Below are 115,343 nucleotides of genomic sequence, written 5' to 3' on the forward strand. Positions count from 1 at the left end.
TACCAAATTGATTTCCTGCTTCTGTCATTTTTCCGCCAACTTGATTGATTGTGTCATTGGCTACATCTTTCCAATCATCTGGAATTTCAAATTTTTCAATGAGTTGTTTTTTTTGAGATCCCCATTGTTTTTGTTTAACGATACGTAACTGTTCCATTAATGTTACTCTATCTTCTTCGAGATCAGTTAATTGAGCCTCATACTCTTCTATCTCATGACTTAACTGCTTTAACTCAGGTTCTTTTTCAGCGTCTAGTTCGTCTAAATCTTCCAATGTTTCTAATACATTTAGCTTTTCATTTGCTTTATTTAGTTGATTTCTAATTGCTCTAATTTCACTATCTTTTTCATCTAATTGAACAGAATAGCTTGACGCTTCGTTAGCAAGTTTTTCTAATATTGCTTCTAATTGTTCTTGGTCTTTCTTTTGTTCTTCTTTGTATTCATCGTATTCTTCTTGTTCTTGCTCAGTCTCTTGTTCACTTATTTTTTCTACGTGTGGAGACTCGATAGGTTCTTGAGTAAACGACTGGTCTTGAACTGTTGTTTGATCTCTTTTAACTGCTTCTTTACTATCTTTTTTAGCACTGTTTTCAAGCAAAACCAGAGCTTCTTCTGTTGAAATGATGTCTTGTTTTACTAATTCTAGGATTCTTTCTCTTTCTTTCATGATACTATCCCTCCTTGGAATATTCCATCTATCTAGTAATTGTTCAAGCAATAGGTTGTTAGCTATTCTTTCTTATATTTCTATTATGCTTTACTAAACGGGTTTTGTCATAGGACTTTAGAACGATTTCCATATGGTTACTTAGACTGAATCTTTTCTTATTACACTCATCTTTATTTTAACACGAACACAAAAACAGCGTTAGTGAAACACTATGAAATAAAAAAACAACAGACCCCTTTAGAAAAGGGCCTGTTACTTTTGATCACTTATCCACTATATTATTTAGATTGTTCTATAGTGCGGTTTTTATCTCTTTTCAGTATTTTTTTCAAATAATATCCAGTATAACTATTTTTTGCTTTTGCAATTTTTTCTGGAGTCCCAGTTGCTAAAATTGTTCCACCTCCAGCACCACCTTCAGGACCAAGATCAATAATGTAGTCAGCTGTTTTAATCACATCTAGATTGTGTTCAATCACTAAAACGGTGTTTCCAGCCTCAACTAAGCGGTTTAAGACTTCCAATAACCGAGCGATGTCTTCTGTATGAAGTCCAGTTGTCGGCTCATCTAGAATATAAAAATTCTTTCCATCAGACCGCTTATGAAGTTCGCTAGCTAGCTTCATGCGTTGAGCTTCTCCTCCGGATAATGTTGTTGCTGGTTGACCTAATGTCACATATCCTAATCCAACATCAATAATTGTTTGTACTTTACGATGAATTTTTGGAATGTGCTCAAAAAAGACAACGGCTTCTTCAATTGTCATACCTAGTACATCAGAAATATTCTTGCCTTTGTAACGAACTTCTAACGTTTCTGAATTGTATCTTGTGCCATGACAAATTTCACAAGGGACATAAACATCAGGTAGAAAATGCATTTCGATTTTTAGAATACCATCCCCTCTACAAGCCTCACAACGACCACCTTTCACATTGAAACTAAAACGTCCTTTTTTATAGCCTCTAATTTTAGCTTCATTTGTAGAAGCAAATAGGTCACGAATATCATCAAAAACACTGGTATACGTTGCTGGATTGCTTCGCGGTGTTCTTCCAATTGGACTTTGGTCAATATTTATTATTTTTTCTAATTTTTCATACCCAGTCATTTTTTTAAATTTCCCTGGTTTTTGTTTGGAACGATTCAGTTCACGAGACAAAGCTTTTTTTAAAATCGTATTAATTAGAGTACTTTTCCCAGAACCAGAAACACCTGTTACTGCAATAAAGCGTCCCAATGGGAAATCGACAGTTAAATTTTTCAAGTTATTTTCAGCTGCACCCGTAATACGGATGGCACCTTTGTTTTCAATGCGACGAGTTTTCGGTACCGGGATAAACTTTCTACCAGATAAATAAGCCCCTGTTAACGATTTTTCATTTTTCGCAACTTCTTCTGGTGTACCAAAAGCTACTATTTCTCCACCTTTTTCGCCAGCACCTGGTCCAATATCAATCAAATAATCTGCTGCAAACATTGTGTCTTCATCGTGTTCTACTACAATTAATGTATTGCCAAGATCGCGCATTTTTTTTAACGAGTCAATTAAGCGGTTGTTGTCTCTTTGATGCAACCCGATTGAAGGTTCATCTAAGATATACAACACTCCCGATAAGTTTGAACCGATTTGAGTAGCTAATCGAATTCGCTGTGCTTCTCCACCGGATAACGTACCTGACATACGGCTCAAGGTTAGGTAATTCAATCCTACGTTACTCAAAAAATTTAATCTATCATGAACTTCTTTCAGAATCGGTTTGGCAATCATACTTTCTTGCTCCGAAAGAACAAGGCCCCCAAAGAAATCTATCGCTCCCTCAATTGGATAATTGCTAACTTCACCAATATCTTTATCGCCTACTTTTACAGATAGTGCTTGTCGATTTAATCGTTTGCCTTTACAAGTCTGACAAGTTAATTCAGTCATATAAAGGCGCATTTGATCTCTTGTAAAATCACTATTGGTTTCTTTGTAACGTCTATCAATATTACGAATAATTCCTTCAAAAGGGATATCAACATCTCTAATGCCACCAAAATCATTTTTATAATGAAAATGAAATAGCTCTTCATTTGAACCTTCCAAAACAAAACGTTGTTCTTTTTCAGTCAATTTTTCAAAAGGAGTATCTAAATCAATATTGAACGTCTGACAAGCTTGTTCTAGTAATTGTGGATAATAATTTGAACTAATCGGTTTCCAAGGTGCAACCGCACCTTCTCTGAGAGTTAAAGATTTTTCCGGAATGATTAAATCTGTATCCACTTCTAATTTTATACCTAAGCCATCACAATCTCCGCATGCCCCGAATGGAGCATTAAAAGAGAATAAGCGTGGCTCTAATTCCCCAACAGTAAACCCACAGTAAGGGCAAGCATAGTGCTCACTAAACAACACTTCCTCTTGACCTAATATATCAGCAACAGCGTAGCCTTCTGCCAGTCGAAGCGCTGCTTCTAACGAATCAAATAATCGTGAACGGATACCTTCTTTGACTACAATTCGGTCAATGACGATATCAATATCATGTTTTTTGTTTTTTTCTAATTCAATTTCATCTGAAATATCATAGATTTCTTTATCCACACGTAAACGAACATAACCTTCACTTTTTATTCTTTCAAATATTTTTTTGTGCTGCCCTTTTTTTCCAACTACAATAGGTGCTAAGATTTGAATTCTAGTTTTTTCAGGATATTCAAGTACACGATCTACCATCTGCTCAACAGTTTGACTTGTAATCTCGGTTCCATCATTGGGACAAATTGGGTGACCTACTCTAGCATAGAGAAGACGTAAATAATCATTAATTTCCGTTACAGTACCAACAGTTGAACGCGGATTTTTACTCGTTGTTTTTTGATCAATTGAGATAGCCGGACTTAAGCCATCAATACTATCAACATCGGGTTTATCCATTTGACCTAAAAATTGACGAGCGTAAGCAGATAAACTTTCCACATACCGTCTTTGCCCTTCTGCGTACAATGTGTCAAAAGCTAGCGAACTTTTTCCTGAACCAGACAACCCGGTTAATACAACTAATTTATCTCTAGGAATAGTGACATCAATATTTTTCAAGTTATGTGATCGTGCGCCATGGATTTCAATTTTATCATTTCGCATATAGATTCTTCCTTTACGATGAATTTTAATAGTTTTACTGCCTTTTATTTAACTCTTTTAATGTACCGCAATTCACAAAAAATAGGATAGCGAAATGCCTCCTACCTTCCATTTCTATATTCTATTATAACACAAGATTCAACTCAAAAGAACATTTGTTCTTATTTTATTTATTTAAAATACGTTGTGATATATTTTGAAGTTGTGTTTGATTAGTGAAATCTCCGCTTAGTAAATCAGGCAATATATCTGTCAAAAAATATTGAACACTATTTAAGTGACTGAATCGTAAAATCGTTTTTAAAGATTCTTCATAAATTTCAGCGAAAATATTTTCTGTATTGCCTTTTTGTATTTCTCCAAATGATTCATACAATAGGTCAACTTTATCAGCAACTGATAAAATTTGGCCTTCAAGGGTCTCATCTTTGCCTTCTTTTAACCGTTTCGCATAGGCTGCTTGGAATTCTATTGGGATCTCATTTCTAATAAAGTTTTCAGTCATAGATTCTTCTACATCTGCAAGCATTTCCCTTAACTGAGGTGTAGCATATTTAACTGGTGTCTTAATATCTCCAATAAAAAGCTCTGAATAATCATGATTTAAAGCTTTTTCATAGAGTGAACGCCAGTCGACTGTCTTCCCTTGCTGCTCTTCTACTGTTCCTAGAAACTGTGCAATTTTGGTTACTTTAAAAGAATGGGCAGCAACTGAGTGCTCTTCATATTTAAATTTTCCTGGACAACGAATAATACTTTCTAAATCACTTAGACTTTTAATATATTGGTGCATTCCCATTAGCGCTCATCCTTTTTGTGGTTAAATTTTTATAACCCTAACATAGATAATAAATTAAAGCAAAAAGATTGTCGTCATGATTTAAAAATAGATAAAAATAGAGCTACTCATTCTTCTTTAATGTGAATGATTCCTTGACCTAAAATACTATAGACATGTTTATCCATCTGGCTGTATAACATGCTTTTCCCTTTGCGTTGAGATTTCACTAAACGGGCCGTCTTCAAAACTTTTAGTTGATGTGAGACAGCAGATTGTTCCATATTCATAACTTTTGCAATTGTACTTACATTCAATTCTTGATTTTCTAAGAGATATAAAATAGCAATCCGTGTTGGATCACTGATAATTTTAAATAATTTACTGACTCGTCGGATTGTATCCTCATCTAATAATGGTGCTTCTTTATTATTCATCGTTATTCTCCCACCCTTTATCAAATATTCTCTTATTTTATTTTACCATAACTTTCCTCCCCCATGTCTTTCTGTCTGGTTATACAATCAAAAAAACTGCCGCTTAAATTATTCTAAAAAGAACAAATTTAAGCAACAGTTTCTATTTAATTATTAAGCTTTAGGAGACCGATCATTTTTATTATGATTGTTTAACTCAGTCATTTTGCCTGTATCTAAATAGATAATCCATTCAGAGATATTGGTGACATAGTCTCCAATCCGTTCAATAAATCCAGCAACTAACATGTAATCTGTTGCACCTAAAACAATTTCTGAATCATTTTTCATTTGTCTAATACAAGCTTTATAGATTTTCTTGAAATCATCATCTACTTCGACATCCTTTAAAGCCACTTCTTTAGCTTTGGCAGCATCTGAAACCACATAAGCTTGTAAGACATCTTGAACCATCACTTTAACTTTTTCAGACATTTCTGCAATTTGAGCTTCTATTTCAAAGTCTCGCTTATTGCCTTTTACTCGGATAGTTGATTTTGCGATACTAACTGCATGATCTCCCATTCTTTCTAAATCAGCGCTTGCTTTCATAATGGTTACTATTTTGCGTAAATCAGTTGTCACCGGTTGTTGCAAAGCAATCAATTCAAAACATCTATTTTCTAAATCTGCTTCATCTTTATTGATAACTACATCCCCAGCGATAACTTCCTTAGCTAGTCCTTTATCATGATTAACAAAAGCTTTTACAGACTTATATATTGCCTCATTTACAGCTTTTCCCATTTGGAAAAAATGGATGTGCAAGTCATTAAGTTCTTCTTCAAATACACGTCTCACTAACTATCACTCCTATTGGCCTATTTTATTTTTTATTATACCTAACTTTTACCCGAAACGTCCAGAGATATAATCTTCTGTCTCTTTTTGATGAGGATTTGTAAAGATTTGTCTTGTTTCGCCGTGCTCAATCAAGTGACCATTTAAGAAAAAAGCCGTTTTATCTGAAATACGTGAAGCTTGTTGCATATTATGAGTTACAATTATCATAGTATAGTCTTTTTTCAACTCCAACAACATCCGTTCAATTTTACCACTAGAAACTGGATCTAACGCACTCGTAGGTTCATCTAATAAAATAATAGCTGGTTCAACTGCTAAAACTCTAGCAATGCAAACCCGTTGTTGCTGACCGCCAGACAGTGCTAAAGCACTCTTTGACAACTTGTCTTTAACATCTTCCCAAACAGCAGCTTTTCTTAAGCTAGTTTCTACTATTTCTGCTATTTTCTTTTTATCTTTCATTCCTGCAACTCGAAGTCCGTAAGCCACATTTTCAAAAATAGAAAACGGAAAAGGGTTGGGTTGTTGAAAGACCATTCCAATTTTTTTTCTTAACTCCACCGTATCCATCTTGGGACTGTAGATATCTTGATTTTCAAAAGTCACATTCCCTGTTAGGGTTACATCCGGAATTAATTCATTCATTCGGTTTAAGGTTCTTAAATAAGTTGATTTGCCACATCCGCTGGGGCCAATTAATGCAGTAATTTCATTGGGAAAAAAATCTAGCGAAACTCCTTTTAAAGCTTCTTTCTTCCCATAATATAAGTGAACATCTTTAGATTCAATAATATGGTTTTCTTTTTTCATCCGATTCTCTCCTAACCAAAGTTACCTGACACATAGTCCTCTGTCGATTGTATTTTGGGACGCGTAAATACTTTTCTTGTTTCATCATATTCAATGACATTCCCTAAATAAAAAAATGCTGTGTAGTCACTAATCCGAGATGCTTGCTGCATATTGTGTGTCACTATGATAATCGAATATTTTTCTCGTAGTTGCAGCAACGTCTCTTCCACTTGACTTGTAGAAATTGGATCTAAAGCACTAGCTGGTTCATCCAACAATAAAACATCTGGTTTTAAAGCAATAGCACGAGCAATACATAGCCGTTGCTGTTGTCCACCTGATAAAGTTAAGGCATTTTTATGAAGATCATCTTTTACTTGTTCCCATAAAGCCGCTTGTTTCAGGCTTGTTTCAACAGCTTCGTCTAGTGCATTCTTATCTTTAACTCCATGCCGTTTCAAAGCAAAACTAACATTATCATAAATTGATTTACTGAAAGGATTAGGTTGTTGAAAAACCATTCCAATATTTTTACGTATCTCATATACATCTGTTTCAGGTGTATTGATATCCCTACCATGATACAGTATTTCTCCCGTTACTCTAGCGCTTTGAATTTCATCATTCATCCGATTTAATGAGCGTAAATAAGTGGATTTCCCACAACCACTGGGACCAATCAATGACGTTATTTTATTTTCTTCAAATTCTAATGATACCCCTTTAATCGCTTCATTTTGTCCATACCAAACATGTAAATCTTTGGTAGATAAATCAACAGGTACGTCAGGTTTCATTTTAATTATGTTTGTTTCAAGGTTTATTTGTTCCGACATTTTTTCCCCTCCTTGAATATTCTTAATAATTGGTTGTCACTTATCCTGCTGTAATTTTTTTCTGCAGTTTCTTTCCTAAGTAACGAGCTCCTAAATTAAAAAGCAACACAGCAATGATTAGTACAGCTGAAGCACCCGCTGAGACTTGCGCCCCATCTGGCATGACACCTTCACTATTTATTTTCCAAATGTGCACAGCTAATGTTTCGGCTGGACGCATTACATTTAAAGGGCTCGAGATAGACATTGGATTCCAATTTGTAAAATCCAATGCAGGTGCACTTTGACCTGCTGTATAAATTAAAGCAGCTGCTTCCCCAAAAATTCTTCCAGCAGCTAAAATCATTCCTGTCAATATACCTGGGAGTGCAGCAGGAAGGATAACTAGATTCACTGTTTCCCAACGTGATAACCCTAATGCCAGGCCTGCTTCACGTTGTATTGATGGTATTGCTCTAAGTGAATCTTCAATTGTTCTTGTCAATAGAGGCAAATTAAATAAAGTCAATGCCATCGCACCAGAAAGAATAGAAAAACCTAATCCCCATTGTAAAACAAATATTAAGAAACCGAATAGCCCAACAACAATTGACGGTAACGAACTCAAAACTTCAATAATCGTTCGCACAAAATCAGTCACTATATTTTTTTTTGCATATTCTGATAAGTAAATAGCCGCTCCTAAAGAAATAGGCGTACTAATCAACATAGTTAAGATAAGTAAATAAAATGAATTATATAACTGAATGCCGATTCCGCCGCCTGACTGAAAAGATTTAGATGGTGTTGTTAAAAATTCCCAAGAAATTTGCGGAACACCACGCCAAAGAATGAAAGCTAATAAACTAAACAAAATCAATACAATAATCGAAGCTATTCCGTACAAAAAACCGACGGCAATTTTATCTGCTTTTTTGGCATTCATTTTAATTCATAGCCCCTTTCTTTCCAATCCAACGTGTTAAAATATTAAAGAATAAAGCCATCACCAATAAAATTAGAGCCAATGACCAAAGAACATTATTTTCAAGAGTTCCCATGACTGTATTCCCCATGTTCATGGTTAAAATACTTGTCAAAGTTGAAGCTGGTGTAATTAAACTTGTCGGCATTAATGCCGCATTTCCGATAACCATTTGAACGGCTAAAGCTTCTCCAAAAGCACGGGCCATTCCAAAAACGACAGCAGTCAGCAATCCTGGAGTTGCGCTTCTTAAAACAACTTTATAAATCGTTTGCCATCTGGTTGCTCCCAAAGCTAATGATGCTTCCCGATAATAACGGGGAACTGCTTTTAATGTATCAACTGACATACTCGTAACTGTTGGTAAAATCATGACAAACAACACTATTGCTGCAGAAATCACTCCAAATCCACTTCCACCAAACGTATTACGCATAAATGGAACAACCACTGATAATCCAATAAATCCATAAACAACAGAAGGTATTCCAACTAATAATTCAATAACTGGCTGCAAGATTTTTTTCCCAACAGTGGGTGAAATCTCAGTCATAAAAATAGCCGCTCCAACCGCAAAAGGAGTAGCAACTGCCGCGGATAATAAAGTAACAATAAAAGAACCCGTAATCATAGGTAATGCCCCTATCAATGGTTCCCCATCTTCTCCAAGGCTCCCAGGATTCCAAACCCTTCCGGTTAGAAAATCTCCCAATGAGACCCCGTCTTTAGTAAAGGTAGAAATCCCTTTACTTGCTACAAAATATAAAATAGACAGGACTACAAAAACAATAAATGCAATACACAAAAAACTAATTATTTTCCCTATCTTCTCAAGTCTGCCTTTACCAGAATGCTCTGCTAGTTTTTTTTGAATGTCTTCCAAAAGAAGTCCTCCTCGTATTCTTTCTTTAATCGCTTATGAAGAGAACATTTTCGTAAAAAAATTGCTCTCTCCTCAACTAATGGTATTATTCAGATTCTTTTTTATCCTCTTTAAGAACTTCCGTTGTATTTCCTTTTGCATCTCGTTCGAATTGCATTTTATTAGTTGGAATGTATCCAAGGGCTCCAACTAAAGAGTCTTGCACCTCATCGGATAGCATGTAATCTAAAAAATCTTTTGTTAATCCTGTTGGTTCTCCATGTGTATACATGTGCTCATAAGACCAAATAATCCATTTATTTTTTTTAACATTCTCATCTGTTGGTTTTACTCCATCTATCGATAATGCTTTAACTGTCTCATCTACATATGAAAAGGCTACATAACTGATTGCACCTGGAGTACTTCCAACAATCTGTCTCACTGTACCGCTAGATTCTTGTTCTTGGGTAACGATACTTTTCTTTCCACCTGTAAGAACCCAGCGGTCAAAAGTTGCACGTGTTCCACTTCCTGAAGAGCGATTCACTACTGTGATAGCTAAATCCTTGCCACCTAATTCTTGCCAATTTGTGATTTCTCCAGTAAATATTTTCTCTAGGTTTTCTAAACTAATATCTGTTATTCCTACCCCCGGCGTTACAATTGGGGTAATACCGACTACTGCTACCCTATGATCGACTAAATTAGAGGCATCTATCCCACTTTTTTCTTCTGCAAAAATATCTGAATTCCCTATGTCTACAGCATCAGCAGCAATTTGTCCTAGCCCTGTTCCACTTCCTCCGCCTTGAACGTTAATAAATTTCCCGAAATTTTCAGATCCATATTGTTCACCAGCTACTTCAACCAGTGGTTGCAATGCAGAAGACCCTACTGCTGTGATTGACTCTTCTTCTTCTACTGGTCCACAAGCTGTTAAAAAAAAGGCAAAAGCTAACATTAACATCATTTTATTGTTTGTTTTTAATTTCATGATTTACCTCCTAGGTGTTTGTATCAACCACATACTTCTTAATCATAACTTACTTTTGTAAAATTTCACCACTTTAATTGTAAATTTTATGTAAATAAAGGTTCGTTTTTATTTTCATTTTAGCGCTTTTACCTTTAAAGAGCAAAGGTAAGCCTATTTTTAAAAAATAGTCCCTTTGATAGAGTTTCTACTTTCTTATGATTTTCTCATAATAAAAAACCGGTTTAATTATATGATTTGAATTCAATTTTGCTGTTTTCAAGATAGCGAATCCATTCACGACTATTAATCACATAATTTCGGATTCGTTCTAAACACCTAGAGGCTAAAAAATAACCTATTAAATCTATCCCTCTGTCTAGGTCTACTTTCGTTTCAATTTGAGGGATGCATTGTGTGCCTTTTACGTGAATAGTAGACTTCGCAATGCTACCAGCATAATTCCCCATCTATTCCAAGTCAACACATACTTTCATAACCGTTACAATCCTTCGTAAATGACTGGTTAAAGGTTATTGTAAAGAGATTGATTCAAAGTCTTTCTTTTTAAATGCTAATTCTACTTCATTAATTTGATAATCATAATTGATAAGTTCTTATGCTAGCACTTTATCATGGGTGATAAAAGATTTAACCGATTTGTACCTCGCTTCATTGACCATCATTCCCATTTTGAAAAATGATGATATCTTCAGCTTGATTCTTCTTCAAACTTATCTGATACACGTGAGGCTTGCTACATGTTATGCGTTACCCTAATATGGGTATAATCTTTTTTTAGTCCTATTACCAGTTCTTCAATCTTTGCTGTGAATATTGGATTTAATGCACTCATCAGTTCATCCATCAATAACCATTCAGAATCTACAGCGAAAGCACGAGCGATACAAGTACGTTGTTTTTGCACTCCAGACAAAGAGGATGTCTTTTTTAAAATTATCTTTGACTCCTTCCCAGATAGCCACTACCGTGAGTTTTTTCCAACAATTCCATTTAACTATTGTTTGTTTTTGACACCTTGAGTTCTCGGTCCCTATGCTATATTATCGGAAATACCCATAGGAAAAGGGTTAAGCTTTTGAAAAACCATCCCTAATCGTTTGCGTAAAAAAATGACATCAGATTCTTTGGCATAAATACCCTCATCATCCTTTTTTATTTCTCCACTTATTGCAAAACCTTCAGTCACATCATTCATTTTAATTAGACTATTAAGCAATGTTGATTTTTCACATTTCCATTCGAGTATGGTTCTTTTATTCCACTATTTTATGTTCTTTAACATTAAGAATAAATTAGTTCGCTCATTTTTTTCAAATGGTCGCTTCGCCTGTAAAAATATTTTTAACTTGCTCCATTGTTAACTCGTCAATAGTATTTTTTTAGACATATTATTCCATCCTTTTTTTATAGTGTTGGACTTCCTCACCTTGCTTAAATTTCTTATGATAAAGCATATCTATTAATTCTATTCTATCTTTGTGTAATGTTCATGCAACCCTTTGCAGTGCAATTGAAAAGGTGCAAACACAAAAAGAGAGCCTAGGGAAAAGTGAGGGTTCACTTTTCCCTAGGCTCTCTACTACTGTTATAGATGACGCAGCGGAAACGTTACTGTAAAGGTTGTTCCTAAACCAACTTTACTCCTTACCGTAATTGTACCATTAAAGTTTTCAACCAAGTATTTTACAATGGATAAGCCTAATCCAGTCCCACCTGAATTACGACTTCTGCCTTTATCTACTCGGTAAAAACGTTCAAAAATACGATTTATTTCGTCATCAGGGATACCCATCCCATTATCACTAATCATAACAATCGCCTGATCTTTTGTTTTTTTGAGTGTGACATTTATCGTTCCACCAGATTTTGTATAAATAACAGCATTATCAATTAAGTTTGCTAGAATCTGTTTCAAGCGATCTTTATCACCCTCAATTTCAACATCCTCTTCTTCGATTAAATTCATTGTAATTTTTTTTTGCTCAGCTTTTTGTTTTACTAATTTAAATGTGGATAAGACTGCATCTTTAACAACTACTTTTTCAGAGGCAAGTGGAACTTGCCTCTGCTCTAGTTTAGATAATTCCAAGATATCATTTACCAGTAGATCTAATCGTGTACTTTCTTCTAACATAATTTCTAAAAATTGTTTCAATATTACCTTATCTTCCATAGCTCCATCTAGCAAGGTTTCTGAAAAACCCTTTAAGGCTGTTACTGGAGTTCTTAACTCATGGGAAGCATTGGTAACAAAATCCGTTCGGACTTTTTCTAAACGCCGGATTTCTGTAATATCATATAATAAAACAATTAAATTCATATCATCTTTAGTCTTTCCAGCTATGGGGACAATGTTGGCATCGACTATTCGCTCAGCAGGAAAATAAAAATAAATTTCTTTATTTTGAATTTCTTTTTTACGATAAGTTTTTTCAATTAAATGACTTAAACCATAACTCTTTGTAGCCTCAACATACGATTTACCCAGTAATTTGCTACTGTCCATATCAAAAATTTGGCACATTGCAGGATTAACTATTTGAATGTTGCCCTCTTCATCCAACTGCATAACACCAATCACTAGATGATTAATCAACTCATTGATCCGCTCTTTGTTTTGAGTGATTTCTTGCATTTGATTTTCTAAACTCTCAGCTAACTCATTGATAGTTTGACCAAGTTTATTTACTTCGCCGTAGCCATTCCCTCTAAAACGTGCTTCATACTGATTACTAGATAATTTCCTTGCTACGTTCATAACTTCTTCGATGGGTTTAGCAATATATTTTGCAGTTAAAAAAGTAATGCCTGCTGTCAATAACAATGCTAAAATGCTAAATGTCAAAATAGACTGCAGAATTTGCCCATTTAATTGGTTCATTTCTGCTAATGGCTTAGCTAAACGAAGGACACCTATCAACTGCCCGGACTGATCTATTATTGGCTGCGCAACATAATAAAGTGTTTTTTTGGTCGTTTCACTTATTCTAGTAGCTGTTCCTTGGGGTTCTCCCTTTATTATTGCTTGTATCTCTTCACGGTTACGATGATTTTCTAACGATGTATCATCATCTATTGCAGAATCATAAATAACTACACCTTTTAAATCAATCAACGTAATTCGTTGATTGGTATATTCTTTTACTTTCAATGCTTGTTTTTTCAAATCAGGAAAAGCAAGTCTATCTTCTACTACACCATTAAAGTTACTTAAAACTAGTTTAGACTGTCCTATTAAATCTTCTTGTTGACTCTCAGTTGCATAGTTTTGCATTAATCGAGTTGAAAAAAAAACCACACATCCTCCAAAAATAATGAACAATGCCATAAAAATAGTCAAAACTTGAGTTTGCATCTTTTTCATAGTTTCGGAGCCTCAAACTTGTATCCAAAACCTCTTACTGTACGAATATAAACTGGATTTTTAGTATCGGTTTCAATTTTTTCTCTGATATGACTGATATGAGCATCTACAATTCTAGTTTCTCCTATATAATCGAAATTCCATATCGCGTTTAATAATTGTTCACGACTTAAAACACGATTTATTCGTTTCGACATATACAATAAAAGTTCGAACTCTTTTGGAGTCAACTCAATAGGTTCTTTGCGAACCGTCACTTTATATTGACTAGGGAATATGCAAATCTCTCCAATTGTTAGTTTCTCACTATTGTCTTCTTTTTTTTCTATCTTTTCTTTAGCCGCCAACTGAGGTTGAATGCGCCTCATGATAGCTTTCATTCTAGCTAAAACTTCTCGTGGACTAAACGGTTTAGTCATATAATCATCTGCACCTAGTTCTAGCCCTATAATCTTGTCTAATTCATCATCTTTAGCCGTTAAAATCATAATGGGTGTATCAATCTTCTCTTGGCGCAACTTTTTGCAAACTTCCATACCGTTCATTAAAGGCATCATCAAATCCAAAATAATAAAATCATACTTGTTAGCTAGAGCTAATGAATAGCCTGCTAGTCCGTCTAATGCTGTCTGTACTTGATACCCTTCTTTTTCTAAATTAAAAGTTAGTAGAGTCAATATCGATTGTTCATCATCAACAATTAAAACTTTTTTCATAGCTTTCCTCCATCTGATAATTTCAACTTCTTATATTCTTTTTTATTTATTTGAAAGTAGCACTATCCCGATTTCATGTGGTGAATCTGCATAAAGCGCAGTCTCAGTTAATCTCAACTCTCCATCTGGACCTTTTATTTTCAAATGACAATAAACACTGTTCTTCGATAAGGCTTGGTAAAAGTCATCTTCCGTTTCTAATTCTTGATTATTACATGAAATTAAGGTATCTCCTACAATCACACCCATTTTTTCAGCTGGTGTATCCGGGCGAACTGCAATAACTTTCATTCCTTCATTTGCTGCTCCAAATAAAAACGTCCAATTATTTTCACGACGACGATGACGGTACAAAATAATCATTCCACCTACAGGTAATAGGATTAATCCTGCAAGCCCTGCATAAATACTCCATATAGAGCCAACGGCAGCTAGACTTGTTAAGATTGTTAATACAACAAAATCTTTAACTAACACACGCACGGCTTCCTTAGGCAGCTGTGTATGAACTGTTATGCGCATCCCTACTAGTACTGGCAATAAGAAAAAAGAATAGTTCTGATTTCCAAGTGCAAATACAGGCCACCAATCAAAAAATGCTCCAAAACTTTCACCGGGAATAACGACTAATAACGGAATAACCCAAAAAGGTTTAATTTGATAACGCGCTATCTTTTTGCCACGTTTCGTTTTTAAGAACCAAGGTGTTAACTTTTTGGGTGATTCTTTTTTAATAACGAGTAGTGACATACCTAATAAGAATACTGTTATCAAAAGTATATTTGTTACTAAATTAGAATTAACCCATTGTAGTTGTTCTAAAGGTTGATACCATCCTTTAGGCAAAAAACTGAAAGAAAATTCAATTCCAAGGGCTTTTACACCAAGTAAAACAAGTGTGGTTAAAGAAAAAGTGAAAAGTGGGCTAATAAAACGATAACCAATAAGTAACAATAAAATAGCTACTATTTCATAAACAATAATCCAATCCATTGTGATAGGAATCCCTATTGCAATGCTCAATACGGACCCAATTAATCCCGCAATCAAACCAAATAACAAAAACTGTTTTAATTCAAACAGTTCTTTATAGATTGCTACCCGGTGATTTGACCTTTCATTCTTTATTCTTTTATAACTTGTACTAATTGCTAAAATCAATCCTATTAAAAATACCGGTTGAATAAAGAATACTAGTACCGCTATCAAAAAGTTTAGTATCAGTTGCATATACATTTTCATCCTCTCAGCTTCAGTTAGTTCATTTTTATTTAATTAATTATTTCTAATTTGAAGAATTAAATTCTGCTATTTCAAAAAATGAACTAGATAAGGTTTGCTTTCTTATAGCGTACCTATTTTAGGGGTAAATGTAAAATAGAAATGTGCTTTATTTTCAAGTTATTAAAAAATAATGTTAATAAAAATAAAAAAACTGAGATAAAAACACTTATTAGTGGTTTTCCTCAGCTTTTTAAATCGCATTTAGGTACGAAGATTTTTTATTTGTTTCGTTAGAAAGGAAGAAAACAACTATTCATTTACTCGTCCATATCCAACTACGTATTGTCCCCAATAATATTGGTTAATTTGTGCTACTGCTACACCTGAAGAAGTTTGTGCTCCAATAAAACTACCATTTCCTAAGTAAATACCAACATGATCAATACTTCCTGTTTGGTTAAAGAATACTAAGTCACCAGGTTTTGCTTCAGATTGAGAAACTTTTGTTGATGCAGAGTATTGTGCACTTGCAGTACGTGGCAAGCTAACTCCAGCTGCACTAAATGCATATTGAGTGAAACCTGAGCAATCGAAACCTGCAGTGGTTACTCCACCATACAAATAGGGTGTCCCTTGAACTCCAAAGGCTGCTCCTTGAACACTTCCCCAAGAACCTCCTGAAATTGGAAGAGATACGGCTGTTGCTACTTTAGGTTTCTTTTGAGTGGTTGCTACTATTTTTTCTGCTGTAGCTTTTTCTGATGTAGTGCTCGTATTTACAACTCTAGCATTTTTAGCTTCCGCAAGCTCTCTTGCTGCTTTTTCAGCATTTTCTTTCGTTGCTAGTAGCTGTGTTTTTTCCTTTTCAACTGACGATTTTTCAGCTGCAATAGTTGCTACAACAGCCTCTTTTTCTAATTGTTGTTGCATTAAATCTGTTTTAGCAGCCTCCAATTTAGCAGCTAAGACCGTTTGGCTTTTTAGATTTTCTTCATTTTCAGTTTTTTTCTCTGTAACTAAAGCTTTATCTTCAGCTTGTTGTTTAACTAAGTCTTGATTAGCGGAAACTAATTTAGATACAACATCTGCGCGACCTAGAACATCTGAAAAAGATTCAGATTCTAATAAAAAATCAACATAATTTTGAGTGTAACCATTTACTTGAACTGTACGAGCTTGTTCGGCTAACTTTTCTTCTCGTTCAGTAATAGCTGCATTTAAACCCTCTATTTGTTGGCTTAACTCTTTTAATGTTTTTTGAGTAGTGCTCATCTCAGCCATCAACAAAGCAGCATTTGCTTCATTTTTAGAGATATGATTTGTGATATCTGCTAATTCATTTGTTACAGCTTTTTTTTCACTCTCAAATTTTGTGATATTTTCATTTGTCGCGTTAATGTTATTCCCAACCTCTGCTTTGGCTGATAATGGTGCTAGATAAGTTGTGGCACCTATTGTCGCCGTTAAGAAAAGAGTTATTAGCTTCTTATTCAATTTTTTTGTCCTCCGTTTTTCCTAAATGCTATTTTTGATTACACTTTTAAAAATCTTCTGATTGAAATGGATGACCCTATAGCTCCAATTACTATTCCTACAGCCAACATTGCGCCGCCGATTTGATATAAGAACGGGATAGGTGTCAGTAATGCAAAGTACGTTCCTGATAAATAAGTTGTTCCAATATCATAAATGGTTACATAAAGGAAAGTGATAAAGGCTACTGGAATAACTGATCCAATAAAACCAATTAATGCTCCTTCAATTAAAAATGGCCATCTGATAAACCAGTTTGTTGCTCCAACTAACTTCATAATTTCAATCTCTGTTTTACGAGACATAATCGTAATTCGAATGGTATTAGAAATTAAGAAAACTGCCGTCAAAACTAAAGCACCAATGATGACTACTCCTACATTCCTAACCGTATTCATAGTCTTGAACAAGTTATCTGCTGTTGCCCCACCGTAATTCACTTTAGCTACATGCTCTAGTGTTTCAGATTTTTCTGCAACTGCCGCAGTATTTTCAGGCGAAGCGGTATTTACAATAAATACGTCATATAGTGGATTGTCATCGCCTTGGAAGAGGTTAAATTCGTTACCATAACTTCCAACCACTTGTTTCAGTTCACTTTCTCTACTAGAAAACTCAACTGTATCTACATTATCTAAAGCTGTTAGTTCAGTTTCTAATTTTTTTTGCTCTTTTTCATCAGCAGCTAAATCAATATAAACTCGAACGCTCACATCATTCTCGATATCAGTTGCTAATTTATTCACATTCATCAGCATAGCCACAAATGATCCAACCAATAGCAAGGTTACTGCTACTGCACTGACCGCTGCAAGAGACATCCAGCCGTTTCTTTTCAGACTTTTCAAACTTTCAACGATGTGTCTTTTTATTGTTCTAAATTTCATATCCGTAGTCTCCTTCCAATTGGTCTCGGACAATGCGTCCATTCTCAACCGCAAGTACACGGTGTTTAACGACATTTACGATTTGGCTATTATGAGTTGCCATAATAACGGTTGTTCCTTGATTATTGATTTCTTCTAGAATTGCCATGATTTCCATTGAGGTATCAGGATCCAAGTTTCCAGTCGGTTCGTCGGCAATCAATACACGCGGCATATTAGCGATTGCTCTAGCAATTGCTATCCGTTGTTGTTCTCCACCAGATAATTCAGTTGGGAACATTTTAATTTTATGTTTCAAGCCAACTAACTCCAACACTTCTAAAACACGTTTTTTGATTACTTTAGGACTTTTCTCAACTACTTCCATTGCGTACGCAATGTTTTCATAGACAGTCATTCTTGGTAATAATTTAAAGTCTTGGAAAACTACACCAACATGTCGTCTCAAATAGGGAATATCTTTATCCTTCATAGTTACTAAATCAAATTCTCCAACTTTGATTGTACCTTTCGTTGCTCTTTCTTCACGGTACATCATTTTTATAAACGTTGACTTACCAGCTCCACTCGGGCCAACAACATAAACAAATTCACCTTGTTCAATGCGAACGGTTAATCCATTAACTGCAGTAATACCATTGGGATACTTTTTGTAGACATTTAGCATTTCAATCATCATATCACCTAACTTTTTTTAATTTTCTTATTTGAGTTTGTTTTTTGTTTTCAATTACTGTTTTTGGATAAGGGACTATTTATATACGGTATAGAGATTATGAACGACTTTCCGTCATTTAATGCTTACTCATTATAGCACTCAAAAAAACAATGTCTGTTGTAGTTTGTTTACAAATACATTTCATTGCGTCACATTACTGTAATGAAGTGTATTATTTAGATGCAAATTGTATTAATCATTCTCATTTACCACTTAATTATCATTTATAACAATAAATAGGGATAGAAACATCTATATTTTTTATTTATTCAGTTATATTTGGGTTTAGATATCATTCATTTTTTTTATTTACAAAAAAAAAAATCTGTCAATGGATAATAATTGACAGAAATTTGACAGAGCTCATCTAATCTTAATTATCTGGTGCTAACGTACTTCTTAAATAGGCTTGAATGAAAGAATCAATGTCTCCATCCATTACATTCGTAATGTTACCTGTTTCGTGGTTTGTCCGATGATCTTTGACCATCGTATATGGATGGAAAACATAAGATCTAATTTGAGATCCCCAACCTATTTCCTTTTGTTCTCCCCTGATTTCAGCCATTTCCTTTTCTTTCTTTTCAATATCTAGTTGATGCAATTTAGCTTTTAACATCCCCATAGCTTGATCTCGGTTTTTCATTTGTGAGCGTTGAGCTTGGCTTGCTACAACAATTCCAGTTGGAATATGTGTAATCCGAATGGCAGAATCTGTTTTATTAATGTGCTGTCCGCCAGCTCCACTCGCGCGATAAGTATCTACTCTCAAATCATCTGAGTTGATTTCAATATCTATATCTCCTTCTAATTCCGGGATAACATCAATAGAGACAAAAGAAGTATGTCTTCTTCCGGCTGAATCGAATGGTGAGATACGAACTAGACGATGAACACCTTTTTCAGCTTTCAGGTAACCATAGGCATTGTGTCCTTTAATCAATAAAGTCACACTTTTTATTCCTGCTTCATCTCCAGCTTGATAATCAAGAGTGTCAACTTTAAACCCTCTTTTATCAGCCCACCGGGTATACATACGTAGCAACATGCTACCCCAGTCTTGTGATTCTGTTCCCCCAGCTCCAGGATGTAATTCAAGTATCGCATTATTTTTATCGTACGGTTCGCTTAAAAGCATATCTAATTCATATTGCTCAAGCGTCTTAAAGAAATCTGTACTTTCTTTTTCTAATTCTTCTTCTAAATCTGGGTCTTTTTCTTCTTTGACCATTTCAAGCATGAGCTCTAATTCTTCTTGCTTTTCTTCTAATTGCTTAAAACTTGTATAGGTTTCTTTCATAACGTTCGCTTCATTAATTAAAGCTTGCGCTTTTTGCGCATTATCCCAAAAAGTAGGTTCTGTCATTTTGTGATCAAATCCAGCAATATTTTGTTCCATATTTTCTAAGTCAAAGAGACCTCCTGAAGCCTGCAATTTTTTCCTTTGCTGCTTCTACTTTATTTCTAATTTCGCTTATTTCCATTTTTATTACCCCTTATTAAAAATTATTTAGTGAGAAAAACACGATTTGCTAATCAAATCGTGTTTTTCTTTTTTAACTTTTAGTTTAAACTTTTCCGTGACAGTTTTTGTATTTTTTACCACTGCCACATGGACAGGGGTCGTTGCGTCCTACTTTTGTTCCATCAACGGTTACTGGCTTTTTTTTTGCTTCTTTCACAACTTCACCATCACCAGCTGAACGAGCTGTCGTGCCTTTGGCTACTTGTTCTCTTTGTAAATTTTGCCGAATTTGAGACTTCATTAATAATCTAGTGACATCATAGTCGATAGCAGCTATCATTTCTTCAAACAATCTGAATCCTTCTGTTTGGTACTCAACTAACGGATTCGATTGACCATACGCTACTAAACCAATACCTTGACGCAATTGATCCATTGTATCAATGTGGTCTGTCCATTTGCTATCTACTACGCGTAAGATAACGACTTTTTCAAATTCTAATACTTGCTCTGTTCCGTTCAATTGTTGTTCTTTTTCAGCATAAATTTCTTTCGCTGCATCTAATAAGGTTGTCTGAATTTCAACTGTAGATTTGTTCTCTAAATCAGCTAAACTCAAATCATCTGGATGAACAACTGTAGCATGTGCAAAATCTAAAATACTTTGGAGACTCCATTCTTCTTTAAGTCCTTGTGTGTGCAATTGAACCATACGATTAATGGCACGTTCCATCATGGGAATCGTTACTTTTTTCAAAGATTCTTGTTCCATAATAACTTCTAATCTTTGTTTGTACATAATTTCGCGTTGTTCACGCATGACGTCATCATATTGCAAGACATTTTTACGCGTGTCATAGTTATTTCCTTCAACACGTTTTTGGGCTGATTCAACTTGACGTGAGATCATTTTGCTTTGGATTACTGCATCTTCATCTTGTACTTTCAAACGTTCAAGAACGGCTTGGATTCTTTCTGAGCCAAATCGTCTCATCAGGTCATCTTCTAGAGAAAGATAAAATTGTGTTACACCTGGATCTCCTTGACGTCCTGCACGTCCACGCAACTGGTTGTCAATACGTCTTGACTCATGACGTTCTGTCCCAATGACACAAAGACCGCCAACCTCAATAACTCCTGCGCCTAATTTAATATCTGTTCCACGTCCTGCCATGTTGGTTGCAATTGTGATGGAACCTTTTTGTCCGGCATTTGTTATGATTTCAGCTTCTTTAAAATGATTTTTAGCGTTTAATACTTCATGTTTAATCTTCGCTTGTTTCAACAAACCCGATAATAATTCTGATGTTTCAACAGCAACTGTCCCGACTAAAATAGGTTGCCCAGTAGCATGTCGCTCCTTGATTTCTTCAACAACTGCTTCAAACTTACTAATCAAAGAAGGATACAACAAGTCCGGACGATCATCACGGATCAAAGGTTTATTCGTTGGAATAGCTACCACACTAATATTGTAAATCTCACGGAACTCTTCTTCTTCTGTTTTAGCTGTTCCGGTCATTCCAGCCAATTTTTTGTACATTCTAAAAAAGTTCTGAAACGTGATGTTTGCCATTGTTTTTGATTCATTTTGAATCGTTACGCCTTCTTTTGCTTCAATAGCTTGGTGCAACCCATCTGAGTAGCGGCGTCCTTCCATAATACGTCCAGTAAATTGATCAACAATCATGACTTTGTCATCTTGCACAACATAATCGATATCAAATAACATGATGAAATTAGCACGCAAAGCTTGATCCAAATGATGCGTTAACGCTTGGTTTTCCACATCGTATAAGTTCTCTACACGGAAAGTTTTTTCAGCTTTCTCCATTCCTACTTCAGTAAGAACAACCGTTTTTGATTGGACATCGATTGTGTAGTCTTCTTCTTCTTTCAATCCTTTTACAAAAAAATCTGAACGTGTATAAAGAGTAGTAGATTTTTCAGCTTGTCCTGAGATAATTAAAGGTGTTCTCGCTTCATCAATTAAAATAGAATCCACTTCATCGACAATGGCATAGTTTAATGGTCTTTGTACCATCTGTTCTTTGTAAACAACCATGTTATCTCTTAAATAGTCAAAACCCATTTCATTATTGGTGCTATACATAACATCAGCCAGATAAGCTTCACGTTTTTCTTCAGCTGATTTTGAATTTAAATTTAATCCCACAGTTAAGCCTAACCATTGGTATAATTCTCCCATTTCAACAGCATCCCGGCTAGCCAGATACTCATTGACGGTTACAACATGTGCACCTTCGCCTGTTAAAGCGTTTAGATAAACCGGCATTGTAGCGGTTAAGGTTTTACCTTCCCCTGTTTTCATTTCAGGAATATTTCCACGGTGCAACGTAACCCCCCCCATCAATTGAACATGGTAAGGATACAACCCAAGCACACGCTTTGCGGCTTCACGGACAACTGCAAAAGCCTCAGGTAATAAGTCATCTAATGTTTTACCATTCTGATAACTTTGTTGAAATTCTGGTGTTTTAGCTTTTAACTCTTCGTCAGACAATGCGGAAATCTGATCAGCAAAGGTTTCAATCTGATCTGCCACTTTACTTAAACTCTTAAGTTCTTTTTTATCGTTTTCAACTAAATTACGCAAAAAATTTGCCATTTACTTTTCTCCTCTTTTACTACTTTTTTCTAATTTATTTTTATTTTTGTTTTTTGATCTCATCTTTTTTCTATTCTATTTAATAGGTTTAAACTTTGATTTTAGCTTTTGTCAACATTCTTATTAATTCTATCATTACTTATTCACAAATGAAACCTTTTTATATTCAAAACGCATCTCTCATCGGGACTTATCTGATAAATAAAAAGCCAATTACTATCTATTAAACTTTCTTTATGTAACTTATATTATTTAGCATAAGTAAAAATAAATCTTGCAAGAAACTTAAAAAAGTTTCTTGCAAGATTTATTGGATTATTACAAATTGATTCCACTGTTAGTCTGTTTCGATTAAACCATATTTTCCATCTTTACGAGTATAAACAATGCTGGATCCGTTGGTTTCAGCATCTTCAAAGATAAAGAAGTTGTGACCTAACATATTCATTTGTAAAACAGCTTCTTCACTATCCATTGGTTTAAGTGATAAACGTTTTGTTCTAACGATTTCAATATCATTTTCAAGCTCATCTTCAAGATTTTCGTCTAGTAACTCTCCAGCTGGGACTCGCATATCAAAACCTTTTTCACGTGACTTACGGTTAATCTTGGTTTTGTATTTACGCATTTGTCTTTCTAGTTTATCAACGACTAGATCTACACTTCCATATAAATCAGGTGAGGTTTCTTCCGCACGTAAAACAAGATAAGGAAGCGGGATTGTTACCTCCACTTTCGCAGTTTTATCTGAATACGTTTTTAGGTTAACATGTGCTGTAGATTCAGGCACATCTGTAAAGTAACGTTCAATTTTGCCTACTTTTTTCTCGACATAACTACGAATTGCTGCGGTTACCTCGATATTTTCACCACGGACATTATATTTAAACATAAACACTCTCCCCTTTCATCTGATTGTGTATCAGAATCAGCAACACCAGTCGGACCACTCAACTGGTGGTTTGCTTAATTCAATTATATAGGATAGCGCTTTAATTAACAAACAAAATAATTTATATTTTTCTTTTATCTAGCGATTGAGAACGTTTCAATTGTTGCAACATTTGCTTGTTGTAGTAATTCAGCTGCATGAAACATTGTTCTTCCAGTAGTATAGACGTCATCCATTAAAATAATTTGTTGATTTTTTAGTTGACTACAGAAGTTCTTATCTAGAATAAACGGCTGTTTTGACTCTATCCGTCCTTTTCGATTTTTACTTGATTGTTTTTCTCCTGCTCCTATATGAACCAGAGCTGGCTGAAACTGAACTCCAGCAGATTTCATTAGTTCTTCTACTTGATTAAATCCTCGTAACTTCATACTCGTTTGGCTAATGGGTATTGGGATACACTGTTTATTTTTTTGATTTTTAGTATTAAAATAGTTAGCAATATCTTGATCAAATAATTGTGCTAAACGATAATCGCCTTTGTATTTAAAATTTTCTAGCCATTCTCTTAAAAATAAATTGTATTGAAAAAGAGCGGTATGCTTAAAAATATAATCAGGATATTCTTGTTTCCACTTTATACAATCTGAACACCATTCATTTTGCTTAGACATTATCCGACAACAACCAAGACAAGTAAATTCATCAGCTAATTTCATCAATTTCAAATTACAAGACTGACAACGGTTACCAGACGTTAGCTTTTTGAAAAGCAATACATCTCTTAAAAGTAGTTTTTCCGTTTCTTGTTTACCACAACATAAGCAAGTCAGCATTTCTTAACTAATCCCCTTTCCGTTGCTAAGCGATTCATTTTTTTTATTTGACGCACGGCTCCTTTTAGTGCTCGTGTCTGGCCATAATAGAAAAATAAAACTGCTCCATTTGGAAAATCTTTATGCCTTCCTGCCCGTCCAGCAATTTGGACTAAAACAGATTCAGTAAACGTTCTATCTTCTGCTCCTAAAACGAACACATCAATATTCTTAAATGTCACGCCTCTTTCTAAAATAGTAGTTGTGAGAAGAAAGTCATATTTTTCTTGGCGCATCTGTATAATTTTTTCTTTTCTTTGAGGATCTTCTGCATAAACAGTCGTAAAAAGAGTTTCAGGAAATCGTATTTTTATTTGTACTGCTAGCTTTTGCATTAAGACAATATTTGGCAAAAAAACAAGAAATCTTCTTTTTTGCTTTAACATCTTTTTTAGGTAAGCGAAAAAAACTCCAGTTGCTTTTTGTCGATTGATTTTTTTTTGCCAATCTCCACTCCATATTAATTGCGGTTCAGGCAGGGGATACCCATGATATCTTGCAGGAAGCATGGTTACAGCTAATTTTTTTTGCTGGATAGCACGTTGCATATCTTTACTGGGTGTAGCAGATAGAAAAATAAGCGAACCCTTTTCTTTTTTAGCTTTTTTAGCAGCATACTGCAAAGAACGATCTATATCAAAAGGAAAGGCATCTATCTCATCAATAATCAGTACATCAAAAGCTTGCTTGAATCTCAATAATTGATGAGTTGTAGCAATAACTAATTGAGTATATCGATAAGGTTCATCCGATCCGCCATATAAAATAGCTAGCGGAACACTCTGAAAAGCACTCTTCAAACGCGGGGCTAGTTCTAAACAAACATCTACTCGCGGAGAAGCAATGCACACTCTTTTTTTAGCTTGCAAGGCTAGCTCTATTCCCTTAAAAATCATTTCTGTTTTACCTGCACCAGCTACAGCCCAAATTAACCGTTCTCCACCTAAATGAATAGTCTCTATGATAGCCATTGATGCTTCTTTTTGCTGCTTTGATAGCTCACCCTTCCAAGTTAGTATAGGCGCTGTTAAAGAAGTAAATTGGTTTTGTTCTTTGGCCGTATATAATGTACTGCATCTCTTAATTTTACCCATCTGCAAACAATTAATGCAGTAGTAACAATCTTGTCCACAGGTACAAGGGGCAACCTGTCTTTTCTTACGATCACTTGTCCCGCATCGGCTACATTGAAGTTGACCATTCACTTCTTTAAATCCTTCTACTTGAGTGAGGCCCTCATTTTTCACTAAAGGCTCCGTTAGTTCTTGTATCAAAACTTCCCGTCCGCTTATTTCCAGCATAAATGCTATGCCCCTTTCTACCTACAAAATAAACGTACGCAAAAAAAAAACAAAGCCGCCTTATCTGCTTTGTTTTTTTATCAAAACTGTTTCTATTTTAGTTTGGTCTTCTACCCAAGTCATCCCTAATGCTCCCTCACCTAAATGTGTTCCGATGACAGGACCAAAATAACTCGTTTCAAATCTCACTGTTGGATAATTCTCTTTCAACTGTTTTCCCCAGATTGCTGCTTGTTCTTCTGCATTGCATTGAATGATCGTTGCCACAATTGGATAGCCGACTGATAAATCTTCTGTCAAAAGTTGTTCAATTCGCTTCAACGCTTTTTTTGTTGTTCTAATTTTTTCAAATACGACAATTTGCTTATTCTCAAAAAACAAGATCGGTTTAATTTTTAGCAATGAACCAATTAGTGCTGAACCATTAGAAAGTCTTCCACCTCGTACTAAATGGTTTAAATCATCTACTAAAAAATAAGCTTTCATTGTTTTACGCATATTAGAAAACACTTGGAAAATTTCTTCTACAGTACAGCCGTTTTCAGCTAATCGTGCAGCTTCTAAAGCGTAATAGCCTTGCGCAGCACAACTTAGTTCGGAATCAAAAGGATAGATTGCGATATTCCCCATCATGGTAGCTACACTAACGACATTATCATAGGTCCCGCTAATTCCGCTTGACAAGTGAATACTTATAATGGCATCGTAGTCTTTTGCGAGCTCATCAAACAACGTAATGATTTGCCCAGTTGTCGGTTGGGAACTGGTTGGCAAAGCCTCCATGCTATTTATTTTTTTAAAAAATTCTTCATTCCCAATATCTACTTCTTCTACGTATGCAGTATTGTCTACTACGACTGAAAGTGGTAATTTATAAATTGAATGTTGTTCATACTGTTTTTCAGTCAGATAAGACGTACTATCTGTAACTATTGCAATTTTCAATTTCACACCACTCGCCTTTTTCATTTTTATCTCTTTTGATTTATCTCTTCTATACAATTACAGAGTATAACACAATCTAAGTGGTCTGAAGAATAAAAAGTAAAATTTAAGTGATCGTTCACAATGACTAGTTTTCATAACCATTCGTTGTCTTATACTGAATCATACACAACTGTTAACTCTTGTTGATTCCTATTACTCACGGTAAACTAAAATGGAATAAGGGATAAATCTAATTCGCTAGTCGTTATAAAAAGTAGTAAAATGAATTATTTAAAAAAGGAGACACTACCATGATTAAACACTATTACACTATCGCAAGAGACGGCGTCGTTGAAACTGAAGTAAAAAAATCTCGCTTTATCTGCCACCTGAAAAGAGTGTCTAGCGAAGCTGAAGCACAAGAATACATACAAATGATAAAAAAAGAACACTGGAAAGCCACCCATAACTGTGTAGCCTATTTAATTGGAGACTATAATGACGTTCAACGTGCTTATGATGATGGAGAGCCTAGTGGAACAGCTGGGGTACCCATGCTTGAAGTCTTAAAAAAACAAGAGGTTAAATATATTCTCGCCGTGGTTACACGTTATTTTGGCGGAACTAAATTAGGAGCTGGTGGACTTATTCGTGCTTACGGAAAGTCAGTCAGCCTGGCTTTAGAAGAAATTGGTATTGTTTCAAGAAATCTACAAGTTCAAATTTCTGTGACAGTTAGTTACTCTGCTTCTGGAAAATTAGAAAACAACCTTAAAGAATCACCCTATACCCTTGTAGATATTCTCTATACACATCAAGTTACATTTATTTGTTCAGTCGATGAAGAAAAAGTAGATGACTTTAAAAAAGAATTGACCAATTGGTTGAACGGACAAGTCGAATTTGAAGAAGGAAAGATGAGTTACCAAGAATCAAAACGGTTAAACCGAAGCAATCCTTAAGAAAATCATATATTTTTAAAGAAACTGTTAGAATTCTTTTTGTTGTGATAAAATGAATAAGAACTTTTTTTAACAACTTACTCTAGAGATTATAGGAGAATTATTTTGAAAAATAAAAAAAACACACACTTGAGTACAAGTCGTTCTAATAGAAAAAAAAAATCTAAGCTTGTTTTTTGGCTTTTGTTGCCGCTTATGTTGCTCATCTTAGCAGCTGCTGTCTATTCTGCTAAATTATATGCAACGGCTCAAAAAGCTGTTGATTCATCTTATCATACTCTGCAACGGGAAAATGACATAAAAGTTAATCCGTTAGACGAGACCACTTCTATTCTATTGATGGGCATTGATGATACTGAGAGCCGAAATTTAGGTAGTGCTAGAACCGATTCTTTAATCTATATGACCATTGACCCAAATAAACACGTCGTCAATATGGTCAGTATCCCTCGCGATACTTACACAGATATTATCTACCAAGAACAAACCTACGAAAAAGATAAAATTAATGCTGCATATTCTAAAGGGGAAGAACAAGCTACCATAGAATCAGTAGAAAATCTTCTAGACGTTCCGATTCATTATTATATGACATTTAACTTTGATGCTTTCCTAGAAATCATTGATGCCTTAGATGGGATTGAAGTAGATGTTCCGATTACTTTCTCTGAACAAAATGCTGAAGGAACACTAGATAAAATCCATCTTGAAAAAGGATTGCAAACACTTAATGGTGAAGAAGCTCTAGCGTTGGCAAGAACCAGAAAGATCGACAACGATGTTAAACGTGGTGAAAGACAGCAATTACTCATCCAAGCTATTACTGATAAAGCTTTAAAAGTTGGTTCCATCACAAAATATTCTGATGCTATTACGTCTGTAGGTAAAAACATGCGTACTGATATTCGTTTTAATGATATGCTTGGTATTGCTCAGACAGGACTTGATGGAAAATATAAATTTGAGAACTATGTCTTCGATTGGACCGATTTCACTTCGAACGGTGCAAGTATGGTAGAACTTTATCCTGATAGTTTAGATTTTATTAGCCATCGCTTACGAGTATCCTTAGGTTTAGATTCTGTTGATAACCGGGACGAACTAGACTACACTTTCCAAACAAATGGCTTATCAAATTATTCCGGCAGCAACTAATCCTGCAAAAAACACCAAACTCTCTTTTTATAGGAGAATTCGGTGTTTTTTTATTCTTTTTTATTGAGATTCTTTGCAAATTTCCTCATTCTATTTAGGAATGGTTTACTGTCTTTTCCAACCAATCCAATAGACTCCACAAACAACTCCAAACCAAATAGTGAACCGATTGTTAAGAAAACAGATCCCCATAGAGTTGATACTGGATATATCAGGGCGATGACCGAAAAGATAGCTGCTAAGCAGTAGATGGCCAAAACGGTTTGACGATGTGTTAAGCCTAATCCCATCAATTGGTGATGCAGATGCATCTTATCTGCACTCGAAATAGGTTTCTTGTTTAGATATCGCCTGATTATAGCATAGACAGTATCTGTGATAGGAATTCCTAAAATAACAATAGGAATAATCAACGTAATCAGCGTTGCATTTTTCAATCCTTGTAAAGACATTACGGCAATCATAAATCCTATAAATAATGCACCTGTATCTCCAAGAAAGATTCGTGCGGGATAAAAATTATAGGGTAAAAATCCAGCTAAAGCGCCTACTAAGACGAAAATCATAATAGATACGACGGCATTTTCGACCGTTAAGAAAAAATAACCAATAATCCCCATTGTTGTTAAAGCAATCATAGACACACCCGTTGCAAGACCATCTAATCCATCAATCAAATTAACCGCATTTGTAATCGCTAGAATCCAGAGAATCGTAACCGGTAAACTAAAAATCCCCATCGACCATGATCCAATAAAAGGTAACGTTATGATATCTATTTTGATATCAGCAACAAAATAAATAATCAATGCGGCCAAAGTAATGCCGATTATTTTCATTTTTGGAGTTATTTCTATCAAATCATCCATTATACCTGTCGCTAATACCACTGTGGCCCCTAAAAAAGTTGGCATAACTTGCCAAAAGGGTATCGGTAGTATAAAGAACAGAGCAAAGAAGAAAGATAGATAAACAGCTAGTCCGCCTAAAGTTGGGACTTCTTTTAGATTTATTCTTCTTTCACCTGGTTCATCAACTGCTCTGATTTTTAATGCGAACTTCCTGACAAAAGGTGTTAATATCAAAGAAAAAATGGCAGTCGCTACACAAGTAACGATAACGATAAACATATCATACATACAAAAAAACCTACCTTTAATTCCTATTTAGATTTAATTATACAAAGTTAATCTAGATAATACAATTGCATTATAACAGTTAATCCACTACACTAATAGAAAACATTATAGATATAGGAGAAAAATCATGCGCTCAGAGCAATCAAAAGAACAAAAGAAAAAGAAAAAAATTTATACTATCTTAATTATCTTAGCCATTCTTATTTTAGCCGGTTCCGTTTATGTAACGTATCTTTTTCTTTCAGCCAATGACTTTTTAAATTCCATCCAAGGAAATGATTTACCTGAAACGTCTATGAATGCCGATGAAAATATTGTTTTAACCAACAAAGATCCCTTCTCTGTTTTACTTCTTGGTGTTGATAAACGTCCAGGCGACACAGGCCGTGCTGATTCTATCATGGTTGCTACCATTAACCCAGAAACTGAAGATGTTCGTTTGCTTTCTATCCCACGCGATACACGTGTCACTTTACCAAGTGGTAAAATTGACAAAATCAATGCTAGTTATGCTTATGGCGGGATTCCATTGACTGTTGAAACAGTTGAGAACCTCTTACAAATCCCTATCCATTATTATGCTCAAATTAATATGCAAGGACTTGTTGTTTTAGTTAATGCTTTAGGAGGTATCACAATTGATTCACCTCTAGAGTTTGATGTTCAAGATATCAACGATACTGAAGGAGAAATTCATATCGATAAAGGCATCCAGAAACTAGACGGTGATCAAGCTTTAGGCTATGCAAGAATGCGCTACGATGATCCAGCAGGCGATTGGGGAAGACAAGAACGCCAACGTGAAGTTGTGACCGAGATTATTGACGAAACGATTTCGATTAAAAGTCTGACAAACTTTAGTAAAATTTTTAAAGCTGTTGGACCGAATGTGAAGACAAACTTTAATAGTCGTGATTTATGGGCTATTGCAACGAATTACACCAATGCTGCAAGTAACATCGAAACCTTGCAACTGGAAGGTGAGGAAGCCTATGAATACTTTCCTTCCTACGGACAAGATGTATTTGTTTGGAAGCCAGATGAAACTAAACTCTTTCAGTTAAAACAAGAACTTAGAGAACACTTAAATTTAAATCAGAACAATCAAAATGATTCGTCTGATTTAGATTCTAGTTCAGATAACTTGATTTCTAGTTCAGATTATCTTCCTTAATTATCTCGTTTAATAATAAGAAAGCCGATCAACAATTTCTGTTGACCGGCTTTTTTTACTTTTAAATGGATTATTGGTTTTTTTCAAGGTAAAATTCAAACCGTTCGCCAGAATATTGTGTTCTAACATACTCAAATGGCGTACCTTCTGTTGAATAACTAATTTGTTTTAACCTTAAAATAGCATCTCCACGTTTGATATCTAAATAATCGGCAATTTTCTCTGAAGCTTGCATAGCTGAAATAGTTTGTTCAGCATGTCCTACATGCACTCCCTTTTCACTCTCTAGTGCTTTATAAAGTGAGCGAGTAATCTCTATCTTGCTTAGATTACCAATCAAATCATATGGAATGGTTGCTACTTCAAAACAAATAGGAACCTCATCCGCATAGCGAATCCTCTCCATACGTAAAACGGGTGTTTCTTCAGGTAGCGTTAGTTTCTCGGCTTCACTTAAGCTAGCTGGCTTAACATGGTATGAAATGGTTTTACTCGTTGGCGTTTTGCCTTGCGATAACATAATATCTGTGAAACTAGCGACTCCAACCATCAATTCTTGAACTTTTTTACTAGATACATACGTTCCAGAACCTACTTTTCGTTCTAAAATCCCTTCATCCACCAATGTTTGAACTGCCTGTCTTAATGTCATCCGACTAACGTTAAATTGAAGAGCAAGATCTCTTTCAGAAGGAATCCGTTCGCCAATTTTCCAGACACCTTCTTCAATATCCTTGCGCAATTGATTGTGAATTTGAATGTAGATTGGTGTTTCCTTCCCCATCCTCTTCCCCCTATTTGTTAAATTAATTTTGCTGCTGCTTCATCCATGATGACTACTACGTTTGGATGTTGTTGCAAAACGCTTCCCGGCACATCAGTCGTAATAGGTCCTTCAAGTGTTTTTTTAATGGCTTCTGCTTTTTCTTCACCAAATACCATCAAAATAATTTCCTTAGCAGATAGAATACTTTTAATTCCCATTGAGTAAGCATAACGCGGTACTTCTTCTGCTTTTTCAAAATTACGTTTGTTAGATGCAATTGTTGATTCAGTTAAAGATACTTTACGAGTTGTTGAATCAAATGACGTTCCCGGTTCATTAAACCCAATATGACCATTTGTTCCGATTCCTAAAATTTGAATATCAATAGGGTGCTCATCAATAATTTTGTCGTAACGAGCTGGTTCAGTTTCTTCGTCTGCTAAGCCATCAGGAATAAAGGTCTCTTTAAATGGTTTTTTTGAAAAAAGTTGTTCTTGCATGAAATAATGGTAGCTTTGATCGTTATCTGCAGATAAACCGAAGTATTCATCTAAATTAATGGCTGTCATATGACCGAAATCTAGGTCGCTTTCAGTCATTTCTTTGTATAATGCTATTGGTGTACTGCCCGTCGCTAAACCTAAAACTTTCGTTTCTTGTCGCATGCCTTCTTTAATTAATTCAAATGCTTTCTTTCCACCTTCAATATTATCTTTCACAATGATTTTTTCCATGTATCTAACCGCCTTATTTTAATTATTAAACCCATTCACCGAAACTAATGGTTTCTTCAAGATCTAAATCTTGATTGAAAAGAACCATATCAGCATCTTTACCTATCTCAAGCGTACCTTTTTTAGTTAATCCAAATTCTTTTGCTTGGTTAACAGAACTCATTTTAACCGCATCTGCAATACCACAACCAGTGAAGGCCATCATGTTCTTAAATGCATCTTGGAATTCCAAAACACTACCAGCTAGCGTTCCGTCTGCTAGACGAGCCTGTTTGTCTTCAACAAAAACTTTTTGACCACCTAATTCGCTTTCACCATCAGGCATGCCTTTAGCGCGCATAGAATCAGTAATCAACTCAATATGATCTGGTCCGAGAATTTGGTAAGCTACATTAACCATGTCAGGTACAATATGGTATCCATCAACAATCATTTCAGAATACAATTTTGCTAAAAAGGCATGACCCGTAACTCCTGGTTCGCGGTGATGCAGTCCTCTTTGAGCGTTATATAAATGAGTGACATGCGAAGCTTTAGAATCCATTAACTGTGCGCGAGTAGCATTGCTGTGGCCCACTGATAACACGATATTGTTAGCCACACAATATTTTTCAAATGCTGTTGCATCACTTGTTTCTGGTGCATACGTAACTAAACGAATCATACCGCCGCTCAAGTCATTCCATTTGCGCATCACTTTTGCATCTGGCGTTTCAATATATTTTTCTGGTTGTGCACCTTTAAATACCACTGATACAAACGGTCCTTCAAGATGGATACCTTGAATAACAGGATTTTTTTTAGCAGCATTTCTAATGGCTACAATAGCATTTTCAATGTTCTCATATGATTGAGTCATCGTTGTAGCAAAATAAGAGGTAACCCCTTCTTTTTGCATTTTATGAACCATTTGATTGATTTCTTCTGAGTTCCCATCCATACTATCCCAGCTATAACCACCATGGCTATGCACATCAATGAAACCAGGAACAATTATTTTACCTGCTGCGTCGATGATGGTATCTTCTTCTTTTTCTTTAAAGTTTGTCATTTCACCAATGGATAAGATTGCTTTATCAAAGCGTATGAACCCAGATTCAATTTTTTCTTTACCAGTATAAATAGTTGCATTTATCAATACAGATGTTTTCATTAAATCCTCTCCTTTGTCATTCCCTTATCATTATAAATGGTATAGACCATATGTCAATACTCTTTATTTACTCGAAAAAAAATTAGCTGTCTCAGCATGTCTATTGCCTATGGTTATATCGTATTGCAACAAATCGTACTCTTCAAGAAGCTGCTGGGTTTCTGAAGATAATTCTTCACGCTCCAATTTAGATTCTTGTTCTCCTGTTTCAATATACATTCCTTTTTCAAAAGCAGGTAAATTGGCTTCGAGTGTCATTAGAAAAGCATAATAAGGCGAAACTGGACTATTCGCTAACTCTAATACATGATTCATAAAGTAGATAGGACTGATCGTTCCTAAAGACTCTTGTTTTTCTTTTTCAGATGAAAATATCAGCAACGGTGTTTGGTGCATCGCTACTTTTCCATTAACTGTTACAACTTCTTCACCATAAAAGCTTGGAAGATGGTCTCCCCAAAAGACAACGATGCTTTTCTCTTCTTGTGTTGTTAGTTCTTCTAAAAATTGATTTAATGCTTTATCACTATAAGATAAGCCTTGGAAATAATTGGCTGCTTCAAGATCATCTGCTGTCCCCTCAGCAGTAAATGTTGTTTCCGGATAGAAATCCGTGTAGGGCATATGATTTTGCATCGTAACTAAATGAACAAAGTCGGTTTCATCAGTTTCTTCCAGTTTTAAAAGCACTTCTTGATAGGCGGAATGATCAGAAATATAAGGACTCTCTTCAAGTGTATCGGCGTATGTCATTGTCTTCTCATCTAGAAAAGTGTCAAATCCTAACTCCTGATAGACTTGTTTACGCTTATACATCGACGTATTGTAAGGATGAATCGCTGTAGCAGAGTATCCTGCATCTTTAAAGTAAGAAACAGCCGATGGGAAATGATTCATCAGAGAAGGTATTTGTGTGTAAGGAGTGCTCAAATTAGATGCAAAAGGCTCCATAGATAAACCAGTCAAAGCCTCAAATTCAATATTAGCTGTACCACCACCATATCCTTCAGATAATATTTCCCCACTTTTATTTTTTTCCATTCGTTGTCTAAGAATCGGCATAGGATCTTTAGACACTTTTACGTCTATTAACTTTGTTGGATCTGAAAAACTTTCACTCATCACATAGATAACATTCGTATCTTTTAATGATTTTGACCGTGTTTCATTAATTTTTTTTGCCTTCTCTTCATACTTCAATAGCAATTGATTCATTTTTTCTGTTGAATATTTCTCCGGCTTTTCCATTGGAGTAACGTTTAAATTGTATAAAAACCCCCCTACAAAGCCATTATTGTAATAATTCATTTCCTGACTATATGGAATCCAATAAGCATGGTCATTATAAGCTGCTTTGACCAGATTTCCAGGACTGTTAAAAGCATAAATATAAATTAAAGATAGACTAGACAAAACGAATAAACCTATTCTTAACCCTCTGACTTCTTTTTGATGTTGAGATTTTTTTTCCTTCTTACCTTTACGGGCTCGTTTTATAAGCCAGAATATACTTACCGAGATAGCTATTAAAAGAATTAAAACTATCAGAAAAATTGTATTACTCATCATTTTTACTAAAAAAGGCAAATTTGTAATCATTGAGAAATCAGAAGGATACATTGGCTCTTCACGTAAAAGCATTTTTTGTTGAGTTGAAATTCCTAATATAATTGAAATCAAAATTATTAAAAATGCTCCAATGTATCGATTTCCAATTAAAGAAGTGAACCAAATGTAAAGCATCATCAAGACCCCTATGCCCAAAATAAATAGTTCTATGTGCCACTCAGTCATGAACAACCAAGCTACTTCAAAGTTGAACTGGTTTTGAAAAAATTGCAATAAAAAATTAGAGGCAACTGCTACTACTAATCCGCTGACTAATGTTTTACTTAATTCTTTCACTACTTGTTTGAATGAATTGGAATGCAAAGAAAAACGCTTTGTTTGTTTCCGTTGCCCGCGAGAAACTTTTTTCATTTTTTCCAACCTCCTTTTTTCGTGAAACTGTTATTTCCCATTACTTATTTTCTCTGTTAGTTTGATCGGTTTCTTTCAAAATATATAATGGCCGCTTTTTAGTCTCTAAATACGTTTTACCTACATACTTGCCTACTATTCCTAGACAGAATAATTGAAGGCCGCCAATAGCCAAAGTGATGGTAACGAGTGATGGCCATCCTGCTGTCGGATCTCCAAAAATTAACGCTCGTATGACAATAAACACTAAAAATAAAATAGAGACAAAAAAAGATAAGAGCCCTATAAGTGAAGCAAATGTTAGAGGCACATCAGAAAAATTAATTACTGCATCCAACGAGTAATTAAATAAACTCCAAAAAGACCAAGAGGTTTCTCCAGCTATACGCTCTTTATTTTTGTAAGGCAGATAATAAGTATCAAAACCGACCCAGCTAAAGATTCCTTTTGAAAACCGGTTAACTTCACTAACTGAGAGAACTGCTTTAACCATTCTTCTTGTCATCAATCGATAATCTCTGGCCCCATCTACGAATTCAGTATCTGAAATATGATTCATTAATTTATAAAATTGTTTTGCAAAAAAAGAACGAACAGGTGGCTCGCCATTTCGCGTAACCCGCCTCGTTCCTACACAATCATACGTTTTCTTTCTCAATAAAGACAACATTTCAGGTAACAACTCTGGTGGATCTTGTAAATCTGCATCCATGACTGCAATATACTCACCTGTTGCATGTTGTAGTCCAGCATACAAGGCCGCTTCTTTACCAAAATTTCTAGAAAACGACAAATAACGTATTCGTTCTTCATCATTTTTAGCTAATTCTTTTATGACTGCTAATGTTTGATCTTTAGAACCATCATCAATAAAAATATATTCTATGTCTGCTTGCTCAAGCTTTTTCCGAATGCTCTCTAATTCTTCATAAAAAAAGGGTAAGGCCGCTTCTTCATTAAAACAAGGAACAACTATTGAAATCCGTTCTATCATCACGACGTTCCCCCTATCTATCCGAAAAAAAGATAGTGTTTATTTCCAAAAGTCATCAAAAGGTGTAATAGGTAAATGACGTTTGTGTTGCGTTTTAAGATACCAACTTTCTATTTGTTTTGCAGCCTTGTCGTCAATCGTTTTCCCTTCAAGGTAATCATCAATTTCTTCATACGTAACGCCTAAGGCTACTTCATCTGGTAAACCTGGGTTGTTTTCTTCTAAATCAGCAGTTGGAACTTTAATATACAAGTGTTCTGGTGCACCTAGTTCTTTCAACAAGGCTCTTCCTTGTCTTTTATTCAAACGGACTAGCGGATTAATATCTGTCCCACCGTCACCAAATTTAGTAAAAAACCCTGTTACTGCTTCAGCTGCATGATCTGTTCCTATCACTGCTCCTTGATACATACCCGCAACAGCATATTGGGCAATCATCCGTTGCCGAGCTTTAACATTACCTTTTACAAAATCACTTATCGAGATATCTGTTTCTTCTAGAGCCTGAACCATGGCATCAACGCTTGATTTAATATTGACTCGTACGCTCTCATCTGCACCCATAAAGGCTATGGCATCAATAGCATCTTTTTCATCTGCTTGTTCCCCATAAGGCAAGCGAACGGCAATAAAACGATAAGCTGCGTCGCCGGTTTCTTCACGCAATTCTGTCATCGCCATTTGACTTAATTTTCCACCAAGTGTTGAGTCTTGTCCACCACTAATCCCCAATACCAATGCCTTTAAAAAAGGATACTTAAGCATGTAGGCTTTTAAAAAATCAACACTTCGTCTAATTTCAAGTACGGCATCAATTTCAGGAGCAACATAAAGTTCTTTAATGATTTTATTTTGCAAGTTTTGCATTGTTTTTCACTCTCATTTCGAAGTATTTTTTATTATTTCAGTATATCATAGTTCAATCTTCAGCTCTATTTTTTCAAATGATAAAGACAAAAAAAAGTCCCTTAAAAAAGGACTTTTTTGTCTGTGTTAGCTTTGACGAACTTATTCAGCGATATGTTTTCGAATCGCTGCAATTGAATTCATTTTATGATCATAGGCTGTTTGCGATAAATCGACCGGATACGGTTCTGGATTCAAATTACGCTTATATTCTTCCCATAATGAATTTAAACTTGATACTGCATATTCTTTAATCATCCCAAGTGTTGGTAGAGAATAAATTAATGCACCATTCACAAAAACATCCACCAATAAAGGGCGGGCAGTAAAATTAGTGACCATTTTATTGATATACGTATGAACTGGATGGAACATAAATAACTCTTTGGCTTGATCTGGTTTTTCTTCCCAAAGAGTAATATAATCTCCCTCAGATTTCCCGTCATCATTACTCGTAATCCGCCATACTTGTTTTTTACCAGGCGTAGAAACTTTCTCAACGTTACTTGAAATTTTCATGGTATCCACCATTTTACCATTCTCATCTTCAATAGAAACTAACTTATAAACAGCTCCTAGTGCGGGTTGATCATAAGCCGTAATCAGTTTCGTACCTACTCCCCAAACATCAATCTTAGCACCTTGCATTTTTAAATTTAGAATTGTTTTTCCATCTAAATCATTAGATGCATAAATTTTTGCTTCTGTAAATCCTGCATCATCTAATTGTTGGCGAACTTTTTTAGAGATGTAAGCCATATCGCCACTATCTAAACGAATACCTAAGAAATTAATTTTATCGCCCATTTCTTTCGCTACTTTTATTGCATTTGGAACACCAGATTTTAAGGTATCGTAGGTATCCACTAAAAAGACACAATCTTTATGGGTCGTGGCATATGCTTTAAAAGCTTTATAATCGTCTCGATAGACTTGAATAAGCGAATGAGCGTGTGTGCCACTTGCCGGAATATCAAATATTTTAGCAGCCCGAACATTACTAGTGGCATCACAACCACCTATATATGCAGCTCTGGTTCCCCAAATAGCAGCATCCATTTCTTGCGCTCTCCTTGAACCAAATTCCAGTACTAATTCATTCCCTACTACAGACTTAAGCTGTGAAGCTTTTGTCGCAATCAAAGTTTGGTAATTAACAACATTTAAAATGGCCGTCTCAACAAATTGACAATCCAGTAATGGTCCTTCTACTTGAATAATTGGCTCATTAGCAAAAACAACTTCTCCTTCAACCATTGACCGAATTGTCCCTCTAAACTTGAATTTTGTTAAATACGTTAAGAACCCTTCGGGATAGTGACCGACTTCTCTTAAATATTGGATATCTGAATCTGAAAAAGTTAAGTTTTGAATATACGTTACTACCCGTTCTAGACCTGCAAAAACGGCATATCCGCTTTCAAAAGGGTTGCTTCTGAAGTAGCATTCGAATATCGCGTTCTTGTCTGCTTTCCCCTGTTCCCAATATGTTTGCATCATATTGATTTGATACAAATCAGTATGTAATGCTAAACTATCATCTGGATAGATTTTGTTCATCCTATTCGCTCCTGACTTACTAATTTACATTGCTTTTTTCATCTCTTATCATACCACAAATGATAAAAAACAGTTTTCATGGTACTATTTATCGTCAAATTTAATGTATTTCAAAAGGTACATGGCATTATATATAAAAATAGAGTGATTAAATAATTGGGTAAAAGGAACATTTTCATTGTAACTCAGTTGATTATCGCGTAAGTTTGACTTAAAGAACACTTTAAATAAATGAAATTAGGAGGAAAGACTATGTTGAAGATCGGAATTATTACCGGAAGCACTCGCCCTAATCGTAAGAGTCTTAAAATCGCTAAGGAACTTAAAGAATGGGCAGACAAGCGTGAAGATGCTGAATATGAAATAGTCGATATTGCTGCTTATCATCTTCCGATGTATAACGAACCTATTGCTGCCCTTTACAGTCAGGATTATCAGACTCCCGAAGCCATCCCTTGGGCAGAAAAAATTGCTTCCCTTGATGCCTTTATTTTTGTTGTTCCAGAATACAATCATGGTCTGCCGTCGGCATTAAAAAATGCGATTGATTACCTTTGCCATGAATACGGCAATAAAGTTGCCGGAACCGTTACTTATGGTTCTCAAGGAGGCCTCCGTGCTGGAGAAGTTTTACGTCTCGTCTTAGGTGGATTACACGTCGCAGTCATCAGTACGAGTTTATCGTTGTCAATCTTGACCGATTTCGATTCTGAGGAAAATTTCACACCTACAGAGATACATGAAGGGATCTTTAACAAATTGTTGGATCGTTTACTCGCATGGGGCGAACCGTTAAAGGTCTTACGTGAGAACAAACGGACACATAAATAAAAAAGGACTACTTTAGTATGAAAAAGATGCAGTCAGTTTACTAGCAGAAGGCGTTTCTATCCTTGACGAAAAAACTCAAGAAAAACGTCTTATTGAAGAGATAAAGGCTGGCACAACCGTTGCCGTTTTCTTAGTACCAGAACCCATCACAACTCGCTCTTTACCACAGCAAATTCTAGGACATAGCATTGTAACTATTTTAATTGCTGAGTGATAATAAAGAAAGAAGCGTTGATTCTATTAAAGGAATCAACGCTTCTTTCTCAAGTTTTTTTGTAATCCTCAAAACGATTTTTCTATTAGTAATTGTCTTTTATTCGTTTTTTAATTTTTGATATTAAAATGTTTATAATTAGAAATACTAGTAGTAAAAAAGATCCTGAAACAGTTATCCATTTTACAAATGTTGCTATCGGCGTTATCGTTTGGATTATTCCAGACTCTAAAGGATACCTTGCCATTACTATTGTTGCTCCGATATTCTCCAAAAGATCAAAAAGCGCCGCCATTATCGGAAGGAGCACTAGGTATCTCATCCAGTTATTACCTGAAGTATACTCCAATAATTTGATAGTCCATGTGACTAAAAATAGCGTATAAACAACTGGCCAAATCAAATCAAAAGTCCACCTTAATAGAATATACGTTTCTCTACCCGCTTCCCCATAACTTGCAGCTAGATCATACAACTGCGATCCTGAGTAAATGAGTGATTGATCTGGCGATTCAGATTGTCCTATTGCCTCACTTGAATAACTAGATACTTGCGGAAGGACGAAAATTAAAAATAAAAGGAATAGTACTGATGCCCCTATAACCCATTTCCATTGGATTTTTGTTTTCATCACACTTTTCCTCCTCTTTGATTTTTTGGATATACTTTTTGTTAAGCACTCTAAATATGATTTTATTTGTATTTCATTTAACTCTTGCACCTTTATTTTAAAGATTCCATTTAAACTAACTATAATTAATTTTAGTTTTTAAATAGCTAGACTATTTTGAGTACAAAAATCCAAACATTTTAATTTATGTTCCCTTCATACTGTGTTATTAGTATAACATGCAGGGAGATAATTATAGAAATCGTATACATTATCCTGCTTATAGCAATAGTCGATAACATCACTTTATTTGTGATCATCCAGCTTAAAAAAAAAAATCTAAACAAAGGAACATTAGGTAAGGAAAAAGTAACACAGGCTCAAATTCCATTGGATAATTTGATTCTTTGGGACTTTTGGCAGGCTATTTTGCTTAAAACTGTTATAGCAATGAATGATGAACAGAAAAGGATTTACTCTGTAAAAAACTAAATTACTGCTTTAACTTATTTATTTCTTCGCTTTTAAGCGATAACTATACTAAGATAGACTCTCCAAAAAGTAACAAGATTAAAGATCAAAATGATGGTGAACCTTCAAAACCCGATATGCTAATATCAAAAAAGTTCATTTTAAATCCAATAGTCTTTGTGGTCTATTGCATATTGTTTGAAGCTAATAGGCTCTCTTCCTATAATTTTTTCTAAATCATGTGTTACATCTTTTGCTGTTCCAAGTTTTGTCATAAGATATAAAAGCATCATGACAGTCGCAAATCCTTTAGGAGTACCTCTTCTTATTCTATCCTTTCTAAACCCTAAAAGAGTTGGATTTTTATAGGTTATCTCTCTGTTAAGTACGTCAGACAAAATTTTTGATACCTCATAATAGTCAATTGCTTTTTTCCCAGTTAAAGTTAGAGCGGTATTCGTATAGGTTTCATCGACTAAACTAATAGCTGCTGCTCTTGCGATATCTCTTGTATCTATAAAACTTGTTTTGGAACTCCCAGCCGGTATATATAACTCGTTCCTTTCTTGTATCTCTTCTCTATGATTGGTATTCAAGTTTTGCATAAAAAAACTTGGTCTCAAAAATACGTAAGGGATATTTAATTTTTTTATCATGTCCTCAATCTTTTTATGAGGTACAATCGGATTTTTTTCAACGCCTAGAAGCGATACAAATACGATTTTTTCTATCCCCATTTTTTTAGCAGCTTCTAAAAAAGGAAGCATGTCTCTTTGAGGTTTCGCAAGCTTAGGAGGCCGAACTAAAAAAATAGCGCTAACTCCTTCTAACGCTTCTTTAAACGTCTTCATGTCCAAAAAGTCAAACTCCACTAACTCTGTATTTTCTTTTTCTTTGAATAGTTTATCCCCTTTTTCTCTATCATGAACGGCTATCTTTACGCTTTTTTTGAAACTGATTAACTCATCTACTACATATCTACCAATATTTCCACTTGCACCAGTTACTAAATACTTATCCATTTTTTTCACCTCATATTTTCTATTATTTTACCTAGTGTATTTTTAAAGATTTCAATTTCTTCATCAGTTAACCCATTTGTTGCATCAGATATTACCTCATTACTTACCCTTTCTAACCTTGGAAGTTTTGCTTTAGTCTCTTTTGTAAGTTTTAATATAGACGATCTTTTATCATTAGGATTTGATCGTTTTTCTAAATATTTTTTATCTATCAGCCTATTTATTATTCCAGATATCGTCGGTTTATCCATATCTAGTCTTTCTGCTATTTCAACTGCTGTAACTTCTAACTTCCCATCATCTGTAAAGGAATTCATTTCAATATCTTTTATCACTGCAAATTGAGACACTGTTATTTCTTCTTTTTCAAGTTCTTTATTCAATTTATTTCTTAAAAGTTTTGAACAATAATTTATCATGAAACCACTATTCATTTTATCACCTTATTTCCAATTTTTAATATAGTTAGCACACTAACTATATTATCGCTAATTGTTTTGTAAAGCAATTAAAACTTATCTCATTGAGAATAGTACTTCCAATATAAAGTAAATAAGTTTCTGCTGATACTTTAGAAATTACACAAGTTCGTCAAATTTTAGTTCTCTTAATGTTCAATCTACTAAATACCTCTGTATAAAACGGCTATTTTCTCTTCTGATCATTAACATTAAAAATGAAGTGAATTTGATTATTCCTATAACCAAAAGCATCAAAAAGAGACCTTCCATAAGTTCATTGAACTTATGGAAGGTCTCTTCTTAAAAATTATTTCTTACATCATGCCGCCCATTCCTGGATCCATTCCACCAGCTGGTGCAGCTGGTGTTGGTTGGTTTGCTACAACAGCTTCTGTTGTTAACAATAGAGCTGCAATGCTTGCTGCATTTTGTAAGGCTGAACGGGTAACTTTAGTTGGGTCAACAATCCCAGCTTCAATCATGTTTACCCATTCATTTGTTGCTGCATTAAATCCAATACCAATTTCAACTTGTTTCATTTTCTCAACAACTACAGCGCCTTCTAGACCTGCATTTGTAACGATTTGACGAATGGGTTCTTCCAGAGCGCGCAACACGATTTTCACACCGGTAGCGACGTCTCCTTCTTCTGCAATCTCAGCAACTTTGCTCTGGACATTAATAAAGGCTGTTCCTCCGCCTGATACGATTCCCTCTTCTACTGCTGCACGAGCTGCATTTAACGCATCTTCAATTCTAAGTTTACGCTCTCTTAATTCCGTTTCTGTAGCGGCTCCGACTTTGATAACGGCTACTCCACCTGAAAGTTTAGCTAAACGTTCTTGTAATTTTTCACGGTCAAAATCTGACGTTGTTTCAGTAGCTTGGGCTTTCAATAAAGATACACGTTGCATAATGTTCTCTGAAGAACCCGCTCCTTCAATAACTGTTGTTGAATCTTTAGTAATTACAATTTTCGCTGCATGCCCTAATTCACTAATGCTTGTATCTTTCAATTCTAATCCTAAATCTTCCGTAATAACCGTCCCACCTGTTAAAATAGCAATATCTTCTAGCATCGCTTTACGGCGATCGCCAAATCCTGGAGCTTTTACAGCTACAACATTGAATGTACCACGTAATTTATTTAAGACTAATGTTGGCAATGCTTCGCCATCAACATCGTCTGCAACAATTAATAGCGGACGTCCTTGTTGCAAGATTTGTTCTAACAAAGGCAAGACATCTTGAATATTCGAGATTTTTTTATCGGTAATTAAGATGTAAGGATTTTCTAGAACAGCTTCCATTTTATCATTATCTGTAACCATATATTGCGACAAGTAACCACGGTCAAATTGCATACCTTCTACCACGTCTAATTCGGTTTCAATACCTTTCGACTCTTCAATAGTAATTACGCCATCATTGCCTACTTTTTCCATTGCATCTGCAACAAGTTGTCCAACTTCATTATCCCCAGATGAAATAGCTGCAATCTGTGCAATAGATTCCTTGGTTTCAACTTTTTTAGAAATAGCCATCAATTCTTCCACAGCTACTTTAGTTGCTATTTCAATCCCACGGCGAATGCCCACAGGGTTAGCTCCAGCGGTAACATTTTTCATTCCTTCACGAACAATAGATTGCGTTAACACGGTAGCAGTTGTTGTTCCATCACCAGCAATATCATTTGTTTTTGAAGCCACTTCCACGACTAATTTAGCACCCATATTTTCAAAATGATCTTCTAATTCAATTTCTTTAGCGATGGTTACTCCATCATTTGTAATTAGCGGTGAACCATAAGCTTTTTCAAGTACCACATTTCTTCCTTTGGGTCCTAATGTAACTTTGACAGTATCTGCTAAAATATCTACGCCACGTAACATTGCTGCACGAGCATCTTCTGAAAATTTAATATCTTTTGCCATTTTCACTTCACCTCATTCGTTTAGTTGTGTTGCTTTATTTTAATTTATAGTAGTTTTTTAGATAGAACCTCATGAAACATACCCTTTACGAAATCATTTAAAGCATGACTCTTCAAGACGGACAAGTTAAAGAAAAAAAGCAATCAACTTGTCCAATGTTAAGTCTAAACGGACAAGTCTAGAGTTATTTAATCGTGACTTGTCCATTCTTATTTTTTTTAGACAACTCGAATGAGAAATACACTATTCTTGTCCATTTTTGTATAACATAAGATCAGCTAATCCAAAATTTTTATTGCTTGAATAGTAAAGCATCGTTCGTTCATTTTTTTTACTCAACAATTGCAATGATGTCTCGTTCACTTAATACAAGATATTCTTTTCCTTCATATTTAACTTCCACACCAGCATATTTTTCAAATAAAACGTTATCTCCCACTTTTACCGACAAATCGATTTTCGATCCGTTTTCTAGTGTGCGTCCTTCACCTACTGCAATAATTGAGCCTGTTTGAGGTTTTTCTTGCGCTGAACCCGGCAAAACAATCCCGCTGACAGTCTTTTCTTCTTCTTTAGCGACTTCAATAATGACACGCTCTCCTAATGGTTTTAACACGTAAATCCCTCCATTTTCTCTTATCCGTTTTCCTGTTTAGCACTCTTCTCGGATGAGTGCTAAACCACTCTTTTATAATAATCAACTTCACTCTTAATTGCAAGCCTTTTAACTCTTCCAGAACTGAAATTTGTTTGTTTTTTGTTGAGACACCTCATTTTCCAGATGTAAAATCATGCAATAATCTAAACATTTCGCTACATCTTATGTTATACTGACAAATGAAACTTGTTTGTAGATTAGAATAGTTTGATAACTTTCCAATAAAACAAACAGATAACAAGGATTCAAATAAAGAAGTCTTTTGCTTCTGAAAAAAAGAAGGTCTAACGGCACAAATGAAAAAACTAATCAAACAAACGCCTATTTCTATGATTTTAACTTATATTATTGCTCAATTTTTACCCGTTTTAATTTTAGCTTTAGCTCCTCAAGACTATCAAACAGAAGCTTTGATTTTTGGAACTATTTTTTCTTTTACTGCAGGTACACTAGTTATGTTGTTATTGAACCGAAAGTCAACGATTAAAAATAGTTTGACCTTAAGTTCTCCTACACCCAAGAAACAAGTTATCATGTGGGGATTAATTGGAACCCTGATGGCTTTTGCCGCTCAGTTTATCGCAACTCTCATTGAGTCACAGTTGCTCGGACTACAGATGGAATCAGTTAATACACAAAATATTTTATTAACTATCAGTAAATACCCTTATTATCTGATTATCGTAGCTATAATGGCACCTATCATGGAAGAATTCGTCTTTAGAAAAGTTGTTTTCGGTTTTTTTTATGACTTAACTGGCGTAGTAGGCGCAGCGGTTATCAGCTCGTTGTTATTTGCTTTTATCCACGCTGACAGTCACATTCTGCTCTATTCTTCAATGGGATTTGTATTTTCTTATCTTTATGTGAAAACAAAAAATATTGCTACACCCATGATTGCCCATGTTTTAATGAACACAAGCGTCGTTTTACTCAATTTAATCTATTAACAAGCAAGGTTAGTAGAGAAAGGAATTTTAATTGCATATGAATAACAAAAATATTATCCTGCAAATCGTTTTTAATTACATCATGTCCCTTGTATTCATCTGGTTTACTATTAATTCTGTATCCACTGAAGGATGGGGTATTTTCCCAGTATTATTTGTGCTATTCGCCACTAGTGATTTCGTACGTGCGTCTAAACTATTAGATATTTATTTAAAAATAAAAAAGGGCGGCAAACCTAAATAGGTTTGTCGCTTTTTTTACTCTTCTTCTGATTCTTTTTTTTCTTCTTTTTCTTCTTTTTTATAATGATCTAAGAAATAAATCAACGTTTGTAATTCATTGGTTAAATCAACATTTTGTACACGCATATCATCTGATACAGATATACGAATAGGTGTAAAGTTCATAATCCCTTTTACGCCTGCTTTTGCCAATTCATTCGCTGTTTCTTGGGCTGCTTGTGTTGGGACCGTCAAAATCACGATTTCGATTTGCTGTATTTTAAGCTGTTCAATCATTTCACTCATCGGATAAATAGGTACCCCACTTAATATTTTTCCAATGATTTCTTCATTAATATCAAAAGCTGCACTAATTCTCATGTTGTTGCTTTGGTGAAAATTGTAATTCAATAAAGCATGTCCTAAGTTACCTACACCAATTAAAGCCACATTGGTTAGTCGGTCTTGTTTCAATGTTTTACTAAAAAAGTTCATTAGATTCTCTACATCGTAACCGTATCCTCTTTTTCCTAAAGCTCCAAAGTAAGAAAAATCACGGCGAATAGTTGCACTATCCACTTTTACTGCTTCGCTTAATTCTGTTGAAGAAATACGGTCTTTGCCTGCATCATGCAAGAAACGCAAATAACGATAATAAATAGGTAAGCGTTTAGCTGTTGCTTTTGGCACAGTTAGTTTATTCATCATTTTCCTCCATTAATTTTTCTCATTAACTTTTCAATTAATATTTTCACAAGTATATACTATCAACTTGAATTTCACAAACTATTTTTCTCTCAACGTTTTCATTATAGCATTCTTTATAGATAAAATGATAACTTTTTCTTAACTTACTAGGCTATCCCTCCTCCCTATATTTTTATCCCTATCCGTTTAAAAAATCTGCTTGTGAAGTCAATTTTTAATTTACTGGAGTAATATCAGAATTTACAGTTGTATGATAGACTAGAGTAGAGAATAACGAAATGAGGAAATTAGATGATTTTATTACAAGTTCAACAAGTGGCTCGTTATTTTGGAGCTGACGTACTATTTGAAAATACTTATTTGGAGGTCCAAGAAAATTCAAGAATGGCTTTAGTTGGTCGAAATGGTGCTGGGAAATCTACTTTATTGAAAATGATTGCTGACATTGAACAACCTGATGCAGGTCAAATTATTAAAAGCAAGCAAGTAACCATAGGCTATCTTGCACAAAATACTGGCTTGCATTCAAATGACTCCATCTGGAATGAAATGTTAGCTGTTTTCGAACCCGTTATCCAGCTAGAAAAAGAGATGCGTAAAATAGAAATCCAACTTGGAAATCCGGTTCTTTTAGCAGATGAAATATTATACCACAAAACATTAGAACGTTACGATCAGTTGCAGCATGATTTTAAACTAGCCAATGGTTTTGGCTATGAAGCAGAAATACGTTCTGTTTTACATGGTTTTCGTTTTTATGAAGAAGATTATCAAAAAAATATTCATCAATTATCCGGTGGACAAAAAACCCGTCTTGCATTAGCAAAACTACTATTAGAAAAACGAGATTTGTTAATCTTAGATGAACCAACGAATCACTTAGACATAGAAACACTCAACTGGTTAGAAAATTATTTACAAGCCTATCAAGGAGCTTTGCTAATTGTTTCCCATGACCGCTATTTTCTAGATAAAGTAGTCAATGAAGTTTACGAAATCAGTCGTCAAAAAATGGTTCACTATAAAGGTAATTATTCTAAATACCTAGATTTAAAAGCTGCCCGTCTTGAACAAGAATGGAAAGAATACGAGAAACAACAAACAGAAATTGCTAAATTAGAAGATTTCGTCAATCGCAACTTAGTTCGAGCATCTACAACCAAACGAGCTCAAAGTCGGCGAAAACAATTAGATAAAATGGATCGGATTGACCGACCGCAAGGCGATGAAAAATCTGCTCACTTTCGCTTTCAAACAGAAAAAGAAAGCGGAAATGTTATTTTATCTTTAACCCATGGCGCTATTGGCTACCAAGATCATATTTTGTCTTCTCCTATTAATTTAGATATCAGAAAATATGATTCTATTGCATTAGTGGGACCAAATGGTATTGGAAAATCTACTTTGTTAAAATCTTTGATTGATGATTTGCCTTTAATTCAAGGAGAGAAACAAATTGGAACCAACGTTGATTTAGGTTATTATGACCAAGAACAAGCTAACTTAAATTCTAAAAAAACAGTGTTAAGTGAATTATGGGATAGTCATCCGACAACTCCTGAAAAAGATATTCGTAGTATTCTTGGCAGCTTTTTATTTTCTGGTGATGATGTTGAAAAATCCGTTACTAATTTAAGCGGTGGAGAAAAAGCTCGATTGGCACTAGCGAAGTTATCTATGAATCGCGATAATTTTTTAGTCCTTGATGAGCCCACCAACCATTTAGACATTGATAGCAAAGAAGTCCTGGAAAATGCCTTGATAGATTTTGACGGAACTCTTTTATTTGTTTCACACGACCGTTACTTTATCAATCGATTAGCGACCTCAATAGTTGAATTATCCCCAGAAGGTAGTACACTTTATTTAGGCGACTATGATTATTACGTTGATAAAAAAGCGGAACAAGAAGAATTAAAATTATTAGCTCTAGCGGAACAAGAAAAGGATGTCCCAACTCTTGAAACGGCTATAACAAATAAAAACCATCGCGAAATCGATAAAGAAACGCAAAAAAAAACTAGACAACTCTCACGTCAAATTGAAGCTCTTGAAGATAAGATGTCTAAAGTTGAGCAACAGATTGAGACGATTGAATCTCAATTAATTAATCCGGATGTATTTGGCGACCATGTTAAAGTTCAAGAAATCAATGGACAGTTGACTGACTTAAAAGTAAAAAATGAAGACTTGGCAAATGAATGGGAAGAGAAAAGTATGGAATTAGAAGAACTAGAGGGCTAACAGCATAAAAAACGCAATTGGGTTTTTAATCCAATTGCGTTTTTTTAATTAAAGCTCACCATAATTATCAAAAGAAAGTCCTGGTTGTGCATTTAAGTCATACCCGCTGAACTCTTGTCGATTGTATTTGACGTAAGCAGCCGCACCAATCATCGCTGCATTATCACCACATAAGGATAAAGGTGGTACGAGTAAGTCTACATCCGAAAGTTCTTCTTTTACAACTTTCGTTAAAGTATTTCTTAAGCCTTGATTGGCTGCGACACCACCGGCCATTACTAATTGTTTTACGCCTAACTCTTTAGCCGCTCGAAGCGTTTTGCTAACCAGTACTTCTATAACACTTGCTTGAAAACTAGCAGCTAAATTTTCAGGATTCAGTTGTTCCCCTTTTTGATCTGCATTATGCACCAAATTAATAAAAGAACTTTTTAAACCACTGAAGCTAAAATCATAATTATCATCTTTCAGCATAGCACGCGGAAAATGATATGTATCTTCACCTTCATGGGCCATCTCATCAATCCGCTTCCCACCAGGATACGGTAAACCCAAAACGCGTCCTACTTTATCATAGGCTTCTCCAGCTGCATCATCACGTGTTTCGCCAATGATTTTGAAATCACCATCTTCTTTCATATACACCAATTCAGTATGTCCGCCACTAACTACTAAAGACAACAATGGAAAAACTAGCGGCTGGACCAGGCGGTTTGCATAAATATGACCAGCCATATGATTGACTGCAATTAAAGGCAAATCGTGTGCGTAGGCCAATGCTTTTGCTGCGTTAACGCCTATCAATAAAGCCCCAACTAAACCTGGACCGTTGGTTACGGCAACGGCTGATAGATCACTGTAAGTAACATCTGCTTCTGTCATGGCTTCTTCAATACATTGTGTAATTTGCTCTACGTGATGCCGACTAGCAATCTCAGGTACCACTCCACCAAACCTCATATGACTCTTAATTTGTGATGCAATAATATTTGACAGCAGTAGATGCCCATCTTGAATAACTGCAACACTTGTTTCATCACAGCTTGTTTCAATGGCTAAAATTAAATTTCGTTTAGACTCCATGTGTTCACTCTTTCTCTTTTACATTTTTATTCTTCTATTTGTTCAATATATTGCATCACAATTGCATCTTCAATCGGATTACAATAATAATTTTTACGTACGTCTACTTCAGTTAGACCACATTTTTGATAAACCAATTTTGCTACTTGATTGGATGATCGAACTTCTAAAAAGAGTTGTTTCATTCCTTGCTCTTTTAAATAGGTTAAGCATGCCAACATCAACTTAGTGGCAATTCCTTGTTGTTTAAATTTTTGGTGCACACCAAAATTAGTGATTTCAGCTTCTCCTAAAAAATACCTGTACCCAATAAAACCAACGATTTCTTTATTCTTCATGGCCAAACCGTATCCTGCCAAAGGTGTTTCTAGATCTGTTTGAAAACTTTCAACCGACCAAGGTGACCCGTTAGGATAACTATTCTCTGCACTGTCATACAATTGTTCACTAGTTAAATTTATATTCTTAGGAAAGGCAATCTCGATTTTTTCCTTTACACAGTTATACTGACTCATATTTTCCTCACATTCTTAAAAGTGGTAAATTCATTTCTAACGCATCTTCATGGTCACCAGCGTAATACCCTTTTTTTACCCTTAATTCCTTAAATCCTAATTTCAGATATAAGTTTTGTGCCTGTTTATTTGAAGCTCTTACTTCTAAACTTATTTTATTCATATTTTGCTGTTCTGCTAGGTAAATCACTTTTTTTATTAGCGCGTAAGCTAGTCCATTTCTTCGTTTTTCTGGAACAACTGCAATATTTGTGATGTGAGACTCCCCATCGACGAACCAAGTTCCTATAAATGCAACAGCTTGTTTTTTGTCTCTAGCAATTAGGTATAACGCTCTCTTGTTATGAGTTAATTCTCGTCTCAACGCCCCTTCTCCCCAAGGTGTGGTGCCATTATAACTTAGTTTTTGTATCCGCAAAATATCAGAAATATCATCCTCTACTGCCATACTTAATTCAACCAACTGCTTATTATTGAGAACAATAGTTAAGTCTGATAATCGAACTTTTTCAGCTAAAGAGGGTTCCTGTATTGCATCCATAACATTTAAAACAGATTGCTGTGTCTTTAACCATTCTTTAAATCTTCTCAACATATGATTCCTCCAGCTGGTCTGGATGTTCTTTACGCCAATTTTCCTCCGCCTCTGCCAATTTCAAATAATGAGGCAGTATCGTATGAACGTCTACAGGCTCTTCCAGTAGTCCTAACAAACCTAAAACACTTGCTTTAGGCAAATGATTTTTTAGAGCGGCCGCTACTACTCGATCTCCCAATTGTTGTTCAAACATTTGTTGATGCAAGACACGATCTTCTCCAATTAGTTCGATGGTACCTGATAGATTTTTTAAATGACTTGCCCAAGTTTCTGCTGAAACGTGAGTATCTGGTTCAACTTGAATTAATTTCCCTGACTCCCATTTATACAAGCCCGTATAAATATTGCCACGTCTTGCATCAAATAATGGGACCAAATAGTTGGATGATTCTTCGCAGTTACCTGCTAGAACAGCAAGACTTGAAACGCCCGTAATTTCTTTTCCTAATGTCCATGCCAATGTTTTAGCAATAGTTACACCAATGCGCAATCCTGTATATGATCCTGGGCCTTGTGCAACAGTTATTCGATCTAAATTGGCAGGCTTCCAACCGACTTCCGCCATCAATTTAGCAATTGCAGGCATTAAACGTTGACTGTGATTTCCTTTTGTATTTGTGGTTATTTCTCCAATAATTTTTTGATTCTCTAAAACAGCAACGCTCATCGCTTGATTGGAAGCGTCAATTGCCAATAATCTCATCACTAAACGACTCCGTTCTTTTTCTATCTCATACGAGAAAATGTGTACCTTTATTTTAGCACATATTCTTTTAAAAATTAAGTAGGTTAGGAATTAAGCCTGTGCTGTCAAGATAAAGGATTATTCATAATTTTCTCGCAACCTACTAATCTATCTATTGTAACGGTTTGGGGGTATCCCCCTTTTTACTAGCCCAGTTAGGTATGAATTCTCCTTCATTCATCCGTTTCACTTTTTTTGGCCCAGTTAGAGGTTAGTTCTCCCTCACCTGTCTGTCATTCGGTGTCATAATATCAACGTAAAGAAGTAACGAAAGATTAAATATGCACTGTATGAGTCTGTACTCAAAAATCTTTTCCTTTAGTCAGCAATAAAAATATTCTTGTAAAAAAGCTAGGGATAAGGCACGTTTATTTAAATTTTTATTAAGGCCATTTCTTTATAAAAAAACGATTTAAATTAAAAAAACATAAATTGAAAAAAGCTTATTGTTTGATTTTATTTTTAAAAGAGGTATCATTTAATTATAGTAGTCGTTCACATTTTAGACGCAACTTGTTTTTATTCTTTTAAAACCATTTTGTGTAGCAATGACTGCTATTAAAAAATTACTTATTAGGAGGATGATAGCGTGACAGACAAAGATAGCGGAATGAAAGATAAATTAAAAGGTACTAAGGACAAAGCCGTTGGTTCAACTAAAGATGCCTATGGTGATGCAACTGATGATTTATCTAAACAAGCAGAAGGTAAAGCACAAAAAGCTAAAGGCGAAGTCGAAAAAAAAGTTGGAGAAGCTAAAGACGACAACAACGACCGCAAATAATTATACTATTTATTGAGAGTGCTACTTTGTAGTGCTCTCTTTTTTTATTTCTTGCATTGTAAAAGAGGTAAGGAGGAAAAAACGGCTTATATTTTAATACCTGGAGCAGCTAGAACTATTGGACAAGTAGCAACCTGTCAGGACATCGGATTTATATGGAGTCATAAAAGCTTACTAAGAAGTCCTCGCTGGTCTCTACGCCTTCACAAAAAATCAAGAAGCTATCGGTATTCGAATTGGGAATTTTAAAAAAATTAGGCAAACCAGATAAACAGTCTCATCCGTATGATTTAGCTGATTATGTATCTGCTCGCGATTTTTGTCAGTTGATTGATTGCGCATTAACTGCTGAACTCAAAGAATCTTTTTTGCTGGTTAACGGAATTTCTAATACTCCTTTTCCACACTTAGACATTGATCAAGCACGTGTTGCGATAGGATACCATCCGCAAGATAATGCATTTGAATAGGATTATTACTGTTAAATAAAGTGTTTATCTTTTAAAAATCAAATTAAAGCCAAACGTTTCTTTTTTTTAAAAAAGAAACGTTTGGCTTTTTTAAAGCTTATTATTTTGAGTGAACTGAAAACACTTTTGGTACTTTTGCTTTGAAACTTACTAATTCACCCGTTGTAGGATGGATGAGTGCTAATGTTGTTGCATGTAATCCCAGACGTTTCAATGGATTAACAGTAGAGCCATATTTTTTGTCACCCACAACCGGATGCCCAATTTCTTCCATATGGACTCTAATTTGATTTTTCCGGCCAGTCTCAAGTTGAATTTCCAATAACGTGAATGCTTCATTAGACTTAATTTTTTTATAATGTGTAATAGCTCGTTTTCCGCCGTTGTCAAACGAACTGGAGAAAACATGCATAGATTTATTTTCAGTTAGCCAAGAATCGACTGTTCCTTCGTCTTTCGCAATGACTCCTTCAACTAAGGCCGTGTAGATTCTCTCCTTTACGATATCTGACCAATTTTCTTGTAAAGCTAGCTTTACTTCTTCACTTTTTGCAAAAAGCATCACACCTGAAGTATCTCTATCTAAACGGTGAACCACAAAAACTCGATTCTTCTTATCGTCTTCCTTAACATACGTAGTTACTTGGCGATAGGCTGTCAAGTCGTGTTCACTTTTAGAAGCCATTGAAAGCATACCTGCTTCTTTGTTAATCACGATGATGTCTTTATCTTCAAATAATATACTGACTCCCACTAAGGCTTTTTCTTTAATAGCCTCCTTATTAGAAACAATTGATACTTTTTGTCCTGGAGATAAAAGATAGTTGTGCTGCTTGATATTTTTCCCATCAACCCATACTTGACCTCTAGTTAAGACGGACTTTATAGAATTGCGACTATTTTTAACCTTTTCTTCTATTAGAAAAGCCAACAATTCCATCGGCTCTTTAACCGTGTATTCTGTCGCTTTCGTTGCATCTTTATACTGGAATGATTTTTTCTCTATTCTTTTTTTAGCAGCAGGTTTAGTATTTCTTTTTGCCATGCTCTCACTCTCTTTCATCTTTGATTCATTTTTTATTAAGAACAACTGTTTTCTTACCAGCACGATTCTTCTCTTGCATAGTATAACGGAAAAAGACAAAAAAATAACCTAAAAACTGATTTCACTCCTATTTAGAGTTTTCAGTTCTTAGGATTAAATAATATGAGTATATAAACAAGTTTATTTTAGTTTGCCATAGGTGTTCCAAAAAGCTGAACAGCATAAATATTTTCCCCGTCAAAAGAAACTCCAATCCCAACTTCTTTGAATTCTTTACGAATCATATTTTCATAATGACCTGGGCTATCTACCCAACCATTAGACAATAATTCTGCCATCCCCGTTTCATCTAGATAATTCGTAGCCATACCTAGATTTTCACCGGCTAATTGGTAAACATACTTGTAATCGGCTTCTTCGAGAATAGTGAAGGTTTCACTACCGTCTGGTCTCGTATGCGAAAAAGATTCTTCTGTTTCCTTGGCTCGTTTTCGAGCCGCTTTTTTTAATTGAGCATTGGGTGTTAATTCAGGTAAATTATTTTCACGACGTACTTGATTCAACAAGTTAAAAATAGTGTCTTCTATTAATTTATAATCAATATTAGCTGTTGTTTCGTTTATCTCTTTTTCCGGTTCAGAAACTGCTGTTGATTCTTGTGGTTGGCTTTCAGGAATTGGAGTCACTTTTTTTAAGGATCCTTCACCTTCAATAATAGTTACGATTGATTCAGGATTAGGAATTTTCTCTACCGTATCAGAGAGAGTATCGCCTATCCATGTTCCTTGCAAGGCATTTGTCTTGCCTAGCCAAAAACCCAAAATTAATGCTATTGTCACTAATAATATAGAAGAAAAAAGTCTTTTCATGCTGGTACTCCTTTCGATTTAAATCAGTTTAACAAGTATCAGCAAAAAATAAAAGACATTTATAAATCTATTTACAACTTTTTTCTAATAACGCTATTCATCTTATTTAATGGCTAATCTCTTTACTTAAGGCAATAATTCTATCCACTGATTCTTCTAGATAACTGATAGTGTCATTTAATGGTTTAGTGGTTGTAATATCCACACCTGCAATCAGAGCAGATTTTCCAGGTTTATATTGGTCTCCTGATGCCAAGAACTCCAGCCACTCATTAACAGCAGACTGTCCTTCTTTTTGAATCCGTAAGAAAGCTTGGGTCGCTATCGTTAGTCCTGCAGAGTACGTGTAAGAATATAGACCCATATAATAATGACTTTGACGCATCCAAGTCAGTTCTGCACCAGGATTGATTTCAACAGCGTCACCCCAGAATTGGTTTAAAACGGATTTTTTAATGGCACATAATTTAGCTGCATCAAAACTTTTTCCATCATCGACTAGTTGGTAAACTTCTCTCTGGTAGGCCGCTTCCAATAAATGTGTAATAAAGTTATGGAAGTACGTGTTGGTTAACATATTTGTTAATGCAAATCGTTCTCTACGAGCATCTGTACTTTTTCGTTTCAATAAATCTGTCAATAATAATTCATTGAAAGTAGATGGAGCCTCAATCAAGTAAAGTGATGGCTCTTCACCTAAAATAGAGTTGGATTCAGCAGATAATATTGCTTGTCCAGCGTGACCAAATTCATGAATCAGGGTATAGACATCTGATAGTTGGTTTGTCCAAGACATTAAAACATAAGGATGCTTACCATATGGATTGGTACAAAAACCGCCTGTTGACTTCCCTTTATTTTGAACAAAGTCTACCCACCGTTCTGGGTAGGCCTTTAAGATAAGATCTACATAATCTTGACCTAGTATACTTAACGCATCTGCTACTAATTCTTTAGACTCTTCAACAGTTACTTTTAGCGAATAGTCTGAATCCAAATCTATTTTCAAATCAGCATACGTCATTTTATCTAACCCATTCTCTTCTTTAACATGACCAATATATTTTTGCATGACAGGAGCTAAGTCATTCATGATGGTATCGATTTGACGATTATATAAATCACGGTCGACTTCTTGATCAAATAATAAATAATCAAAAACTGAATCAAAGCCTCGCATCGTGGCTAGTGTTTTCTCTTTTTGCACTTGCGTATAGTAGGTTTCAGCTACTACATTTTGATAATTCGCTAAAACGGTAGAAAACTTATCAAAAGCCCCACGACGAATAGCCGTATCGGCATGATACATATAATAGTCTTCGTATGAAACAAAACTTAATGGATACTCTTTGCCTTCGACAGCAAAAGTGCCAAAATCCATATCTGCTAAACGTGCTTGTTCATATATAGATTCTGAAGCATTTAATACTGGACCAAGTTGGGCGAGGGCTTTCTCTACTGTTGGATCTAATTGAACATTCTTTTTTTCTTTGAGGTGACGAATATAAGGTGCAAATGCTCGTTCTGCTTCTGCAACTTGATTTAGAATCTCTGAATCATTTGTCATTAATTCAGAATCGAAAAAGGAAAGCTTGGCTTCTATCTCTGCTAACAAGTTATTTACAGAACGAGAAAGCTCTGTGTTAGTTGGATTCGTAATATCAACTGATTCTGGTAAAAAAGCATAATGGTTAATCAAAGAAGCTGATTGCATAATTTTTTCGTAATCCTTTAAAGCTGATTTGATAATCATGGCACCTACCAGTTGGTTTTCATAATCGCTACAAAACTTATCTGTTGCTATTTTTATTTCTTTAATCGCCTTTTCGAAGTCTGATTTTGTCTTATATAAAGCTGTTAAGTCCCATGTTAATTCTGTGGAAACATCTGCCCTGTTTTTCAATTTTTCTTGTACCATTCATAATCGCTCCTTTTCTCCATTATCTTTCATATCTAAGTATTAAAAATTTAAAAATTTAATTTTATTTTCTCATCTAGTATAACACTAAATAAAAACACAAAAAATATGTGAACTAAAAATCTCAAACAAAAAATGGGGTTTGGGATTAATGAAAGCATTCATCATTCGCTTGCAAATAAATATAGCTAATGTTTTCATTCATTAAATAATCATCTTGTAAAAAATGATATCTATTAAAGTAGTACAAAAAAAGGGAGTGGGACATAAAGCGTTTAGACCCGAATCACTTCATAAAAAAGCGCAAAATGGTTACAGACCATTGAGCATTATTCATGAAGTCGACGTCGGGTTTGCTTTTTGGAACACGTTCTAGAATAAAATTCGAATATGTGATAGAGACTAGGTCGTAATGTCCTAACCTCCTTTTAATCATTTATAATCTAATCTTGTCGCTTAGTTCGTAGATAATAAATATAAAAATTTGGTATAAGCGAACAAATAAAAAATATCGCCCCTATAATTAATCCTTCAAGGAGACCAAAACCGTCCGTAAGCGATAATAAAAAACCAATAATAATAGAAATAAGTGCACTTATAACAACTGAAATTATCAGTCCTTTCTTTGGAACTTTATTATTGGTTTCGTGTTCCACGTTAATACCCATAGATAAATACGTAGAAACAATAGTTCCAACAACAAAAACAAACCATAATGGATTTTCTGTCATTCCATTTATTCCTTTAGTGACTAAGTCATAACCTAAAATTCCGAGGATACCAATTGTTTGAATAAAATATGTGATTCTAACATTTTTTAAATTCTTTAGAATTAAACGCTCATCTTTAATTTTTTTCATTTTATATCATTCCTCTTCCTTCCAAAATAGTTCATCTAGTTTTTTATTAACTGCATAGCAGATTTTAAGACACAATTTCAATAATGGATGATATCTTCCTTTTTCAATCAGGCTAATCGTTTGGCGAGTAACGTCTATTCTTTCAGCTAATTGTTGCTGAGTTAAGCCAACCTGAACGCGTGCAACCTTTACTCTATTTTCCACTAATATGATTTACCTCCTTCTATTTAATACGCTTATATAGTAACATATAGATGTCATCATTCACTATATATGTTACGTTTTTTGTGAGTCTTAATTCAAAAATTAAAACTATTCAATCTTGAATCATTCATAGTATCTGCTACAGAGATATTTTTATCAGTAGTGGAGAAATAGAGTTTCAGAGTACAAACTCAGAAATGAGTTTGTTAACCTTTCTTTTTTACTTTGCGATGACCACGATTTGATTATACTGGTTAAGTTACCGTTCTGTATTCAAAAAAACAGACAACCTTTAAGAGAATTATTATCGACTTGTCAGAACCCGTGTCGAAATGGATAAGTTAGGGATATTTTTCGTCTGACTTGACCAAAAAAGATATTTATACAAAACAATTTCAAGTTTTCTCTCATTTATTGTTTCACTTTTTACTCTATTTTCTTCTATAAGATACTATCATTTTAAAACCAACTCTCCTTGTTTCACTATTAAATATATCTCGTTGTATTTAATAGTTCACGCAACCAGTGGGTTCTATCTTAGCACATATTGGTCACTCCCAGATTCTTTAGTTTATTTTATCAGTAGAAACTAAAAAAGATGAACCTATTCAATATAGGCATCATCTTCTAGTTACGTATTTCTAACCATTCCATAGAACTGCACTCTTAATTACTTAACTTAAAAAACTTCCATTGATTCATCATAGCTATCATTTTCAGATAAATTTTTATAAAAGGCTGCAGTAGTTGCATTTAGATATGGGTTTAACCATAAGAACCCGATTCCTAAAGATAAGATACTTAAGATTCCCCAACCGATAAAGCTCAATTGCAATACAAAGTATTCCCACTTGTGTCCATCCATCATTTTTTTACTTTCTGTGATGCAATCAAGGGCAGATACTTTTCCACCTTCCGAAACTGATTTTCGATCTTTAAAAATAAAGTAAGCTTGAGAATAAGAAAACGATTTTATAATTCCTGGTATAACCAGTAGTAATGCCCATAAAAAAACAAAGATAGACGTCATAAGATAGATAAGTAACGTACCTAAAAAGTATTTTTTTGTAAATACTTGAAAAGCTTGTTTAAGTGATTGAATGCGCATTTCTGGGTCCCTCAACCAATCTAAAAAAGTATATGAAATCCCAACGGTAATCAACGTAGAGATAATACCTGCACTTGTAGTTCCAGAACCATTGTCCCCATCGTTAGATGCCATGCTATAACTAACCGGGTTCAGCCCTATTTCTCGCCAGAGAACGGCTAATACACTCAAAGAAATCGCCATTACGATTATGAACAACAATGTCGGTACTACATTTAATAAGATTGCATCTTTCCATCTTCCGCTTAACAACTCTTTTGCTTCTGCTTTTAATTCTACTCTACTTTTGTATCTTCTCAAAAAAATCAGTCCTTTCATCTATCTGTTTACTTAACTACACTCCCTATTTTAATTATACTATATATAACACTCTTTTTAAAATGAATTCATTCTTACTGATTTCGTAAAAAAAATTCATTAGTTACTTAAATAAATTATCAAATGATTAGCTTTCTTAAACATTCCAATGTGTTCTTTATTTTTATTCTATTAATAAAGTTCATCTTTTCATATGGTATACTATAAAATAGTTAGCGCTCTTATATAAATAAATTTCTTTTTTTCTTACTCTAATCTGGAGGGAATCAGTCAATTGATTAAATCACCGAGTCTAAACTTACGCTTTTCAAGTCTTCAAGGACTTTATTGGATGTGTTTTTGTGTTACGTATGGATTTGCTTCAGTTTTCTTACTAGAGAAAAATTTTGATAATCAAGGTATCGGTTTTATTCTAGCTGCATCAAATATCCTCTCTGTTTTTCTCCAACCAACATTAGGTTCTTTGATTGATCGCTTAAGTAAATTAACATTGAAATTTGTCATGTCTTCAATTGCTATTTTAGCGATTCTGCTGTTAGTCCTATTAATCTTTTTATCTAACTTTGCTTTATTAGATGCTCTATTGTATACTTTGATCGTTTCGTTAACTTTAACTTTACAACCCTTAATTAATTCTTTGTCATTTGAGTACATCAATGCAGGTATGGCTATTAATTATGGGGTAACTAGAGGCGTTGGTTCTCTTAGTTTCGGTATAACTTCTTTCTTTTTAGGACAATTATTGAGTCGTTATAATGCTACTGTCCTTCCTATTATTTGTTTAGGTTTATACATTTTATTGTTAGTTTTGATTTTAAGTTTTCCTAGTCTAGACAGCAACGATCTATCTTCAACCTTATCTGTGCATCCGGCCGAAAATTTATTTGTCAAAGAGACTATGTTAACATTCATCAAAAAATACAAATACTTTGGCTTTCTTTTAATTGGAATTGCTTTTCTTTTTCTTTTTCATACTATTGTTAATACTTATCTCTTTCAAATTGTCACGAGTTTGGGTGGGGATGATAGCGATTTCGGTTTAGCTCTAACTATTGCAACAATTTGTGAATTACCAGCCATGTTAGGATTTGATTATTTACAACAGAAATTTAAAAGTGGTAAAATGTTACTATTTGCTGGTATCTTTTTTGTCATCCGAAGCTTCGTATTTTTATTTTCTAGTTCTCTTTGGATGCTAGTTATTGCTCAGTTGCTTCAAGGCTTGGCTTTTGCCGTTTACACTCCCGCTATTTCTTATTATGTAAACAATTTAATGAGCAACTATGATAAAATAAAAGGGCAAACATTTGTTATAGGGGCAGCAACATTAGGAAGTGTTTTTGGTAGTATTATTGCCGGTTGGTTGTTAGACTCCGCTGGCATAACACCTATGCTAGTTGTTGGGAGTATTGCGGCATTCATAGGCAGCGTACTACTCATTTTTTCTGTCCGTACCGATATTTAATTAAGAAGGAAGGATCAAACATAATGAAACACTATCATTTCTTGCTATTTGATATCGATGATACGATATTGGATTTTAAAGCTACAGAAAAATCAGCTTTGACTTTCTTATTTGAACAGCAAGGGCTTACCTTGACTACTGAAATTGAAAATAACTACAATCAAATTAATCAGAGCTTATGGCAAGATTTCGAACAAAATAAAATCATTCGTGATGACATATTCTCTTCTCGTTTCCCACTACTATTCAAAGAATTAAACGTAGATATTGATGGTATACTATTTGAACAAAATTACCGACATTTTTTGAATCACGGATATGACTTGGTTGATGGCAGTTTGAAATTATTAAAAGAACTAAGCTCTAGACACTCCATTTATGCCGTTACTAACGGGGTATCAAAAACACAATACCAAAGGATGGGAGCTGCAAAACTATTGCCGTTGTTTAATGATATCTTTGTGTCTGAAGATACAGGTTATCAAAAACCAATGAAACATTATTTCGATTATGTTTTTGAGCGTATTCCAAATTTTTCAATCGAGCAAGCATTAATGATTGGTGATTCTTTAAGTTCCGATATCCTTGGAGGTCAAACGGCTGGCATAGATACTTGTTGGTTTAACCCAAACTTAAAACCATCTAATCCCCTAATTCAACCTACTTACCAAATTACTAAACTTGATGAATTACATGATATCGTAAAATAAAAAAAGCTTTTACCTAAAGATACCTTTTAACTGGTATTTTAAGTAAGAGCTTTTTGCTTTACACAATCTTATTTCAACTACTCACTATTTTTTTCGAGAGTAGATTATTATGACAATTCCTTCATCAACAGTGTATTGTTCTAAATGCAATTCCAAAAGAGGATTCCCATCAGCAAATAACCTCGTACCATTCCCTACAATCACAGGAATCATTCCAATAATGTATTCATCAATCAAATCTTCTTTAATTAAACTATTACAAACACTCGCTCCGCCAAATACCCAAATGTCTTTTCCTGCAATAAGCTTTAAGTCTTTAACCAATGTAGCTAAATCACCATTAAAAAATTCAATATTTTCTGTTTTGGGCTTATCTGTTGAATGAGTTAAAACAACTATCCTTTTACCTGCAAATAACTCGATACTCCCTGATGGCAAATCATTATAAGCTGTTTTTCCGAGTATCAATGTGTCACAAGCATTTAAAAATACCGAAAAACTAAACTGATTATCTGTATTATTCGATTTGTCTCCATCACCGTGTATCCAATCAAATTGATTCTTTTCGTCTACAATTCTTCCATCTAAGCTAATAGCTAAATTTAATATAACTTTTCTCATTTTTCATCCCCTTAATAACGATTTAATTTATCTATACGGTAATGCCATAGAATAAACTTATTCAACCTGTGGATAAGTTTGTGGATAAACTTTTTTTTATTCTCTCTATACAAAAGGAACGTTTGTTCGTATAATGAGAGATGAAACTAAAGGAGGAGAAAAAATGAAATCTATTGGAAATGACTACAACGATCGTAAGATGGCAAAATGGCAAGGTTTTGTTTTATCTGATCATACTGAAATGATGCAGCAATGGAATCACAACAAAACTAAACTTAACTTACCAAAAGAAAAACAAACTCAAGAAGCTATTTCCGAACATCTTTATCAAGCTTTCTTGACAAAAAAACAAATTATTCTCCAGATGGAGTTTCTTTTAAATGGTCTCTATGAAAATGATCTTATTGGTATCATAGTTGGTCAGGAAGAAAATAAAACTTATCTTCAAACTCATTCTGAACTCCTCACTATCGACAGTACCTTAATTCGACATGCAGAAATAGGCAAATCAAAAAAGTGGTAGAGCTCTTATTCTTAACCTTTATGACCGCCAACCAATCCACTTCTTTTGATAGCCGTTGCACCAGAAGTTAAGCTACTAGCATGGACTAACGAGGTGTATCCGTATTTATGCCGAACTTGGTCAATGACTTGATCAATTTTTTCTTTTTGGATTGTTTGTTCAGCTGATTCAAATAGATCTAGCTGTAAATCCGTTTTATCGTGAATTTTTCCACAACTAATAGAAATTTGTCTTACTGGCTCTTGTTGGTAGTAGGTTCTAAATAAATGCAAACAAGTTTCGCTTATTTTTCGACTAGCAGCTGTTGGAAAAATTTTTAATTGATGACTGAAGCCTTTATCGATAATTTCTTTTGAGAATCCAATTGACAAATGAATGACTTCTGCCTCAACATGATGACTCCTCAGCCGAGCAGCCACTTCTTCCGCCATCTCTCTAATAACTACTTCAATCTCTGCTTGTTCGGTGTAATCTCGGTCCAAAATCTGACTTTTCCCATAAGATTTAGAGCGCGTCTGGTACTTTTCAGATAGAATACTTCGATCGATACCGTGCGCATGATAAAAAAGTTGTTCCCCAATTACCCCTTGAACTCGCTTCAAAGCAGAAACATTGTATTGTGACAGCTGATAAACAGAATCGATTCCTAATTTATACAAGTTTTTTGCCGTTTGACTACCTATCCCCCACATCTCTGTAATCGGATGAATACGCCAGATTGTCTTTGTAACATCCTCATAATGCCAAGCGGCTATAAAGTTAGGACTATCCTTTGCTTCATTATCTAATGCTAGTTTAGCCAATAAAGGATTGTCTCCTATACCGATTGCGGTTACTAAGTGCAACCTCTGCCAAATCGCTTGTTGAATCTTTACTGCAATTTCCTTCGTTGATCCAAAAAGCGCATGAGATGAGGTCACATCTAAAAATGATTCATCAATACTATAAATATGCAGGTCCTCACTTGAAATAAATTCTTGAAAGATATCATTTATCATCAAATTTACTTTTAAATATAAACTCATTCTTGGTTCAACTATCTGAATTTTGGAATCTTTTGGGATTTCATACCGTCTAGAGCCCGTTTTGATCCCATATTCTTCTTTTACTCTTGGAGAAGCAGCCAAAACCAGACCCCCTGCTTGATCTGGTTTACTCATGACTACTATATACGACTCTAATGGGTGAATGCCTCTTTTAACGGACTCAACAGACGCAAAAAAAGACTTTACATCAATACACAAAATATCTCGGCAAGGCTCCTTTGAATAATCCAATTGAATCATGTTAGCCGCTCCTTCTCCTTAATTAAATAAGTTGTTTCTCCCTTTGATTATACAAACATATGTTCGCTTAGTAAAGAAAATCTTATTAAATAAGTTTAAAATTATACGCACTTTTCATTTTAGAGGAGACTATCTATTGATAATTTTGTTGTTTTGATACTATTGAGTAGCTAGTTCTTATAATTTTTTAACTGTTACTCTTTTTTGCAATATCTTTGCTTCTTTGACACTAAAGGTTGTACTGTCATTATGCTGAACTTTACTGGCTGCACAAGCACTGGCAAAGGACAGACACTCCGTTAGTGGTCTATTCAATGACAACCCTGATAAAAAGGAACCAACAAAACAATCACCCGCTCCTGTATCATTGACTGCTACAACTTTAGGTGTTGTAACTTGATAAAAATTTCCCGCGTGGCTACAAATACTGCCCTCACTTCCTTGAGAAACGATAACATACTCAACTTTTTTAGCTAACTCTTTTAAATTATCTAACATCGTATTCTCTGAAGATAGAAGTTCTTGGATTTCAAAACGGTTAGGTTTAATAAAATTGACTTCCATATCCACTGCTTTTTTTAGTGCTTCTCCTGATAAATCACAAGCAATAAAACACCCTGTTTTTTTCAATAAATTTAATAATTCCTCTAAATCCTGTAGTTTATAACCTGGTGGTAAAGAACCCGCAATCAATACAATGTCACCTGTTCTCACTTTGCTCTCTATCTGCTCATTTAACAACTCTATATCATAATTTGTTATTTGAAATCCTCTTTCTGTGATTAAAATACTTCCACTAATTCCCGCCTCTAAAATAACATAACTTTCTCTCGTAGCTTTACCATAGACGTCAACTAGATTATGATTAATTCCTTTTTCTGATAGAATTTTTTCTAATTTCCTTTTATTTGTTGTTCCACAAAAACCGAGAGCTTGATTTTCCACATCTAATCGACTCATAGCATAAGAGCCGTGGTGTCCTTTTCCACCTAAATCATAAATGATTTCTTGAAGCCTATTATTTTTTCCCTTTATTAGTGTTCCTTCGAGAAATAGTAAACGGTCAATAGCTGGGTTTAATGTTATCGTGTAAATCATTTTCCCATCCCCTTTTTTTAAATTATTCTTTAAGTTATTGTATCACTTAAAGAGAAGGCTTACATCCATTAACCTTTGATGCACTATTGAAAAACACTACTATATGATTATTTGAGAAGCTGCCTTTACAACAGCTTCTCTTAGTTGCTTTGGTGAAAAATAGGCATCCATCATCTGAACACTTCTTTACGTATATACCAATATTTTAAAAAAGAAACAAATAGTTGACATATCGTCTAATTAATCATATTATTATCCTGTTACCAAAAATATAAATAAAAAATTATGTATAGACCAATATAACGATTTTTTTCGATACACAATAATCTTCTGATGGAATAGCTACGTTATTTTATTGCTGTTCGTTTATTGCTAGTCAAAAAATTATCTAAATAGAAAGAAGGATACGTTAATGTGTGGAATTGTAGGGTATATAGGCAATCAAGATGCTAAAAGTATTTTATTGCAAGGTTTAGAAAAGTTAGAATACCGAGGCTATGACTCTTCCGGTATTTTTGTCGTAGATGAAAATAAAAATGGTCATTTGTTTAAAGAAAAAGGAAGAATTGCTGATTTAAAAAAAATCATTGAAACAGATACATTCTGCACTGTAGGAATTGGTCATACTCGTTGGGCAACTCATGGTCGTCCAAGCGTCAAAAATGCTCATCCACATCAAGCGGCTAATCATCAGTTCACTCTAGTGCACAACGGTGTCATAGAAAATTTCCTAGAACTTAGAGAGACTTATTTATCAGACATTTCTTTGTCAAGCGATACGGATACTGAAATCATTGTTCAACTCATTGCTTATTTCGCTGAAAAAGAACAATCTAGTACTTTTGAAGCTTTTAAAAAAACCATTTCAAAATTAAAAGGTTCTTATGCGTTAGCTTTAATAGATATTAACCAGCCCGACATCATTTATGCAGCTAAAAATAAAAGTCCATTATTAGTTGGTAAAGGCGAAAGTTTTAATGCTGTTTGTAGTGATGCTATGGCGATGATTCAAGAAACAAATCAATTTGTTGAATTAATGGATGGTGAACTGGTTACTTTAACTAGAGATGAAGTCAAGATAGAAACTCAAGATGGAACTATTATTAATCGTGCACCTTATACAGCAGAAATAAATTTAAATGATTTAGATTTAGGAACTTATCCTTATTACATGGCAAAAGAAATAGACGAACAACCAGCTGTTCTTCGAAAAATTATCCAAGCTTATCAAAATGACTTAGGTCAGTTTCAATTGGATAAAGACATTATCACTAGCTTAAAAGATAGTGATCGAGTTTATATCATCGCGTGCGGAACTAGCTACAATGCGGGTTGGGCGGGAAAACATTTATTAGAAAATTTAGCGCATATTCCGACTGAGGTGCATTTATCTAGTGAATTTGGTCACAACATGCCTATTTTAACGAAAAAACCATTCTTTATCTTCTTATCACAAAGTGGTGAAACAGCTGATAGCAGACAAGTATTAGTTAAAATTAATGCGATGAATTTCCCTTCATTAACACTAACCAATGTAGCAGGATCTACTTTATCTAGAGAAGCTGATTTCACATTATTGCTTCATGCTGGACCTGAGATTTCTGTCGCTTCAACAAAAGCTTATACTGCTCAAATCACTGTCCTGGCAGCGCTATCAGAAGCCATTGCTAGAGAAAATGGAATAGCTGGAGATAGCAACATGGCTCATGAACTTGGAATTGTCGCCACAGGAATGGAAAGTATCCTTTCTGAAAAAACACACATCGAACATCTAGCAACAGAATATCTACGTACCAGTCGTAACGCTTTTTACATTGGACGAGGAGTAGATTATTATGTTGTAATGGAAGCTGCATTAAAATTGAAAGAAGTTTCTTACGTTCAAACAGAAGGTTTTGCTGCTGGAGAACTGAAACATGGAACAATTGCTCTAATTGAGGAAAATACTCCTGTTATAGCTATTATCACAGATAAAGTCACTGCAGGACATACCAGAGGTAATGTCCAAGAAGTAAATGCTCGTGGTGCTCACTCGTTAGTCATAGCTATGGAAGGTTTGGAGCAAGAGAGTGACCAATTTGTCTTACCGGAAGTTCATCCGTTGCTTACTCCGTTAGTCAGTGTGGTTCCTACTCAATTGTTAGCTTACTACACTAGCTTGCATCGTGGCAATGATGTTGATAAACCCAGAAATTTAGCAAAAAGTGTTACTGTAGAATAAGCAATTAAACAAATCTTCTTCCATTTTTTTAAACACTATGGAACCAATTTAAGTAGTAATAAAAATAAGAACAAAACAGTTTAAACTGTTTTGTTCTTATTTTTTTAATTTGCAATATTAATTAAGATTAATAGAAATAACCCTATCGTTTTTAGTACCGCTAACTATTATTGCTGCTGGTTTTAATTGTAATATAATACTGTTAAGACCTTCTTTACCCTCAAAAACTAGGTTCCTACGGGAGCTTTATAGGTCTTCAATCAATGATTGATCTTCTGTTAAAGATAATTCTCCTTCTATCTCTACATAATCTTTATTCAATAGCCCTTCTTCGTCCTCCAGTAAAACAAATGCATTAAAATGCTTTTTTATTTCTTTTACTTTTCCTGTTCTCTTATCCGTTAATGTGCATAAACTAAAGCCATCATTAGAAAATAGCATATAGTATGATTTCAGCTTGCTGTCAGCAATTATATCTGAAAATACTGATAGTATTTTCAGATATAATTTTAAGAGCTTTTTCTCTCTCTTCTGTCATTTTGACATCTCCACTTTTAATTAGCTACATTATTATGCAATCATATTACACTTGTAATGAATATGATTTATTTCAATCTTAATCTAAAAAAATCTCTTTTCCTACTAAGAAGGAAAAGAGATTTTCCTAGCATTTGTACTCTTACTCAACTGTTTCTTCAGCAACTTCATCTACACGTGTACCAAAGAAATAAACAACAGCAACCGTTACAAGCAAAGCTACAGGCATTGCAATCCAAACTGATAAGCCTAAACCAACAGGAATAAAACCAAATATACAAGCAATCGCCCCTACAGTCAAAGCGTACAACAGTTGTGTTTTAACATGGTCCAAATGATCGACACCTGATCCCATGGAAGATAAAATTGTTGTATCTGAGATTGGTGAACAGTGGTCTCCAAAAATAGCTCCTGTTAAAACAGCTCCTGAAGTCATAATAACAAACTCTGGATCCGTTGATAATGCTGCGGCTAAAGGAATCGCTAATGGCATCAAAATACCCATCGTTCCATAAGACGTTCCTGTCGCAAATGACGTAACTGCTCCAAGAATAAAAATAATCGTTGGCAGTAAAAATACCGGCATCGAATCAGATAATAAAGAGACTAGAAATTCCGCCGTACCTAATTCACCTATAACCGTACTCAGTGACCACGCTAATAGCAAAATAGCTCCAGTAATAATTAATGATTTCATTCCATTAATCCAAACAGCTACTGATTCTGACCATGTGAAAACTTTTTGCGAAACTCCCATAGTCATAGCAACTAAGCTCGCTAATAGTGCTGCTTGAAATAATACAATACTTGCATCAGATGCTCCAAAAGCTTCTTGAATGGCTAAAAATGATAGCGGGTTCGTTTCTACTATCGCAATCGTTGCACTCTCTCCATTTTCCATAATAGCGTTGTATCCATTAACATAGAAACCAATAAATGCTGAAATAATTAACGTACTGATTGGAATAATCATATTCCAAATCGATAACTTAACTCCTTCGGCCGGTTCCATATCTTCTAGTTCTGTTGACGTTTCTAAAGCGAAGTCATCAAAATTTTTATCTATTTTTTTCCGTGCTTTCTTTTCAGCTTTTAACATTGGACCAAATTCTCTTAATAGCACAGCTGTTGCTAGAACAAAAGCTAGCATCAAGAAATTATAAAATCGATAAGGCAACGTTTGTATAAAAATACCATAGGCATTTACTGATTGCCCGATAGCATCGTATCCATCTTTTATCAAACCAACTTCATAACCTACCCAGGTAGAAATCAACGCGACTCCTGCAATCGGTGCAGCTGTAGCATCCACAACAAAAGCTAATTTCTCTCGCGAAATATGTTTCTCATCTGTGACAGGCCGCATAACCGGTCCTACAATTAAAGAATTGGCGTAATCATCAAAAAACATTAATACCCCTAGAATCCAGGTGATAACTTGGGCACTCCTAGGTCCTTTAGCTTTGCTTGATAAGGCAGCAGCTACAGCTTTGGCTCCTCCTATCTTGGTCATTAGTGCAATAAGTCCACCGATTGTTAGCACTTGCAAAATAATTCCAGCATTCCAAGGATCGGACAAAGAGGTTAGCGCGTAATCCACTACGCTTAAAAAAGCTTGAACAAAAGCGACTATAAAATTACTGTCTGCTAAATGAAGCACAAAAGCCCCTGAGAAAACGCCTATAAAAAGAGAAATAATAACATCTTTAGTTATAAATGCCAACAATATCGCAACTACTGGTGGAACCAATGTAAATAAGCCATAATTGACTTCCGTCCCACTTCCTCCACCAAAATTTGCATTGGCAGCTAATATTACAAATAGCACTATCGCCGCTATTAAACCGACCTTCTTCTTCATTATCAACTTCCTCTCTATAAGTTAAAACAAAAAAACGCAAAAAAACACCACGAGTCTATCCAACTCAAGGTGTCTCCTTTATTGTATTTAACTACAAAGCGAGAACCTTTTTGTTGATAGTCCTCCACAAGAATCGAATAATTGATTTTCATGACAGTCTTGAATATATTTTATTCAAAACCAGCAACTAATAGTTTGGCCCCACTAGTCACTTCGGCGATTTCCCCTTTTTGATTACCCTTTGCCTTTTTTGGGTAATCATACTCTTAAAAACCGCACCTCTATCTGTCTATTTAATTACGTTATTATCTACTTATCTTATTCTATACTATTTAACATGAAAATTCATCTATTATCTCAACTTTTTATTTTTCATTTGCCTCTTTTCAATTTTGTTATAACGTTTTTATAACTTGAGACACTTGTTTTATTTGCCTAACTTTTTATTCAAGAGTACACTAAGTTAAAAGAAACCGTTCTCTTTTTATGACAACTATAAATTAAGGAGGATCTAATATGACTATCTTAGTTACAGGAGCCACAGGTTTATTAGGAACAAAAGTTGTTGAGGCCTTGTTAAGAAAAGGTGTCCCTGCAGAAAGTATAGCAGTTGCCGTTCGTGATCCAAAAAAAGCTCAAGATTTTGCAGTAAAAGGCGTTGATGTTCGTCAAGCTGACTATGAAGATATCGAGTCTTTAGAACGTGCTTTTACTGGTGTAGACCGTTTACTCTTAATTTCCTCTCAAGGAGATAATAACACCCGTATCACACATCACAAAAATGCTGTGTTTTCAGCTAAAGCAGCTGGAGTCCATTTCATTGCTTATACAAGTTGTAGCAAGCCTCAAACCAGTCACTTACCTATCGCTGAGGTTCATCGTATCACAGAAAAAATGATCCATGAAACAGGCATCCCTTATTCTTTTTTACGTAATAATTGGTACATTGAGAATGAGATAGATACTTTGAAAGCAATACTAGACGGTGCTCCCTTAGTAACATCAGCAGGAGACGGGCAGGTAGGTTGGGTTCCTCGAATAGACTATGCTGAAGCTGCTGCAGCTGTTTTAAGCACAGAGGATCATAAAAACACTATTTATGAATTATCCGGAATCCCTTCCACTTATGAAGACATGGCAATAGCTTTATCCAGTCTTTTAGATAAGGAAGTTCCTCTTTTACAAGTAAATGACCAAGAATATCGACAATTTTTAATTGAACAAGGTTTCCCGGAAGGGTATCTTGATTTCTATGTTGAAGTTCAACAAGCCATCAGACAAGGCGATTTAACTATTGAAAGTTCTGATTTATCTTCATTGCTTAACCGACCAGCTATAACATTACAAGAATCTTTAACTGAAATCATCCATAAATTCCGTTCTTCAAAATAAGAGAGGGTTTTATTTGGATTAGTTGATTTAGTCTGCTATTCTCTTAATAATAGAATAGGGGAAACCTTTTTTCTCCATTTTTCCACTCACTGCTAACTGAAATGCTACACTTCCTATTTCTTTCAAATGAAAATCAACTGTTGTGAAAGATAAAACCCACTAATTGCAAGATTTTCTTGACCAATTAATAAAGGTTGTTTTAAATGATAATCTTTAACCTATTCTATAGATTCCGCTTGCCACATGATCTCCATTAGTTACGATAGCTTCAAATTCATGGTCCTCTTTAAAGAAATAACTAGCTGCTTTTTTCCCATCTTTCATTGTTGAACAATTGCGTACGATATTTCCTTCAATTGGACTTTCAAAAACTTGTTCATAACTTTCAATATTGATTTTCGAACTTGCACTGATTTCCTCACTACGGTTGATTGTTACTCCAACACATTTATAGTCAGCATCTTTCAGAAAATTAACTATTTCAGTGTAGGCCTTTTGACGAGCGACGTAAATACTTGGAATCGCATAATTTTGTGTGTCTTCACAACAAATAATTGGGCCATATTTAGTGTATTTTTCAATTTCCGCTAGCGAATTGCTTTTAGATGCCACTATTAAAGCATCTAGTCGCTTAGTTTTTACTTGCTCAAAATAACTTTTTTCTATTTCTGGTTCATAGTTAGTAGGTAACAGTGTTACTGCATATTCTATTTCAAATGCCGACTCAATGACTCCGCTAATCATTTTTTCAAAATAAGAATGATTAACATTAGGGATTACAACACCTCTATTTTTGATGCCCCTAGAAATAGGTCTTTTGCTTGGCTATTTGGTGTATCATCTAACTGCTTAATAACAGCTAACATCCGTTGTTTTTTTCTTCTGATACATGTGGCTGATTATTTAACACTCTTGATACGGTTGTTACTGAGCAGTTCGATAATCTTGCTACTTCTTTAATATTGGCCACACTTTTAGCTCCTTTTTTCGATAGTACTCATTTCAAGCAATTATAGCCTTCCCTTTCAAATAAATACAAAATATAAAAAAATATACTAAGGGTAGCAGTATAGAGACCACGACGATGGAATCTATGCTGCTACTCTTAGTATGTATTACCATTCAACATTAGTACTTATACAATAAACCTGACATTGTAAGTGTTCCTATCAACACAATTGTAGCTAAAATAACAAAATCACTACCTTCAACCTCTTCTTTTTCACTTGTTTCATCTGCCTTATCTGTCTCTGTTTCTAGAGAACCACCCAGCGAGGCCTTTGTTTCTGATACTTCAGATTCTATGATGACATTAGTTGAATCTTCTGTCGAACCTTGGGAAGAGGACTCTTCAGGTTGGATCGGCAAGACCGAAACAATTTTGTCTTTGTCTTCTTTTATAAAAGGTTTGGGTGTATTATTTTCAGAACTTACTTGATCGTGATTGTCTTCCTCTGTTTCACTATCTGGTTCAGGTTTTTGCTCTACTTTTTCTACTAATTCTTTCTTGGGATAAATATTTTTTTCAATAGACAGATAGACACCCTCGCTATCCGTTATCGTCAAAAAAAATACCTTCCCTATAGGAATATCGGATAGTGCTTGATCATCAAATGTAAAATTCCCTTCTTTATCCGAAACAACTTCAAACAATATCTGATTTAAGTAAGTCCCTTTTATTTTAGAATTTGGTATTGTTTTACCCAAATAACTCTTCATTTCTTGATAAACGTTTGGTAAGATTGTTGCCTTTCTTATTTCAGCTATTCTCATTTCCCATTCCTTAGTAGGCTTTAAAACCGTTCTTTCGAGCACAGTCATCATTCCGTTAGATACGAAAACAAATTGAAGGCTCTCACCTACTTGTCGTTCTGTTTGATTTTTATCAAATACCCAGTTAAATGCTCCAGTTATAGAATCTGAATAAATGGGCTTTGTCATCTGTCCTTCACTAACTAGATAAACTGCTGTATCTAAAGCTGTTTTACCGCTGACTTCCTTTGTATGCGTATAGATATCGGATAGCGTTGTTACTGTTTCAAATTCTTTTTCTTGCGGAGTATCTTCCGTAGAAAGTATGATTTCTGCACCAGGACTTTTCTCTAAAACTACTTTTTCAATCTGTTCTTTGAAGCTTTCTTTTCCATTTCCAGTAACATTAAAAATTAGTTTATCTCCAACTTTAATCGTGTATTGACTGAAATCTATAATAAAGTTTCCACTAGAAGCTACCGGAATGTCTACTGTTTTCTCTTCTTGACCTCTGATGCTTAGCGATAACGTTAATTTAGGAGCTAATTTACCGTTATAAATTAAGGTGTTTTCATGGATATCCGCAATATAAGCACTTTCATTTTGGACTAATTCATTTTTTTCGTTAACTTCATTTATCCTATTGCTTTCTTCTGCATAAACAACTGGAACTGGTCTAACAAACAGAATTGTACACACTATACTAACCAACCAGTAATATGTATTCATTTTTTTCATGCTCTTACCCTTTCTCTTTTACCAATAGAATAAAAAATTAGGAGATTTACTATTCTTGACTAGTTTTATTTTTAGTATCAAACTTACTTTATTAAAAAAGGTCATTACTTATGGCATTTACCAGTTTAACACAAAAAACTGTTCACTTTAACTACAATCCAAACAAAAAATAGGTGTAGTTAACGTAAACAGTTAAGCTTTAATTCTATTATCGGATACTTTTTTTCAATGATTCAAGATTATTTTTCATTACTTGAATATAATCCGTTCCAGCATCTTGTTCTTTTTGCGAGACACCTTCAATTGGATCTAAAATGGCTAATTCTATATTAGCTTCTGTTGCTAACGTTTCTGCTATTTTTGAAGAAGTATTATTTTCAAAATAAATGTAGCGAACATTATTTTTTTTCGCATATTCTGATATTTCAGCTAATTTTGCTGGACTCGGCTCTGTTTCAGATGACAGACCAGATATTGAAACTTGAGTTAAATTATACTGATTAGCCAAATAGGCAAAAGCAGCATGCTGTGTAACAAATGTTCTATTTTCAGCATTTTCAAAAGCTGTTTTAAATTCTTGATCCAAATTCATTAATTTCTGACTATACTCTGAAGCATTCTCTTTGTAAACAATAGCATTTTCTTCATCTGCTTTTGCCAATCCTAATTGGATATTTTCTACTTCAACTTGCGCTAAAACTGGATTCAACCATACATGAGGATCTATAACTTGTTCGAATTCTTCTTCAGCATGCTCATCATCCTCTTTAGTTTCTGTGCTATTTATAAATTCAATTCCTTTGCTTGCGTTTATGACGGTTACTTTATTTGTATCAATTGCTTCAAGTGTGCTAGGTACCCAAGTTTCCATCTCTTTACTGTTGTAAATAAAAACATCCGCATCTTGAATAGCAGCAACCACTTTTGCGCTCGGTTCAAAACCATGCGACTCTGTCCCCGCTGGAAGTAACATCGAAACTTCTGCATTATCTTGTACAATATTTTTTGTGAAATCATAGATTGGATAAAAAGTTGTCACAACTTTTAATTTTGTTTTTTCTTCATTATTATTTTTTTCTACTTCAGAATCTGTGTTTCCACAAGCACTTAATAATAGCAACAATGCTATTCCTAATGCCGGTATAACTAATCGTTTGTTTTTTTTCATCGTATTCTTCAACTCCTATTTTTTTATGTAAAGATCCTAATACTATCTCTTTTAAATCGTAACTGTTTCGTTTTAAAGGATACCTTATTTCCATATAAAACACAAGCCTTTTCATACTTATCAATCTAAAAAAACAAACACGTAAACTATCCGGCTTGTTTTCTTTATTCTTTATTTTAATCTCTCTAGTGCTAGCAAGTTCGTTTTCATTGCTATTGGCCCGCGATAGCCCGATATCTGGCCATTTTTATGGACTACCCGATGACAAGGAACGATAATTAATAACGGATTTTTCCCAACAGCCGTTCCTACAGCGCGAAAAGAGCTAGGGTATCCGATTTTCTCTGCCAATCCTCCATAAGTTATCGTCTCTCCGTAAGGTATTTCACTCAATCCTGACCAAACTTTTTTTTGGAAAACCGTCCCTTTTACATCTATTGCCATATCAAAACTTATTCTTTCTCCTTTAAAATATTCTTCTAACTGAGTAGCATAACTGACTACTTTACTCCAATTTTCTTCAAATATAACAGTAGATTTCATTTTTTTTATCCAATCTACTAATTCTTTTTCATCTTCTCCTAAAGATCCGACAAAACACAATCCTTTTTCTGTCACAGCAATATAAATAGGCCAATCTGGATTAGGTATTCTCCCATAGTAAATGAACTCATCTTCTTTATTCATTGTTTTCCTCCCTTTTATTTTATTGTCCTACCTTTTATCCCTTATTATTTACGCTTATTATATTATTCCTATTTGACGCACTTTCCAAATAACAACTACAGCTCTTAAATTGTTACCCTGGATAGAAAAAAAGTTGACAACAGACTTGAAATTATTTACACTCATCACAGAGGTGATTACATGACAACTAAAAAACAACTCCTTACTATTTTAGAACAGCAAAAAGGGCAAACCATTTCTGGTCAAGATTTAGCTGACTGTATAAACGTCTCACGTACTTCTATCTGGAAAGCCATCTCCACTCTACGAAAAGAAGGATATCTTATTGAAGCAACAACAAATAAAGGTTACCGTCTTTCTACAGAATCTGATTTATTATCCAGTGAGGCTATTCGTCCTTTATTGATAGCCAATTTAAGAAACCAGCCTTTTTACGTATTTAAAGCAATCGAATCAACCAATCAAGAAGCCAAAAAAATAGCTGCTGAACACCCAGCTGAACCAGCCATCATTCTTTCCGAAGAGCAAACAAAAGGCAAGGGTCGACTGGGTAGATTCTTTTACTCGCCACCCAAAACAGGAATTTATATGAGTTTGATTTTGAAACCCAATTTAACAACTACGGATGCAACATTAGTCACAACGGCTGCTGCAGTTGCTGTTTGTTTGGCCATTGAAAAAATAACGACAAAGAAACCAAAAATTAAATGGGTAAATGATATCTACTTAGACGACTATAAAATTTCCGGTATTTTAACTGAAGCTGTCACTAATTTTGAAAATGGAACAATCGATACCATCATCTTAGGAATTGGATTAAATTTCAGAACTCCTATTGTTGGTTTTCCAACAGAATTAAAACCTATTGCAGGGAGCTTATTGTCTGAAGAGCATACTGAAATAACACGTAATAATTTAATTGCAGAAATAATAAATCAATTTTATCAAATCTATCAAGATATTGGAAAAAGAGACTTTCTTAATGATTACAAAGAACGTTGCTTTGTCTTTGGTAAAACAATTAACTTTAAACAAGGGAAACAAGAATTTAACGCCATTCCAATTGATATCGATCAACAAGGTGGACTAGTTGTAAAAATGAAAGATGGCCAACTCCGTACTTTATCTTATGGTGAGATAGCCATCCAACGTCCATTCAATCAAAAAGGAGAATAACAACATGAAATTAAGCGCAAGAGACATCACTTATTGCAGTATTATGGCGGCACTAACCTTCCTAAGCGGATTTCTTATTATTCCACTTGGACCTATTCCGTTAACCCTACAAACATTATTTGTTTTATTAACTGGATTAATTTTATCAAAAAGAAATGCCTTACTATCCCAAGGAATCCATCTTCTTTTAGCTTTATTAATAGGGGGATTCCAAGCATTGCTTAGTCCCAGTTTTGGTTTTGTTTTTGGATTTACAGTTGGAGCCTACGTCATCGCATTTATTTTAGAAAAATATGGTTTTACTGCTAAAATTGCATCGTTAGCCGTGCTTATCGGTTCTATTGTTATCTATTCAGTCGGATTACCATATATGGCAATTATTTTAAACAGTTACCTAGGAGGGACTTTCTCTATCGTTCAGATTTTACAAATGGGATTATTTATCTTCATTCCAGGCGATCTTTTCAAGGCAATAACAGCCGTTGTTATTGGTCTACGCTTACAAGGAAAGGTAGCTCGTGCTCAATCACATATTAACTAAACCATCTATTTTTTATTTTTAATTATCAGATCTTTCAAATTAAATTATCCTGTTTAATCAATCATTACTCTAATAGTATTGAAAAATTAGACAGGATTTTTTAACTCTTCTCTAGTTTGTCTACTCTTTAGTCAAACTTTCCTGAAACAAGCTTTCCTTTAAACATAACTACTCTTTCTGGACAAATACGTGCAATTAAGTGCGCAGAACTCGCTGCTTTTGTAAATAAAAAGTCAGCTTGATCCCCTATTTTTGGCCATTGTTGCTGGCCTTTTTTATTTAAAGGAGTTCGCCCATTTGAAACTAAAGAATAAGCTTGCGCTAATGACCTTTCATCTTTCATCGAAAAGACTTCCGCAGCGCGGCTTGCTCTTTCAATTAAATCACCAGAACCAAATGGACTCCAATGGTCATTAATATTGTCATTCACTACTCGCACTTTTACACCGTTTTCTTGGAGTAATAAAATAGGTAAAACAGTTGTATCAATCGGGATTGTCGTATTAATCCCTATCTCAGCTTCGGCTAAACGTTTTGCAATCATTTGAATCGTTTGTTCATCTCCGTCAGCTAAAGCAAGCGCATGACTAATCTGAACTTTTCCTTCTAATTGATATTTTTTTGTGTAGTCAATGATTCGCTTAATTTCAAATAATCCTAATGTCCCTCGATCATGCAGATGATAATCAATTTCCCTATAATAATGACTGGCTAATGTAAAAGTCGTATGCAACGATTTCTCTATGTCTCCATCAATCGTTGCCGGGTCCAAGCCTCCTAATATAAATTTATCATCACTAGCTAAAGCGCTTCTTAATAAGCCTTGTTCTTCTGTTATTAACGTACCGTGTTGTGGAAAAACAACCATTTCATAATCTAAACGGTGTTTATTCTCTTCTAAAACCTTTTTTATACAAGCCATATTATCTAAGCCTATAACAGAATCCACATTTGTTTGAACTCTTAAAAAAGTAGCTCCTTTGTCGCAAATTAAATCAATCAACGCTTGTGCTTTTTTTGGTGTTTCAGGAAGAAAATCTTTTAAAAATCCTTTCTCTTCTTGAATCCGCTCCACTACTCCCGAAGCTGGTACAACAGCCTGCCATTCTCCGCCAAAATATCCTTTATCCAAATGAATATGGTTGTCTTGCAGAGAGGGTAAAGCTAAGTACCCTTTAGCATCAATTGTATCTCTATTATTCTCTTGCTTTTTTTGGGAAATCGTCTTAATTTCCCCATTTTCTACTTCTAAAGCAAACTCAGCTGTAGTGGTTATAAATTTTTTCGGACTAACTTCTTCATAGCCTGTCTCTAAATAAACATTCTTAATCCAAACCATATCTGTCGTCTCCTTTTTTATTTTCTGTTTTTTGAAATAAGTGGCTAGTTATCTTATTGGATCTTTATTTAAAGGCCTAAGGATTTTTTAATACACTATCACCATACACCACAAAAAGAAAACATGTCCATCTATTTGCATTTAAACTAAGAAGCTACTTTTTATTTGCTTATTTAATTGAAAAAAGAAAAAGATACTCACTTCTTCTTTTAGAAAAAGTGGGTATCTTCTAGTTCTCTTCTCTTTAAATAGATTTTGGTTTAAACCTCTTCAACCGCAAAGCATTTAATAAAACCGATACGAAACTAAACCTCATAGCTATTCTTGCACATAACGGATTCAATAACTGTCCTCCAAAGAGATAAAGAACATCCACTGCAACAGGTATGCCCACTATAGTGTAAACAAAGGCCCAAAACAAATTTTCTTTTATGTTTTTAATGATAGCTTTACTTAACTCAATGGCTGTTGGAACATCCATTAGTTTGCTTCTCATTAGAACAATATCTGCAGATTCGATAGCACAAACTGTTCCTGAACTGTTAGTAATTCCGATATCGACCCATCTGATGCATTCGTTCAATGGCTTTAATCCTACTTTCTTTAATGGTATTTGCTATCAAAACCCTGGCACTTTTTTAAAAGCTTTTTCTACAGTTTGCGAACAAGACGCTCAATACACCCCTTCAATCGCAATTGTTTTATTAACCCTCTTTTTTCCCTCCTTAAATTATCCTTTCTTTATTTACAGCAATCACATTGACCCTTGACGCAATTGCATGCTATTTCATTTACTGCTTGCTTCTTTTTCTCTTCTAAAACCTGTGTTAACAACTTTATATCTTCATGACTCAAGGTCGCCTCTGTTAATATGTTCGCTAGTGTTTTCCCTATTTTTTTATTGCAGATATGTGAGAACACATCCAGTGTCACTTTTTTAACGCTATCTTCTTCACTAACAGTAGGAGTGTAAATAAACTTATTACCATCTGCTTCTGTTGCTAACAAACCTTTTTCAACCAATCTTCCTATCAACGTTTTTATCGTTGTTGGCTTCCAGTTCATCTTATCTTTCAATACGTTTATAATTTCTTTACTTGCCGCAAACTTAGCTGTCCATACAACCCGCATCACTTCCCATTCAGCATCTGTTATCGTTGTTTTTAGTTTAGCTGTCATAGCTATCCCTCTTTCCATTCACATTCGTAACCATACTTCCAACTTACATTTGTAGTCTGTTTTTGTCAAGGAGTCCGCTGACTAATTTATAATAAAAGAGGACTGAGATGTTTGTCCCAATCCTCAATGTGTATTCAATTATCCAACTGCATTTTTTTGAAAATAGGATTCATTAAAACCAATAGTTTTTTTGGATAAATCTACCGTTGTATCTATGCCATACGGTAAGGCACAACGTGGATAAGCATGTCCAAAATTGATGTTGTATAACATAGGAAGTGTCTCATTCGATACAACTTTTTTGTAGCTGTCTTTATAAGATTCATAATACCTTTCATCTTGTGGTTTACCAATCAGCAAACCACTAACCACAGAAAATAAGCCCGTTTGTTTTAAAGCTCTCAACATTTGTTCTAATCGTTTCGTCGTTGGCTTTTCTTCACTTGTTTCAAGGAATAAGATTTTACCTCTCCATTGTTCTAAAGAAGGATACAACGAGTATTTCTGATTCATCTCAACTTCATCTTTGGATCCTTCACCAGATAGTAAATGGTACAAACTTTCTAAACAGCCTCCTAATAGTGGTCCTGAAAAAGAACCTGTTCCTTGTAAAACCTCGTAACCTCTTTTATCAAGATGCTGAATACGGTCAACCCCTATAGATTGTTTAGAAAAATCTGTTCGTTCTTCATACCAATGATGACTTGATTGAATCTCTTGTTGTTCACATCCTTCACAATAAGAATTCACCGTATTTTCAGTGTAAGGAAGCATTTCCACTCCTAGTTCGGCTAAATCATTGATGAAATTGGGCCCATAAAATGAAACCATACCTAATTGATAAAACATTAAGTGATTAATCGTTGTATCAGAAAAACCAGTAAATAATTTAGGAGTTTTTTGCACATTTTGGATAAATTCTTTATCATCAAGTAAATATGGCACTAACCGGTAAGTATCTTCTCCCCCTATAGCACAGAAGATCCCTTTGATCGTTGAATCCTGAAAGGCATCTTTCAAATCCTTTGCTCTTGCTTCAGGATGAGCCTTTAGGTAGTCTATTCCTTTAAGAGCATTAGGCATAAAGACAGGCTTGAGACCTAGTTTTTCTAATCGATTTTTCCCTATATCTATTTGATGAGAACAACATTCTTCCCCTAACATACCACTAGACAGGCTTAAAATAGCGACTTTATCTCCTTTTTTCAAAGCATCCGGTTTAATCATTAGTGCTGCCCCCCTTTTTTACTTATCTTGATTACCTTTAATGGCTACTCAACTCCTAATGCTAAGAATGATTTATCTCTATTATTTGATTTTTACACTTAAATTTATTTATCAACAATCGGAATCCAACCCATTCTACTTGCCACATACCCCCACATTGCATCAGGCAACATTAAATCTGTTCTATCTTGAGGCCCAATTTCTGTCCGAATAGACTCTTCTTTTCCTTCTTTAACTTTCTTAATCCAATCAGGTTCTACAAGCAGTTCACGCCCAATAGCAACAAGAGGTATCCCTAGATCCAAAGCGTTCACAGCATCGTCTGGTGTTTGAATTAAACCAACTCCTACAATAGGTACATCCTCTCCTATTTTTTCTTGAATAATTTGAATAATCGGTTTTTCAATATTTTTGTCTCGCATTGAAGTCTGCATGACGTTTCCAACTGAAACGTGAATATAGTCTAGTCCTTGATCTTTTAATTTTGTTAATAAATATAAAGTATCATCTAACGTAATTCCGGGTTCTTCCATTTCTTCAGGAGAAATTCGGTACCCTAGTATAAATGGTTTCTCTGCATATGTTTTGATAGCTTCTTTCACTGAGTCTACTACTGCGAGTGGAAAGTTCATCCGTTTTTCAAGGGTGCCTCCCCAATAGTCCTCTCTGCGATTTGAGTGCGGAGAAAAAAACTGTTGAATCAAGTACGTATTGGCTCCATGAAGTTCAACACCGTCAAAACCAGCTTGGATAGCTCTTCTCGTTGCTTCGCCAAATGCCTTTACTAGCTCGTGGACTTCTTCCTCCGATAAAGCTCTTGGTATCTCTGCAGAATCTCTAAGTGATGGTATTGCACTCGCACTAACCGGTTGCGCTCCTCTTAATGTGCTGCTTGTTCCCATTCGTCCAACATGGAAAATTTGCAAAATTGCTTTAGCTCCACTATTTTGTATCGTCTTTGCTAATTTTGAAAGACTTTCGATGTGATTATCAGATGCTGCGCTCAATGATCCTGCAAATTTCCCGTTCTCCATCACTTGTGCACAAGAAGTGATCACTGCTCCAAGACCGGCTGCTCTACGTTTATAATAGTCATGTTCATCTGTCGTCACCATGCCATTTTCAAAAGCTGAATTGGTGGTCATTGGTGCCATAATGACACGATTATCAATCGTTACACCAGATGGAAAGGTAAAGGGTTCAAATAAATTTTCGTACTTCGAGTTCATTAATAAACCTCCTAATTTTTTATAAGTAACTAGTTTAGTTCATAATACTTCAAAGAAACTAATTTTCAAAGGAAATCTAACTCTCTTCATTGAATTTTCGAAGAGAATTAGTTTATTTTTCTCGGTCGTTACTCTTTGCTATTTCAAAAAAATATGAACACGTTAACTAATTTAAAGGACCAGCTCATAAATAAATATGGAATTACCTCTACATAGATGAACTTCACAATACTTTCTGAAAATGTTAATAAATTAGATATATCATAAGAAATGATGAATCTATATTCAGAAGATCCCAACAATTTCGCAAAAATAAAATAAAGCGTAGCATTATTCGTTTACTTAAGCCAAATTATCTAAGAAATCATCATGGTTGAAATAACTCATTTAGGCTTTTATTTCTTTTAACCGCTGACTTTTTTTTATTATTTTGAAAACTGTATCTATAGTGAAAATAGCTAATGCTATCATCCCTGCAATTTGAATAGTTATGTTCAAATGACCTTGCGCTAAAATCGTATGGCCTTTTATAAATTCATAAACAGCTAAATACATCCCTGATCCAGGAAACAACGGGTAAAATCCTGGTAAAAAGAAAATAGTAACTGGAACTTTAAAGATACGAGAAAAAATGTGGGACTCTGTGGAAATGACTAACCCAGAAATATAAGTAGCAGGAACTGGTCCAAATGCTTTAAGAAAAATCAAGTAAACAAACCAACCTGAAGCACCAACAAAAGCTGCTGGTAAAATATATTTCTTAGGAGATTCCAAAATAATTGTTGCCGCGGCAACGGCGAAAAAAGCTCCTAAAATCTGACTAATCAAAATATTCCACCTCCGATAATAACTAAGCCAATAGCCACACCTAGAGCAATTGATAAGGCAACAACAAAAGCTTCTAAGGCTTTCGCGCCGCCAGATGTGTAATCACCTTGCAATGTATCTCTTATCGCATTTGTGATCGCTGTTCCTGGCACTAAAGGCATAATCGTACTTGTTATGACTAAATTCATGTTAAGTGTGGGAAAAAGAAACATCTGCATTAAACCTGCACCAATTGAAATAACAGCAGAGGATACAACATTACGAACAAACGAACCCACACCTAATCTTTTTTCTCCTTTTAAGACTAACGCCAACAATGCACCGTTGACTCCGGCAGCTACCATTTCCAAAGCTCCTCCACCTAATAACAAAGCAAATGAAGCAGCCAAAATAGAGATGGCAATATCTTTATGACTTTGTTTGTATTGTACTTTACTAATATTTTGCAAAGCAGCATAAGCTTCTGGAATAGCTATCTCACCTCTAGTTAGTTGACGCGAAATTGTATTTACTTCTGCAATGTTGCTCAAATTTGTAGCTATTGAGTTAATTCGTTTAACAATCGTAATAGGGTCATCAATACTGGGATCATCTAACGTAGCAACTAATCCCGTAGCTATGGATAGAGCTTCTGTCGTTTCGAAGTTAGAGGTCTGCAAGATATGGTTCATTGTATCTTCTACACGGTAGGTTTCAGCATTGCTTTCTAGCATAATTTTCCCTGCTAATATTGCAATATCCATTAAGGTTTTATAATCCATTTGCCGTTTTCCACCCTCTCTTAGCAATAATTTTTTTATATTTCACTCAATATTGTATTAAATTTCAGTTCAGTATAGCATACTGTTCTTTAGCCTTTAAAGCTTTCAATGGTTTTCTTAAGCATTTTTAACTTTACATACCAATCTATACCAAAAAAAAAAAGAGATGAACACATAAAATGCCCACCCCACTTTTTAAAATTCCTTTATAAACGACATTTAACACTTTGCTTTCTTTAGTCCAACCCAATTTCAGCTCTAACAATAGCAGCAATGCGTTCAACATAACTATCAACTTTTTCTTGTGTTGGTGCTTCTGCCATCACACGTAATAAAGGTTCTGTTCCACTTGCACGTACTAAAATACGTCCATCACCATTCATTTCTTTTTCTACTTCTTCAATCACAGCTTTTATTGCCGGAACTTCCATAGCACCGTATTTATCGCTAACTCGAATATTTACAAGTGTTTGTGGGTAAGTTATCACTTCTTCTGCTAGCTCTGAGAGTTTCTTACCTGTTTGTTTCATAACATTTAATAACTGAATCCCTGAGAGCATACCATCCCCGGTCGTATTGTAGTCTAAAAAGACCATATGTCCTGATTGTTCTCCACCAAAATTATATCCATTTTTTCGCATTTCTTCTACGACATAACGATCGCCTACTGGTGTTTCTATGGCGTTCATATTTGCAGCTTCAACCGCTTTATGAAAACCTAAGTTACTCATAACGGTTGATACAATTGTATCTTTTTTCAGACGACCTTTTTCTAACATATGTTTCCCACAAATGTACATGATTTTATCTCCGTCGATGATATTCCCCAATTCATCCACAGCAATAACGCGATCGGCGTCCCCATCAAAAGCTAATCCAGCGTCTGCTCCTTTTTCGACAACAAATTTAGCAAGATCTTCTGGATGTGTTGATCCAACACCCTCATTAATATTGAGCCCATTAGGAGAAGCACCAATAACATCAAATTCTGTTTCTAAATCTGCAAATAGACGATTAATTAAAGGACTAGCTGATCCATTTGCACCATCTAGACAGACTTGCAATCCACTTAAATCATTTGGGATTGTTTGTTGTAAGAATTGAGTGTATTTTAATGAACCTTCTGGATAATCATCAACCGTTCCCAATCCTTCTGCGCTTGGACGAGGTAATGTATCTTCAGCTTGGTCTAATAGCCTTTCGATTTCAAGTTCAGTTGAATCGGATAATTTAAATCCATCTGACCCAAAAAATTTAATACCGTTATCCGGTGCTGGATTATGCGATGCTGAAATCATTACTCCTGCAGCGGCTCCTTGTACACGTGTCAAATAAGCAACGCCCGGTGTTGAAATAACACCTAGTTTCATTACTTCAATACCAACAGATAACAATCCAGCAATTAAAGCGGATTCTAACATTTCTCCTGAAATACGAGTATCTCTTCCAACTAAAACACGCGGATGATTTGTTCCTTCTGTTTGCTGGCATAAAATATATCCGCCAAATCTTCCTAATTTAAAAGCTAATTCTGGTGTTAATTCTGAATTCGCAATTCCTCTAACTCCATCTGTTCCAAAATATTTTCCCATTTCATAATACCCCTTTTCAAAGTTAAGAACTTTCGTAAATGTTAAAAAACCTTTTATTAGTTACTTGAATCTAGCCTCGACTGATCATTTGATGATTCTTTATTGTCATTTAATTTACTTGAGTCAATCTTTTCTCCAGAAATTACGCTACTCTCTTTTACAACTCCATTTGTACTGTTAGAAGACTTTACAGTAGAACTAGTTGTTGACTCGGTATTTTCTGTCGTTGTATCATTCGTATTAGATTCTTTAAGTGATTCAGTTGGCTTTGTGTCATCTTGTCTTTGGTTCTCTTTTTTGTTCACTGTAATTCTAATTGTAATGTTTTCAGGAGTAATACTAGACAAGCCTTCTACTAGAGGTAACCTAACTTCTTTAGTTGTTGTTTCAGTAATTCCAGTAACATCTATTTCTAGTGGGAAACTACTTAAATTCTCTACTATTTCTGGCGTTCCAGTTACCGCAATGGCTGTGTTTTTCTCATCTTCAATTCCTAATTCATAATCATAGTCTGTTTCAGAAGTACCTGTTTTAATCAATTTTAATGGCACTGATTTGCTAGTTATATTTACTTTCATGCTAACAGTTACTTCTCTTGGATTAATAATCACATCTAATTGATTTCCATTTGCATCGCGGACATTGACAGGTATAGTTCTTTTGAAATCTGTTTTAATATCTTCAGATGAAGGTACAATCGCTTGTACTGAATTTATTTTTTCAATCGTGGATGCCGCACCCGAAACCTCAACGGTGTCATAGTTTAAAGTTGGCTCTTCAGCTACGTAACCTTTTGCCAGGCTTTTTTCATCAAAAACAACCTCGACTTTAAATGTTTCTACTCGTTTTTCTTTAATCTCAATAGTTATTTCTGATGGAGTAATTGTATAGTCTATGTCAGAGGATAGGCCTTCTGCTACTAAATTAATCGTATGTGTCCCAACACCGAGCTCATCTAAATTTTTAGCAGTTATATCGAACGCTTTATTTGTTGTCGTTTGAGATACAATATTTGTTGGTCCTGAAATTTCGATTGAGGCTGTTTCTGGAAAACCTGAGACAAAATATTTATCTTGATCGACATCGACTACAATAGGTAAATTTGTAATAATCTTACTTGATGATGTACTAACGCCATTTAATGGATTCGTTGTTAGCACTTTACTATTATTTTCATAATTCACATAAGTAAATAATAAGATGGCAAAGGAAAATGCAATCAACTTAGCGAACCAAGGAGAATTATAAAGTTTTTCCATCTTTACACCCCTTTCTTGAAGTTATCAAAAAACTCTTGGAACGAGCTTTTTTTGATCTCTTCTTCTGGGAGAATCAATTTTTTACTTAAAAACTTAATGAAATCATCTTTGGATAACTCTCTTAGTAAGTCCCCTCGATGAGAGATACTAACATCTCCCGTTTCCTCAGAAACAATAATCGTGATGGCATCTGTAACTTCACTCAAACCAATAGCTGCACGATGCCGAGTACCTAACTCTTTAGGAATTAACGAACTCTCAGATAGCGGTAAATAACCTGCTGCTGCTGCTATTTTATAATCTTTTATCATCACTGCCCCGTCATGCAAAGGAGTATTAGGGATAAAAATATTAATCAATAGCTCACCTGAAATATCTGCATCCAAAGGTATTCCTGTAGCAATGTACTCATCTAATTCTGTTTCCATTTGTATCGAAATCAATGCCCCAATTCTTCTTTTAGCCATGTATTGAACGGCTTGATCCAATTGCTGGATCATTTTCTTAGCTGGATTGGTTTTTCTATTTGTATTTTTAAAAAATGTCCCACGTCCAAGATGTTCCAGTCCCCGACGTAATTCAGGCTGAAATATAATAATGAAAGCTAGTACACTCCATTGTATAACTAAATCAACAATCCAATCTACTGTTTGTAATTGTAAAAAAAAGCTTCCGATTTTGATCAACATAATAACCGCAATACCTTTTAATAACTGAATAGCTTTTGTACCTTTTAAAATTTTTATTAACTGATAAATAAAAAAGGTCACTACTAAAATATCAACTGCATTAATAAATGTTCGCCATGTAAATAATTGTGGCCAATCCATGGACATAAGTACACCTCCAATAACGTTTAAAAATTATCACTCTTTTCATATTATACCATACTCCATACAAATATAAGGCGCTAGTTTCTCTAACATAAAGAGTTTTTTAATACTGCTGTTTTAACACTCTCTATACTATCAACTTTAGTACGCTAGTTTAATTTCATTTAATTCACTCTATTTTAATTTTAAAAACCAGGCTAAACATTTTTTTAAGAATGTTTAGCCTGGTTTTATTATTTACTTATTCATTTTTCAATCAAAATATTTTGACTTGCCATCATTCAACCATGAATAATTTAATCCCAATAATAATCCTCCGCCTACAAAGTTACCCAACATTGCAAATGTGAGGTTTTTAAGAACTGCTATTGCTGTCATACCTGGTACATGACCCCCAGTAGAGAAGTAAGCCAGTGAGAAGGAAGAAAAGTTTGCAATAACGTGTTCAAAGCCTAAAAATGCAAATATAAAAATAATAAAAACAATTGCTAATATACGAGCGGTGTCTTCTCTTAAGTTAATTGTGACAAAAACTGCTATATTTACAATCAAATTAGCAAATATTCCCTCAAAGAAAACTTGCGATGGACCCTTTTGCAGTTTATCTGCAATGGCCGTCACTAGAAAACTATCTTGTGTTACATGTAAAAAAGCACCAGTATGAGAAATCAACCAACTTGCTAATATTCCCCCAACTAAATTAAAAAAGATACAAGCCATTAAGATAGTGGCAGCTTTTTTAAGTGGCAATATTTTACGATGAACAGCAGTAGTCATATACATCATGTTAGATGTACCTAATTCAGCATTCAAGTAGATAATCATAACCAATGACCAGGTAAACATCAAAGCATAAGCTATCTTTCCACCACCTGGAACTATTGTATTGACTGCTTCTCCCAGATACACGGCAGCTGCAGTCCCAATTGTTAAAAACAAACCAGCGAGCATTGATCGCATAAAGTAGCGTGTTTTACTCTTATTAAATAAATCTTCTTTCTTAAGAATACTTGCTTGTAAGGTCCTCATCAAAGAGCTAGTTTCAAATTCTTCAACTTCCAATTCTATTCATCTCCAATATTTTTTCTTTTCATTCCCTATCTTCTTGTTATATATTACACTATCTTTTTTGAGTAAACCACTCATTTTTGAATGTAAACGATTCCTAGTTAAATATTATTTGTATTCTGGTTTTTGCAAATAAAAAAGCTATCCACGAAACTCGTAGATAGTCGTTATGAGTCATGCAGGATTCGAACCTGCGACCCTCTGATTAAAAGTCAGATGCTCTACCAACTGAGCTAATGACTCAAATAAAATAAGTTACTATGCGTGGCAACGTCCTACTCTCACAAAGGGAAACCCTTCACTACCATCGGCGCTAAGAAGCTTAACTGCTGTGTTCGGCATGGGAACAGGTGTGACCTTCTTGCCATCATCACCACACATAGTTTTAACTTGTTAAATTTGTTTCTTTTTATATTACTTGGTATAATTATTTCAATAGAACAAAAATCCCAAAACATCTTTTTAAATCTTACCGCATCTAACAAAATAATTCAAGCTTATTTTTTAATAAATTTATTTAAATGTGGTCTATTCCTCATTGAATATGCATGATTTGTTGTGAAATAACTTTTTGTTTTTTTTATAATTGGTTTGTAAGCACTTTCTGTTTCAAGTTCTATTTTTTTGTTCTATTAATCTACATTTGATTCGTCAAATGTTATTAAAAAGGGAGGCTAATTGTATCGATAAAGAAACATAACCTATGCAAAAACCAATTTAATTATTATAGAGGAGGAAAATATCTTGGAAAACAACAAACAAACTAAAAAGAAATTCTCAATGCCATCATCATTTACAGTTTTATTTCTTATTATTGTCTTTATAGCCGTTTTAACTTGGATTATCCCCGCTGGAGCATACGATATGGACGATGCTGGTAGTATTTTATCAGGAACCTATCATACAGTGGATTCTCAACCACAGGGAATTTGGGATATTTTCATTTCTCCTATAAAGGGTATGCTAGGTACAGAAACTACACCTGGCGCTATTGAAATTTCTTTATTTATTTTAATTCTTGGAGGATTTTTAGGAGTCGTTACAAAAACGGGCGCTCTTGATGCAGGAATCGCATCTATCGTAAAAAATTACAAAGGAAAAGAAAAAAAATTAATTCCTATATTGATGCTGCTTTTCGCTATCGGAGGTACTACTTACGGAATGGCTGAAGAAACAATGGCGTTTTATCCTTTGATTATTCCGGTTATGATTGGTGTTGGCTTTGATACTGTGGTTGCAGTTGCCATCGTTTTAGTCGGATCACAAATAGGAGTTCTCGCCTCAACAGTGAACCCTTTCGCTACTGGAGTTGCTTCGCAGGCTCTATCTATTAGTCCTGGTGAAGGAATTATCTGGCGATTAATTTTCTTCGTCGTAATGTATGCAGTTGCAACATTATACGTTTATCGTTACGCTATGAAAGTTGAAAGCGATCCAACTACTTCTTTAGTTGCTGATCAGCGAGAAGAAAATATTGCTTATTTTAAAATACCTGAAGATCAAGAAGAAATGGACAAACGACAACGCAATGTAATGATTTTATTTGCACTTTCCTTCCTTATTATGATTGTTTCGTTGGTCCCTTGGACTGCGTTAAGTGAAAATTGGACTTTCTTTGAAAGCCTTAACTCTTTCTTACTTGGTATACCATTTATTGGCACTCTTCTTGGTGAAAGAATGATTCCTTTAGGTGATTGGTATTTCCAAGAAATTACAATGCTCTTCTTCCTAATGGCAGTTGTCATTGGATTATTTTATAGAATGCCTGAAGGCGATATTGTTGACTCCTTTATAGATGGAGCAAAAGATTTGTTAAGTGTAGCATTAGTAGTTGCTATCGCTCGTGGTATACAAGTTGTTATGAACGATGGCATGATTACTGCGACAATTTTAAGTTGGGGCGAAAAAGGCTTAAGCGGTTTGTCTCCAGTTATTTTTACTATTTTAACGTATATTTTCTATATTCCAATGTCTTTCCTAATCCCATCTACTTCTGGATTAGCAGCTGCGACTATGGGTATTATGGGTCCGTTAGGGACTTTTTCAGACGTGCCTCAACATTTGGTCATCACAGCTTATCAGGCCGCTAGTGGCTTCATCAATTTGATCACTCCTACTTCTGGAGTTGTTATGGGCGCATTAGCTATTGCTAGACTTGATGTTACTGTTTGGTGGAAATTCATGTTTAAACTAATGGTTATTATCTTCGTACTTTCTTGTGTCATCCTTGGTGTAGCCGCTGCAGTCAGTTAAAGAATACATCTATTTTTATTTGTTGCTAAACTTTAAAAAATGAAAGGAGCATTTCATGAAAACATTTATTCAAGAGCAGCATAAAACTGCTTGTATTGAAACTATTAAAACGTTAATTTCTTATCCTTCTTATTTAAGAGAAGACGATAAAGGCGATACTCCTTTTGGCGACGATATTCAAGCCGTTTTAGAAAAGACTCTTACGATTTGCGAAGAGCTAGGAATGAAGTCTTATTTAGATCCAGAAGGCTATTATGGGTATGCAGATTATGGTGAAGGAGAAGAGTCTTTAGCTATTCTGTGTCACTTGGATGTGGTCCCTCCTGGTAATTTAGACTTATGGGAAAGCAATCCATTCAAAGCTACTGAAAGGAATGACGCTATCTACGGAAGAGGTTCTCAAGATGACAAAGGGCCTGCAATGGCCGCTCTTTACGCCTTTAAAGCCGTAGTTGATTCTGGTGTAACATTTAAAAAGCGCATTCGTTTCATTTTTGGTACCGATGAAGAAACTTTATGGAGATGTTTAGATCGATACAATGAATTAGAAAAACCTTCCACGATGGGATTCGCACCTGATGCTGAATTCCCATTAACCTATGCAGAAAAAGGGTTATTACAAATAAAACTGCATGGACCAGGAGATTCAGATTTAAGAATAAATTGTGGGAAATCTTTAAATATTGTTCCCGACGAAGCTGGCTATCAAGGTTACCTTAACGATAAATTAGAAAATGAATTAAAATCATTAGGTTTTGATTATCAACTATCAAACGAAAAAATTATCGTCAAAGGAAAAGCTGTTCACTCTAAAGATGCACCTGAAGGAATAAATGCTATTACTCGATTAGTAACAGCTCTCTTTCCACATACTGAAAATAAAACAATGGCCTTTATTACCGAAAAATTAAATAATGATCCAACTGGACAAACTATTTTTGGGAAGGTACAAGATGATATTTCCGGGCCTCTTACTGTTAATTTAGCTACTTTAGTCATTAATGAAACAGAGTCCACAATTGGCTTAGATTTGAGAATTCCTGTAACAGGCAATAAAGAAGACCTGGTTGGTCAGTTAATAACGAGTGCAGAAGAGTATCAGCTCACTTATGAAGAATACGATTACCTTGCTTCATTGTATGTTTCAAAAGATAGTTTGCTAGTGACAACTTTATTAGATGTATACCGTGAAAAAACCGGAGATAAGAGTGATCCGTTAACTTCTGGTGGAGCTACTTTCGCGCGAACAATGAAAAATTGTGTAGCTTTTGGAGCTGTATTCCCAGATTCTGAAGTTACTTTCCATATGCCTAATGAAAAAATGACTATACGTGATATATATAACGCCATGGACATTTATGCAGAATCTATCTATCGACTAGCTTGTAAATAAAGGTTGTAAAATAAAGGGCATCAGTGAGTTAAAAACTTCACTGACGTCCTTTTTCTTATCTATAAAAATATAAATAGAAAATAAGTGGGTCCTCCACTAATATGGTAGTCGCCGAAAACACACCATCAGAAGGAACTCACTTATCTACTTTAAATAATAGGCTAAAAATACTATATCAGGCTGATTAATACCCGTTTACGATCCAGGATCAAAAATACCATTGAAGACTACTATTTTTCATCAATATCATTTGATAGAGCAGCCAAATAAAAAAGAAACGGATTGTTTCGGTGTCAGACACAGCGAAACGATCCGTTAGTAGATAGATAAACCAATATGTTATCTATTTATGTATAATACTGCTTAATAAAGCAACTGGGCTAGCTGGATTCGAACCAACGCATAAGGGAGTCAAAGTCCCTTGCCTTACCGCTTGGCTATAGCCCAATTATGGTGGAGGGGGGCAGATTCGAACTGCCGAACCCGAAGGAGCGGATTTACAGTCCGCCGCGTTTAGCCACTTCGCTACCCCTCCTGATAAAAAACTTACTCATTGCTATTTAAAAAGAATTTGATGCCGGCTAAAGGAGTTGAACCCTCGACCCTCTGATTACGATTCAGATGCTCTACCAACTGAGCTAAGCCGGCACATCATTATAGTATAATCTCTTTAAAAACATGACCCGTACGGGATTCGAACCCGTGATACCGCCGTGAAAGGGCGGTGTCTTAACCACTTGACCAACGGGCCTAAAGTTATTTAATCTTTAAACACAAGATTTATTATATAAACAATTCCAGTAAATGTAAAGAGTAAAACTGAATTTATTGAATAATTTAATCCTATTTTCATTTTACATATGTTTTATTCAGTTTTTTCTTCATGTCCTATCAACTTTCATTAAAAAAAGCAATTAGCAAGTACTGATTTGATATCAACTCAAACTGGTACCTACTAATTTTCTTATCTCTTCAACATTAATCTACTAAAACTCTACTCCTGACAATACTAACTATTTTACCATTAGCAGTGCTGGTTATTTTTTACTTGCTTTATTTCGCTTGTATACTACTGTAAATTTCTGGTTTTCTTTCAAACAGTGTTTTTGCGTAAGGACATAACGGAATAATTTTTTTATTTTCTATACGCATCTCTTTAACCACGCGATTAACTAATTCCTCTGCTATTCCCTGTCCTCTTAAAGATGGATCAACAAATGTATGATCTAAAATAACTTTGTCATCTCCGGAAGGAACATAAGTTACTTCAGCAATCATTTTCCCGTTTTCATCATTTTTATAAAATCGGTTCTCAGTTTTTTCAAAATTCATTTCTGCACATCCATCCCTCTTTATAAATTAAACATAGTTTACAACTTTTATTAAAAAAATCAAGAAATAGCAAAACCAATTTTACCAAATTGCTTGCCTTTTTCTAAACGGTCGAAAGCTTTTTTAAAATCCTCTATCTTAAAAATTTTATCAACTACTGGTCTAATATTGTGTTTTCCTATAAAATCAAGCATCGCTTGGTATTCTTCTGAACTACCCATCGTCGTTCCTTTTAGTGTATACTGTCCGTAAAAAAACTCTCTCAAATTAAATTCAATTTTATCGCCAGTTGATGACCCAATCAAAACCATTGTTCCACCTTTTCGTAATTGATTTAATGACTGATGAAATGTAGCCGCTCCAACGGTTTCAATGACTACATCTACTTTTTCTTCTTTTAAGAGTTCATTCCAATCGCCTTCACTTTGAATACCTTTATTTGCTCCCAATTTTTTTGCTTGCTCCAATTTATCTTTTGAACGAGAAGTTACATAAACCGATGCACCTATTGCTTTGGCAAACTGCAATAAATAAGTAGCTACTCCTCCTCCAATTCCTGGAATTAAAATAGTATCATCCTTAGTCACGTTTCCTTTAGTAAATAGGGCCCGATAAGCAGTTAATGCCGATAGAGATAAAACACTTGCTTCTTCCATGGATAAATATTCTGGTTTCATAACTATATTCTCTATTGGAAGAATAATTTCTTCAGCAAATGTACCTGATACAGGATTACCTAATATTTCCAAATTTTCTGGTGCTGCATCAGAAACCTTTATCCAATTCAATCCCGGATTGATAATTACTTTATCCCCTACTTTGAAATTTTTATTTTCTGTTAGTATTTCACTGATTTCTCCTACTCCATCAGACCCGATAATTAAGGGTTCTGCATTTTCATCATGTTGAGCAATGGTAAATAAATCCCGATGATTCAATCCAGCAAAATGAAGCTTTATTCGAACCTCTTCTTTTTTTAATTCTTGATTTTTTGTTTCTTCATAATGTAATCCATCCATACCTTTTTTATATTTGTGTACCAATGCTTTCAAGTTATCACTCCTATTTATAAATTACACTAAGTATACAGCTTACTATAAAAAGTTACAAAAAAAGGATGCTGGATGATAGTGTTAATCTATTGTTGGAAAAAATAATTAGACCTCGTTAACGTTTTTCACTCTGATTAAGTAATGTCCACCGCACTTCATTTGCTTCATCTGATAAAAAGGCGAAATAAAATTCTTTCACCTTTTTATCAGATCCATTTGAAAAGCTTTATTTCCCACGTAAACCTTTTAATACAATGCTTAATTGTTTTTTTATTTTGTGTCAGTGCTGGAAGATTACCCGCTGCGCTTTGAGATTGTTGGCCATATGCTCGATTAACTCGTTTATCTAGCTTTTCTATCGTTGTTTGATACGACTGATCTTTCACTCTATTTAATATCTCAGCTTCTAATCCCAAATCCATACGACTATGAGAAGTTAATTCTAGATGATCATCTACCAAATAAGTAAACTGTCCGTTTAGTTTATTTTTATAATACGTTCTATTTAAGACGCTATCTCACATCGTTGTAGAAAGTAGCTTCTCATCATTTTTCCGTTGAATGTCCCACGTTTCTTTTCTAGCTGGATGGTTGTTTCAGAGAACCATCTAAGTTCTCAATAAAGTTTTCTACCAAGGCAATGCCAATTTGATTCATCGATTCTTGAACGTTGGAAACGAGATTGTGGAAGGTTAATTCTTTCCTCTGTGTTAAATCTAAATTTTTTACCATTGTTTCACTGATTTTCCCAACTGTTTGCTGTATAATATCCATTAAGGAACAACTCCTGTTCTATGTTTTTAGTGGTAAAAACAGTTTACACAGGAGTTGTTTCTTTTTTTCGTTTCCAATAATTACTTTACACTAACATGCTGGATGATAGTCGGATAAAAAATTTATACACAAAAAAAATTAGACAAAGAAGGTTGAGAAACTAAAGACACTGTTTCTCAACCTTCTTTTAATTAAGCCACTTGCCGGATTCGAACCGGCGACCTCTTCCTTACCATGGAAGCGCTCTACCGACTGAGCTAAAGCGGCGAAAATTATAAATAAACAAAAAAATACTCCGCAAGCAGGATTCGAACCTGCGACATCATGATTAACAGTCATGCGCTCTACCAGCTGAGCTATTGCGGAATGATGAAGATGCGCGGCAGCGTCCTACTCTCACAAAGGGAAACCCTTCACTACCATCGGCGCTAAGAAGCTTAACTGCTGTGTTCGGCATGGGAACAGGTGTGACCTTCTTGCCATCGCCACCACACATCTTACATATAAGAGAACGTTGTTCTCTCAAAACTGGATAGTGTTTAACTATAAGGGCTTAAAACCGTTTCTTCATCGTTTAAAAATTGGTTAAGTCCTCGACCGATTAGTATTGGTCCGCTCCATACATCGCTGTACTTCCACTTCCAACCTATCTACCTGATCATCTCTCAGGGGTCTTACTCACTTACGTGATGGGAAATCTCATCTTGAGGGGGGCTTCACGCTTAGATGCTTTCAGCGTTTATCCCGTCCACACATAGCTACCCAGCGATGCTCTTGGCAGAACAACTGGTACACCAGCGGTGTGTCCATCCCGGTCCTCTCGTACTAAGGACAGCTCCTCTCAAATTTCCTGCGCCCGCGACGGATAGGGACCGAACTGTCTCACGACGTTCTGAACCCAGCTCGCGTACCGCTTTAATGGGCGAACAGCCCAACCCTTGGGACCGACTACAGCCCCAGGATGCGATGAGCCGACATCGAGGTGCCAAACCTCCCCGTCGATGTGGACTCTTGGGGGAGATAAGCCTGTTATCCCCAGGGTAGCTTTTATCCGTTGAGCGATGGCCCTTCCATACGGAACCACCGGATCACTAAGCCCGACTTTCGTCCCTGCTCGACTTGTAGGTCTCGCAGTCAAGCTCCCTTCTGCCTTTACACTCTACGAATGATTTCCAACCATTCTGAGGGAACCTTTGGGCGCCTCCGTTACACTTTAGGAGGCGACCGCCCCAGTCAAACTGCCCGTCAGACACTGTCTCCCAGCCAGATTATGGCTGTGGGTTAGAGTGGTCATACAGCAAGGGTAGTATCCCACCATTGCCTCCACCAAGACTAGCGTCCTGGCTTCATAGGCTCCTACCTATCCTGTACAAGCTGTACAAACACTCAATATCAAACTGCAGTAAAGCTCCATGGGGTCTTTCCGTCCTGTCGCGGGTAACCTGCATCTTCACAGGTACTATAATTTCACCGAGTCTCTCGTTGAGACAGTGCCCAAATCATTACGCCTTTCGTGCGGGTCGGAACTTACCCGACAAGGAATTTCGCTACCTTAGGACCGTTATAGTTACGGCCGCCGTTTACTGGGGCTTCAATTCTGAGCTTCGCTCGAAAGCTAACCCATCCTCTTAACCTTCCAGCACCGGGCAGGCGTCAGCCCCTATACGTCATCTTTCGATTTAGCAGAGACCTGTGTTTTTGATAAACAGTTGCTTGGGCCTATTCACTGCGGCTGACCAATTGGTCAGCACCCCTTCTCCCGAAGTTACGGGGTCATTTTGCCGAGTTCCTTAACGAGAGTTCGCTCGCACACCTTAGGATTCTCTCCTCGACTACCTGTGTCGGTTTGCGGTACGGGCAGATTGTTTCTAACTAGAAGCTTTTCTTGACAGTGTGACATCAGGAACTTCGGTACTTAATTTCCCTCCCCATCACAACTTGTCCTTAATAGAGGCAAGCATTTGACTCACCTCAAGACTTGTTGCTTGGACGCACATATCCAACAGTGCGTATTCCTTAGCCTACTGTGTCCCTCCATTGTTCAAACAAAACAAACTGGTACAGGAATCTCAACCTGTTGTCCATCGTCTACGCCTATCGGCCTCGACTTAGGTCCCGACTAACCCTGGGAGGACGAGCCTTCCCCAGGAAACCTTAGTCATTCGGTGGACGGGATTCTCACCCGTCTTTCGCTACTCATACCGGCATTCTCACTTCTAAGCGCTCCACCAGTCCTCACGGTCTAGCTTCGACGCCCTTAGAACGCTCTCCTACCATAGAACCTAAGTTCTATCCACAGCTTCGGTGTTATGTTTAGCCCCGGTAAATTTTCGGCGCAGGGTCACTCGACTAGTGAGCTATTACGCACTCTTTAAATGATGGCTGCTTCTGAGCCAACATCCTAGTTGTCTAAGCAACCCCACATCCTTTTCCACTTAACATAAACTTTGGGACCTTAGCTGGTGGTCTGGGCTGTTTCCCTCTCGACTACGGATCTTATCACTCGTAGTCTGACTCCCGGATATAAATCAATGGCATTCGGAGTTTATCTGAATTCGGTAACCCGAGAAGGGCCCCTAGTCCAAACAGTTGCTCTACCTCCATGATTCTAATTCCGAGGCTAGCCCTAAAGCTATTTCGGAGAGAACCAGCTATCTCCAAGTTCGATTGGAATTTCTCCGCTACCCACACCTCATCCCCGCATTTTTCAACATACGTGGGTTCGGTCCTCCAGTGCGTATTACCGCACCTTCAACCTGGACATGGGTAGATCACTTGGTTTCGGGTCTACGACCACATACTCATTCGCCCTATTCAGACTCGCTTTCGCTACGGCTCCGTCTCATCAACTTAACCTCGCATGGGATCGTAACTCGCCGGTTCATTCTACAAAAGGCACGCTATCACCCATTAACGGGCTCTAACTACTTGTAAGCACACGGTTTCAGGTGCTGTTTCACTCCCCTTTCGGGGTTCTTTTCACCTTTCCCTCACGGTACTGGTTCACTATCGGTCACTAGGGAGTATTTAGCCTTGGGAGATGGTCCTCCCGGATTCCGACGGAATTTCTCGTGTTCCGCCGTACTCAGGATACTGATCAGAGTGAACGAAGTTTCAGTTACGGGGCTTTTACCCTCTTTGGCGGACCTTTCCAGGTCGCTTCTCCTACTTCGTTCATTTATGACTCTATGTGTTCAGTCCTACAACCCCAGAAAGCAAGCTTTCTGGTTTGGGCTATTCCCGTTTCGCTCGCCGCTACTCAGGGAATCGATTTTTCTTTCTCTTCCTGCAGGTACTTAGATGTTTCAGTTCTCTGCGTCTACCTCTATTGACCTATGTATTCAGTCAATAGTAACACCCGATAAAGAGTGCTGGGTTTCCCCATTCGGAAATCTCTGGATCAAAGCTTACTTACAGCTCCCCAAAGCATATCGGCGTTAGTCCCGTCCTTCTTCGGCTCCTAGTGCCAAGGCATCCACCGTGCGCCCTTATTAACTTAACCTATGGTCATGTTAACTATTTCATTCACCTCATGGTGAAGAAATACATTAAAAAATAAAACGCGATGTTTTCTTGGTTTCTTGCTTTTCTTACATGTTAAACACTATCCAGTTTTCAAAGAACAATTCTATTCTTTTGCGATTTCATCGCAATGGAGCCTAGCGGGATCGAACCGCTGACCTCCTGCGTGCAAGGCAGGCGCTCTCCCAGCTGAGCTAAGGCCCCAAAAGGGGTTCAAATAAAAAAAAGGCTATTAACCTCTCAAAACTGAACAAAGTAAAACAACTGTGACGGTTCCGTTATATCCTTAGAAAGGAGGTGATCCAGCCGCACCTTCCGATACGGCTACCTTGTTACGACTTCACCCCAATTATCTATCCCACCTTAGGCGGCTGGCTCCCAAAAGGGTTACCTCACCGACTTCGGGTGTTACAAACTCTCGTGGTGTGACGGGCGGTGTGTACAAGACCCGGGAACGTATTCACCGCGGCGTTCTGATCCGCGATTACTAGCGATTCCGGCTTCATGCAGGCGAGTTGCAGCCTGCAATCCGAACTGAGAATGGCTTTAAGAGATTAGCTTGACCTCGCGATCTTGCGACTCGTTGTACCATCCATTGTAGCACGTGTGTAGCCCAGGTCATAAGGGGCATGATGATTTGACGTCATCCCCACCTTCCTCCGGTTTATCACCGGCAGTCTCACTAGAGTGCCCAACTGAATGCTGGCAACTAATAATAGGGGTTGCGCTCGTTGCGGGACTTAACCCAACATCTCACGACACGAGCTGACGACAACCATGCACCACCTGTCACTTTGTCCCCGAAGGGAAAGCTCTATCTCTAGAGTGGTCAAAGGATGTCAAGACCTGGTAAGGTTCTTCGCGTTGCTTCGAATTAAACCACATGCTCCACCGCTTGTGCGGGTCCCCGTCAATTCCTTTGAGTTTCAGCCTTGCGGCCGTACTCCCCAGGCGGAGTGCTTAATGCGTTAGCTGCAGCACTGAGGGGCGGAAACCCCCCAACACTTAGCACTCATCGTTTACGGCGTGGACTACCAGGGTATCTAATCCTGTTTGCTCCCCACGCTTTCGAGCCTCAGCGTCAGTTACAGACCAGAGAGTCGCCTTCGCCACTGGTGTTCCTCCATATATCTACGCATTTCACCGCTACACATGGAATTCCACTCTCCTCTTCTGCACTCAAGTTCTCCAGTTTCCAATGACCTTCCCCAGTTGAGCTGGGGTCTTTCACATCAGACTTAAAGAACCGCCTGCGCTCGCTTTACGCCCAATAAATCCGGACAACGCTTGCCATCTACGTATTACCGCGGCTGCTGGCACGTAGTTAGCCATGGCTTTCTGGTTAGATACCGTCAGGGGATGAGCAGTTACTCTCATCCTTGTTCTTCTCTAACAACAGAGTTTTACGATCCGAAAACCTTCTTCACTCACGCGGCATTGCTCCGTCAGACTTTCGTCCATTGCGGAAGATTCCCTACTGCTGCCTCCCGTAGGAGTCTGGGCCGTGTCTCAGTCCCAGTGTGGCCGATCACCCTCTCAGGTCGGCTACGTATCATTGCCTTGGTGAGCCATTACCTCACCAACTAGCTAATACGCCGCGGGTCCATCCATAAGCGGTAGCCGAAGCCACCTTTCATCCGTTCGCCATGCGGCAATCAGAATTATGCGGTATTAGCATCCGTTTCCGAATGTTATCCCCCACTTATGGGCAGGTTACCCACGTGTTACTCACCCGTCCGCCACTCCTCTTTCCAGTCGAGTGCAAGCACTCAATAGAAAAGAAGCGTTCGACTTGCATGTATTAGGCATGCCGCCAGCGTTCGTCCTGAGCCAGGATCAAACTCTCATAAAAGTTGAACCAACCCGTTAGGATTGCTTCGCTTTTTAACGATGCTTGAAGCTCATTAAAATGACTTGCTAGCGAATAATTATTCACTTTGTTTCTTTTGGTTCGACCCTTGGTCGAACCGCCGTACACAGTTTATTGTTTTACTTTGTTCAGTTTTCAAAGGTCAATCCTTCTTGTTTTGACAACTTCTAAATATTAACATTTAGCAGGATGCTTGTCAAATCTTTTTTTGAATAATTTTTGTTCTATCTACATATTTATTCAAATAATATCTTCTTGTTATCTTTACGACTTTTATATAATAACACAAACAATCAATTTACGTCAATTGTTTTTTCAAGCTCAAGTAATCAAATAAAATTTTCATCTGAATACGTTTCAACAACATCTACTAATATATCAACTTTTTATACATTCGTCAAGACTATTTTTCCAGTTAAATAAATCCTTTTAAAAACAAAGATTCATTTAACTACCTTCACTATTTCGAATGGCTAAATCTTCTTTTTCTTCCTACAAGGCATGTAAAGATGATGGTTCTATCTTTTCTTTTTTAACAATCATTAATAAACCATCACCTAACGGAACAATACTAGATTCTAATGACGGATGATTCATTACTATATCTAGAAAAATAGTTAATTTACGATGAATTGCTCTAGTTCTTTTTGGAATTTCTTCATCCGGCAACAAGATTGTCCCACCTTGCAACACATCGTCGACAACTAACATGCCACCAATTTTCAATAATCGAATACATTCAGGTAAGAAATCATAATATTTTGATTTTGCACTATCCATAAATATAAAGTCGTATTCTCCTGTTAAAGTCGGTAGTATATCTGCAGCTTGTCCTTCTAAAAGAGTTACTTTATCTGTTAATCCTAGAAGTTGATAATTTTTTTTAGCTTTTTCAATCATCACATCAAAACGATCGATCGTGGTTACATGTCCATTTTCACCTACATGTTGTGCCATTAAACTAGACGAGAAACCTATAGCTGCACCAATCTCTAATATTTTATCAGGTTTAATTTGTCCTAATAGTAAGTTTAAAAAGACAACCGTTTCGTGTGGAATGATGGGTACTCGTTTTTCATTTGCTTCTCTCTCAATTTCTCCTAGTTTCCCTCGTAATGGTTTCTGTTTATTTCTTAAAAATTCCACTACTTCTTTTTGTACAACTGGACGATCCATCATTTCATTCCTAGCTACCTTAACTTCTTTATTTTCCATGTAATTTCTTCTCCTCTTTTCCTTAACTTTAAAGCTTACTTACTATTTTTTTACTTAGTTCCTATTATAAATTGCTTAATCTTATCAAACAAGGTTTTGTTTCGTCATTTTTTGTAACATAGCTTCAAATGCATTGTAAATAGGCTGTTTTGTATGCTATTATCAGTATATAGAACACAATAAAATAATTAAAGGAGGATACAATGATGCTCATTAAATCACTCTGTATTCCTAAAAAAAGTTTAACTACTGTCAAAGAAAGCGCAACTCTTCAAGAAGCGATTGATATACTCGAGGAATCTGGTTATCGTTGCATCCCAATCTTAGATGAAAGTGGAACGATTTTCAGGGGAAATATTTATAAAATGCATATTTACCGTCATCAAGCAAACAACGGTGATATGGGCTTGCCCGTCACAACTCTTTTGAAAAATGCAACAAAATTCATTTCAGTAGATTCTTCTTTTTTCAAAGTGTTCTTTACAATTAAAGAGCTACCTTATATATCTGTTTTAGATGAAGAAAATCATTTTTTTGGTATTTTAACTCATAGCTCTCTTCTAAACATGCTACAACAATCATGGAATATCGACTCAGGTAGTTATGTATTGACTATTGCATCTTCGGGTCAAAAAGGTGATTTAACAAATATGACTAAAATTATCAACCGTTATTGCTCTATCTCAAGTTGTATTACGTTAGATGCTGAACGCGAAGAGTTGGTCCGCCGTACAATGATGACTCTTGAATCCGGTGTAACTACAGAAACAGTTAAACAAATCAGCGAGCACCTAGAAAAAAAAGGTTTCCGCGTAGTAGAAGTAGAAGATTTAAAAAACAACTAGTTTCATGCATTAATCATTCTTATTAAAAATAAATATTGATAATAAAAAGCCGAAAACAGTCTGTTATTTTCTAGAAGTTAGTTTCATTAAAACTAAGTTCTAACTATAACGTATTGTTTTCGGTTTCTTTTTTTAAGACTCTATTCGCTCATTAAAATGAACTTTTTTATCTACATACAACATAATCGGCGCACCAACTATCATAACCCCAAACTCCCCAATCCCAACGGTTAAGTAACCAAACCAAAAAGGAACAGAAAATGCTAAGTATAATTCCCAAGCAATTAACGAAGAAAGAATAGTAAATACTAATGAGTTAATCAAGAATTTCATCCAGATATTAGGAACTTTCTTAATCAAACCACTTACAATTAATAAAGATAAGAAAGAATGACCTACACCAAATATTAAATCATAGCCCACCATTGTTGAAAAGAATAAATTGGATATAAAAACACCACTTACTATTCCAAAAATATACTTTCTGTTAAAGATAATAAGGTGATTAAAAATTTCGGCGACTCGGAATTGTAACACCCCAAAAGAAATCGGCGCTAAAATCCCCGTGACCGCTACATATAATGCTGCGACAACAGCATTAGTCACAAGACTTTTTATTTTCAAAATTGTGTTCCTCCTAGTTTTTTTCTGTGGGATGGTTACGAACCACATGTTTAGTAACTTTAGCATCATATCATTTTTTTGAAAAAATCTCAATCTGAAGTATTCTTTAATTACAGCTAAAAAACCTTCCGCAGGCTTAATAAGGAAGGTTTATGTATCATGCATCGTTTGATTAAACTGTTTTAGATAAGCCTACACTAATTTCTAAAGCTTCATCGATTTTTTCCATTACCTCTTGATTTAACTGTGTTACTTTTTCTTTTAGCCGTTGTTTATCGATAGTTCGAATTTGCTCCAACAAGACTACAGAGTCTTTTTCTAAAGCAAATTCCTCTGCCGAAATTTCTACATGGGTAGGCATTTTTGCCTTTTGAATTTTTGCTGTTATCGCTGCTACAATTACCGTTGGACTGTAATGATTTCCCACATTGTTTTGTATAATCAACACTGGGCGCATACCACCTTGTTCTGATCCTACTACAGGCGATAAATCAGCATAATAAATTTCTCCCCGTCTTACCATAGGTAGTTCCTCCTTATGATAACTGGCTAGAAATGGGCGCTGACCTCTTTTTCACAAACTTCAAATTCATTACAAATATCAAGATTGATACGAGACATTTCCGCATATCCTTTACGCAAGGTATCATATATAGTTAAGTTTTTTTCTGAAATCTGATTCACCACTGCATTTATTGAGTTGAATTCATTTATACTTGTTTGAACATCATAGCTTTGACTGTCTTTAGAAATATGACGATTCAAAGAAATCTTAAATACCCGGCCATCGTTATTTCTCATGAACCATACCCTCCAATGAATAGCTTTTTCCTTCTCTCACAAAGAAAACTGCATCTGTACTTAGGGTAATGGTACCACGAAATAGCCGGCATTGGAACCTCCTATTGATTGATTAAAAAAATGTTTGTTTTTTGTCACTATTACTAATAGCTTATTAAAATAGAATTAAACATATTTTCTGGGGATACGTGCAGCTAGGCCACAAGCAACTTCATAATGAATGGTATGTAGATGATTAGCGATATCTTGCAGAGTAATGCTTTGATTTTGACTTTGCCCCACGAGGATAACTTCTGTTCCCTCTTCAACCTCATAAGGAAGACGAATCATACACTGATCCATACAAATTCTTCCTATTATCTCACATCTTTTTCCATCCACAAGAACATCCTGCCCTTGTAAGTCTCGACGCCAACCGTCTCCATAACCTATCGGAACAGTTCCGACCCATTCGCCTTCTTTCGCCGAGTATGTTGCTCCGTATCCAATAGTATCTCCTTGTTGCATTTGTTTGATGTAATTAACTTCACTGCTGATTTTCATAGCTGGTATTAATTTGTAAGGTTCTGGCAAAGCTCCTCCGGATGGATTTAGACCATACATTGCAATACCAAAACGTATAAGATTTGAAGAACATGATTTATGCCAAAGTGCTGTTGCGCTATTAGCGGTGTGTACAAACGGTGGTTTTCGGTGCAAGCTATTTACTAAAGTATTAAACTTTTCAGCTTGTTGTTCAAATTGTTTTTCATCTGAACTGTCTGCAGTAGCAAAATGAGTAAAAATGCCTTCAAAATAAATAAGTTCATTTTTATCAAGCCATTGTTCCATCTCTCGTAATTCTTGTATTGTTCTAATTCCGATACGTCCCATTCCAGTATCTAAAGCGACGTGGATTGCCAACTTCTGATTACATTTGCTAGTCTTTATTATCTCACGAGCTTGTTCAAGCCATGCTAAACTACTGATCGTTACACTAAGTTTGTTTAGCGCTAATAACTCTGCATAAGCTACATCTACTAATCCTAAAATTAAAATAGGTTCAGTAAATCCCGCTTCTCTTAATTCTAATGCTTCGTCTAAAATAGCAACACAAAAACCTGCTGCCCCACCTTTTTTTGCAGCTCTCGCAACTTCTATGGCACCATGCCCATATCCATTAGCTTTAACCACTGCATAAAGAACAGCTTTTTTATCTAATCTTTGTATCTCTTGTTGCACATTAGCAGTGATAGCTTTTTTATCAATATAAGCCACTGTTTTTCGATGTATTCCGGAAACCAACTTTAATTCACCCCTCTCCTTTACTCTTCATTTTGCTCTAAAATTACTTGGGCAGCAGCAATTGTATTTGTATGCGTAATTGAAAGAAACACATTCCCATTAAACGGACTTTTCGTTAGTATAGGCTTGCCTTTTTCGTTAGGCAGTATCTCTAAATCATGAAATCCCAACTTGCCGATGCCCGTTCCAAATGCTTTTGAAAAAGCTTCTTTCGCTGCATAACGCCCAGCTAGAAATTCTATTTGACGCGAACCTTTCAGTTCATTAAATATAGCCCATTCAGCTTGAGTCAACACTCGATTTGAAAATGTTTTTCTTTTCTTAACAGCGTGTTCAATCCGATCTATTTCAATTACATCTAATCCTATTCCTACAATCATTTTTATGCCTCTCTTTTTATGTACTTATCATCTAAGACCGTCTAATTTTACTTTCATACCATTCTAGTATCAATTTATACTTGTGTTTATATTATCAGACCAGAGCAAAATTGTCACTTCTTACACATTATCCCTACAGAAAAAACCATCCTCATAAAGAGAATGGTTTTTTCTTGGTTGTATTTGTTTAGTCTTTATTACGGATAGTAAAATTACGGTCTCCGCCGCCTTGACGTCTGTCAGAAGCTGGTTTGCTACGACGACTGTCGTTACTGCCACGTTTCTTATCTGCACTATGACCAGATCCTGATCCTGATCCTGAACCAGATCCTGATCCACCACGACGTTCGCCTGGTTTTCCACCACTACGATTGCCACGGTATCCACCGCCACTAGATTTCCCTTTGTAACCACCACGTGATGAACCACCTTTATTTCCGCCGCCTTTGCTTCCGCCACGACTTGGTAATGGACGTTCTGGTGTAATCTTGACTGGCACTGCAGCTGCATCTTTAGAAACACTCTTCAAGAAAGAGGCCGCTATGTCTTCAGCTGTATAAGTTTCTAGTAATTGAGCTGCTGCTTTTCCATAAAGCTCTAATCCATTAGCATCAATGATAGAACTTGCTTCTTCCATAGATGCTTTGATTTGCCCTTCAAAAGCTTCAGCATTTGTTGGTGGACGTAGAGGTGTCATTTCTTTTTTCGTTAAGTCTTCAATGACACGTAAATAGCCCATTTCGTTTGGTGTTATGAAAGAAACTGAAACTCCTTCATTACCTGCACGACCAGTACGGCCGATACGGTGAACATAGCTTTCTGGATCTTGAGGAATATCATAGTTATAAACATGCGTTACTCCTGAAATATCCAATCCACGTGCAGCTACGTCAGTTGCTACTAGAATATCTATTTTACCTGTTTTAAAAGCTTTTAAAACGCTCATTCGTTTTTGTTGAGAAAGATCGCCATGAATTCCTTCAGCACGGTATCCGCGCATTTCTAAACCTTTAGCTATCTCATCAACACGACGTTTGGTACGTCCAAAAATAATCGTTAAGTCAGGTGTTTGAACATCAAACAAACGTGTCATAATATCAAATTTTTCGAAATCTTTGCAACGAACAAAGAATTGTTCAATTAAGCTATCAGATAACGTTGTAGCTTTGATACTAACGTGTTCTGGTGTCTTCATATATCTTACTCCGATACGCTTGATAGGAGCTGGCATCGTTGCTGAGAATAACAATGTTTGATGTTCTGCTGGAACTTCATGAATGATTGTTTCGATATCATCAATAAAGCCCATATTTAGCATTTCATCGCCTTCATCTAAAACTAATGTTTCAACATGATTTAGTTTTAATGTTTTACGTTTTATGTGGTCTAATAAACGCCCAGGTGTACCTACAACAATGTGTGGTGCATCTTTTAACGCGCGGATTTGGCGACTAATATCAGCTCCACCATAAACAACTTGGACACGAACTTTTTTGTCACGGCTTAAACGGAATAACTCTTCTTGTGTTTGAATAGCCAATTCACGTGTTGGTGCAATAACCAAACCTTGAACTGCACGATTATTCACATCAATTTTTTGTAACATTGGTAAACCAAAAGCTGCTGTTTTACCTGTCCCTGTTTGTGCTTGCCCGATAACGTCTTTTCCTTCAAGTGCTAATGGAATCGTTTGTGCTTGAATCGGAGTTGCTTCCTCAAAGCCTAAACGTTCTACTGATTTTAATAATTCTGGTGCTAAACCTAATTCTGAAAATTTCAAATATATTTCCTCCCAATTTTGAAAACCGTAAAGAGAGATTTTTGCGAAATACAGGCACCATCATTGTTTCAATTCAGACGCACCTGTTGCTGTCACTCCATATAAAAACTCAGCGTACTCATACAAACTATCTTTAGCTGAATCCTTCATTTCATATCAAAAGCTCGGATAAATTCCAAGCTCGTCTGCTTATCTATTTTCACAAAACACTCATTGGTTTTATCTTTTTTAATTAAATCTTTCATTTAATCTAATTAATCTTAACACGTCTATACACGATTATCAAACAATTTACCCCTTCATTTTTATGAACACGTTTCCTTTTCAGGTTTTTAAATGAATCATCTTTTCGATTCTACTATTTCTGCTCGTAACATCTTATTTGCTGTACGTGCATTCCTATGTGGCAGAACACATTTTCCCCACGACTCACTTAACTACTTTCAAAAAGAAAAAAAACCATTTATTATTTCATAACAATAAAAGAGGATTGGGACCATTCCCAACCCCTCTTTTATTATTAAGCGCGTCTATTTCCAAAAATACGCAATAAACCGAGAAAAATATTAATAAAATCTAGATATAAACTCAATGCTCCACTGATCGCTACTGCTCCTAAAGAATGTTCCCCGTTAAATTGGATGTAAATTTGTTTTAATTTGTGGGTATCGTATGCAGTAAAACCAACAAAAATCAAAACTGTAATAATAGATAAAACAAAATCTGCAGGACCACTACGCAGAAATAAGCCATTTACCAATGTAGCAACAATCAAACCAATTAAGGCTCCTCTTAATTGTCCGCCTAGAGTCGACATATCACGTTTAGTAAAGAAACCAACCAAGCTCATTCCAGCGAAAGTTCCAGCAGCCATTAAGAATGCTGCTCCAATACTTCCTAATTCATAGATTAAAAAAATACTTGCCAATGTAATTCCATTTAATAACGCGAAAGCAATAAATCCAACTAAAGAAGCACTAGCTGATCTCATTTTCATGCCATTTGCTGCAAGTTTAGATACTAAAAATATTTCAGCAATAAATAAACCAATCATCCCAAACGGACTTCCGTAAACTAAATCTAATATAAATGGACTTTGAGAAGCATAAAATGCGGTTGTACCTGAAATAGCCAACCCTAAAGTCATATAGCCATAAACTGAAGCAAAAAACCTGGCCATTGTAGGTTGCTCAATAAAATCATTTGTAACGTCTTTTCTTTGCGTATTCAAGTTTATTCCTCCCTTAATTCTGTTAGATAATAGTACTATATCAATTAGTTTGCTTCTCTAAATCAGCCTTAAGTCTGATTTTTACTAGTCTGTCGTTACTCGTAATGCTTTAATTACCGATAATAAATCTGTCCCAAAACTAGATTTCACGAGTACATAATCTTTTGGTTGAATGAGTTCTTTTAAAAAGGCAATCATCGCCTTTTTATCTCCGTCAAAATGATGCAGTCGCTCCTTATCAAAGTCCGATTTTAAAGCCTCATATAAAATTTTCATATGTGTGCCGTATAAAATAACTTGATCAATCTCATCTACTGATAATACTTTTTTTATACTTAAATGCAATTCATTTGTTTGCTCGCCTAATTCTAACATATCACCTAATACAACGATTTTTCTGCCTTCATTTCTCAATTGGCTAAAATTATTTAATACAGCTTTCATTGCTGTAGGATTTGCATTATAGGCATCATTCAACAATGCACTATTGTTAATGCCAGCTAACCATTCCGTGCGATTTTCTGTCAACTGAAATGTCGCTAGTTTTTGAGCAGCTTTTTCAATCGGGATATCTAGTGCCAATCCACTACTTAGTGCAGCTAGTGCATTAGCAACATTGTAAGTTCCTGTTACAGGTAATTTAATTAAAACAGCTGGATTTAAATTAGTTGTAAATGTCGTTTCTCTCATTTCAGATGTTATTTGGATCGAGTAACTATCATTTGTCGGTGAAGGCCCAAATGTTTTAAGCTGTTCTTTTTTTAGAGAACTCGCTCTTTCTACTAGAAGTGGTTCATTTCCCGGAATGATTAATAGTCCATTTTCCTTTAGTCCAGAAACAATTTCCATCTTTGCGTCTGCAATTCTAGCACGGGAGCCAAGATGTTCGATATGCGACTCCCCAATCATTGTAATGATAGCAATGTCTGGCTTAGCTAAATCAGAGAGCAACTTTATCTCACCCGCATGGCTCATTCCCATTTCTAAAATAATAACTTCTGTATCTTGAGGCATCTCTAAAATAGTAATTGGTAATCCGATATGATTATTAAAGTTCCCTTGTGTTTTGTGGACTCGGTACTGACTAGACACTATTGCTTCTACCATATCTTTAGTTGTGGTCTTGCCATTGCTACCTGTAATGCCAATCACTTTAGGGTGTATTTTATTCAGATAATATTCAGCTAAATCTTGAAGGGCTTTTAATGTGTCTTCAACTTGGATAACCGGGATACTCGTTGGCGCATCTTGTAGTGGATTGCTCCAAAAAGTTGCCAACGCCCCATTATCAATAGCTTGTGTAATAAAATCATGCCCATCATTCTCACTAATCAGCGGAACAAATAAGGAATGAGCCTTTATTTTTCTCGAATCAAATCCTACCGTGTTAATTTCAATCATTTCCCATGCATCTTCTATATTCTGAGCATGCACAGCTGTTGCAATTTCTTTTGCCGTTAATGCAAACATATCTTTTCCTCCATTTAGTTAAACTTTGATTTTATCCTACAAAAAAAGCGGCATGGACATCTGTCCTGCCGCTTTTTTCACTAGATAAAACTGTATTAATCTGGATTAAACCCGATCAGTCTGTTCAAATTTCAGTGATTCTTTAAATCTTTTTAACGCTAATTGAATGAGCTCTTCAACTAAGTCACCGTAGTTTAGACCAGTGTGTCTCCAGAGTAAGGGATACATACTAAACTGGGTAAATCCTGGCATAGTGTTCAATTCATTAATAAAAATTTCGTCATTTCCAGTTACAAAGAAATCACATCGACTTAACCCACTTCCATCAATAGCTTGAAATGCCCGGATAGAATAAGAACGCAATTGTTTTTCTACTTCCTCCGAAACTCGAGCAGGTATTTGCAATGTTACTTTGTTATTGATGTACTTAGCATCAAAATCATAAAAAGCACTCTCTTTTATTAATTCTCCTGGAACAGATGTATGAATATCATCATTTCCTAGAATAGCTACCTCAATTTCTCGCGCTTCAATTCCTTGTTCTACAACTACACGACGATCATATTGCAAAGCTAGATTGATAGCTATTTCCAATTCCGTACGTGTTTCGGCTTTGCTAATTCCAACACTTGAACCGAGGTTAGCTGGTTTTACATACATAGGATAAACTAATGTTCCTTCGCATTTTTTAAATACTTCATCAGCATTTGTTAACCAATCTCCTTTGTGAATAGGAACATAAGGAACTTGAGGTAATCCTGCCTGTTGGAAAAGTTGTTTACTTATTATTTTATCCATTCCACATGCGCTAGCTAACACTCCAGCTCCAACATATGGCATGCCAATAACTTCAAACAGACCTTGAACTGTCCCATCTTCACCATTTGGGCCATGCAGTACAGGGAAAATGACAGCCTCTTCTTCTTTTAATTCCGACGGTTTAATAATTTTCCCTTTAGAAGGTATTCCTTCTTCAATAGAAAAAAAAGTTTCTTCGGAACTTGTCAAACGTAAAGCTTCAGAAAATTGAATGGTTTCTGTCTGGTTAACGACTGCGCCTTTTATCCATTCTCCATCTCTTGTAATATAAACTGGTTCAACTTCATAATAATCATAATAGACTTCTTTGATAATGGAGTAGGCTGTTAATATCGAGATATCGTGTTCAGCACTTTTTCCTCCGTATATTAGAAAGATTTTCATTTGGCTTTTCCTCCGAGTTATAACTTTTAGTCTCTTCTTCCAATATGAGTTCTCTTGAATCCAACCGCTATTGTACCATATTTTTATTGATAAAAATAGCAAACATTTTAGATAGGTCTTTCTTTTAACTTTATCCTATTTAAATCTTAAAACACTCTTCACCTTAAAAGAAAACGCCACTCTTCCAAAAAATCCTTAATAATAAATCTAGCAAAAAAAAAAGCCATTAAACACTTGTTTATATGACTTTTCATCCCTCCAAAGGTTGAAGTAAATCCTCTTCTTTAAAAGACCATTCTCGCTGATTTCTGTCGTAACGGACGGTGCCAAGTAAATCTTTTTTTGAGAATGTTTGATTCATACCTCTCAAGCGATCTTCAACTAGAAAAACCGGAATTTCACAAGTATCATGTTGATTTTGCATTTGAATAAACGAAAATAAAACACCTTCTCTTAAGAAAGGAATCAATTCTTTAATTACCTCATCCGGAATGGGTTCAATTTTAGTTTCTTTTTGAAAAAATTTTTTCTTCTCATTGCACTTTATTTCTAATGATTTTGTTAAACTATCACTCAAAAAACCGTAAAACTGTTCTAAATAACGAAAATATATTTTTTTGAAATTATCAGTCATGGATAAGTAGATGTAGTTGTTTTGCAATTTGTAATAAAAAGGAGAATGTAAGTGGGTACGTGCATGGGCAACATACAATAATTCAGAAATTTCGACTGGTGTAACTTGTCTTAATAGTTCAACACTTTCAAAATCTATCCATTTAAGAGTACGACTAGTATTTTTATCTATGTTATCTTCTAAATAGTCACGAACTTTTTCTACCCCACAAATCATCTGAAAACCGGTATGCGGATCAAATTCTCCTATATCTTTTGAGGCATTCAACAATAGAATGTTTTCAGGTACTTTCTTTATGATTTCATCATAGTTTTTAAACGTAATGCCTTTACTTAAAACAGAATTTGTTACACCATCTAGATGAACATAAATATAATCCGAAATCACTAGGTACCCCTCCTTCTCAATTTTCTCTACATTCTATTGTACTATGCTTTCTATTTTTTATCTGTATCAATTCAATGATATTCTCATTACAAGAGAATCATGCAAGCGTTCTATTACTACATTCTGGTAACAACTGTTTTTTTACATTTTTTCTAACCGCTCAATTCTCGATTCTGTTGAGGGATGTGTTGACATAAATGACTGTTTCTCTTTATTCTTAAAAGGATTTTCTATATATAATGCGGCGCTAGTTGGATCTGCTTTTTCCATTGGAGGACTAGTGGATATTTTTTTTAACGCGGAGATTAACCCGTAAGGATTCCGTGTCAATTCTATTGCTGAAGCATCAGCTAGGTATTCTCTGTTCCTTGATAAAGCTAATTGCGCCATTGTCGCTGCTAGTGGAGCAAGTACGAGAAGCATAATAGAAATCACCATTAAAATAAGGCCATTATTGTCATTTTTACTACTTCTCCGTCGTCCTCCACCAAACCATAACATGCGGGTTCCGATATTAGCCAATAATGCGACCACAGCTGTTAAAGCTAACGCAATAGTAGATAAACGGATATCAAAATTACGAATATGAGATATCTCATGAGCTATTACGCCTTCGATTTCTTCGCGGTTCAATCTTTCCATCAGTCCAGTTGTCACGGCAACTGACGCCTTATCTGGGGAATTACCTGAAGCGAACGCATTAGGACTTTGGTCATCAATGACATAAATTTTAGGCATCGGGACTCTAGCAACTAAGGAAAGTTCTTCTACTACATTCCATAAGAGCGGATAGTCTTGCTTTTGCGTAAGCTCTTTTCCTTTGTTCAACTTCATTACTACTTTTGTTGAATTAGCAACCATCAAAGCCATATACATTAAAGCAATAACCGCAGCCATAATCACCCCGTTTACAGCGCTATTAAAATTCAAATAGCCCACTGCCCCCCCAATAACTAATACCAAAAGAAAAAAACCAAGCATTAATACGACTGTTTTACGCTTATTCTGTTCAATCTGTTCAAATAGCACTGTCTACCCACCTTCTTTCACTGTATCTAAATCTAAGCACGGCTTAAAAAAATAGTGAATAAGCCATGCAATAAATTAAAAAAATTTAGAAAGCTGCCTAAACAGAAAAATAAATAACAGTCTGCAACCAAAATTGCACTCATTTGCAGAATTCCTTTACCTTTTCACACTCCATCATTTAAATATCGCTTCCTTATCTGTTTAAATTATCTTCATTTCTCTATCTTAAAAAGAAACTTTCGGCACATTTTTCTCTTCGACAGGCGTTTCTAATAAGGCTTCTGATTTAAATCCATGCATATTGGCTACGATATTACTTGGGAAGGATTGCAACTTGATATTAAACGTTGCCACACTGGAATTATATAATTGGCGAGCATAAGCAATTTTATTTTCTGTAGAAGTTAATTCTTCTTGTAACTGAATAAAATTTTGATTAGCTTTTAAATCTGGGTAACTTTCACTTAACGCAAATATGGTCTTTAACGTGTCCGATAACTGATTAGAGATTTGCATTTGCTCTTCGCGATTTTCTGTTGGCACTTGTGTCAACTGATTACGCATTTGGATAACTTTTTCAAAGGTTTCTTGTTCATGCTTAGCATATCCTTTGACTGTCTCTACTAGGTTTGGAATCAAATCATTACGTCTTTTTAATTGAACATCTATCTGGCTCCAAGCTTCCTTAACCCACATTCTCGCTTTAACCAAGTTATTGTAAATCGCAATATATGAAATTAAAAATATGACTATGATTATCCCCAATGTTATCCCTATCATAAGCTATACACCTTCCTAGTCTTTTATTTCATCGTATCAAACAAACTACAAAAAAGCACGTAATATAGCAGCTTTTCCATAAAAAAAAAGCTCTAAAATCAGAGCTTTTGAAAATAATTTTATTCTTCGGCTGCGTTTGCATCTGCCAAACCATATTTTTTGTTGAAACGGTCGACACGTC

At 35.5% G+C, this 115,343-nt stretch carries 104 protein-coding genes, 8 tRNA genes, 4 rRNA genes, 3 pseudogenes and 2 riboswitches (2 of these 121 cut by a window edge); of the genes and pseudogenes, 19 read left to right on the forward strand and 100 right to left on the reverse strand.

Features of this window, described 5'->3' with window-relative positions; translation table 11 throughout:
• The 25 genes and pseudogenes from liaX to BR44_RS05955 form a co-directional block, all read right to left on the reverse strand.
• Positions 1-670, reverse strand: the 5' end (the start) of a protein-coding gene (gene liaX, locus BR44_RS05845) for a daptomycin-sensing surface protein LiaX (RefSeq protein WP_034551195.1). It extends 911 nt beyond the left edge of the window; 670 of the gene's 1,581 nt are visible here — the first part of the coding sequence; it begins with the start codon at positions 668-670; its stop codon lies off the left edge, out of view.
• Positions 671-951: 281 nt separating this feature from the next.
• Positions 952-3,804 carry an excinuclease ABC subunit UvrA gene (gene uvrA / locus BR44_RS05850; RefSeq protein WP_034551197.1) on the reverse strand — a complete coding sequence of 951 codons (2,853 nt, stop codon included), beginning with the start codon at positions 3,802-3,804 and terminating at the stop codon, positions 952-954.
• 166 nt (positions 3,805-3,970) lie between these two features.
• Positions 3,971-4,603, reverse strand: a complete 633-nt coding sequence (locus BR44_RS05855; RefSeq protein WP_034551198.1) for an HD domain-containing protein — start codon at positions 4,601-4,603, stop codon at positions 3,971-3,973.
• A 107-nt stretch (positions 4,604-4,710) separates the two neighbouring features.
• Complete coding sequence (locus BR44_RS05860) at positions 4,711-5,019, reverse strand: ArsR/SmtB family transcription factor (protein ID WP_034551199.1); 309 nt, start codon at positions 5,017-5,019, stop codon at positions 4,711-4,713.
• 153 nt (positions 5,020-5,172) lie between these two features.
• The gene (phoU, locus tag BR44_RS05865; RefSeq protein ID WP_034551201.1) at positions 5,173-5,859 is read right to left on the reverse strand and encodes a phosphate signaling complex protein PhoU; all 687 of its coding nucleotides are present in this window, start codon (positions 5,857-5,859) and stop codon (positions 5,173-5,175) included.
• 48 nt (positions 5,860-5,907) lie between these two features.
• Positions 5,908-6,672 (reverse strand): phosphate ABC transporter ATP-binding protein PstB, encoded by a 765-nt coding sequence (pstB, locus tag BR44_RS05870; protein ID WP_034551203.1) that lies wholly within the window; start codon positions 6,670-6,672, stop codon positions 5,908-5,910.
• An 11-nt stretch (positions 6,673-6,683) separates the two neighbouring features.
• Entirely contained in the window at positions 6,684-7,490 is an 807-nt protein-coding gene (gene pstB / locus BR44_RS05875) for a phosphate ABC transporter ATP-binding protein PstB (protein ID WP_034551204.1), read from the reverse strand.
• Between the two features lie 40 nt (positions 7,491-7,530).
• Entirely contained in the window at positions 7,531-8,415 is an 885-nt protein-coding gene (pstA, locus tag BR44_RS05880) for a phosphate ABC transporter permease PstA (protein WP_034551206.1), read from the reverse strand.
• Between the two features lies 1 nt (position 8,416).
• The gene (gene pstC / locus BR44_RS05885) at positions 8,417-9,337 is read right to left on the reverse strand and encodes a phosphate ABC transporter permease subunit PstC (RefSeq protein ID WP_034551208.1); all 921 of its coding nucleotides are present in this window, start codon (positions 9,335-9,337) and stop codon (positions 8,417-8,419) included.
• 85 nt (positions 9,338-9,422) lie between these two features.
• Positions 9,423-10,313 (reverse strand): phosphate ABC transporter substrate-binding protein PstS family protein, encoded by an 891-nt coding sequence (locus BR44_RS05890; RefSeq protein ID WP_034551210.1) that lies wholly within the window; start codon positions 10,311-10,313, stop codon positions 9,423-9,425.
• 224 nt (positions 10,314-10,537) lie between these two features.
• Positions 10,538-10,984 (reverse strand): annotated as a pseudogene (locus tag BR44_RS12170) (PhoU domain-containing protein).
• A gap of 65 nt (positions 10,985-11,049) precedes the next feature.
• The gene (locus BR44_RS11115) at positions 11,050-11,253 is read right to left on the reverse strand and encodes an ATP-binding cassette domain-containing protein (RefSeq protein WP_084676103.1); all 204 of its coding nucleotides are present in this window, start codon (positions 11,251-11,253) and stop codon (positions 11,050-11,052) included.
• 93 nt (positions 11,254-11,346) lie between these two features.
• On the reverse strand, positions 11,347-11,511 hold the full coding sequence (locus BR44_RS11500) for an ATP-binding cassette domain-containing protein (protein WP_156954902.1): 165 nt from the start codon (positions 11,509-11,511) through the stop codon (positions 11,347-11,349).
• Positions 11,512-11,901: 390 nt separating this feature from the next.
• Entirely contained in the window at positions 11,902-13,680 is a 1,779-nt protein-coding gene (gene pnpS / locus BR44_RS05900) for a two-component system histidine kinase PnpS (RefSeq protein ID WP_034551213.1), read from the reverse strand.
• The gene (locus tag BR44_RS05905; protein WP_034551216.1) at positions 13,677-14,396 is read right to left on the reverse strand and encodes a response regulator transcription factor; all 720 of its coding nucleotides are present in this window, start codon (positions 14,394-14,396) and stop codon (positions 13,677-13,679) included. The genes pnpS and BR44_RS05905 overlap by 4 nt, the downstream gene beginning before the upstream one ends.
• Positions 14,397-14,438: 42 nt before the next feature.
• Positions 14,439-15,626, reverse strand: a complete 1,188-nt coding sequence (locus BR44_RS05910) for a PDZ domain-containing protein (RefSeq protein ID WP_034553010.1) — start codon at positions 15,624-15,626, stop codon at positions 14,439-14,441.
• A gap of 303 nt (positions 15,627-15,929) precedes the next feature.
• Positions 15,930-17,114 carry a C40 family peptidase gene (locus tag BR44_RS05915; RefSeq protein ID WP_034551220.1) on the reverse strand — a complete coding sequence of 395 codons (1,185 nt, stop codon included), beginning with the start codon at positions 17,112-17,114 and terminating at the stop codon, positions 15,930-15,932.
• 38 nt (positions 17,115-17,152) lie between these two features.
• On the reverse strand, positions 17,153-18,040 hold the full coding sequence (ftsX, locus tag BR44_RS05920) for a permease-like cell division protein FtsX (RefSeq protein WP_034551223.1): 888 nt from the start codon (positions 18,038-18,040) through the stop codon (positions 17,153-17,155).
• Positions 18,030-18,716, reverse strand: coding sequence for a cell division ATP-binding protein FtsE (gene ftsE, locus BR44_RS05925; protein WP_034551226.1), 687 nt, complete (start codon positions 18,714-18,716; stop codon positions 18,030-18,032). Before ftsE ends, ftsX begins: the two co-directional genes overlap by 11 nt.
• A 415-nt stretch (positions 18,717-19,131) precedes the next feature.
• Positions 19,132-20,242, reverse strand: a protein-coding gene (prfB, locus tag BR44_RS05930) for a peptide chain release factor 2 (RefSeq protein WP_211249865.1) whose coding sequence is annotated in 2 segments (ribosomal slippage) — positions 19,132-20,181 and positions 20,183-20,242 — 1,110 coding nt in all. Because the reading frame shifts where the segments join, the coding sequence is not laid out codon by codon here.
• 84 nt (positions 20,243-20,326) lie between these two features.
• A complete protein-coding gene (gene secA, locus BR44_RS05935) occupies positions 20,327-22,852 on the reverse strand; it encodes a preprotein translocase subunit SecA (protein ID WP_034551227.1) in 2,526 nt (841 codons plus the stop codon).
• Between the two features lie 337 nt (positions 22,853-23,189).
• A complete protein-coding gene (gene hpf / locus BR44_RS05940; RefSeq protein WP_034551229.1) occupies positions 23,190-23,744 on the reverse strand; it encodes a ribosome hibernation-promoting factor, HPF/YfiA family in 555 nt (184 codons plus the stop codon).
• Between the two features lie 134 nt (positions 23,745-23,878).
• On the reverse strand, positions 23,879-24,580 hold the full coding sequence (locus BR44_RS05945; protein WP_245592929.1) for a ComF family protein: 702 nt from the start codon (positions 24,578-24,580) through the stop codon (positions 23,879-23,881).
• Positions 24,574-25,920 carry an ATP-dependent helicase ComFA gene (locus tag BR44_RS05950; RefSeq protein WP_034551232.1) on the reverse strand — a complete coding sequence of 449 codons (1,347 nt, stop codon included), beginning with the start codon at positions 25,918-25,920 and terminating at the stop codon, positions 24,574-24,576. Before BR44_RS05950 ends, BR44_RS05945 begins: the two co-directional genes overlap by 7 nt.
• Positions 25,921-25,980: 60 nt before the next feature.
• Positions 25,981-26,865: a DegV family protein gene (locus tag BR44_RS05955; protein WP_051912720.1), complete on the reverse strand. Its 885-nt coding sequence runs from the start codon at positions 26,863-26,865 to the stop codon at positions 25,981-25,983.
• A 293-nt stretch (positions 26,866-27,158) separates the two neighbouring features.
• Here BR44_RS05955 and BR44_RS05960 point away from each other — a divergent pair, with 293 nt between their 5' ends.
• Both BR44_RS05960 and BR44_RS05965 read left to right on the forward strand, forming a co-directional pair.
• A complete protein-coding gene (locus BR44_RS05960) occupies positions 27,159-27,809 on the forward strand; it encodes a YigZ family protein (protein ID WP_034551235.1) in 651 nt (216 codons plus the stop codon).
• 105 nt (positions 27,810-27,914) lie between these two features.
• Entirely contained in the window at positions 27,915-28,964 is a 1,050-nt protein-coding gene (locus BR44_RS05965) for an LCP family protein (protein WP_034551237.1), read from the forward strand.
• Between the two features lie 50 nt (positions 28,965-29,014).
• Here the strand turns inward: BR44_RS05965 and BR44_RS05970 are convergent, their stop codons facing one another.
• Positions 29,015-30,094: a glycosyltransferase family 4 protein gene (locus tag BR44_RS05970; protein WP_034553020.1), complete on the reverse strand. Its 1,080-nt coding sequence runs from the start codon at positions 30,092-30,094 to the stop codon at positions 29,015-29,017.
• Positions 30,095-30,230: 136 nt separating this feature from the next.
• Here BR44_RS05970 and BR44_RS05975 point away from each other — a divergent pair, with 136 nt between their 5' ends.
• Complete coding sequence (locus tag BR44_RS05975; RefSeq protein WP_051912564.1) at positions 30,231-31,277, forward strand: LCP family protein; 1,047 nt, start codon at positions 30,231-30,233, stop codon at positions 31,275-31,277.
• 70 nt (positions 31,278-31,347) lie between these two features.
• Here BR44_RS05975 and BR44_RS05980 read toward each other — a convergent pair whose 3' ends face one another.
• The 7 genes from BR44_RS05980 to BR44_RS06010 all read right to left on the reverse strand — a co-directional run bounded on the left by BR44_RS05980 (position 31,348) and on the right by BR44_RS06010 (position 39,370).
• A complete protein-coding gene (locus BR44_RS05980; RefSeq protein WP_034551240.1) occupies positions 31,348-32,061 on the reverse strand; it encodes a GntR family transcriptional regulator in 714 nt (237 codons plus the stop codon).
• A 17-nt stretch (positions 32,062-32,078) separates the two neighbouring features.
• Positions 32,079-32,777 carry a glucosamine-6-phosphate deaminase gene (locus BR44_RS05985; RefSeq protein ID WP_034551243.1) on the reverse strand — a complete coding sequence of 233 codons (699 nt, stop codon included), beginning with the start codon at positions 32,775-32,777 and terminating at the stop codon, positions 32,079-32,081.
• 25 nt (positions 32,778-32,802) lie between these two features.
• Positions 32,803-33,930, reverse strand: coding sequence for an N-acetylglucosamine-6-phosphate deacetylase (gene nagA / locus BR44_RS05990; protein ID WP_034551245.1), 1,128 nt, complete (start codon positions 33,928-33,930; stop codon positions 32,803-32,805).
• 63 nt (positions 33,931-33,993) lie between these two features.
• Positions 33,994-35,910, reverse strand: a complete 1,917-nt coding sequence (locus BR44_RS05995; protein WP_034551248.1) for an LTA synthase family protein — start codon at positions 35,908-35,910, stop codon at positions 33,994-33,996.
• A 40-nt stretch (positions 35,911-35,950) separates the two neighbouring features.
• Complete coding sequence (locus BR44_RS06000) at positions 35,951-36,904, reverse strand: glycosyltransferase family 2 protein (protein ID WP_034551251.1); 954 nt, start codon at positions 36,902-36,904, stop codon at positions 35,951-35,953.
• A gap of 39 nt (positions 36,905-36,943) precedes the next feature.
• The gene (gene nadE / locus BR44_RS06005) at positions 36,944-37,771 is read right to left on the reverse strand and encodes an ammonia-dependent NAD(+) synthetase (RefSeq protein ID WP_034551253.1); all 828 of its coding nucleotides are present in this window, start codon (positions 37,769-37,771) and stop codon (positions 36,944-36,946) included.
• 141 nt (positions 37,772-37,912) lie between these two features.
• The gene (locus BR44_RS06010) at positions 37,913-39,370 is read right to left on the reverse strand and encodes a nicotinate phosphoribosyltransferase (RefSeq protein WP_034551255.1); all 1,458 of its coding nucleotides are present in this window, start codon (positions 39,368-39,370) and stop codon (positions 37,913-37,915) included.
• Between the two features lie 252 nt (positions 39,371-39,622).
• Here BR44_RS06010 and BR44_RS06015 point away from each other — a divergent pair, with 252 nt between their 5' ends.
• A complete protein-coding gene (locus BR44_RS06015; RefSeq protein WP_034551256.1) occupies positions 39,623-40,201 on the forward strand; it encodes an NADPH-dependent FMN reductase in 579 nt (192 codons plus the stop codon).
• 299 nt (positions 40,202-40,500) lie between these two features.
• Here the strand turns inward: BR44_RS06015 and BR44_RS06020 are convergent, their stop codons facing one another.
• The 5 genes from BR44_RS06020 to groES form a co-directional block, all read right to left on the reverse strand.
• A complete protein-coding gene (locus BR44_RS06020; protein WP_034551257.1) occupies positions 40,501-41,046 on the reverse strand; it encodes a hypothetical protein in 546 nt (181 codons plus the stop codon).
• A gap of 611 nt (positions 41,047-41,657) precedes the next feature.
• Positions 41,658-42,518, reverse strand: coding sequence for an SDR family oxidoreductase (locus BR44_RS06030; protein ID WP_034551260.1), 861 nt, complete (start codon positions 42,516-42,518; stop codon positions 41,658-41,660).
• A 5-nt stretch (positions 42,519-42,523) separates the two neighbouring features.
• Positions 42,524-42,901, reverse strand: a complete 378-nt coding sequence (locus BR44_RS06035) for a MarR family winged helix-turn-helix transcriptional regulator (protein ID WP_169740195.1) — start codon at positions 42,899-42,901, stop codon at positions 42,524-42,526.
• A gap of 392 nt (positions 42,902-43,293) precedes the next feature.
• Complete coding sequence (gene groL, locus BR44_RS06040) at positions 43,294-44,913, reverse strand: chaperonin GroEL (RefSeq protein WP_034551261.1); 1,620 nt, start codon at positions 44,911-44,913, stop codon at positions 43,294-43,296.
• Positions 44,914-45,244: 331 nt separating this feature from the next.
• Positions 45,245-45,529: a co-chaperone GroES gene (groES, locus tag BR44_RS06045; protein ID WP_034551262.1), complete on the reverse strand. Its 285-nt coding sequence runs from the start codon at positions 45,527-45,529 to the stop codon at positions 45,245-45,247.
• Between the two features lie 338 nt (positions 45,530-45,867).
• Between groES and BR44_RS06050 the strand changes: the two genes are divergently transcribed.
• Together BR44_RS06050 and BR44_RS06055 are read left to right on the forward strand one after the other, a co-directional pair.
• Complete coding sequence (locus tag BR44_RS06050) at positions 45,868-46,521, forward strand: CPBP family intramembrane glutamic endopeptidase (RefSeq protein ID WP_034551263.1); 654 nt, start codon at positions 45,868-45,870, stop codon at positions 46,519-46,521.
• Positions 46,522-46,558: 37 nt separating this feature from the next.
• Positions 46,559-46,765, forward strand: coding sequence for a DUF4305 domain-containing protein (locus BR44_RS06055; RefSeq protein ID WP_034551265.1), 207 nt, complete (start codon positions 46,559-46,561; stop codon positions 46,763-46,765).
• 14 nt (positions 46,766-46,779) lie between these two features.
• Here the strand turns inward: BR44_RS06055 and BR44_RS06060 are convergent, their stop codons facing one another.
• The gene (locus BR44_RS06060; RefSeq protein ID WP_034551268.1) at positions 46,780-47,448 is read right to left on the reverse strand and encodes a redox-sensing transcriptional repressor Rex; all 669 of its coding nucleotides are present in this window, start codon (positions 47,446-47,448) and stop codon (positions 46,780-46,782) included.
• A gap of 294 nt (positions 47,449-47,742) precedes the next feature.
• Here BR44_RS06060 and BR44_RS06065 point away from each other — a divergent pair, with 294 nt between their 5' ends.
• Entirely contained in the window at positions 47,743-49,695 is a 1,953-nt protein-coding gene (locus tag BR44_RS06065; RefSeq protein ID WP_034551271.1) for an ABC-F family ATP-binding cassette domain-containing protein, read from the forward strand.
• Positions 49,696-49,743: 48 nt separating this feature from the next.
• Here the strand turns inward: BR44_RS06065 and tsaD are convergent, their stop codons facing one another.
• Genes tsaD through tsaB form a run of 4 tightly spaced genes read right to left on the reverse strand, consistent with a single transcriptional unit; the run spans position 49,744 to position 52,594 of the window.
• Positions 49,744-50,778 carry a tRNA (adenosine(37)-N6)-threonylcarbamoyltransferase complex transferase subunit TsaD gene (gene tsaD / locus BR44_RS06070; protein ID WP_034551273.1) on the reverse strand — a complete coding sequence of 345 codons (1,035 nt, stop codon included), beginning with the start codon at positions 50,776-50,778 and terminating at the stop codon, positions 49,744-49,746.
• A gap of 26 nt (positions 50,779-50,804) precedes the next feature.
• Positions 50,805-51,293 carry a ribosomal protein S18-alanine N-acetyltransferase gene (gene rimI, locus BR44_RS06075; protein WP_034551276.1) on the reverse strand — a complete coding sequence of 163 codons (489 nt, stop codon included), beginning with the start codon at positions 51,291-51,293 and terminating at the stop codon, positions 50,805-50,807.
• A gap of 7 nt (positions 51,294-51,300) precedes the next feature.
• Positions 51,301-51,888 carry a ribosomal protein S18-alanine N-acetyltransferase gene (gene rimI / locus BR44_RS06080; RefSeq protein WP_051912568.1) on the reverse strand — a complete coding sequence of 196 codons (588 nt, stop codon included), beginning with the start codon at positions 51,886-51,888 and terminating at the stop codon, positions 51,301-51,303.
• Positions 51,872-52,594, reverse strand: coding sequence for a tRNA (adenosine(37)-N6)-threonylcarbamoyltransferase complex dimerization subunit type 1 TsaB (gene tsaB, locus BR44_RS06085; RefSeq protein WP_034551278.1), 723 nt, complete (start codon positions 52,592-52,594; stop codon positions 51,872-51,874). Before tsaB ends, rimI (BR44_RS06080) begins: the two co-directional genes overlap by 17 nt.
• A 631-nt stretch (positions 52,595-53,225) precedes the next feature.
• On the opposite strand from tsaB, the gene BR44_RS06090 reads away from it, so the two are divergent.
• Positions 53,226-53,420 carry a CsbD family protein gene (locus BR44_RS06090; protein WP_034551279.1) on the forward strand — a complete coding sequence of 65 codons (195 nt, stop codon included), beginning with the start codon at positions 53,226-53,228 and terminating at the stop codon, positions 53,418-53,420.
• Positions 53,421-53,656: 236 nt separating this feature from the next.
• A complete protein-coding gene (locus BR44_RS11120) occupies positions 53,657-53,890 on the forward strand; it encodes a hypothetical protein (protein ID WP_051912570.1) in 234 nt (77 codons plus the stop codon).
• A 100-nt stretch (positions 53,891-53,990) separates the two neighbouring features.
• On the opposite strand, the gene BR44_RS06100 is transcribed toward BR44_RS11120, so the two are convergent.
• The 6 genes from BR44_RS06100 to BR44_RS06125 all read right to left on the reverse strand — a co-directional run bounded on the left by BR44_RS06100 (position 53,991) and on the right by BR44_RS06125 (position 60,194).
• Positions 53,991-54,935: an RluA family pseudouridine synthase gene (locus BR44_RS06100; RefSeq protein ID WP_051912573.1), complete on the reverse strand. Its 945-nt coding sequence runs from the start codon at positions 54,933-54,935 to the stop codon at positions 53,991-53,993.
• A gap of 185 nt (positions 54,936-55,120) precedes the next feature.
• Positions 55,121-55,804 (reverse strand): CAP domain-containing protein, encoded by a 684-nt coding sequence (locus BR44_RS06105; protein WP_034551281.1) that lies wholly within the window; start codon positions 55,802-55,804, stop codon positions 55,121-55,123.
• Between the two features lie 106 nt (positions 55,805-55,910).
• Entirely contained in the window at positions 55,911-57,722 is a 1,812-nt protein-coding gene (gene pepF, locus BR44_RS06110; RefSeq protein ID WP_051912575.1) for an oligoendopeptidase F, read from the reverse strand.
• A 443-nt stretch (positions 57,723-58,165) separates the two neighbouring features.
• Positions 58,166-58,582 (reverse strand): DUF1761 domain-containing protein, encoded by a 417-nt coding sequence (locus BR44_RS06115; protein ID WP_034551283.1) that lies wholly within the window; start codon positions 58,580-58,582, stop codon positions 58,166-58,168.
• A gap of 6 nt (positions 58,583-58,588) precedes the next feature.
• Positions 58,589-58,786 (reverse strand): helix-turn-helix transcriptional regulator, encoded by a 198-nt coding sequence (locus BR44_RS06120; RefSeq protein WP_034551284.1) that lies wholly within the window; start codon positions 58,784-58,786, stop codon positions 58,589-58,591.
• Positions 58,787-59,465: 679 nt separating this feature from the next.
• On the reverse strand, positions 59,466-60,194 hold the full coding sequence (locus BR44_RS06125) for a DUF975 family protein (RefSeq protein ID WP_034553034.1): 729 nt from the start codon (positions 60,192-60,194) through the stop codon (positions 59,466-59,468).
• A 292-nt stretch (positions 60,195-60,486) separates the two neighbouring features.
• Between BR44_RS06125 and BR44_RS06130 the strand changes: the two genes are divergently transcribed.
• Together BR44_RS06130 and BR44_RS06135 are read left to right on the forward strand one after the other, a co-directional pair.
• Complete coding sequence (locus BR44_RS06130; protein WP_034551287.1) at positions 60,487-61,677, forward strand: MFS transporter; 1,191 nt, start codon at positions 60,487-60,489, stop codon at positions 61,675-61,677.
• Positions 61,678-61,700: 23 nt separating this feature from the next.
• Positions 61,701-62,387 (forward strand): YjjG family noncanonical pyrimidine nucleotidase, encoded by a 687-nt coding sequence (locus BR44_RS06135; RefSeq protein WP_034551288.1) that lies wholly within the window; start codon positions 61,701-61,703, stop codon positions 62,385-62,387.
• Between the two features lie 84 nt (positions 62,388-62,471).
• On the opposite strand, the gene BR44_RS06140 is transcribed toward BR44_RS06135, so the two are convergent.
• Positions 62,472-63,008: a dihydrofolate reductase family protein gene (locus BR44_RS06140; RefSeq protein WP_034551289.1), complete on the reverse strand. Its 537-nt coding sequence runs from the start codon at positions 63,006-63,008 to the stop codon at positions 62,472-62,474.
• A gap of 163 nt (positions 63,009-63,171) precedes the next feature.
• Between BR44_RS06140 and BR44_RS06145 the strand changes: the two genes are divergently transcribed.
• Positions 63,172-63,531 carry a hypothetical protein gene (locus tag BR44_RS06145; protein WP_034551291.1) on the forward strand — a complete coding sequence of 120 codons (360 nt, stop codon included), beginning with the start codon at positions 63,172-63,174 and terminating at the stop codon, positions 63,529-63,531.
• An 11-nt stretch (positions 63,532-63,542) separates the two neighbouring features.
• On the opposite strand, the gene BR44_RS06150 is transcribed toward BR44_RS06145, so the two are convergent.
• Positions 63,543-64,817 (reverse strand): Y-family DNA polymerase, encoded by a 1,275-nt coding sequence (locus BR44_RS06150; RefSeq protein WP_084676105.1) that lies wholly within the window; start codon positions 64,815-64,817, stop codon positions 63,543-63,545.
• Positions 64,818-64,994: 177 nt separating this feature from the next.
• Positions 64,995-65,915, reverse strand: coding sequence for a 1-phosphofructokinase family hexose kinase (locus BR44_RS06155; RefSeq protein ID WP_034551293.1), 921 nt, complete (start codon positions 65,913-65,915; stop codon positions 64,995-64,997).
• A gap of 412 nt (positions 65,916-66,327) precedes the next feature.
• Between BR44_RS06155 and glmS the strand changes: the two genes are divergently transcribed.
• The gene (gene glmS / locus BR44_RS06160; RefSeq protein ID WP_034551295.1) at positions 66,328-68,136 is read left to right on the forward strand and encodes a glutamine--fructose-6-phosphate transaminase (isomerizing); all 1,809 of its coding nucleotides are present in this window, start codon (positions 66,328-66,330) and stop codon (positions 68,134-68,136) included.
• A gap of 246 nt (positions 68,137-68,382) precedes the next feature.
• On the opposite strand, the gene BR44_RS06165 is transcribed toward glmS, so the two are convergent.
• Positions 68,383-68,577, reverse strand: a complete 195-nt coding sequence (locus BR44_RS06165; protein WP_051912577.1) for a pyridoxamine 5'-phosphate oxidase family protein — start codon at positions 68,575-68,577, stop codon at positions 68,383-68,385.
• Positions 68,578-68,815: 238 nt separating this feature from the next.
• Positions 68,816-70,534 (reverse strand): Na+/H+ antiporter NhaC family protein, encoded by a 1,719-nt coding sequence (locus BR44_RS06170; RefSeq protein WP_034551297.1) that lies wholly within the window; start codon positions 70,532-70,534, stop codon positions 68,816-68,818.
• A gap of 109 nt (positions 70,535-70,643) precedes the next feature.
• A riboswitch (Lysine riboswitch) is annotated at positions 70,644-70,826 on the reverse strand.
• Between the two features lie 224 nt (positions 70,827-71,050).
• Here BR44_RS06170 and BR44_RS06175 point away from each other — a divergent pair.
• Positions 71,051-71,926, forward strand: coding sequence for an SDR family oxidoreductase (locus tag BR44_RS06175; RefSeq protein ID WP_034551299.1), 876 nt, complete (start codon positions 71,051-71,053; stop codon positions 71,924-71,926).
• Positions 71,927-72,139: 213 nt separating this feature from the next.
• Here BR44_RS06175 and BR44_RS11125 read toward each other — a convergent pair whose 3' ends face one another.
• The 5 genes from BR44_RS11125 to BR44_RS06195 all read right to left on the reverse strand — a co-directional run bounded on the left by BR44_RS11125 (position 72,140) and on the right by BR44_RS06195 (position 76,271).
• The gene (locus BR44_RS11125) at positions 72,140-72,736 is read right to left on the reverse strand and encodes a type 1 periplasmic-binding domain-containing protein (RefSeq protein WP_342668081.1); all 597 of its coding nucleotides are present in this window, start codon (positions 72,734-72,736) and stop codon (positions 72,140-72,142) included.
• Positions 72,737-72,785: 49 nt separating this feature from the next.
• Entirely contained in the window at positions 72,786-72,896 is a 111-nt protein-coding gene (locus BR44_RS12175; protein ID WP_084676106.1) for a LacI family DNA-binding transcriptional regulator, read from the reverse strand.
• A 158-nt stretch (positions 72,897-73,054) separates the two neighbouring features.
• The gene (locus BR44_RS06185; protein ID WP_156954908.1) at positions 73,055-74,407 is read right to left on the reverse strand and encodes a hypothetical protein; all 1,353 of its coding nucleotides are present in this window, start codon (positions 74,405-74,407) and stop codon (positions 73,055-73,057) included.
• Positions 74,408-74,624: 217 nt separating this feature from the next.
• Positions 74,625-75,584, reverse strand: a complete 960-nt coding sequence (locus tag BR44_RS06190; protein WP_034551302.1) for a metal ABC transporter substrate-binding protein — start codon at positions 75,582-75,584, stop codon at positions 74,625-74,627.
• A 171-nt stretch (positions 75,585-75,755) separates the two neighbouring features.
• Positions 75,756-76,271 carry a methylated-DNA--[protein]-cysteine S-methyltransferase gene (locus tag BR44_RS06195; RefSeq protein ID WP_034551304.1) on the reverse strand — a complete coding sequence of 172 codons (516 nt, stop codon included), beginning with the start codon at positions 76,269-76,271 and terminating at the stop codon, positions 75,756-75,758.
• Between the two features lie 180 nt (positions 76,272-76,451).
• Between BR44_RS06195 and BR44_RS06200 the strand changes: the two genes are divergently transcribed.
• Together BR44_RS06200 and BR44_RS06205 are read left to right on the forward strand one after the other, a co-directional pair.
• The gene (locus BR44_RS06200) at positions 76,452-77,447 is read left to right on the forward strand and encodes a biotin--[acetyl-CoA-carboxylase] ligase (protein ID WP_034551305.1); all 996 of its coding nucleotides are present in this window, start codon (positions 76,452-76,454) and stop codon (positions 77,445-77,447) included.
• A gap of 4 nt (positions 77,448-77,451) precedes the next feature.
• Positions 77,452-77,988 carry a biotin transporter BioY gene (locus BR44_RS06205; protein WP_245592930.1) on the forward strand — a complete coding sequence of 179 codons (537 nt, stop codon included), beginning with the start codon at positions 77,452-77,454 and terminating at the stop codon, positions 77,986-77,988.
• Between the two features lie 127 nt (positions 77,989-78,115).
• Here the strand turns inward: BR44_RS06205 and BR44_RS06210 are convergent, their stop codons facing one another.
• From BR44_RS06210 to rrf (BR44_RS06270), 13 genes and pseudogenes are all read right to left on the reverse strand, one after another.
• Entirely contained in the window at positions 78,116-79,327 is a 1,212-nt protein-coding gene (locus BR44_RS06210; RefSeq protein WP_034551307.1) for an amidohydrolase, read from the reverse strand.
• 244 nt (positions 79,328-79,571) lie between these two features.
• Positions 79,572-79,886 (reverse strand): annotated as a pseudogene (locus tag BR44_RS06215) (heavy metal translocating P-type ATPase); the annotation flags it as partial.
• A 182-nt stretch (positions 79,887-80,068) separates the two neighbouring features.
• A complete protein-coding gene (locus BR44_RS06220; protein WP_034551310.1) occupies positions 80,069-80,506 on the reverse strand; it encodes a CopY/TcrY family copper transport repressor in 438 nt (145 codons plus the stop codon).
• A gap of 138 nt (positions 80,507-80,644) precedes the next feature.
• Positions 80,645-81,733 carry a S66 family peptidase gene (locus BR44_RS06225; RefSeq protein WP_034551312.1) on the reverse strand — a complete coding sequence of 363 codons (1,089 nt, stop codon included), beginning with the start codon at positions 81,731-81,733 and terminating at the stop codon, positions 80,645-80,647.
• Between the two features lie 104 nt (positions 81,734-81,837).
• Positions 81,838-82,962 (reverse strand): NADH-dependent flavin oxidoreductase, encoded by a 1,125-nt coding sequence (locus BR44_RS06230; RefSeq protein WP_034551313.1) that lies wholly within the window; start codon positions 82,960-82,962, stop codon positions 81,838-81,840.
• Between the two features lie 387 nt (positions 82,963-83,349).
• Positions 83,350-83,790, reverse strand: a complete 441-nt coding sequence (locus BR44_RS06235; RefSeq protein ID WP_034551315.1) for a threonine/serine exporter family protein — start codon at positions 83,788-83,790, stop codon at positions 83,350-83,352.
• On the reverse strand, positions 83,787-84,551 hold the full coding sequence (locus tag BR44_RS06240) for a threonine/serine exporter family protein (protein WP_034551317.1): 765 nt from the start codon (positions 84,549-84,551) through the stop codon (positions 83,787-83,789). Before BR44_RS06240 ends, BR44_RS06235 begins: the two co-directional genes overlap by 4 nt.
• A 236-nt stretch (positions 84,552-84,787) precedes the next feature.
• Positions 84,788-86,143, reverse strand: coding sequence for a phosphoglucosamine mutase (glmM, locus tag BR44_RS06245; protein ID WP_034551319.1), 1,356 nt, complete (start codon positions 86,141-86,143; stop codon positions 84,788-84,790).
• 56 nt (positions 86,144-86,199) lie between these two features.
• Positions 86,200-87,402, reverse strand: coding sequence for a CdaR family protein (locus BR44_RS06250; protein WP_051912581.1), 1,203 nt, complete (start codon positions 87,400-87,402; stop codon positions 86,200-86,202).
• Positions 87,403-87,404: 2 nt separating this feature from the next.
• Positions 87,405-88,238 (reverse strand): diadenylate cyclase CdaA, encoded by an 834-nt coding sequence (gene cdaA / locus BR44_RS06255; protein WP_034551320.1) that lies wholly within the window; start codon positions 88,236-88,238, stop codon positions 87,405-87,407.
• 249 nt (positions 88,239-88,487) lie between these two features.
• Positions 88,488-89,297: a formate/nitrite transporter family protein gene (locus BR44_RS06260; protein ID WP_245592931.1), complete on the reverse strand. Its 810-nt coding sequence runs from the start codon at positions 89,295-89,297 to the stop codon at positions 88,488-88,490.
• Positions 89,298-89,473: 176 nt separating this feature from the next.
• Positions 89,474-89,546, reverse strand: a tRNA-Lys gene (locus tag BR44_RS06265).
• Positions 89,547-89,565: 19 nt separating this feature from the next.
• Positions 89,566-89,681, reverse strand: a 5S ribosomal RNA gene (gene rrf, locus BR44_RS06270).
• Positions 89,682-90,083: 402 nt separating this feature from the next.
• Between rrf (BR44_RS06270) and BR44_RS06275 the strand changes: the two genes are divergently transcribed.
• On the forward strand, positions 90,084-91,556 hold the full coding sequence (locus BR44_RS06275; protein ID WP_051912723.1) for a YfcC family protein: 1,473 nt from the start codon (positions 90,084-90,086) through the stop codon (positions 91,554-91,556).
• Between the two features lie 55 nt (positions 91,557-91,611).
• Positions 91,612-92,949, forward strand: a complete 1,338-nt coding sequence (locus BR44_RS06280) for a M20 family metallopeptidase (RefSeq protein ID WP_034551322.1) — start codon at positions 91,612-91,614, stop codon at positions 92,947-92,949.
• 375 nt (positions 92,950-93,324) lie between these two features.
• Here BR44_RS06280 and BR44_RS06285 read toward each other — a convergent pair.
• The 15 genes and pseudogenes from BR44_RS06285 to BR44_RS06355 form a co-directional block, all read right to left on the reverse strand.
• A tRNA-Gln gene (locus BR44_RS06285) sits at positions 93,325-93,396 on the reverse strand.
• A gap of 4 nt (positions 93,397-93,400) precedes the next feature.
• Positions 93,401-93,484: transfer RNA gene (locus BR44_RS06290), tRNA-Tyr, on the reverse strand.
• 40 nt (positions 93,485-93,524) lie between these two features.
• Positions 93,525-93,597: transfer RNA gene (locus tag BR44_RS06295), tRNA-Thr, on the reverse strand.
• Between the two features lie 31 nt (positions 93,598-93,628).
• Positions 93,629-93,700, reverse strand: a tRNA-Glu gene (locus tag BR44_RS06300).
• Between the two features lie 302 nt (positions 93,701-94,002).
• A complete protein-coding gene (locus BR44_RS06305; RefSeq protein WP_034551323.1) occupies positions 94,003-94,281 on the reverse strand; it encodes a GNAT family N-acetyltransferase in 279 nt (92 codons plus the stop codon).
• A 59-nt stretch (positions 94,282-94,340) separates the two neighbouring features.
• A complete protein-coding gene (locus BR44_RS06310; protein ID WP_034551324.1) occupies positions 94,341-95,333 on the reverse strand; it encodes a zinc-dependent alcohol dehydrogenase family protein in 993 nt (330 codons plus the stop codon).
• A 206-nt stretch (positions 95,334-95,539) separates the two neighbouring features.
• Positions 95,540-95,827 (reverse strand): annotated as a pseudogene (locus tag BR44_RS06315) (UPF0236 family transposase-like protein); the annotation flags it as partial.
• Between the two features lie 85 nt (positions 95,828-95,912).
• The gene (locus BR44_RS06320; protein WP_034551327.1) at positions 95,913-96,107 is read right to left on the reverse strand and encodes a hypothetical protein; all 195 of its coding nucleotides are present in this window, start codon (positions 96,105-96,107) and stop codon (positions 95,913-95,915) included.
• A 194-nt stretch (positions 96,108-96,301) separates the two neighbouring features.
• Positions 96,302-96,374, reverse strand: a tRNA-Thr gene (locus tag BR44_RS06325).
• 26 nt (positions 96,375-96,400) lie between these two features.
• Positions 96,401-96,473 (reverse strand) — tRNA-Asn (locus tag BR44_RS06330).
• An 11-nt stretch (positions 96,474-96,484) separates the two neighbouring features.
• Positions 96,485-96,600: ribosomal RNA gene (rrf, locus tag BR44_RS06335) — 5S ribosomal RNA — on the reverse strand.
• 88 nt (positions 96,601-96,688) lie between these two features.
• Positions 96,689-99,609: ribosomal RNA gene (locus BR44_RS06340) — 23S ribosomal RNA — on the reverse strand.
• 151 nt (positions 99,610-99,760) lie between these two features.
• A tRNA-Ala gene (locus tag BR44_RS06345) sits at positions 99,761-99,833 on the reverse strand.
• 86 nt (positions 99,834-99,919) lie between these two features.
• Positions 99,920-101,481 (reverse strand): 16S ribosomal RNA (locus tag BR44_RS06350).
• The 16S, 23S and 5S rRNA genes sit together here with 3 tRNA genes alongside, the layout of an rRNA operon.
• A 510-nt stretch (positions 101,482-101,991) precedes the next feature.
• On the reverse strand, positions 101,992-102,714 hold the full coding sequence (locus tag BR44_RS06355) for an O-methyltransferase (RefSeq protein ID WP_034551328.1): 723 nt from the start codon (positions 102,712-102,714) through the stop codon (positions 101,992-101,994).
• A 206-nt stretch (positions 102,715-102,920) separates the two neighbouring features.
• Between BR44_RS06355 and cbpA the strand changes: the two genes are divergently transcribed.
• Positions 102,921-103,559, forward strand: a complete 639-nt coding sequence (gene cbpA / locus BR44_RS06360) for a cyclic di-AMP binding protein CbpA (RefSeq protein WP_034551329.1) — start codon at positions 102,921-102,923, stop codon at positions 103,557-103,559.
• A gap of 132 nt (positions 103,560-103,691) precedes the next feature.
• On the opposite strand, the gene BR44_RS06365 is transcribed toward cbpA, so the two are convergent.
• From BR44_RS06365 to BR44_RS06425, 13 genes are all read right to left on the reverse strand, one after another.
• Complete coding sequence (locus tag BR44_RS06365; RefSeq protein WP_034551330.1) at positions 103,692-104,183, reverse strand: QueT transporter family protein; 492 nt, start codon at positions 104,181-104,183, stop codon at positions 103,692-103,694.
• Between the two features lie 7 nt (positions 104,184-104,190).
• A riboswitch (PreQ1 riboswitch) is annotated at positions 104,191-104,235 on the reverse strand.
• Between the two features lie 120 nt (positions 104,236-104,355).
• A complete protein-coding gene (locus BR44_RS06370) occupies positions 104,356-104,706 on the reverse strand; it encodes a type II toxin-antitoxin system PemK/MazF family toxin (RefSeq protein ID WP_034551331.1) in 351 nt (116 codons plus the stop codon).
• Between the two features lie 26 nt (positions 104,707-104,732).
• Entirely contained in the window at positions 104,733-104,984 is a 252-nt protein-coding gene (locus tag BR44_RS06375; protein WP_034551332.1) for a hypothetical protein, read from the reverse strand.
• A gap of 165 nt (positions 104,985-105,149) precedes the next feature.
• Positions 105,150-106,268, reverse strand: a complete 1,119-nt coding sequence (alr, locus tag BR44_RS06380; RefSeq protein ID WP_034551335.1) for an alanine racemase — start codon at positions 106,266-106,268, stop codon at positions 105,150-105,152.
• 20 nt (positions 106,269-106,288) lie between these two features.
• Complete coding sequence (acpS, locus tag BR44_RS06385) at positions 106,289-106,648, reverse strand: holo-ACP synthase (protein ID WP_034551336.1); 360 nt, start codon at positions 106,646-106,648, stop codon at positions 106,289-106,291.
• A gap of 187 nt (positions 106,649-106,835) precedes the next feature.
• The gene (gene cshA / locus BR44_RS06390) at positions 106,836-108,428 is read right to left on the reverse strand and encodes a degradosome RNA helicase CshA (RefSeq protein WP_034551338.1); all 1,593 of its coding nucleotides are present in this window, start codon (positions 108,426-108,428) and stop codon (positions 106,836-106,838) included.
• Positions 108,429-108,948: 520 nt separating this feature from the next.
• Positions 108,949-109,659 carry a Bax inhibitor-1/YccA family protein gene (locus BR44_RS06395; protein WP_034551340.1) on the reverse strand — a complete coding sequence of 237 codons (711 nt, stop codon included), beginning with the start codon at positions 109,657-109,659 and terminating at the stop codon, positions 108,949-108,951.
• 84 nt (positions 109,660-109,743) lie between these two features.
• Positions 109,744-111,129 carry a UDP-N-acetylmuramoyl-tripeptide--D-alanyl-D-alanine ligase gene (locus BR44_RS06400; protein ID WP_034551341.1) on the reverse strand — a complete coding sequence of 462 codons (1,386 nt, stop codon included), beginning with the start codon at positions 111,127-111,129 and terminating at the stop codon, positions 109,744-109,746.
• Between the two features lie 105 nt (positions 111,130-111,234).
• Positions 111,235-112,332 carry a D-alanine--D-alanine ligase gene (locus tag BR44_RS06405; protein ID WP_034551343.1) on the reverse strand — a complete coding sequence of 366 codons (1,098 nt, stop codon included), beginning with the start codon at positions 112,330-112,332 and terminating at the stop codon, positions 111,235-111,237.
• Between the two features lie 250 nt (positions 112,333-112,582).
• Complete coding sequence (locus BR44_RS06410; RefSeq protein ID WP_034551345.1) at positions 112,583-113,353, reverse strand: hypothetical protein; 771 nt, start codon at positions 113,351-113,353, stop codon at positions 112,583-112,585.
• A 141-nt stretch (positions 113,354-113,494) separates the two neighbouring features.
• On the reverse strand, positions 113,495-114,382 hold the full coding sequence (gene htpX / locus BR44_RS06415; RefSeq protein ID WP_034551346.1) for a zinc metalloprotease HtpX: 888 nt from the start codon (positions 114,380-114,382) through the stop codon (positions 113,495-113,497).
• A gap of 225 nt (positions 114,383-114,607) precedes the next feature.
• Positions 114,608-115,162: a LemA family protein gene (locus BR44_RS06420; RefSeq protein ID WP_034551348.1), complete on the reverse strand. Its 555-nt coding sequence runs from the start codon at positions 115,160-115,162 to the stop codon at positions 114,608-114,610.
• A 119-nt stretch (positions 115,163-115,281) separates the two neighbouring features.
• On the reverse strand, positions 115,282-115,343 hold the 3' end of the coding sequence (locus BR44_RS06425) for a type B 50S ribosomal protein L31 (RefSeq protein ID WP_034551350.1). 205 nt of this gene lie beyond the right edge of the window; the window shows 62 of its 267 coding nt (coding positions 206-267); the start codon falls outside the window, past its right edge; its stop codon occupies positions 115,282-115,284.

Origin of the sequence: Carnobacterium funditum DSM 5970 (assembly GCF_000744185.1) — a bacterium.
GTDB lineage: Bacteria > Bacillota > Bacilli > Lactobacillales > Carnobacteriaceae > Carnobacterium_A > Carnobacterium_A funditum.

Bases quoted from the DNA above. Each gene is read 5' to 3' on its own strand.
- uvrA (WP_034551197.1), bottom strand. From the start codon at position 3,804: ATGCGAAATGATAAAATTGAAATCCATGGCGCACGATCACATAACTTG.
- BR44_RS05855 (WP_034551198.1), bottom strand. From the start codon at position 4,603: ATGGGAATGCACCAATATATTAAAAGTCTAAGTGATTTAGAAAGTATT.
- BR44_RS05860 (WP_034551199.1), bottom strand. From the start codon at position 5,019: ATGAATAATAAAGAAGCACCATTATTAGATGAGGATACAATCCGACGA.
- pstB (WP_034551203.1), bottom strand. From the start codon at position 6,672: ATGAAAAAAGAAAACCATATTATTGAATCTAAAGATGTTCACTTATAT.
- pstB (WP_034551204.1), bottom strand. From the start codon at position 7,490: ATGTCGGAACAAATAAACCTTGAAACAAACATAATTAAAATGAAACCT.
- pstA (WP_034551206.1), bottom strand. From the start codon at position 8,415: ATGAATGCCAAAAAAGCAGATAAAATTGCCGTCGGTTTTTTGTACGGA.
- BR44_RS05890 (WP_034551210.1), bottom strand. From the start codon at position 10,313: ATGAAATTAAAAACAAACAATAAAATGATGTTAATGTTAGCTTTTGCC.
- BR44_RS11500 (WP_156954902.1), bottom strand. From the start codon at position 11,511: ATGAATGATGTGACTGAAGGTTTTGCAATAAGTGGAGAAATAAAAAAG.
- pnpS (WP_034551213.1), bottom strand. From the start codon at position 13,680: ATGAAAAAGATGCAAACTCAAGTTTTGACTATTTTTATGGCATTGTTC.
- BR44_RS05905 (WP_034551216.1), bottom strand. From the start codon at position 14,396: ATGAAAAAAGTTTTAATTGTTGATGATGAACAATCGATATTGACTCTA.
- BR44_RS05910 (WP_034553010.1), bottom strand. From the start codon at position 15,626: ATGCAACTGATACTAAACTTTTTGATAGCGGTACTAGTATTCTTTATT.
- ftsX (WP_034551223.1), bottom strand. From the start codon at position 18,040: ATGAAATTTAGAACAATAAAAAGACACATCGTTGAAAGTTTGAAAAGT.
- ftsE (WP_034551226.1), bottom strand. From the start codon at position 18,716: ATGATTGAAATGCTAAATGTCTACAAAAAGTATCCCAATGGTATTACT.
- secA (WP_034551227.1), bottom strand. From the start codon at position 22,852: ATGGCAAATTTTTTGCGTAATTTAGTTGAAAACGATAAAAAAGAACTT.
- hpf (WP_034551229.1), bottom strand. From the start codon at position 23,744: ATGTTTAAATATAATGTCCGTGGTGAAAATATCGAGGTAACCGCAGCA.
- BR44_RS05945 (WP_245592929.1), bottom strand. From the start codon at position 24,580: ATGCTGACTTGCTTATGTTGTGGTAAACAAGAAACGGAAAAACTACTT.
- BR44_RS05950 (WP_034551232.1), bottom strand. From the start codon at position 25,920: ATGCTGGAAATAAGCGGACGGGAAGTTTTGATACAAGAACTAACGGAG.
- BR44_RS05960 (WP_034551235.1), top strand. From the start codon at position 27,159: ATGATTAAACACTATTACACTATCGCAAGAGACGGCGTCGTTGAAACT.
- BR44_RS05970 (WP_034553020.1), bottom strand. From the start codon at position 30,094: ATGTTTATCGTTATCGTTACTTGTGTAGCGACTGCCATTTTTTCTTTG.
- BR44_RS05975 (WP_051912564.1), top strand. From the start codon at position 30,231: ATGCGCTCAGAGCAATCAAAAGAACAAAAGAAAAAGAAAAAAATTTAT.
- BR44_RS05980 (WP_034551240.1), bottom strand. From the start codon at position 32,061: ATGGGGAAGGAAACACCAATCTACATTCAAATTCACAATCAATTGCGC.
- BR44_RS05985 (WP_034551243.1), bottom strand. From the start codon at position 32,777: ATGGAAAAAATCATTGTGAAAGATAATATTGAAGGTGGAAAGAAAGCA.
- nagA (WP_034551245.1), bottom strand. From the start codon at position 33,930: ATGAAAACATCTGTATTGATAAATGCAACTATTTATACTGGTAAAGAA.
- BR44_RS05995 (WP_034551248.1), bottom strand. From the start codon at position 35,910: ATGAAAAAAGTTTCTCGCGGGCAACGGAAACAAACAAAGCGTTTTTCT.
- BR44_RS06000 (WP_034551251.1), bottom strand. From the start codon at position 36,904: ATGATAGAACGGATTTCAATAGTTGTTCCTTGTTTTAATGAAGAAGCG.
- nadE (WP_034551253.1), bottom strand. From the start codon at position 37,771: ATGCAAAACTTGCAAAATAAAATCATTAAAGAACTTTATGTTGCTCCT.
- BR44_RS06010 (WP_034551255.1), bottom strand. From the start codon at position 39,370: ATGAACAAAATCTATCCAGATGATAGTTTAGCATTACATACTGATTTG.
- BR44_RS06015 (WP_034551256.1), top strand. From the start codon at position 39,623: ATGTTGAAGATCGGAATTATTACCGGAAGCACTCGCCCTAATCGTAAG.
- BR44_RS06020 (WP_034551257.1), bottom strand. From the start codon at position 41,046: ATGAAAACAAAAATCCAATGGAAATGGGTTATAGGGGCATCAGTACTA.
- BR44_RS06030 (WP_034551260.1), bottom strand. From the start codon at position 42,518: ATGGATAAGTATTTAGTAACTGGTGCAAGTGGAAATATTGGTAGATAT.
- groL (WP_034551261.1), bottom strand. From the start codon at position 44,913: ATGGCAAAAGATATTAAATTTTCAGAAGATGCTCGTGCAGCAATGTTA.
- BR44_RS06050 (WP_034551263.1), top strand. From the start codon at position 45,868: ATGAAAAAACTAATCAAACAAACGCCTATTTCTATGATTTTAACTTAT.
- BR44_RS06055 (WP_034551265.1), top strand. From the start codon at position 46,559: ATGAATAACAAAAATATTATCCTGCAAATCGTTTTTAATTACATCATG.
- BR44_RS06060 (WP_034551268.1), bottom strand. From the start codon at position 47,448: ATGAATAAACTAACTGTGCCAAAAGCAACAGCTAAACGCTTACCTATT.
- BR44_RS06065 (WP_034551271.1), top strand. From the start codon at position 47,743: ATGATTTTATTACAAGTTCAACAAGTGGCTCGTTATTTTGGAGCTGAC.
- tsaD (WP_034551273.1), bottom strand. From the start codon at position 50,778: ATGGAGTCTAAACGAAATTTAATTTTAGCCATTGAAACAAGCTGTGAT.
- rimI (WP_034551276.1), bottom strand. From the start codon at position 51,293: ATGAGTCAGTATAACTGTGTAAAGGAAAAAATCGAGATTGCCTTTCCT.
- rimI (WP_051912568.1), bottom strand. From the start codon at position 51,888: ATGTTGAGAAGATTTAAAGAATGGTTAAAGACACAGCAATCTGTTTTA.
- tsaB (WP_034551278.1), bottom strand. From the start codon at position 52,594: ATGAGATTATTGGCAATTGACGCTTCCAATCAAGCGATGAGCGTTGCT.
- BR44_RS06100 (WP_051912573.1), bottom strand. From the start codon at position 54,935: ATGGCAAAAAGAAATACTAAACCTGCTGCTAAAAAAAGAATAGAGAAA.
- BR44_RS06105 (WP_034551281.1), bottom strand. From the start codon at position 55,804: ATGAAAAGACTTTTTTCTTCTATATTATTAGTGACAATAGCATTAATT.
- pepF (WP_051912575.1), bottom strand. From the start codon at position 57,722: ATGGTACAAGAAAAATTGAAAAACAGGGCAGATGTTTCCACAGAATTA.
- BR44_RS06115 (WP_034551283.1), bottom strand. From the start codon at position 58,582: ATGAAAAAAATTAAAGATGAGCGTTTAATTCTAAAGAATTTAAAAAAT.
- BR44_RS06135 (WP_034551288.1), top strand. From the start codon at position 61,701: ATGAAACACTATCATTTCTTGCTATTTGATATCGATGATACGATATTG.
- BR44_RS06140 (WP_034551289.1), bottom strand. From the start codon at position 63,008: ATGAGAAAAGTTATATTAAATTTAGCTATTAGCTTAGATGGAAGAATT.
- BR44_RS06145 (WP_034551291.1), top strand. From the start codon at position 63,172: ATGAAATCTATTGGAAATGACTACAACGATCGTAAGATGGCAAAATGG.
- BR44_RS06150 (WP_084676105.1), bottom strand. From the start codon at position 64,817: ATGATTCAATTGGATTATTCAAAGGAGCCTTGCCGAGATATTTTGTGT.
- BR44_RS06155 (WP_034551293.1), bottom strand. From the start codon at position 65,915: ATGATTTACACGATAACATTAAACCCAGCTATTGACCGTTTACTATTT.
- glmS (WP_034551295.1), top strand. From the start codon at position 66,328: ATGTGTGGAATTGTAGGGTATATAGGCAATCAAGATGCTAAAAGTATT.
- BR44_RS06165 (WP_051912577.1), bottom strand. From the start codon at position 68,577: ATGCTATTTTCTAATGATGGCTTTAGTTTATGCACATTAACGGATAAG.
- BR44_RS06170 (WP_034551297.1), bottom strand. From the start codon at position 70,534: ATGAAGAAGAAGGTCGGTTTAATAGCGGCGATAGTGCTATTTGTAATA.
- BR44_RS06175 (WP_034551299.1), top strand. From the start codon at position 71,051: ATGACTATCTTAGTTACAGGAGCCACAGGTTTATTAGGAACAAAAGTT.
- BR44_RS06185 (WP_156954908.1), bottom strand. From the start codon at position 74,407: ATGAATACATATTACTGGTTGGTTAGTATAGTGTGTACAATTCTGTTT.
- BR44_RS06190 (WP_034551302.1), bottom strand. From the start codon at position 75,584: ATGAAAAAAAACAAACGATTAGTTATACCGGCATTAGGAATAGCATTG.
- BR44_RS06195 (WP_034551304.1), bottom strand. From the start codon at position 76,271: ATGAATAAAGAAGATGAGTTCATTTACTATGGGAGAATACCTAATCCA.
- BR44_RS06200 (WP_034551305.1), top strand. From the start codon at position 76,452: ATGACAACTAAAAAACAACTCCTTACTATTTTAGAACAGCAAAAAGGG.
- BR44_RS06205 (WP_245592930.1), top strand. From the start codon at position 77,452: ATGAAATTAAGCGCAAGAGACATCACTTATTGCAGTATTATGGCGGCA.
- BR44_RS06210 (WP_034551307.1), bottom strand. From the start codon at position 79,327: ATGGTTTGGATTAAGAATGTTTATTTAGAGACAGGCTATGAAGAAGTT.
- BR44_RS06220 (WP_034551310.1), bottom strand. From the start codon at position 80,506: ATGACAGCTAAACTAAAAACAACGATAACAGATGCTGAATGGGAAGTG.
- BR44_RS06225 (WP_034551312.1), bottom strand. From the start codon at position 81,733: ATGATTAAACCGGATGCTTTGAAAAAAGGAGATAAAGTCGCTATTTTA.
- BR44_RS06230 (WP_034551313.1), bottom strand. From the start codon at position 82,962: ATGAACTCGAAGTACGAAAATTTATTTGAACCCTTTACCTTTCCATCT.
- BR44_RS06240 (WP_034551317.1), bottom strand. From the start codon at position 84,551: ATGGATTATAAAACCTTAATGGATATTGCAATATTAGCAGGGAAAATT.
- glmM (WP_034551319.1), bottom strand. From the start codon at position 86,143: ATGGGAAAATATTTTGGAACAGATGGAGTTAGAGGAATTGCGAATTCA.
- BR44_RS06250 (WP_051912581.1), bottom strand. From the start codon at position 87,402: ATGGAAAAACTTTATAATTCTCCTTGGTTCGCTAAGTTGATTGCATTT.
- cdaA (WP_034551320.1), bottom strand. From the start codon at position 88,238: ATGTCCATGGATTGGCCACAATTATTTACATGGCGAACATTTATTAAT.
- BR44_RS06275 (WP_051912723.1), top strand. From the start codon at position 90,084: ATGCCATCATCATTTACAGTTTTATTTCTTATTATTGTCTTTATAGCC.
- BR44_RS06280 (WP_034551322.1), top strand. From the start codon at position 91,612: ATGAAAACATTTATTCAAGAGCAGCATAAAACTGCTTGTATTGAAACT.
- BR44_RS06305 (WP_034551323.1), bottom strand. From the start codon at position 94,281: ATGAATTTTGAAAAAACTGAGAACCGATTTTATAAAAATGATGAAAAC.
- BR44_RS06320 (WP_034551327.1), bottom strand. From the start codon at position 96,107: ATGGATATTATACAGCAAACAGTTGGGAAAATCAGTGAAACAATGGTA.
- BR44_RS06355 (WP_034551328.1), bottom strand. From the start codon at position 102,714: ATGGAAAATAAAGAAGTTAAGGTAGCTAGGAATGAAATGATGGATCGT.
- cbpA (WP_034551329.1), top strand. From the start codon at position 102,921: ATGCTCATTAAATCACTCTGTATTCCTAAAAAAAGTTTAACTACTGTC.
- BR44_RS06370 (WP_034551331.1), bottom strand. From the start codon at position 104,706: ATGGTAAGACGGGGAGAAATTTATTATGCTGATTTATCGCCTGTAGTA.
- BR44_RS06375 (WP_034551332.1), bottom strand. From the start codon at position 104,984: ATGAGAAATAACGATGGCCGGGTATTTAAGATTTCTTTGAATCGTCAT.
- acpS (WP_034551336.1), bottom strand. From the start codon at position 106,648: ATGATTGTAGGAATAGGATTAGATGTAATTGAAATAGATCGGATTGAA.
- BR44_RS06400 (WP_034551341.1), bottom strand. From the start codon at position 111,129: ATGTTTGCATTAACGGCAAAAGAAATTGCAACAGCTGTGCATGCTCAG.
- BR44_RS06405 (WP_034551343.1), bottom strand. From the start codon at position 112,332: ATGAAAATCTTTCTAATATACGGAGGAAAAAGTGCTGAACACGATATC.
- BR44_RS06420 (WP_034551348.1), bottom strand. From the start codon at position 115,162: ATGATAGGGATAACATTGGGGATAATCATAGTCATATTTTTAATTTCA.